Below are 115,343 nucleotides of genomic sequence, written 5' to 3'. Positions count from 1 at the left end.
ATTGGCAACATTTCTTTCGGCATCGCTTTTGTTGCTGGTAAAAATCTTGTCCCAAGACCAGCTGCTGGAATAATTGCTTTCCTTACTTTTTTCAAATCTAGTACCCCCAAAAATAAATTATTATATTTATATGTAACAATAACAAAAACCCTACCTATAAAGTCATAGTTATTACTACATAGGTAGAGTTTCTGTTACAAATAATTATGGGCATCTAACCCATCCTCACGTCATACTCCCGACGACAAGCGTCTAAGGTAGGTTCGAAATAAAAATTTCTACCCACAGCATGACCGAGTGCCCCCGTTGATAACGGTTAGGAGACATCACCAATTCTTTATTTAAAAAATACCGAACAATTTTTTACGACGAATTTGTTCTGGATCTTCTTTGTAAATTGCTTTCCCACTAATTAATAAGTACGGATTTTCTTTTAAATCACTCATAACATTCATTCCGAATTCTTTCTCAATTAGTTCATAACTTTCTGCTAAATGAAATCCTCTCGATGTCGTGTTGTGCGCATCTGATGCAATCATATGTGTTAAGTTATATTCCACAAGCTGTAGTGAGAATTTTTTAATTTTTTTACCAAAATTCCCCAGCAAACTCCCTGCTGTTACTTGCGTCAGTGCACCTTTATTAACAAGGTTATATAACTTATCTGGCCGCTCGATTAACTCGGCATTACGTTCTGGGTGAACAATAATTGGAATCATTCCCTTTACACGTAATTCGTATAATAATTGTTCGGCATAACGAGGTACGTGATTCGATGGAAATTCAATGAATATGTATTTATTTGTTTCATTTAAAGTAACGATTTTACCAGCTTCATAGTCTTCTAATAAATCGCCATATAACCTGACTTCTTGCCCAGGTAAAATAGTAAGCGGGATATTATGTTGTTGTAGTTCATCATTTAGTTGTTTTACGTGATGAATAATTGAGGTACGTTCATTTACATATTTTCCATTTTGATGATGCGGCGTTGCGACAATTGTATGTATTCCTTCTGACACGGCTTGTTGTGCCATCGCTAAACTATCTGTTACTGTCTGTGCACCGTCATCGATACCAGGTAAAATGTGACAATGTAAATCTATCATTTGTTTCATCCTCCCTCTCTCCTATAAAGATCTTTTTTCCCTTGAATATGAGAGATTTCTCATGTTCAAGGGAAAAAAGGAGATATGTTTCAACCATATCTCACTCTTTTAATTAGTTTACACCGTAATAATAATGTAAGCCTTCTTCACGTTCACGGTCGTTCAGAACAACACCTAACAATTTACCTTTTGCAGACTCCAATAATCCTTTTGCTTTTACTGCTGTTTCTTTCTCTGTTGATTCACTGCGAACAACAAGAATAGAAGCATCACATACATTTGCCATAATTTGCGCATCGGTTACAGCTAAAATTGGTGGCATATCAAAAATAACTAGATCGTACATGCTGTATGCTTGTCCAAGAAGTTCTTTCATTGATTTTGAACCTAATAATTCTGCTGGATTTGGTGGGATTGGACCACATGCCAAAAAGTTCAGATTTTCTACAGATGTCGTTTGTACGCAGTTCTCTAAACGTTCACTATGTGTTAATACGTTCGTTAATCCGAAAATGTTATCTACTTGGAACATTTGATGCATTGCTGGTTTACGCATATCTGCATCAATTAATAATACTTTTTTTCCTTGTTGAGCAAACACAACTGCCATATTCGCTGTCGTTGTCGTTTTCCCTTCACTTGGGTTCGCAGATGTTACCATTAATGAATGTAAATTCGTATCAACAGCCGCAAATTCAATATTCGTTCGAATATTACGATATTGTTCTGAAATTGGTGATTTCGGTTGTTGATGAGCAATTAATTGACGACGTTGACGATGATTCTTTTTCTTTTTAAATAAATTAAGAGCCAATTGTTTGTCCCCTCACTTTTCTTGATGATGGAGCGTGTGATTTCACGTTCATTGTTTCTTCATCCATACGAGCTACAATACCTAACACTGGCAAGCCAAGTAAGTTCTCTACATCTTCTTCCTTTTTCACTGTGTTATCTAAGTATTCTAGTAAGAATGCAAGTCCAACTGAAGCTATTAAACCAACAATGAAAGCAATTACTACATTTAACATTGGGCGTGGTTTAATTGGCGATAATTCTTCTGATAACTCTGCCTTAGAAAGTACCGTAACATTATCCACACTCATAATCTTCGCAACTTCACCTTTAAACACTTCTGCAGTTGTGTTAGCAATGTCACGAGCTAATTTCGGATTTTTGTCTTGCGCAGTTACCGCTACGACTTGTGAATCTTTTTCATTAGCCACTTCGATTTTTTTGTTCAATTCTTGTGTTGTTATGTTTAAACCTAATTTTTCTTTCACTTGGTCCAAAATAACAGGGCTTTTTATAATAACCTTATATGTATTTGTTAATTGAATATTTGTTTGTACTTCATTGTACTGAATTGCTGTACCCTCTTGTTTCTTTTGGTTAACAAGAATTTGCGTCGAAGATTGATAGATTGGTGTCATAAAGAAAAAGCTAACGATAGCACTTACAATAGCTGCACCAAAGGCAATTACGAGGATCATTGCTAAACGTTTTTTTAAGATATGAAATAACTCTTTTAGACTAATTGTTTCTTCCATAGGTTCCTCCAACTTTCTAAAATTTACACATAGGAAAAATTATAACATATAAATCTTACATTTTTTATTTTTAATAATTCAGTTCTATATTTGTTCACAAGAAACAAGTTTAATCTTACAAAATAATCTTAAATATGACAACACATTCCAATGATTTCCCAAAAATTTTATCATATCATGCTTTTTACACTGTATAACTTGATAAATAATTTTCAGAAAACAAAAAAGCCAACAAATTTTTGTTGGCTTTTCCATATTTTAGTAATAACCATACTGCTCTTTTTCTTCTCTTTTATCGTTCAAAACAACACCTAGTAGTTTGCCTGATGCTTTATCTAATATTTGTTTCGCTTTTACAATTTTATCTTTTTCTGTCTTTTCACTTCGTACAACGAGTACGATTCCATCACATTTATTCGCTAGTATTTGTGCATCCGTAACCGCAAGGACAGGTGGTGTGTCGATTAATATAATATCAAACATGTTATATACTTCTAGCAACGCCTCGTCCATTGCCCGGCTCCCTAATAGTTCTGCTGGGTTTGGCGGGATTGGACCTGCTGCCATTAAGTATACGTTCTCTATATCTGTTTTTTGAATGCATTGCATAAGTTTTGCTTGTCCTGATAATAAGTTTGTTAATCCATTTGAACTATGAATGGCAAATAAGTTTTGTATCGTCGGCTTACGCAAGTCAGCTCCAATTAATAAAACTTTCTTTCCTTGTTGTCCGAAAACAACTGCTAAGTTTGAGATTGTTGTTGTTTTCCCATCACCTGGATCGGCTGAAGTAACAATAATAGAACGAACATGATTATCTACAGATGTAAACTCAATGTTTGTACGAATGTTACGGTATTGTTCTGTAATACGCGATTTAGGCTCTTTATGTGTAATTAATTGTCGTAATGGTTTTCTTTTCTTTCTCCCGAACATATTCATAATCTCCTTTTGTGAAATGCGACATTTCCCTTTTCTCTCTCTTATGCTCGATTTCATACGTCTAATTAATATTTTTGCTGATTTCCCTATATCTCATCATAATCAATAACATTCTACTTTGTCTTACTTAAGTACCTTAACAATATGACAATGCCCTTATTTCTTTATTACCTTTATCACTTATCCTGTTTTCTAGATAAATAATAAAGTAAGTATATGGTAATTACCATCCATTTACAAGTAATTTTCTGATTAGTTTGTATATTATCTTTTCATCGCTATATAGAAGTAAACAAAAAACTCCTTGTCTTTTCACAAGGAGATTTTTTTATTTTTCTCTATTCTTTTTTATCACCAATTGCAAATGTAATTTCTGCCTCACATGCAACTTCACCATCTACTGTTGCGATTGCTTTTCCTTTTCCAATTGGGCCGCGTACGCGTGTCATTTCTACTTCTAGACGAAGCTGATCACCTGGGCGTACTTGTTTTTTGAAACGGCAATTGTCGATACCTGCAAAGAAAGCAAGTCTTCCGCGGTTTTCTTCTTTCTTTAATACTGCAACTGCTCCTACTTGCGCTAATGCTTCTACAATAAGTACACCAGGCATAACTGCATAGTCAGGGAAGTGTCCGTTAAAGAATTCTTCGTTTGCGGATACATTTTTAATCCCAACCGCTCTTTTTCCTTCATCTACTTCTAATATTTTATCAACAAGTAAAAATGGATAGCGGTGAGGAATGATTTCTTTAATTTGTTCTATATTTAGCATGTAACAATCGCCCCTTTTGTAATATTGGTCTTACCACTTGGACATATTGCTATTATCCCATTTTGTTTATTGTTTGTCATTACAAAGTAACATTTTATATTTAGCACAACTTCCTAAAAAAAATGCACACACTCTATTCCATTAAAATAGTTGCACATTTTTGCAACTGACACGGAGGTGGAAAAGAGTGTATGCCCAAATTAGGGAAAGGCAATATGTATTGAAACATTATTTGCCTTAATGTCGTATTCGACTCATTATATTATAAACGTTTTCAATTAAGGAAATATTAAATTTAACCATATATATGAATATTTTACCTGTTTCCTTCATATTTCTCTATTTTCCTTCCATTTTCGCAAAAAAACAAAATAAAAAAAATATAAAAACGAAAAAAAGAACTAAGGCACCAGCCTTAGTTCTTTCAAATTATCTCAAAGCACGCTTTGGTAATCTGTCGATATTCTCTAACATAATACCTGTACCAACCGCAACGCAGTGCATTGGGTTTTCAGCAATTAATACTGGTACTTTTAGTTCTTCTGCTAGAAGCATGTCGATACCGTGTAGTAAAGCTCCACCGCCTGTTAGAATAACACCGCGGTCGATGATATCTGCAGATAATTCTGGTGGTGTGCGCTCTAATACACCTTTTGCAGCTTGTACAATAACAGCTGCATTTTCTTTTAATGCTTCTGTAATTTCTTCAGAGCATACTGTAATTGTACGTGGTAAGCCTGTTACCATGTCACGTCCGCGAATTTCAAGTTCTTCGCTACGTGCACCTGGGAATACTGTACCAACTTTAATTTTAATATCTTCTGAAGTACGTTCTCCGATTAATAGCTTATACTTACGTTTAATATAGTTTAAGATCTCCATATCAAACTTATCGCCAGCCATTTTGATAGAGGAAGAGGTAACAATATCACCCATAGATAGTACAGCGATATCTGTTGTACCTCCACCAATATCAACAACCATGTTACCGCTTGGTTGGAAGATTTCCATACCAGCACCAACTGCGGCTACTTTTGGTTCTTCTTCTAAAAATACTGTTTTACCACCTGAACGTTCAGCAGCTTCACGAATTGCTTTTTGTTCTACCGATGTAATATTTGTTGGACAACAAATTAAAATACGAGGTTTTGAAAAGAAGCTCTTTACGTCCAATTTGTTAATGAAATACTTTAACATTGCTTCTGTAATTTCGAAATCTGCGATTACACCATCTTTAAGTGGACGAATTGCTACAATATTACCAGGCGTACGTCCCACCATGCTTCTCGCTTCTTCACCTACTGCTAATACTTTACCACTATTACGATCAATTGCCACAACAGATGGCTCATTTAATACAATACCCTTACCTTTAACATGAATTAATACGTTAGCCGTACCTAGGTCAATTCCGATATCTCGCGCAAACATTCCCGTTTTTTCCTCCTCGATATTCAAAATCAGGTTACACCCGAATTCTTTTCACCTAATTTCTGATTTTATCATAAATTTAACAGAAACGTAATATTCGCAAAAAGAATTCTTCTGAAAAATATTACCGAATGTGAACGGAATGTTTGCTACTGTAACATTATTGACGTACAGGCTTCTCTACATCTTCTTTTCTATACTTTTGTTTTGTTGCTTCTCCACCTCTTAAATGACGAATAGACTTATGATAATCAAGAATTTCTTTCACTTCATTTGCGAGCTCTGGATTAATTTCTGGTAGACGTTCTGTTAAATCTTTATGGACTGTACTCTTTGATACCCCAAATTCCTTTGCAATGACACGCACTGTCTTTCTTGTCTCCACGATATACTTACCAATCTTGATAGTTCTCTCTTTGATGTAATCGTGCACACCACTCGCCTCCCTAATTTGGATGTGAGAAGGGTGAAATGAGCCTCGCTGCATACGACTAAGAAGTAAGTGTGAGTGCTGTTTGTAAGCGTTAAACATTCTTGGATTTATAATGAAATAATTCACGATTTCTCACCTCAAACACTCTCTTTGCTTTGGTTTATACCATTGTATTGCCCGCACTACTGATATATGCTACATGTTCACTATTTTTGCGGACTAAGTTAAGAAAAATTACGTTTTTTTGTGAGAAATACGTTAAAACTGACTATTATAGCGAAAAAAAATGACACCTTGTATAAAAGGTGTCATTCTTCTCGTTCCAATTCTTCTTCTAACAATTGATGGTGGGGAACCTCTTTCTTACCGGCAATGTAATAATATAAAGTGAATAAAACAAACAATAAAATAATAGCAGTCGACAGAACAAACAAAAATGACACAGTATCCCCTCCCTTTTGTAATATATATTCGAGAATCTCGTCATTTTTCCTTGTTATTGCAACTTTTTTCTCGAAATTGAGTATTTTTATATGGAAATAAAAAAATCAGCTCCCCTAGTGGGAACTGATTTTTTCACTTTCTTATTCTTGTGAAGAAGAATCGTTAGATGATTCTGTAGAACCATTTGTTGATTTTTCTTCTTTCTTCGGTTCTTCTTTTTTGTCACTAGTTGAACCGCTTGTTGATTTCTCTTCTTTTTGAGATTTGTCTTCTGTTTTACTTTCTGGTTTCGTGCTCGTTGACTTTTCTTCTTTTTGAGATTTGTCATCAGCTTTTTTACCAGAAGCGTTCGTTGCCTTTGCAGCACCTGCATCAGCTTTAATTTCTGCTACTGATTTATTTAAGTAACGTTCAGGGTTCACAGCCACATTGTCTTTACGTACTTCAAAGTGAACGTGAGAGCCTGCCTCTTTATTCATTGCACTTAGACCGGATGTTCCTAATACTTCACCTTGTGCAACTCTTGCACCTTTTTCTACTTTCACACTGCCTAAGCTTTGATAAGATACCGCTACACCATTTCCACTATCAACTGTTACAACATAACCAAGAAGTGAATCTTTTTCAGCTTTCGTTACTGTACCACTTAAAGCAGCAGCAACATTGAATTCTTTTCCATTCTTCGCAGCAATGTCAATTCCTTTGTTCGGGGAATATGTGTTGTTATAAAAGACAAGTGCTTTTTCTTGTTCCGCCTCAGTTGCTGCATCTTCATAGAATTTCTTCTGTACGACTACTTCCGCATTCGCGGCAGCTGGCATTTTGACTACTTCTGAAGATTTCGTTACTGGTACTGCTGGATCTTCCGATTGTGTATACGGTGTTGCTTGATCATGGTTCGGAGTCTTCTTCGGATTAGCTCCTTGGAACCATAGCGCAACCATTAAGATTACCGCTGCACAAGCAATGTATAGTGCCGGAAACACCCATCTTTTTTGAAATAAATGTACTACCTTTTGCGACTTTTTATTATTTCTTCCTCGCATTCCATCATCACCTCAGCAATCATTTTGAACAATATTCACGCATCCTATACAACGTATAACTAATTACTTTTCGACAAAATCTGTAAAAATATGTATGAGAATTGCAAAATTTCCGAGGAAATGATAGAAAAAAGAAAAAACTGAGCACTTTTGGCTCAGTTTTTAGTCTAATTGTTTCTTTTTATATACGATTAAACATACAAAGAGCGATATAATAAGCCAAACTGCAACATTTAATACATGCCCACTAATACTACTAAATCCCGCCCCACCTACTAAACTGTTAAGTGCTTTCACAATATGAGATGTTGGAAAATATCCAATCATCGTCTTAATTACTTTATTTTCAACCATCGGCTCAAACTGTACAGCCAAATACATCGTCATTAATATCGGCATTCCAATTATTGATGTTTGTGGTACAGATGCAGCTAACAATCCAATCATTGTTCCAATCACAATAAATAGAATTGTTCCACATAAGAAAATAAATCCTAGCAATAATAGATTTCCACTGAATTGATCCAAAATAAATAAGTTCACAATACAAATGCCCAATGTCAAACATACTGTTAATATACTTTTTCCAAGTAGAACTTCAACCGAAGATGCCGGTGATAGCATTAATACACGCAATGTATGCTTTTCTTTTTCTTCTGCAATTACCATAGATTGAACAAAGCCTGCGACAAATAGGAAGGCCGTTATAGTAGTAATGCCTAACATTTCCTTTCCCACTCCAAATCTGCTAAACAAAAATGAAAGTATAATTGGTAAAAATGCCATTAACAACACTTGTGAATTTGTCTTAAAATCTTGTACTTCTTTTCTAAAAATAGCTGATATACGTCTCATTGAAAATGTCATTATAATCCCCTCCCAGTAACTTCAATAAAAATATCGCCTAAAGTTGGTTCGTGTGAATGAATGGATAGTAATTCTCCTTTGTTCATCCATTCTGAAATACGTTTTGCACCTAATTCATCTTTTTGTACCGTTTCTTTCTTCTTATCCTTTAACAAGACTTGTATTTGATCTTTCGCGTATTGTAAGCGAAGGTTCTCCGGTGTATCAAGTGCTACAATCTCTCCGCCACACAGGAAGGCAATGCGGTTACAAAGCGTTTCTGCTTCGTCCATGTTGTGAGTCGTTAAGAAAATCGTCGTTCCTTCTTTATTTAAGTCTTTTAAGATTTTATGAATGTTTTGTACGTTTACTGGATCAAGTGCAGATGTTGGTTCGTCTAAGAAGAGGATATCTGGTTTATGAAGGATTGCTCTTGCTAGTGTGACGCGTTGCTTCATTCCCTTTGATAATTTTTTTACTGGTGTTTTTTTATCATCTAATAAATTCACTTGTGCTAGTACTTCATCGATTCGTTCTTTTTTGCAATCGTATAAGTCACAAAATAATAGTAAGTTATCATAAATGCTAAGTCTTTCATATAAGCCGCTGTTATCTGTTAAAATACCAATTCGTTTGTAATCGATGCTACTTGGTCCTGTAATATCTTTCCCTAATACTCTTACCGTTCCAACACTATGAAGCAATTGAGAAGTTAAAATTTTTACTGTTGTCGTCTTACCAGATCCACTCGGTCCAAGGAATCCGAATATCTCTCCTTGCTTCACCTCAATATTTACATTTCGAAGTGCCGTTTTTCCACTGAAACTTTTCATTACATCTTTCATTTCAATTGCCAATGTCATTTCTTCATCCCCTTTGTTTTTCTTCTTTATAGATGAAAGTCGCTTTAGCGCTTTTCGTTCGTTTGTTTCGCTTTTCTTGACTCAATCATATGAAAAACAAAGGGTAGGCGCATTAAAATACCGGTAAAAGGAGTATTTTTACCGGTGAATGAATCGCATGTTGAGCTTATTGGAGCACTTTTATAGTCCAATAACACCTTTTAATTCATCCATTCGTCCTTTTGAAAGCGGGATTGAACTTTTTCTTTCGTCGTCTAAAATTAAGCTAAAACTGTTACGAGTCCAAGTAATCACTTCTCGCACTCTTTGTAAATTCACAAGATACGAGCGATGACATCTAAAGAAACCAAAACCTGTTAACCTTGCTTCTAGTTCACCTAATGTTAAAGCGCATACGAAATCCCCTTCACGAACGTGAATATGTGTTACTCCGTTTTGTGTTTCAATGAAATGGATTTCCATCGGATCAAGTAAAATGATTTTATCGTTCACTTTCGCAGGTATTCTTTCTAACTTCATTTGCGGAATCATTTGAACGACCTTCTCTTCATCGACTTCTTCTGCTTCCTCTTGTTCAATTTCTACTTTTTTCACACCATCGTTGTTTAATATGTATACATCCTCTGTTAACGAAAGGGCATCCGATAGGAAAGATGACGTAATAAAAATTGCTTTTCCTTGCTCTTTCATTTTCATAATCGCTTTTCGAATAATAATCGTACTCTCTGTATCTACATTTTGCTCTGGCTCTTCCAAAATGACTAAATCCGGATTATGAATCATCACTCGCCCAATATGAAGACGACGTTTCTCTGAAAATGATAGTTTTTCTATTTTAACGTTTAACTTATCTAAGAGACCAACATATTGTACAACTTCTTCCGTACTCATATTTGATTCATAAAGCCCCATTAAAAACTTAAAGTATTCCTTCACCTTCAAACGATCATATGCTTCATCCTTCAAAAAACAAAAGCCTATGCGGGAATAATTTTTCTTTCCAATTGCTTCCCCTTCAAACAGTACATTGCCAGTTGAAGCTTCTTCTTCACCAATAATAATGCGGTGTAACACTTTAGCTGTATGATTATTGCATTGCAAAACAATACATTGTCCTTTTTCAACCTTTAGCTCCATTTCCGGTAACTGGTTCGCCTTCCCTAACTGTTTCAACTCTAGTAACGCCATTTCATTTCCCCCAAATGCCTTTTTATCCTATTATACCAAACAGTTAATGGAAAATTATGATATTTTAAACAGAAAAAAATAGGTGCCAGAGTTCTGACACCTATTTCTTCACCATCAGTTTTCCTTCATAATCATTCATCGTCTTTATTTCAACGCCTTTATAGTAATGAGCGACGATATCTGTATATTTCTTTCCTTCCGCTGCCATGCCGTTCGCCCCGTATTGACTCATACCAACGCCGTGACCGAAGCCTTTCGTTGTAACGATGATTTTATCTCCTTGTTGTTTCCACGTGAAATCAGAAGAACGTAAATCTAACTTTTCACGAACTTCTTTTCCTGTTAATGTTTTTCCTTGAAAAGCTACATCCTTTACGCGCTTTCCTTCCGTAAGGTCTTTAATATTTCCAACCTTCCCGTCTGCTAGCACTTTCACACCGAGACGTTTTTGAAAATCAGCTACTGTAAATGTTTGCTCGCTCGTAAACTTTGGAGAGGCTTGATCCCACGGACTATCTACACTTTTCAAGTACGGATAATCATTTCCCCAATAGTCAGCTGCATTTTCTGTTCGGCCATTACTCGTTGAAAAGAAGGATGCTGAAATTGGTTTTCCATCATAAGTTAAAACTTGTCCTGCTGTTTTCGAAACGGCTTCTTCGATTTTCTTCAAATTATTTTCGTAGTTATTGCCCCATTGCTTCTTCAATTCATCTTTGCCTTTGTACACTTGATCTTTCACCGTATCTGTCACGTCCGCATTATTTTTCTTTCCTCCGCTTAGCATACGTTGTACTACAAATGTTCTCGCTGCTAATGCCTGCGCCTTTAGTGCCTCTATTTCAAAACTGGCATTCATCTCAGAAGCTACTACACCTGTCACATACTCCTCCACTGGTAATGTTTCTACCTTCTTCTGTTTTTCGCGATATACAGCAACTTGAACAGCTGTATCTGCTTTTCCTGGAGTTGGTATGCTTTCTATCGCTGGAGGAGTTTTAGAGGCCGTTTCTTCCCCTACTTTTGCTTTCGCAAATGGAATAACAAGGGCTGCAGGTACAATGATAACGAGCGCTATTAAGAGCGCTACTGTAATAAAAAGTGGCTTTGAAAATTTCATCCTATTTTCCCCCAATATAAAAGCTTTACTCCATTCATTCTTATGGAACAACTCTTTTTTTTAGAACATACTTAAGGGGAAGAGTATAAAACAGAAATTTTCTAAATATTTTTACTGGTACGTGCATAAGTATAGAATTTATTGACTATAACAGTAATAACCCAAAAAAATAGCCCCTATGTCAAAAGACATAGAGACTATTTCAATTAAGCGTGAAGATCAGAAACTTCTTGTTCTTTCACTTCTTCTACTTTTTCGTTTACACGTTCAATAGTTGCACCTAATGCAGCTAATTTCTTATGGAAGTTTACATAGCCACGGTCAAGATGTTTTAACTCAGTTACACGAGTATAACCTTCTGATACTAAACCAGCTAAGATTAATGCAGCTGCAGCACGTAAGTCAGTTGCTGCTACTTCAGCACCTTGTAAGCTGTTTGGACCGTTCATAATAACAGAACGACCTTCAATTTTAATATCAGCATTCATACGACGGAATTCTTCAACGTGCATAAAGCGGTTTTCGAATACCGTTTCTGTAATCATGCTTGTTCCATCAGCTTGTAGTAATAATGCCATCATTTGTGATTGCATGTCTGTTGGGAAACCTGGGTGAGGCATAGTTTTAATATCAACCGCTTTTAACTTATCTGGGCCGATAACACGTACACCTTCGTTTTCCTCAATAATTTTTACACCCATTTCTTCCATTTTCGCTGTAATTGAGCGTAAATGTTCAGGTACAGCATTTTCAATTAAGATGTCTCCACCAGTAATTGCTGCTGCAACCATGAATGTTCCCGCTTCAATACGGTCAGGAATAATAGAGTGGTTTGCACCATATAATTTATCAACGCCTTCGATACGAATCGTTCCAGTTCCAGCTCCGCGTACTTTCGCGCCCATCGCATTTAAGAAGTTAGCTAAGTCAACGATTTCTGGTTCTTTCGCTGCGTTTTCAAGAATTGTTGTCCCTTTTGCTAATGTAGCTGCAGACATAATGTTTTCTGTTGCGCCTACGCTTGGGAAGTCTAAGTAGATTTTAGCTCCTTTTAGTTCTCCCTCAACGTATGCTTCAACAAAACCGTTACCAACCTGTACTTTCGCTCCCATTGCTTCGAAGCCTTTTAAATGTTGGTCAATTGGACGTGAACCAATTGCACATCCACCAGGAAGTGCAATACGAGCACGACCATTACGTGCTAATAATGGTCCCATTACTTGAACAGATGCACGCATTTTACGTACATATTCAAATGGTGCTTCAATGTTTAGTTCTTTAGAAGAATCGATTGTTACTTGATTATTTTCAAATACGACTTCAGCATTTAAATGACGTAATACCTCATTAATTGTGTATACATCAGACAAAACTGGTACTTCAGATAGTACATTCTTTCCATCACTCGCTAATAGGGCTGCAGCGATTATAGGTAATACAGCATTTTTTGCGCCCTCAACACGCACTGTGCCGTTTAACCGCTTTCCGCCACGGACGATGATCTTTTCCAAATTATTCCCCTCCGTGTCCTTTTTTCAGTATCTATTCACTCAATACTCAGAAGTTATGATCGGTGTGCCAACCACAATTGTATCTTTGTTGTCTGTAGAACGTATTGCTATTTGCACATTTATTTTCTCTCTATTTGTTGAAAGAGCGTCATCCCACTTTTTATTGTATGCGGAGACTGACACAAATGCTCTTTCTTCTACTTGTTCGATCGCTCTTGCTGAAAGATCTTTCAAAACCTGATTGGTTTTATTTTGCAAAACACCTTCAATCTTATCATTCAGTACACCTTGAACACAAGTGTAAATTATAGGTTTTTCACTAAAAATTTTATTCATGTTTTGAACATACTTCGGGTCCCATTTCGCCCCACTTACTTCAAAGATAATGAAAGTGTTTTCTTTAGTATTTTCTTTACTCCAAGTTACTACTACTCGTTCTTCATAAGAAGAAAGCTTTTTATAGGATGTAGCTTTATATCCATCTGGAGATTGCTCTACTTCCCACTTTTGAATATTTGCCTTTTCCTTCACATCGTTTAACAACTTTTGAAACGTATGTATGTTAGAAATTGTTTTTGTTTCTCTCGCTAACCATGACCATTTTTCTACTTTAGCATCATTTTTCTCTAAAGCCTTGATCATGCTCTCCATTTTCTGTTCATCGCTTATCGGTTTCATCTCTCTATATCCAACCAAAAATAAAACAACACTAAGTGCAACAATAAGAATGGCTTTAAGCTTCAATTTCATCCCCTCCTATCCCCATTGTTAACGGAGATTTGAGGTTCTATACACTTACTTTACTAAATACGTTAAACTCTTCGAATAGCCTAAATAATCAAGGAAAAAGTTACTTACAGATGTCCCAATTGCAATTGTAATTAAGATGAGTAATACTCGCGTCTGCAGCACTTTTCCGGACTTCATTAAACGCTCAATGTGAATGCCTTGTAAGGCCCACCACGTAATGGTAATAAACAATAAATGCGAAACAATGGCAATCAGTGCTTGTTGCCCTAAAAGTTGTGCCAAAAAATCGACCCCTTTTTACTCAGCTACTACTTATGAAAGAACATAAAAACGATACCATAATAAGTAGGAGCTACACTTTTTCAAATGCACATAGACATCTTACATTTTACATCGTGATTTTCTTTCCAAAAACGTATATCTACATTACAAGTTAACACAAAATAAAAAGCGCAGAGTACTGACTCCACACCTTTTATTTTCACTATTGTACCACGTTCCCTAAGAAGAAGAAATCTTTCATTAATGGAAAATATTCATAAAAGAAATTGTACCCAATCATCGGCATAATCCCTAGTATTACAATCGAAATTGCACAAAGACTCATAACAACCTTTATATTTAAAGGTAACCGTATCCTCTCTTCTGTCTCTCCTGTGCGGAAAAACATTTGTTGTAAAATACGGAAATAATATACGAATGAAACAACTGTCGTACCCATCATAATCGAAGCTAGTACGTAATGTGCTGGCTCTACATGAAGTGCGCCTAAAAAGATGTTAATCTTTCCAATGAAGCCAGCCGTTCCTGGTATCCCAGCCAGCGATAAAATAAAGATTGTCATCATAATCGCTGCAAATGGTGACCTTTTATATAAACCTGTGAAAATTGTTATATTTTCCTCATCATTTTGTAAGATTAAGCCGTGGATGATAGCAAATGCACCTATATTCATAAGCATGTATGCCAGCATATAAAACCACATGCTATCCATCGTAAATGGTGATAATGCCACAAGTGGAACGAGTAAATACCCTGCATGAGCAATGCCCGAATAAGCAAATAAACGCTTTATATTGTATTGTTTTAACGCAACTACATTCCCAACAATCATCGTAACACTTGCTAACACCGCGATATATATACTCATATGCCCATATAAAGATTGCATATCTCCTTGTATTAATACACTTGCAAAAACCATAAGGAACAAACGAATAATGAGTAGGAACCCAGCAATTTTAGAAATCGTTCCAAGAAAAGCAGTAACTGGTGTAGCCGCTCCTTCATACACATCAGGTGCCCACATATGAAACGGCACTGTGGCAATTTTAAATGAGAGACCGACTAGCAATAAAAGAAATGCGAGAGCTAACAATAACTGAATACCACTAGCGAGTTCCCCAGTGAGTACCTTTTGCATATCTACAATGTTAGTTGAACCTGTAATACCGTATAAATAACTCATTCCGAAGAGCGTAATCGCCGTTCCAATTCCTCCGCTAATGACGTATTTCATTGCCGCTTCATTTGATGCACGGCTCTTTTTTCGTATTCCTACTAAAATATAAGAAGAAAGTGAAAGTAACTCCAAACCAACGAAAAGGGTAATGAAATCAACACTAGAAGCCATGAACATCGCACCAAGAAGTGCCATTAAAAATAAGTAATAATATTCACCCTTATCTTCAATTGGATTCTTCTTATCATCGCTCATTGCGGTGCATAAAATGAGAGCTGAGGCACCTAATAGCAATGTTTTAAACCCTTTTGAAAATCCATCTAACACAAACGATCCGTTTAAAATATCTCCAGCTGGTTCGCTATATAGCGTAATTAATGACACGATTGCTAATACGATAGCAGCAATCGCACCAAGAGCTACATATCTATGATTCAGCTTAAAAAACAAATCACATATGGAAAGGAGGATGGCGGCGCCGAGAATAATAAATTCTGGCACCATTAGATGCCACGATAAGCTAAGTAACGTATTCATATCCATCCTACTTCACCCCCAATGTTTTCAATGTATTTTGAAGCGGATCCCCTAGTATTTCTGGCATAACTCCAATTGCAATAATACAAAAGATAAGTAGTAAAACAGGGACATACTCCCATCCGTGTATATCAGTTTTTGCTTCCCACTCTTTCTTTCCAAATGTCACTTGAAGTGTCGCCCTTAATACATATACAGCGGTTAAAATGATGCCAATCACACCGACTGCAGCAATGACGGGCTCTCCTTGAAATAAACCGAGAAAGGCAAGAAATTCACTAACAAACCCAGACATCCCTGGTAATCCAAGCGATGCCATTCCTCCTGCTAAAAAGAATCCGCTAAGTATTGGTACACTTTTCGCAAGTCCGCCTAGCACCGTAATATCCGAAGTTCCAAATCGTTGTTCTATAACACCCAGTAGGAAGAAGAGCAAGGCTGCAATTAAACCATGTGATACAACTTGGAATAGCGCTCCTTGTGTACCAGGTGCATTAAGTGACGCAAGTCCCATTAACACAATTCCCATATGCGAAATACTAGAGTAAGCCAGTACTTTCCTAAAGTCCGTTTGGATGAGCGCTAAAAAGGCACCGTATAATAAATTAATTACGCCTAATATAGCAATTAGCGTTGCAACATCGTGAAAATATTCCGGGAATAGCCCTTTTCCGAAGCGAATAATACCGTATGCTCCAATCTTTAGCAAAACTCCAGCATGAAGCATAACTACAGCTGGATGCGCTTCTATGTGTACATTGACCATCCAGCGGTGCAACGGAAAAACAGGTAGTTTAATTGCAAAGGCAATCATTATGGCAATAAATACACCAAGCTGCAAGCTACTTGGTATGACGAGTGCTCCCTCTGCACTTACGCTTCTTAATATCTCTTTCAGCTCCACAATATTTGTTGTACCTGTTTTCGCGAACAAAATTGAGAAAACAATGAGCAAAATAGCTGAGCCAATACCGTTATATATTAAATAACTATACGCAGCCTTTTCACTCGACAATTTTCCCCACTTTCCAATTAATAAGAACATTGGTGGCAACGTAATTTCAAAGAAGATAAAAAACAACATTAAGTTTTGAGCAGCAAAGACGCCGAGCATTCCTATTTCTAGCATAAGTAACAGCATATAAAATGCTTTTAAATTTCTTTTAATAGAAAAGGCTGCAATTGCTGCAAGCATCGCTAGAAGAGCCGTTAGTACCATCATGACAAGTGACAAACCATCAATACCGAGCTCGTAATAAATAGAGAACCACCTTTTATCCACCGCTGTAAAATCTCCAAACTTAATCCATTTCACCTTTTCATCAAATAGTGACAAATTCTTTCCAGAAGCATATGTACAAGCGAGGACGATAGCGATTCCAAATGGCAGTGCCGTTCCAAATAAGCCAAGCGCTCGCACTGTACGCAATTCCTTTTTCGGTGTTAATACAAGCAATAAAATTCCTAAAAGCGGGGAAAAAATGAAGAACGTTAACAACAAATCATTCATCGTAAATCCCCTCCCGTATAGAGCAAAATAATGACGAGTACAGCGAGCGAAACCGCCGTTACAGTACCGTACACTTGTACATTCCCGTTTTGAAGTTTCGATCCAAGATTACTTGTGCCTTTAACTACACTTGCAATTAAAACTGCAATTCCTTCAACTACATACACTTCAAATAAGCGAAGCACATGAGCGATTCCTTTCGTAATAGGAATCACCGTCATGTTGTATAGTTCATCCACATAATATTTTTCTTTCAAAAGATTATAAAGCGATGTTTCCGTACCCCCAGCCCAATTTCTAGAAATTGATTTCTTGCCATATATGAAATATGCAAGAGCAATTCCCGCAAATGAAACGAGTGTCGCAACAATCATAATCCAAACTGGTCCATGCGCTTCTTCAACCTTAAACCCTACATCTTTCGTCAACCAATCTCCGAGAAACGTCCCAAACCATGGTGTATTTATATATCCTGCCACTACCGCAAGAACGCCGAGAACAATCATTGGATACGTCATAACGCGAGGCGATTCATGCACTTCTTCCTTCGTCTTCGTTTCTCCAGTAAAGACAAGAAAGTAAAGGCGGAACATATAAAATGCTGTTAAAAACGCCGCAATTACCGCTAAAGTAAATAAAACGTAATTGCCATTCATCCACGTCGCCGCTAAAATTTCATCTTTGCTGAAAAAACCGGAAAGCAGCGGAACACCGCTAATGGCAAGGGTACCTATTAAAAATAGCGTACCAGTTACTTTCATCTTCTTCTGTAAACCGCCCATTTTATTAATGTTTTGCGTATGCACAGCATGAATTACACTTCCTGCCGCCAAAAATAATAGTGCTTTAAAAAAAGCGTGTGTCGTTAAATGGAATATACCAGCTACATAACCGGCAGAACCTAACGCGAGCATCATATACCCGAGCTGGCTAACTGTAGAATAAGCAAGCACCCTCTTTATATCTGTTTGCACAAGACCAATAGAGGCCGCAAAGATTGCAGTGAAAGCTCCAACGATTGCCACTGTCTGCATCGCCACTGTACTTGCTGAAAATAGAGGGAACATCGTCGCTACTAAATATACGCCAGCTGCCACCATCGTCGCCGCGTGAATAAGTGCCGAAACGGGCGTTGGCCCTTCCATTGCATCTGGCAACCACGTATGAAGCGGGAACTGACCTGATTTCCCCATCGCCCCGATAAAAATTAATATCGCTGTTATTGTAATCATGTAAGGAGGTAGATCCCCTGTATAAATCGCCCTAAATATTGCGTCATATTCAAAACTACCTGCGTACCAAAAAATTAAAATCATCCCGATAAATAAACCAACATCCCCAATACGGGTCATAATAAAAGCCTTTTTTGCAGCAGCCTTCGCTTCTTCTTTAAAGAAATAAAAACCGATAAGTAAAAATGAACCAAGGCCAACTAATTCCCAAAATATATAAAGCTGTAATAAATTCGTTGATATAACAAGCCCTAACATCGCAAATGTAAAGAGTCCTAAATATGCGTAAAAGGTTGGTAATCGTTCATCACCTTTCATATAACCTTTCGAATACACATGTACAAGTAGACTCACAAGCGTCACGATAAATAACATTAAAGCTCCTAATGCAGTCACTTCAAAGCCGAATGATATATCCACATCTCCAGCTCTAAGCCACACCCACTTATGCTTCACGCTTGCTTCTGAAAACCTTTCTATTAACACAAGTACCGCAAGTATAAAGGAGAGAAAGACGAAAAAAATACTAAGTACGCTGCTTCCTTCTCTAATTTTCTTCCCGAATATAATAAGTAACAAAAACGAAACGAGTGGGAAAAGCGGTATGAGCCATGCATAATCGATCATTGTTTCCTTCCCCCTTTTTCGGTCACAATGTTATCCTTTGAGCGTATTCATTTCATCCACCTGAACTGTTGTACGATTACGATATAAAGCAATTAAAATAGCGAGTCCTACCGCCGCTTCCGCTGCCGCTACAGCCATCGTAAACAGTGAGAAAATTTGACCTGTTAAATTCGGAAATAAGCCTAATTTACTAAACGCCACTAAGTTTAAATTGGCAGCATTCAGCATTAATTCGATACAAACTAATACGATTACTGTATTCCGCTTTGTTAAAGCTCCAAATAGACCGATGCAAAACAAAATAATCGCAAGTGTTAAATATGCAGAAGCTGGAACGCTACTCATTGGAATCCTCCTCTTTCTCATCCTTTTTCGCAAGTACAATCGCGCCAACGAGTGCTACAAGTAAAATAACTGAAGTTAGTTCAAATGGGATAATATATTTTGAATAGAGAAGCGTACCGATTTGAAGTGTGTTGTTTTCATGGAGAGGTAAACTTCCTTGTGTGCTTTCATTTGCAAAATCAACATTATTAACAGCGAAATACATAACCGCTCCAAATGCTACAACTGCAAAGAAGATAATCCATTTTCGAAGAGTAAGACGCGATTCATTTTCCGCGTTATGTTTCGTTAACATAATGCCGAAAATCATAATAATTGTGATTGCACCAGAGTAAAGTAAAATTTGTGCAACGCCTATAAATTCAGCTGATAAAAGAAAATACAAACCTGCAATGCTGAGAAATGTCAGAACGAGAGCTAGCATCATGTGCATAACTTTCGTTAAGTTCAACATAAGAACACCGCCGATAATTGCAGACAAGGATAGTATAAAGAATGCTACAAACTCGCCATTCATGCCTTGTTCTCCTTCCTGACGTTTTCGTCGTTTTCGTCAAGCCACTGCAAATTTTTAAATAAGTCATCACGTGAATATTCCGCGAGTTCAAAGTTATTTGTCATGACAATTGCCTCTGTCGGACAAACTTCTGTACATAAATCACAAAGAATACAAATTTCAAAATTAATATCATACGTGTCGATAATTTTTCCTTTTTTCGTAGGATCCGGATGTTTCTTTCCTGTTAACTGAATACAGTCTGTCGGACAAATGTTAGAGCACTGATTACAAACAATACATTTCTCCGGATAAAATTTTTGAATTCCACGAAAACGGTCTGGCAACGGCAACGGTTGATTTGGATAATCATACGTTACCTTCTTCTTGCTCAAATTACTTAATGTATATTTTAATCCTTTAAATAGTCCTTTCATCTCTTACTGGCACCCCCCTCATAGATTAGAAGAATAACTCCTTAATCAATGCCGTTAAGAAAATATTCGCAAGTGCAATTGGCAATAATACTTTCCAGCCAAACTCCATTAACTGGTCACCTCTTATACGCGGAAACGTAACGCGGAACCAAATTAATAGAAAGACTACACTGCTAAATTTCAAAGCAAACCATACAGCTCCTGGGATAAATCCAAGGAACATAACTGGATTCCATCCACCTAAAAAGAGCACTGTAATTAAAGATGCCATCCCGAAGAAATATACGTACTCTGAAAGCATGAAAAACGCCCAGCGAAAACCTGAGTATTCCGTATGATATCCAGAAACAAGTTCTGACTCCGCTTCTGGCAAATCGAATGGCGTTCTATTTAACTCTGCAACTGCTGCGATTAAGAAAACGACGAAGCCAATTGGCTGTACGAAAATGTACCAAACCTTCTCCTGCGCCGCTACAATCTCATTTAAATTCAGACTACCAGCTAGCAAAACGATACCAATTACACTCATTACGAGCGGAATCTCATAAGAAATCATTTGCGCCGCCGCACGCATCCCTCCTAAAAGGGAATATTTATTATTCGATGCCCATCCTCCAGTTACAACACCTATCGTCGTAATACCGGAAACAGCAATATAATAAAGTAGCCCGACTCCAATATCTGCAAATTGAAATTTATCAGTGAACGGGATAACTGCAAGCACCATAAATGCTGGTGCAAATGCAATGACAGGCGCTAATATAAACAGCGGTTTATCTGCTGCTTTTGGAATACTATCTTCTTTCAATAATAGTTTTAAAACATCAGCTACCGTTTGCAGTAAACCGAATCGGCCTCCAACCTGGTTTGGTCCAATCCGCCCTTGCATAAACCCCATCACTTTCCGTTCTGCCAAAATTCCATATGTAACGAAGCCAAGGACTGCAAATAGCAGAAGTACCGCTAATCCGAAAAAAATGAAGAAATTCTTCCAGCTTGAAGGTGATTGTAAGAGCGTCTCAATCATTAGCCATCAACCTCCCCAAGTACAATATCAACTCCACCTAAAATCGTAATTAAATTAGCGATGTTTTCACCTTTCAATAACTTCGGTAAAATTTGCAAGTTATAAAAAGATGGCCTACGAAACTTCAAACGGTACGGCTCTTTCTTTCCGTCACTAGCGATATAACACCCAATCTCTCCGCGCGGCGATTCGATACGTACGAACGCTTCTCCCTTAGGTGCCTTAATAATTTTCGGTACTTTTGCCAGCACAGCTCCATCTTTCGGGAACTGCTGAACCGCCTGCTCAACAATCTTTAAAGACTCCTCGATTTCTTGCATTCGGCAAACGTAGCGATCCCAAGCATCTCCCACGCTTCCAACAGGAATATCAAAATCAAAACGATCATAAATCGAATACGGCTCATCTTTGCGAAGATCCCAGTTTACTCCAGTGCACCGCAAATTTGCTCCGCTTAAAGAATACGAGATCGCTTCTTCCGCGCTATATATACCAACGCCTTTCACACGATTTAAGAAAATCTCATTACCGCTAACAAGATCATGATAACCTGCCAGTTGCTCTCTCATATACGGAACAAACTCTTCCACCTTTTCAATCCAACCATCTGGCGCATCCCACTTCACACCGCCAACTCTCATATAGTTAAAAGTAAGCCGTGCCCCGCATAATTCATTTAATAAATTTATAATCATCTCTCGTTCACGAAACGCGTACAAAAACGGGCTGACCGCTCCTATATCAAGAAGATTCGTCCCCCACCAAACGAGATGGCTCGCAATTCTTCCTAGCTCCATCGCAAGTACTCGCAAGTATTCGGCACGCTCTGGAATTTCAAGCCCCATCATCGTCTCTACAGCATGGCAAATGACGTAATTATTCGTCATAGCTGATAAATAGTCCATTCGATCTGTATAAGGGATAATTTGCGTATACTGTAAGCTCTCAGCGATCTTTTCGGTCCCGCGATGCAAATACCCAATAACAGGTGTAGCTTCTTTAATAAGTTCCCCGTCAATCTTAATTACGAGCCTGAACACACCATGTGTACTCGGATGCTGAGGTCCTACATTCAAAAGCATCTCTTCCGTACGGATCATAGCTACACCTCCACATCATACGGTTCATAGTCTTTTCTAAGCGGATATCCTACCCAATCCTCTGGCATTAAAATACGCGTTAAATTCGGATGCCCTTTAAATACAATGCCGAGCAAATCGTATGCTTCTCGCTCCGGCCAGTCGGCCCCTTTCCAAAGCGCTGTCACAGATTCGACTTGCGGCGCTTCCCGGTCTAGCTTTACCTTCACCGCTACCGATTGTTTCTTACTATATGAAAACAAATGAACATACACTTCCATATGTGTCACAAAATCCGTCGCATGTAGCTCTGACATATAATCAAAAGCAAGTCCCTCATGGAATCGCAGTAACTCCATCACTTCATAATACTTTTCGGGATCCACCACAAGAGTTGGCACATCCTTTGACAGTTTATTAATGTAGGAATCTACTAATGCACCCTCTCCTAACTTCTCCCTAATAGCCTCAACATACTGATTTAAATACGGCTGATTTACGGACGGTTCTTCCTGCTTCGGCTCATCCTCTTTCTTACCTTCAGCCCCCTTTGTCTTCGCTCTTGCAGCCGCTGCTGCTTTTGCTTTTGCCGCTGCAATTGCCTTTGCCTTTTCATCTCCCGAATCCCCATCACCTTGCGAGGCTTTCTGCTTCGCCAATGCTGCCGCTTTTGCCTTGGCCGCTGCCACCGCCTTCGCCTTGGCCTTCGCTTTTTCTTCTTCCGCTACTTCTTCTGTCCCTTCTCTTTTCTGTTTCGCTAACGCTGCCGCTTTTGCTTTTGCAGCTGCTGCTGCCTTCGCCTTGGCTTTCGCTTTTTCTTCTTCCGTTACTTCTTCTGTTCCTTCTCTTTTTTGCTTCGCTAACGCTGCCGCTTTTGCTTTTGCAGCTGCTGCTGCACGTCGTTTTGCTTCTTCTATAGTAATATCATCGTTTTTTGGTAGCGCTTTCTCTTTTTCTTGATCTTCTTCCTCAAGCTTACTTATTTCCGCCTCGTGTTTCGCTACAAGGCGTTTTCTCGCTTCTTCTTTTGCACGCCTAGCTGCTTCTTTTTTCAACTCCTCTAAATCTTTATTTGGATTACTCATTTATTCGTCACCTGCTTCCCGGTCTTTGCTTCGTAACGAATTTTTTCTTTCAATTTATTAATTCCATAAATTAAAGCAGCTGGATTCGGGGGACAACCAGGAATATACACATCAACTGGTACGATTTGGTCTACACCTTTCACAACAGCATATGAATTTACATACGGACCACCTGCTGTCGCACAAGATCCCATCGCAATAACCCATTTCGGTTCGGGCATTTGATCATATAAGCGCCGAACAATAGGAGCCATCTTCTTCGTTACCGTTCCCGATACAATCATGACGTCCGATTGCCTTGGTGAAGTTCGAAAAAATGACCCAAATCGATCTAAATCATAATGTGATGAGCCTACCCCCATCATTTCAATTGCACAGCACGCCAGTCCGAATGTCATCGGCCATAAAGAGTTGCTCCTCGCCCATCCTTTCAACTGTTCCAATGTAGAAAAAAAGATATTTCGTTCTAATTCTGCTCGCTCATTTGGATGTAATTCCTCAAAATTTATAACCATTGTAACACCTTCTTTTTCCAAGCATACGCTAATCCAACTAGCAACATTACAACAAAGATGAGCATTTCAATTAATGCAAATAAACCTAGCTTGTCATACGCAACAGCCCAAGGATATAAAAATAAAGTTTCTACATCAAAGATCACAAACAATAAAGCGAAAATATAATAACGCGCATGAAACCGAATATTTGCATCATGAAAAGGCTCAATTCCACTCTCATACGTCGTCGCCTTTGCTGCACTTGGTTTATTTGGGCGCAGCATCCTTCCTAATGTAAGAGCCACTACCGGCAGCAATATACCTAATAGCAAGAAAATCAAAACGATCATATAACTATTTTCATATACACTTGCCATTGTGAAACCCTCCCCCCTAAATTAAGAACAAGTTCACATAGTAAACAATATGTCCTAGTTGCAGTAATTATTATTTTTAAATTTTTCTAAATAATGCAACTATTCTAATCATTATAGCAAACTTCAAATTCCTATGTCGATATGTTGGGAGGCAGAAACAAGAATTATTAAAATCTATCTTTACAACTTGCTATAATTGTGCAAAATAAATATAAAACTTATATATGCTTTTCAAGAAACCGTAGGTGATATAAATGAAAAAACAAACACATGTAAGTATTCTTATAAGCATTGTATTGCTGTCCATAACGATTCACTACGTAGCGATGCCTTTTCTATATGAATACTCATTTCCTTTTCAGCTATTAATCGGAATGAGTACCCTATTAATTGATATTATCGCTTGTAGTTATATACTTTATTTTTCAAACATGAAAGAAGGGCTATCTCGTTTATTTTGGATCATATTATCTGTTGGAGCTCTCTCTTATTTTATCGGTGATATAGTCGTTGCCTATCAGCGTTTAATTGTAAAAGACTTCTATACGTTCGTTGATCCATCTGACTTTTTTTACTTACTTTTTTTAGTTAGTTTTACGTTTGCCTTTCTATACGAAATCATTTATAACCGAGATTTATTAGAAAAACTTTTTATGCTATGTGATATTTGTATTATCGTTACAGCCCAATTTACTTTAAGTTACTACTTACTTATTGAACGAACTATTCACATCTTTACAACATCCTATATCGACATATTTGTTCAACTTACCTATCCAATGGCTGATTTACTCTTTCTCTTAATAGGAATCAACCTTTTATTCAAACCACTATCCTTATTACCTAAAAAGGTCGGTGCACTTCTTGGCAGTGCTTTAATTTTATATGCTACTACAGATGCGATTTATGCTTATATAAAATACTTCATACCAGAGTATTCTATGTTTACAGTTACTCCTTTCTATCAAGTAACCTTAGTGTTAGTAGCAATCGCCTGTATTCTCCATACAAAAGAGCCTGAAAAACAAGAACAAGTACTACTAACACCTAAAATTGGTGAATCAATCCGATTATCATTACCGTATATTTCGGTAGTAATGCTTATTGTTTTTATATTAGTTGAATACGTTTTTGCGCCTATTATAGTAATCGGACTTATAATAACTTTCTCTTTCGTTCTCATACGTCATAGCTTAGTTCGAAAACAAAATAAAATATTATTGTTTGCTCAAATGCAATTCAACTCAGAACTCGAGAAACAAATTAAACTACGTACAGAAGATTTAGTAGAACAGAAAAATGAACTCTATCATAATCAACAAATGTTTAAATCTTTATACGAGCATCATCCAGATCCAATCTTCACATTAGATTTGTACGGTAATTTTCTCAAAGTAAATAACGCTGGCACTACTTTACTCGGTTATCAAACGAATGAATTATTAAACCAGCCTTACTATTCACTCATATACGAAGAAGATTTAGAAGAAATGATTAACGCCTTTCATCGCGTGAAAAAGGGGTATTCTATCTCTTTAGAAATACGGGCTTACCATAAAAGCAGAGATATTTACTACTTGCACGTTACCGCCGTACCGATCTTTTTAAAGGAGAAAATTTCTGGGGTTTATTTAATGATTAAAGATATTACAGAAAGCAAACAACAACAAGAACAAATTAATTTCCTAGCATACCATGATACTTTAACAGAGCTTGCAAATCGACGTGCATTTCATCAACATTTAGAACAGGCAATTGCGCGAGCAAAAATATCGAAAAAGCCTTTTGCTGTTATGTTTCTCGACCTAGACCGTTTTAAAGTTATTAATGATACCCTCGGTCATCGAGTAGGAGACCTATTGCTCATCGCAGTAGCAAAAAGGCTCGAAAGAATAGCAACATCAAATATGAAACTCGCGCGGCTAGCTGGGGATGAGTTCACAATCCTTATCGAGAATTACAAAAAAAAGCCAGATGTCCAAAAAATAGCTGATAGGATTGTAACGGCCATGAATGAGCCATTTGAAATCGAAAATCAACATTTACAAATCTCACCGAGCATCGGAATTGCAATATATCCTGAAGCAGGTGAAGATGCGCTATCCATTTTGCAGCATGCTGATATGGCCATGTACGAAGCAAAGAATAAAGGAAAAAACGGTAGCTCTCTTTACACGAAAGAACTATATAAAAAAATGGAACGAAAAGCTCGAATTGAAAAAGATTTGCCAATCGCTTTAGTAAACAAAGAATTTTATCTCGTTTATCAACCACAAATTGATACGACAACAAATAAAATTATCGGCGCTGAAGCTTTAATACGTTGGAAACACCCACTATTAGGTGACATTTCACCATGTGAGTTTATTCCAATTGTAGAAGAGACGCCACAAGTAGTCCCACTTGGACATTGGGTATTACAAGAAGCTTGTCTCCAATTAAAAATATGGCATACCTTTGGCTACCAAAATTTAAAAATAAGTGTTAATCTATCCGCAAAAGAGTTCCGGCAAGATCAATTAATTGAAAGCATTTCACAAATATTAAACGACGTGCAAGTCGATCCAAAATATGTAACACTTGAGTTAACAGAAAGAATTGCAATGGTTGACGAGAAAGAAACGTTATTAAGACTGAAGCAATTAAAAGAATACGGTATCCAAACTTCCATTGATGACTTCGGTACTGGATACTCTTCTCTTGCTTATTTATCAATTTTTCCAATCGACACATTAAAAGTACCGAGAGAATTTACACAATTAGCTGATCATCGTCCTGAAGAACGAGCCATCGTTTCTACAATACTTTCCCTCGCAAATACTTTAAATCTTTCAGTCGTCGCCGAAGGAATTGAAACCGAAAAACAACTTAAGTTTCTGCAAAAACATAACTGTAAATATATGCAAGGTTACTATTTCAGTAAACCACTTACTAGTAATCAGTTTATAAAGTTTCTACAAAAAACCCCCAGTATGAACAAATAATTCATACCGGGGGTTTTTTAGTGCTAAATATTTTTCTCATAATATTCTTCTGCAATCTCTTCGTAAAAAGCTGCAGATGTCGTATAGAAATATGGAATTAACCATAAGAATCCAATCCCTAACGTAATACAACTTAATATAAACCAGCCAATAAAACTTAAACATAAAATGAAATACTCCATCTTATGTCCATCCATCATACGACGACTTTCTGTAATAGCTTGGTTCAGTGAATACTCAGGATGATCGTTTATAATAAAGTATGTCATCGCATAAGAAAATGATTTAATAATACCTGGAATAATGAACAATAACGTCCATAAGAAAAGATAAAGATTTACTAATAAATATAATAAAAATGATTTTAGAAATCTCTTTCCCTCTGAAAACCAAATGAATACATTACCGATACTAGCTTGCTTTTCACGAAGGATATTTAAACCAAGGTAATATCCACCTAAAGTTAACGGTCCAGTAACAAAAAATGTAAGAATATTCGTTGAAAGTGAACCATTTGTTTTTTGCCAACCGAAAATCAAAAAAAATCCCCAATCAACACTAAAACTAAAAGCCGTGATAAGAATTGAAATGAGTAGTGTAGCTCCAACAGCTAATCCCCATTTTCCTTCTAATGAATCTAGTGCTTCTCCTTTTAAATCACTAATCATGCGTAGCCTCGCCTCCTATACACAATAATTCTATTAGTATAGCATGTTCCTATTGAAATTCACCTTTTGAAATATAGCGATAAAAGTGTGCTGTCGTCGTACTCATATACGGACTAAGCCAAAGAAATCCTATTCCAAAAGTAAGAAGCGCTAAAATAGCCCATCCTATGAAGCTCAGCCATAAAAGAAACAAATCTAACTTATGACCCTTCATAAGATTCTTACTTTCCTTCATCGCCTGCGAAACACTATATTCTGGATTTTCAATCATCACATAGTACGTCAGTGCATAAGAAAAATACATCACAATCATACCAACGATTGAAATAGCTAGTAGTACACAGATAGCAATAGCAAACGACGCATTTCCTTCTTCACCAAAAAATGCAAATAAGGCTACTAACAATATCGGAATCCATGTACCTGTATATAATAAAATTGCAAGCATTGCCCATATTGTTTTCATCATTCTTTTAAAGCCACGAAATCCTTCGAATAAGTAATCTACTTTAGCATCTTCTCGTTTACTAATCTGTAAAAATACATTTGTATAACCGTATGATGTAATCCCATAGGATGCACTACTCAAAATTATCATAATGCAATAAAAAATCCCGAATGTAACACTTGCTCCATTTGATATTGTTTGCCCTTCAAGTGAACCTACTAAACCAGCAAATAAGAGAAATATAATAATTCCTGGAATTAATAGTATAAGCATTGCAGCCATCGAAACAACATAACTTAAAATAAAATATAAAATTGTTGATCCAACACCTAGTCCCCATTTTCCCTTTAAAGAGTACAATGCTTCTCGCTTCATTTCACCAATCATTGATTCATCCCCTTTATGAAATATAAATTGTTGTACACTTCTACTTATACAAGCATCAATATAATTATACCAGTTTTGTAAAATTATCCATAAAATACACAAAAAAAATCCGTAAAGGCAAAGCCCTTACGGATTTTTTTACTTCATATCGGAAACGTTCAAACGGTTCACAGCACGTTGTAATGCCATTTCTGCACGTTTAAAGTCAACATGTGCTTGTTTATCTTGCAGACGTTGCTCAGCGCGACGCTTCGCTTCATTTGCACGATGGATATCGATATGGTTTGCTTCTTCAGCAGATGATGATAATACAGTCACTTTATCTGGACGAACTTCGATAAAGCCACCGCTTACTGCTACATAATCAGTGTGTCCACCATTTTTCAGACGAACTGCACTAATTTTTAATGGTGCAACAGTTGGAATGTGACCTGGTAAAATCCCCATTTCCCCACTCTCTGCTTTTACACTTACCATTTCTACTTCTTTTTCGTAAACCGGTCCATCAGGAGTTACAATACTGACTGGAAATGTCTTCATACTTCGTCCCTCCTAAGGCCTTACGCCATCATTTTCTTCGCGTTTTCAATAACTTCTTCAATGCCACCTACTAAGCGGAATGCATCTTCTGGAAGGTCATCATATTTTCCTTCTAGAATTTCTTTGAAACCACTAACTGTATTCTTTACAGGTACGTAAGAACCTTTTTGACCTGTAAACTGCTCAGCTACGTGGAAGTTTTGAGATAAGAAGAATTGAATACGACGAGCACGATGTACAACTAACTTATCTTCTTCAGATAACTCATCCATACCTAAGATAGCGATGATATCTTGAAGTTCTTTATAACGTTGTAAAGTTTGCTGTACTTGACGAGCTACTTCATAATGTTCTTCTCCTACGATTTCTGGAGAAAGTGCACGAGATGTAGATGCTAATGGATCTACGGCTGGGTAAATACCCATTTGCGTTAAACGACGCTCTAAGTTTGTTGTTGCATCTAAGTGAGCGAACGTTGTAGCTGGTGCTGGGTCAGTATAGTCATCGGCTGGTACATATACCGCTTGGATAGACGTGATAGACCCTTTATTTGTAGATGTAATACGCTCTTGTAATTGACCCATTTCTGTTGCAAGTGTTGGTTGGTAACCTACCGCAGATGGCATACGACCAAGAAGGGCAGATACTTCAGAACCCGCTTGCGTGAAACGGAAGATGTTATCGATGAACAGAAGTACGTCTTGTCCTTGCTCATCACGGAAATGCTCAGCCATTGTTAAACCTGTTAATGCAACACGTTGACGTGCTCCAGGTGGCTCGTTCATTTGTCCAAATACCATCGCAGTTTTCTTGATTACGCCAGAATCGCTCATTTCGTGGTATAAGTCATTACCCTCACGAGTACGCTCACCTACACCAGCGAATACAGAGATACCACCGTGCTCTTGTGCGATGTTGTTAATTAATTCCTGAATTAATACTGTTTTACCTACGCCGGCACCACCGAATAGGCCGATCTTACCACCCTTAATGTAAGGAGCAAGTAAGTCTACTACTTTAATACCAGTTTCAAGAATTTCTACTTTAGTAGATAATTCTTCGAATGCAGGTGCTTGACGGTGAATTGGATCACGATGTACATCTGCAGGAACCTCACCATCTAAGTCAATTGCATCACCTAATACGTTAAATACGCGACCAAGTGTTACATCACCAACTGGTACAGAGATTGGTTTACCAGTATCTTCTACTTCTGTGCCACGAACAAGTCCATCTGTGGAAGACATTGCAACTGTACGAACTGTATCATCACCTAAATGAAGTGCAACTTCAAATGTTAAGTTAATACTTCCGTTTTCGTTGCTTTGTTTTACCGTAAGGGCGTTGTAGATTTCTGGTAGCTTTCCGCCATCAAACTTAACGTCTACAACCGGACCCATGATTTGCGTAACGCGCCCTTTATTCATCGGGTTCCCTCCTAGCTTTCTTTTAATTAGCCAACTTTCTACGAGCAGCTAGCTTTTAATTTTTTATTGGTTTATAGCTTACGCGACTCTTTTGACAGAGCCGCTTCCGCTTTTTATTGAATCTAGCTCCAGCGGTTAGAATGTTCGGTGGCTTCGCTTTTTCCTACGAGGCACAAATCGCCTCTACGTCAAAAGCTCCATCCCCCTCTCATTCTGAACGAACCGCTTCCGCCTTTTAATACTATTCTAACGCTGCTGCTCCACCAACGATTTCCGTAATTTCTTGCGTAATCGCTGCCTGACGCGCACGGTTGAATGAAAGTGTAAGTGAATCGATAACTTCCATTGCGTTGTCTGTAGCACTCTTCATTGCTGTCATACGCGCTGCGTGTTCACTTGCTTTACCGTCTAGTAATGCACCGTACACTAAGCTTTCTGCGTATTGTGGCAATAGTACTTTTAAAATTTCTTCTTCAGAAGGTTCGAATTCATAAGCTGTCGTCGGTTTGTCAGACGCCACATCAGTAAGCGGTAAAATTTTATTTTCCGTTACCTCTTGTGAAATTTTACTTACGTAATGGTTGTAGTAAATGTACAGCTCATCATAAGCACCATCTGCGAACATCGCAATTGCTCGAGAAGCAAGGTCTTTAATATCAGTAAATGATGGGTGGTCAGATAGTCCAACTACTTCATCAATGATGTTAAAGCCGCGACGTTTTAAATAATCACGTCCTAGTCGTCCAAGCACAATAATTGAATATTGGTTTGAATCCATATTATGACGTTCACGAATTACGTTACTTACTGTACGTAATACGTTACTGTTATAACCACCTGCTAGTCCGCGATCAGATGTAATAACGATGTATCCTGTACGCTTTACAGGACGCGCATTTAGCATCGGATGATTAATTCCTTTACTTCCTTGCGCAATGCTCGCTACTACTTCTTGAATCTTTTCCATATACGGAACGAAAGATTTAGCATTTTGCTCTGCACGGTTTAACTTAGATGCAGATACCATCTCCATCGCTTTCGTAATTTGACTCGTTTTCTTTGTCGAGTTAATCTTCGCTTTTATATCGCGTAAAGATGCCACAGGTTTTCACCACCTTTTTTCCGGAAGTTGGCACGATTAGTAAGAATCCTCTTCCTAATCTACGTTGCAAGATATTCTTGCTCATGATTGAAGGAAAAGAATAGGTGCACCTACTCTTTTCCTTTACATAACCGTCAGCAATCTCAGAAATTGAGATGCCTTTATATATACTATCTAGCTGCAGCGGCTTAAACGAGCCGCTTCTGCTTTTATTATTCAGAAGCTACGAATACTTTTTTAAATCCATTAATTGCTGCTGCAAATTTGTCGTCATCCGCAAGTTTCTTAGTTGTGCGGATTTCTTCTAATAAGTCAGTCGCATTAGAATCTAACCAAGCATGGAATTCTTCTTCGAAACGAGTGATATCTACTACTGGGATATCATCTAGGAATCCACGTGTTAAAGCGTAAAGAATGATAACTTGTTTCTCTACACGTAATGGTTTGTGTAATCCTTGTTTTAATACCTCAACAGTACGAGCACCACGGTTTAATTTCGCTTGAGTTGCTTTATCAAGGTCAGAACCGAACTGAGCGAACGCTTCTAACTCACGGTAAGATGCAAGGTCAAGACGAAGTGTACCTGATACTTTACTCATTGCTTTAATCTGAGCAGATCCACCTACACGAGATACAGAAGTACCCGCATCGATCGCTGGACGTACGCCAGAGAAGAATAGGTCAGATTGTAAGAAGATTTGTCCATCCGTAATAGAAATTACGTTTGTTGGGATGTATGCTGATACGTCCCCTGCTTGTGTTTCGATGAAAGGTAGTGCAGTTAAAGAACCGCCGCCTTTTGCATCACTTAATTTTGCTGCACGCTCTAATAAGCGAGAATGTAAGTAGAATACATCCCCTGGGTAAGCTTCACGACCTGGAGGACGACGTAATAGTAATGACAGCTCACGGTAAGCCGCTGCTTGTTTTGATAAGTCATCATATACTACTAATACGTGTTTACCATTGTACATGAACTCTTCACCCATTGTTACACCAGCGTAAGGAGCTAGGTATAATAATGGAGCTGGTTGAGAAGCAGATGCAGTTACAACGATTGTGTACTCTAATGCACCGTGCTTACGTAGTGTTTCTACTACGTTACGTACAGTTGATTCTTTTTGTCCAATTGCTACATAGATACAAATCATATCTTCATCTTTTTGGTTAATGATTGTATCAAGTGCAACCGCTGTTTTACCAGTTTGACGGTCACCGATGATTAACTCACGTTGACCACGGCCAATTGGTACAAGAGCATCGATCGCTTTAATACCTGTTTGAAGTGGCTCATGAACAGATTTACGATCCATTACACCTGGTGCTGGACTTTCAATTGGACGAGTGTTTGTTGTATTGATTGGGCCTAAACCATCAACTGGTTGACCTAATGGGTTTACAACACGACCAATTAGTTCTTTTCCTACCGGTACTTGCATGATGCGACCAGTACGACGAACTTCGTCACCTTCACGAATTTCTGTGTAAGGTCCTAAAATGATAATACCTACGTTATTTTCCTCTAAGTTTTGTGCTAGTCCCATAACGCCGTTAGAGAACTCTACAAGTTCACCAGCCATAACGTTATCAAGACCATGAGCACGCGCGATACCGTCACCAACTTGGATAACTGTACCAACATCACTAACTTCGATTTCAGACTGATAGTTCTCGATTTGTTGCTTTATCAGTGCGCTAATTTCTTCAGCTCTGATGCTCATGTGCTTCACCCCTATCTATTCTTCATTAATTCACGCTGAATACGTGCTAATTTTCCTTGTAAACTTCCATCATAAATGCGATTTCCAATACGTACTTTAATGCCGCCTAGTAAATCTTCATCTACAACATTTTTCACGCGAATTGCATCTTTTCCTGTTCTCTTCGCAAATGCTTCTGCAATGTTAAGCTTCTCTTCTTCTGATAGAAGACGAGTAGAATATACAGTTGCGTCCGCTACGTTACGTTCTTCATTAGCAAGAACAACATATTCATCTGCAATTTCAGGTAAGATATCAATGCGTTTGTTATCAATTAAAATATATAACGTATTTAAAATAGATTCAGAAACAGATCCGAATACGTTTGCAAGAAACGTTTTCTTTTGTTCCTTTGAAATGTTCGGTTGCGTTAAAAAGCTATGTAGTTCTCCGTTCTTTACATAAACGTTTTGTACAAGGCGTAATTCCTCTTCAAACATTTCTAATACGTGTTTTTCTTTAGCAATTTTAAAAAGAGCGACAGCATAACGTTTTGCTACAATCCCATTGCTCATCGCGCTTCTCCTACTTCTTTAATATAATCGCGAATTAACTTCACTTGATCTTCTTCTTTTAATTCTTTTTCAATTACTTTAGAAGCAATTTGAACAGATAAAGAAGCAACTTGTTCTTGTAAAGCAGCAATTGCTTGCTCTTTTTCGCGTTGAATTTCTTGTACAGCAGATGCTTTAATTGATTCTGCTTCTTCTTTCGCAGCAGCAACAATAACATCTTTTTGATCTACAGCTTGCTTTTTCGCTCTTTCGATTAACTCTTGTGCTTCAACACGTGATTGTTTTAACATTTCACGTTGTTCTTCTACTAACTTCTTCGCCTCAGCATTACTTCTTTCTGCAGCGTCGATTTCATTAGTAACATGCTCTTCACGTTCTTTCATAATTCCCATTAAAGGACCCCACGCAAATTTGCGTAGCATTACTAATAGAAGTAAGAAAATGAACAATGTATAAGCAATCGTTCCAAATGGAATGGCAGCACCTAATAATAAAGTTGGCACAAGGATTCACTCCCTTCAAAATATCTAAATTGATCATATGAAAAAAAAAGACATACGTTTCATTCATAAAGCAATGGCGAAGAAAGTTCGGAAAAACACTCTTCGCCATCTATGTAAGGGGAGTCTCCCTTATTTGTTCATTACGATGAAAGCAATAACTACACCGATGATTGGAAGTGCCTCAACTAAAGCAACCCCGATGAACATAATTGTTTGAAGTGCGCCTTTTAGTTCTGGTTGACGAGCAACACCTTCGATTGTACGTGATACGATAAGACCGTTACCAATACCTGCACCTAATGCTGATAAACCAATTGCAATTGCAGCTGCGATTACACCTAAACTCATTTAATTTGTCCTCCTTTGTATTATAAAAAAATAAATTTTTTCTTACTTAAATTATATTAATGGTCATGGCTTACTTTATGAGCCATATAAACCATCGTTAACATTACGAAAATAAATGCCTGGATTGAACCAACGAATACACTGAATCCCATCCACGCTAACATAGGTACAAGTGCACCTAATGCGCCAAGGAATGATGCTCCGCCCAACTTAGCAAGTAATCCTAATAAGATCTCACCTGCATAAATGTTACCAAATAAACGAAGACCTAACGTTAATGTGTTAGCAAACTCCTCAATAACCTTTAATGGGAATAAGAATTTCATAGGTTGGAAATAACCTTTTACGTACTCTTTCGTACCCTTCATCTTAATTCCATAATAATGGGTGAGGGTAACTACCATCACGGCTAATGTTAATGTAACTGCTGGATCAGACGTTGGTGATCTCCACCATGCAATATGTTCGCCAGCTTCAGTTGCTGAATACATGAATGGTAAACCAAGGAAGTTCGATACGATGATAAACATGATAAGCGTAACGCCAAGCGTTAAGAAACGTCCACCTGTTTTCCAGTCCATCGTACTATTGATAATCCCTTTCACGAAGTCAAACACCCATTCCATGAAGTTTTGCATCCCGGTTGGGCGAAGAGCTAAGCTGCGAGTTCCGATAACAGCGATTAAGAAAACAATAACTGCTGCTACAGTAACCATCATAACTGATGACAAATCGAACGTTAAACCTAGAAATTCAACTAATTTACCGTGTTCCACTAGTAATTCACCTCTCTTCCCTGCTCTTATACTCTAAATAAAGAAAATCTATGATCATGACAAGGTATCCTGTCAGCAATCCTACACCTAGGCCCCACATCGCGATTAACTCTTGATATTTGGCTGCAAATAAAATTAATAACCCAATCGTGGCGAATCTTGAATATGTACTTACCGCTGTTGCCTTGAACTTCACGTTTTCTCCATTTGTTACGCGATCTAGCAGCTTGTCTGTTCTACGTGCAATGATGCGCAAACTAAGAAAACTGAAAATCGTCCCGATAATCAGTCCAAGAAATACATCCTTGTAAGAGGTAAATCCCCATCCTAGCACTAGAAGCGCAAGCAAGTAGTACATATATTTCTTTTGTCTTTGGACAAGTCCATGTACGTCTATCATCATTGCTCTCCCGAATAGTAATGTCGAATGAGTCGAATCATTGCGTATACCCCTGTTCCTAGTCCGAGTAATAACCCTATAATAAGAAACAACGGAAACGTTCCAACCTTATTATCAATCCACTGCCCACCAAAGATTCCAACAAGAATAGAACCGACTAATTGAGCAAGAATACCTGACATTAAAGCATAAGCTTTTATATGGCTGCGATCGTTTTTTTGCAAGGATTCATCCCTCCAATATGTAACCCTCATTCACGATGTGTTAATAATAACTCATTTTTTTGCATAAATCCTATACAAAACAAAAAGTTTACATTTTCGTCACGGAATAGATGTAATTTTGTCACTGAAAGCCCTACCATCTATCCCCGTTGTTAGCATACAATAGGGTATTAACAGTGTCAACGAGAAATCGTAAAAAATCTAAAAATTTGAGTATTAGGCATTTCCTCCCAAAAATGAAAACGTTCCCCTTCTAAATACTGGTTACATATATGCAATTTCTAACAGTTTTCTCTTTATAATAGAAGGAAATGTTCACAAGTTTGTCACTATTATATTTTCGAGATATAACGCTTTTCTTCCATAATATAGTGTTCCTCAGACGTAAGACTTCTATATTATATGTGAGTTGTATGCAACTTATGTTGTATATACGATGTATATTTATCCTCTCCCCCTCCCCTACTTGCTTACAACAAAAAAGACGAGCTGGGGAATCTCCCCTGCTCGTCAGTTGTCTTACTTCGTTCCGAATAAACGGTCACCAGCATCACCAAGACCTGGTACTACATATCCGTGGTCATTTAATTTCTCATCTAATGCTGCTACATAAATATCAACATCAGGATGTTCTTCTTGTACTACTTTTACCCCTTCTGGAGCTGCAACGATACACATTAATTTAATTTGTTTCGCACCGCGCTTTTTCAGAGAGTTAATTGCTTCAGCCGCAGAACCACCTGTTGCTAGCATCGGATCTAGTACGATAAAGTCACGCTCTTCTACATCCGTTGGAAGTTTCACATAGTATTCTACCGGTTGCAATGTTTTAGGGTCACGGTATAAACCAACGTGTCCTACTTTTGCTGCTGGAATTAATTTCAGAATTCCATCAACCATTCCTAAACCTGCACGTAAAATCGGAATTAAACCAAGTTTTTTACCAGCGATCACTTTTGTTGTCGCTTTGCTTACAGGTGTTTCAATTTCAATGTCCTTAAGTGGAAGGTCGCGAGTAATTTCGAAAGCCATTAAACTTGCTACTTCGTCCACTAATTCACGAAAATCTTTCGTACCTGTATTCTTATCGCGAATATATGTAATCTTATGTTGAATTAACGGGTGATCAAATACATACAGTTTTCCCATGTGAATCTCTCCTTTAGATGATATTCATGCGTTTGCACGCTTTTTTACACTATTTACGATTGTAAAGAAAACGCTACTAATATTCAAGGGCAAATTTGGCAAAATCATGATTTTACGATGAATCTATCTAGTATCTTTACCAATTATGGGAGCTGTATCCTTCATTATATCGCCAAAATTTATTCATCATTTGTATACATACTTTAAAAATAATATATGTCCACAAAAAAGACCGCCAAAACAATTAAGTCTCGGCAGTCTTCTTCAATCTATTATAGATTTGGATACATTGTGAATTTGCTAGTTAACGCTTCTACACGCTTACGTACTTCTTCTAATGCAACTTCATTTTCATGATTTTTTAATGTATAAGCAATAAGTGACGCAATTTCATCCATTTCTTCTAAACCGAAACCACGAGATGTTACAGCTGCTGTACCGATACGTACACCACTTGTTACAAATGGGCTTGCTGTTTCAAATGGAATTGTATTTTTGTTCACTGTAATACCAACTTCATCTAATACGTGCTCTGCTACTTTACCTGTGATTTCTAAGTTACGAACATCAATCAAGATTAAGTGATTGTCTGTTCCGCCAGAAACAAGTGTAAGTCCTTCTTTTTGAAGACCTTCAGCTAAGCGGTTCGCATTGTTAATGATATTTTGTGCATATGTTTTGAAATCATCTTGAAGTGCTTCACCAAATGCAACAGCTTTTGCAGCGATTACGTGCATAAGTGGACCACCTTGAATACCAGGGAAGATTGATTTATCAATTTGTTTTGCAAATTGCTCTTCACATAAAATCATACCACCACGCGGACCACGTAACGTTTTATGTGTTGTCGTTGTAACGAAATGTGCATGTGGTACTGGATTTGGGTGTAAACCAGCAGCTACTAAACCAGCGATATGTGCCATATCAACCATTAAATAAGCGCCCACTTCATCTGCAATCTCACGGAATCGCTTGAAATCGATAACACGAGGGTATGCACTTGCACCTGCAACGATTAATTTTGGTTTATGTTCTTTCGCTTTTGCTAATACATCATCGTAATTAATACGGTGAGAGTCAGCATCCACGCCATATTCTACGAAATTATATTGTACTCCACTGAAGTTAACAGGGCTTCCGTGTGTTAAGTGACCACCATGAGATAAGTTCATACCAAGTACTGTATCGCCTTGCTCTAAAATCGTAAAGTATACTGCCATGTTCGCTTGTGCACCAGAGTGTGGTTGAACATTTACGTGCTCTGCGCCGAAAATTTCTTTCACGCGATCACGTGCGATATCTTCTACTACGTCTACGTGTTCACAGCCACCATAGTAACGTTTTCCAGGATATCCTTCAGCATACTTATTCGTTAAAACAGAACCTTGTGCCTCCATTACTGCTTCACTTACGAAGTTTTCCGAAGCAATTAACTCAATCTTTGAACGCTGTCTTCCTAGTTCTGCCTCAATTGCAGCAAATACCTTTTCATCTTGACGTTTTAAATGATCCACCAAAATCCCCCTTTTCTGAACGAATTACATCGATTCCCAACAGTTTTTTCTTATTTATTCAGAAAAAACGAAAATTCAGGTTGTAATTCTTTCGAACCTTCATGTTTTCAACTACATTCTAACATGACTTTCTATATCATAAAAGAAAAAAAAGACCGAAAATCGGTCTTTTCTTTCTTCTATTATAAAGTCAGACAACATACCTTTTATCTTATGATAAACAGTTACTATATGACTTCCTAATTTCTCATATTTAACGGCAAGTGGTAGTCTCTTCCACTGCCGCATAGACAGCACGCGCTCCACCAATTAGTTTTCCACGTGTTTTGGCCATCGTTACATGCGCACTTCCAATTGCCTTCACACTTGTACGAACCGGAACAGCTACATGCTTTAAATGCATACCGATAAATGTATCACCAATATCCATTCCTGCATCAGCTTTAATAAACTCAACTACTACCGGATCTTTCAAATTGTGATACGCGTATGTCCCCAATGCACCACCTGCTGATCTAACAGGCGTAACTGTTACAATTTCAAATTGATATTTTATCGCTACTTCTCTCTCAACTACTAAAGCACGGTTTAAATGCTCACAACATTGAAACGCTAATTCAATACCTGTTTGCTCTTGAAATTGTTTTAACTCAGAGAAAATCGCCTCTGCTACTTCCATCGTTCCTGATGTTCCAATTCTTTCGCCTAGCACTTCGCTCGTGCTACAACCCACTACAAAAATTTGACCGCTTTGTAATGAAGCTTGTTCTTGGAAATCAGAAAGCGACATTTGTAGCTGTTCTCTTACCTTTACGATTTCTGTCATTACGCCTCTTCCTTTCACAGGTTGGTTCACCAAATTATATTTCACACTACTGATAGTTAGAATCTATTACTTTGTTTCGTATGTTTTAATTTTTCCTACGCGGTTTTCGTGACGACCACCTTCATAGTCAGTTGTTAACCAGATTTTCGCGATATCACGCGCTAGACCAGCACCAATTACACGCTCGCCCATCGCTAGCATGTTAGTGTCATTATGCTCTCTCGTTGCTTTCGCGCTGAAAGTATCATGAACTAACGCACAACGGATACCATTTACTTTGTTTGCTGCGATTGACATACCAATGCCTGTCCCACAAACTAAAATACCACGATCCACTTCACCATTCGCTACCATTTCAGCTGCTGGAAACGCAAAGTCAGGGTAATCAACAGAACCAGCTTCACATTCACAACCTAAATCAATATATTCAATATTTAACTCTTCTAATAAACTTACAAGTTCTTTGCGGATATTCATACCGCCGTGATCAGATGCTATTACTACTTTCATTTTTACCCCTCCAAATTTTCAATCAATTATCTTCATTTCACACTCGCTACCTCACATAGGAAGAAGTGATCTCCAATATCGTATTATACACGAAACATCAACCTACTGAATGTTTTTTCAGTAAAGTTTGTACAAGTTTTTCCATCTCATCTAACGTTTCTTTATAAATAGAAAGCGAGCCTCCAAATGGATCTGAAATGTCCTTGCCTATACCTTCAGTTAATCCATATAACGTATTTAATTTCTTTTCAACGCTCGGATAATGCCCAAGTACAATTTGCTTATGGTTTTCTGTCATCGTTACGACAATATCAGCCCAATCAAGCAAAGTTTCATTTACTTGCTGCGCCGCATGATCAATTAAAATTCCTTTTTCAGCTAAAGCTTCCTTCGCATGTACCGATGCATCGCTCCCAGGATAGGCGAAAACACCAGCAGATTGCACTTCAAACTTATCTCCTCCGTGATGACGAAGCAACGCCTCAGCCATTGGACTACGACATGTATTGCCAGTACAAACAAATAACACTCGTTTCATTCAAACCCACCCCTATATTCGAGTTCTTACCATTCATCATAACTTACATTAGAATAGAACAAAAGAAATGTGAATATACAAAAGGCGCATTTCTCTTATATTTTTTCTAAGAAAAATGCGCCTTATCCACATATATGTGAAACCCTATTTCCAAGTGCCTAGAGTATTTTAACATACATGCTGAACATGCAACAAAAATAAGGAATCCATTTCATACGAAACGGATTCCTCTTATATTGCAATTATTTCATTGTAACTTTCATTACTTCTGTTGAACCTTTTGTAGCTGCTACGCCTACAGTTGTCTTAATAGACTCAGCTGCATCTGTGTTTGTAATAACAATTGGAGTAATTGTGCTTTTCGCTTTTTCACGGATTAATTCTAAGTCGAATGAGATTAATTTATCTCCAGCTTTTACAGCTTGGCCTTCAGAAACGTGAGCTTCGAAACCTTCGCCTTCCATTTTTACAGTTTCTAATCCAACGTGGATTAAAATTTCTGTACCGTTTTTCGCTTTAATTCCGATAGCATGTTTTGTGTGGAATAATTGTACGATTTCACCATCAACTGGAGATACAACTACACCTTCAGTAGGATCGATTGCAACACCGTCACCCATCATACGACCAGCAAATACTGGATCTGGTACTTCTTCAATATTTTTCACTGCTCCAGTTAATGGAGCTACGATTGTTTCTTCATTTGTTTTTGAACCAAGACCGAATAATTTTTTAAACATAGGATAGTCCTCCTTATAATTTACCTAAAAGTTTATAGGGCAATCCCTAGTAAAGCTCGGGATACATGTAAGACTTCATACTTCGAATATTATACTGTAAAAACGCTTTCGAAATAAATTACGTCATTACTAATAGACTCTTATTGTAGCGCTTCACAAAATTCCAGTCAATTCTGATTGTCTGAATAACAAATAGAAGTTAACTTCTATTTATATTTTCTCTTTTTTTGCCCAACTTGTCTAGAGGTCTTTACTACATTTTATTTTTTGTTGTTAATTTGTAAAATTTAATTCAAACTTTTTTCAAAATCCACTTGACTAAAGTAAGTAACTATTTTATCATTGCTTACGTAAGGTAAGTTAATAACTTTTAGGAGGTTTTTAAAAATGATGGATTTCGGTCTACTTATTATTCGTCTTATTATAGGAATTACATTCATGGGTCATGGTGCTCAAAAATTATTTGGTTGGTTCGGCGGTTACGGTTTAAAAGGAACAGGTGGCTGGATGGAGTCAATCGGTTTACGTCCTGGTGTATTTATGGCATTTATGGCTGGCGCAACTGAATTACTAGGTGGTTTCTTATTCGCATCAGGTATTTTCATTGTAGTTGGTTCATTATTTATCGTTGGAACAATGTTAATGGCTATCTTCACTGTTCACGGAAAAAATGGTTACTGGGTAACACAAAACGGATATGAATATAACTTAATGTTAATCGCTGTTGCTGTTGGTGTAGCTTTAATCGGACCTGGGGCATACGTTTTACTTTAATTTTTATCTCAAATTTGAGATTCTTGAAAAAAGAACTTACTTCAATTGAAGTAAGTTCTTTTTATGAAACAAAATATTATTTCCAGCAGGATTTTCTCATCGTTATCTTGTAAACAAACAATAAGTATTCATATTTAGAAAGGGGATTACAAGCATGTTATCCATTAATCCAAATGAACAAACTGAAAAAGATAATTACAAATTACTTACTGGAAGTATCATCCCTCGTCCTGTCGCATTCGTTACTTCTGTAACAAAAGAAGACGTACTAAACGGAGCACCATATAGTTATTTCAATATTGTCGCTGCTAATCCACCACTTATCTCAGTATCTGTACAACGAAAAGCCGGAGAAAGAAAGGACACTTCCCGAAACGCAATTGAAAAAGGAGAATTTGTCGTACATATTTCTGACGAATCATATGTAGCAGCAATTAACGAAACAGCAGCTAACCTCCCGCCAAATGAAAGTGAAATTGAACTAGCAAAACTAACACCAATCGAAAGTGAAGTCATCTCTGTTCCAGGTGTAAAAGAAGCAAATATTCGAATGGAATGCGTATTAGAACGTGCAATTCCACTTGGCGGAACGGAAGACTCACCAGCTTGTGATCTACTAATTGGACGCGTCGTTCGTTTCCACGTTGCCGAACATCTATATGAAAAAGGGCGCATTCACGCCGAAGGACTCAAACCAATAAGCCGCCTAGCAGGACACAACTATGCAAAATTAGGAGAACAATTTGAATTGGTTAGGCCAATCTAAAAGCGGAAGCGGCTCGTTCAGAATCGCAGGACACTTCAAGCTCTCGACCTTGAAGCGCTTTTTGCTTCATGCGAGAGAGCGAAATGACCGGAGATTCTAGCCGCTGAAGCTGGATAATATCTAAAAGTGGAAGTGGCCCGTTTAGCTCTGACCAGCTAAGGTTCTCTCGCACAAAAGGTGCTTTTTACCTTTCGTGCGGGAGGTTCTTAGATGCGAAGAGCTGGCCACTGGAACTGGATAATATCTAAAAGCGGAAGCGGCTCGCTCAGAATGAGAGGGGGATGGAGCTTCTGACGTAGAGGCGCTTTTTGCCTCGCAGGAAGACGCGAAGCCACCGACCATTCTAGCCGTTGGAGCTGGATATATTTAAAAGCAAGACGGCTAGATTCCTCCCATCACTCAAATATAAAATCCCCTGCTTTTTAGCAGGGGATTTTCTCATTGTAATTCTTCCTTCTTTTCCTCTAAAGTAGGCATTTTCTCTTTTTTCGGCTTCCCTAGCTTAATTACGAAGAAGTATAGGGAAAGCAATGTAATAAGAAAAACAATTAAAAACGGGTACGGAGAGTAAAAGGCACGCGCCGCCTCAGTCTTTCCCGCAACAAATTTCAATGACTCAATATCTAAAAACTCAGCAAACATTTGTACACCGAGCATACTAAACCAAAAAACAAAAAAACTAATAATAATACCAAAAACTTGCTTCAATCTCGTCATTCATCTCATCCTTTCTATATCTGTAATTTTTAGCGCAATAAATATAGTACAAACAAAATATTCACAGAAAGGAACTATCTCACCATTCACGAATTAACTTAATCCAACCTAACATCGAAATTTGCAAAATAATACCCCAAATTATAAGCCTTCTTAGCCATCGAGGATAGAAGGTTAAAAATTTAACATACCATTCCAATAGCTTGTTCATAATTCCCTCCTACATAAAATTATATAGGAAAAAGGATATATAATCCAAACCCAACTAAAATGATACCCCCTACTATCTCACCATATGTACCGAGCATATCTTTCGCATGTCTCCCGATTAATAAACCCATCCACGCTAATAACATGCTAACAAATCCAAAAAGTAAAATCGTAATAATTGTTTGTGCCCCATAAATACCAAGACTAAGTCCTACTGAGAAACTATCTATACTGACGCCAAATGCAAATACGAATAAACTAATTCCAATAGGGGCTGTTCTAGTCTCTTCATTTTGTAAAATGCTCGAATATACGATATAAAACCCTAGTCCGATTAATAAAATAGCACCCGCAAAATGTGCGATATCTCCATACTTCTCTGATAAAAAACGACCTAGTACCATTCCTATAAACGGCATAATAATATGAAATATCCCTATCGTCATACCAATATACAGGATTTGTCTTAACTTTAGGGGTATCATCCCCATACCAAGACTCACCGAGAACGCATCCATCCCTAAGGCGAATGCCATAATTATTAAAGGTATTAGCTGTTCAAACGTCATTCATGCCCCTCCTTGGACGTGCTACTTCACAATATGCTTATCCAAGGAGAAATATTCTGTTTGCTAATCTTACCTTATCATTCAATAATAATATGATGTCCTGCCGCTTTTGTTAAACGATTCATAATTGCATTTCCTATTCCTTCATTAGGGAATGACTCACTAAAAATAACATCCACTTCACTTGCATCAAATGTTCTAAGTACATCATATAATTTAGTCGCAACACTAGCTAAGTCACTTCTAACACCACAAGATAATATAACATCTGCACTATATACATGCTGATACTCTTCTGTCGTTAATACGCCTACTTTAAATCCTTCTTCCTTTTTCTCATCCACAAGATGCTGAATAAACTCACGTGAGCCCTCAACAATACTAAGTGGTGCTTTCGGGGCATAATGTGTGTATTTCATTCCAGGCGATTTCGGTTTTTCCTTCTCATCCTTTAAAGCTGGATCTAAAGAAACAGTACCTATCACCGCTTCTAATTGTTCTTTCGTAATCCCACCTGGACGTAATATTGTTGGAATCGCGCTTGTACAATCAATTACAGTTGATTCAACGCCTACTCCAGTTGCACCACCATCAACAATACCTGCAATCTTCCCATTCAAATCTTCATATACGTGAGAAGCTAATGTTGGACTTGGACGCCCTGAACGATTCGCACTTGGTGCTGCAACAGGTACATTCGCCTCTTCAATAAGAGCAAGTGCAATTGGATGATCAGGCATTCTTACTCCAACCGTATTAAGTCCTGCTGTCACCTTCTCTGAAATCCCTTCTTTTCTCGGCAAAATAATTGTTAATGGTCCTGGCCAAAAATGCGCCATTAACTTCTCTGCAACTGGTGGAATTTCTTTCACAATCCCATCTAACTGAGATTTTGTACCTATGTGGACAATGAGTGGATTATCACTCGGTCTTCCTTTCGCTTCGAAAATTTTCGCGATTGCTTCATCATCCATCGCGTTTGCCCCTAACCCATATACTGTTTCCGTAGGGAAAGCCACCGCCTCATTTTCTCTTAATAATTTTGCTGCTTCTTGTAACTGTGGATAATATTTTTTTCTTTCCACAACATTATCCACAACCCACATGTTTGTATGCATTTTTTTCCACGTCCTTTTCTACCCTTAAATACTTGTCTATTTTTAGTTTACTATGAGATTTATCCAAAAGACAAACAAGGTTTATCCACAAAATGTGGATAAACCTAATTAATCCGTGGATAACTTTGTGAATAGCTGACAATTTAGTATTATTGCATTCTGCTCTTTTATATTTTTACAAAAATGTTCTAGCTGTTGAATTCCCTCTGGAACCTCATCCTTTTCTATAGTAAAAAAGTCAAAAAACTGAAAGATCGGTACAGATTGTGGATGATTTGTTAGTAAGTACAATTGTTGAACACTTTTTTCTTTCATATACTGCAAAAACATTTCAAAAAAATATAAGAAAGTCTGTTTATCCACATGAGGTGTGAATAAACAAGAACGAATAAGCACATCTTCCCCACTTTGTTCATAACCAATTACAGCTCGTATTTCTTCCGCTTCTTCCAAAATCATAAATTGTGCGTACAACTCATTTATTTTATCATCTTTTTTATTAGCTTGTCCGAAAAAAGAATGTAATCTTTCCACATCTGCTTTCGTAGCAAAATACACTTTCTTCATAATAAATCCCTCCTCATTTTTATATATGAAGAGGGATTTATTAATAGTACTATTTAGAGAATAAAGATGTAAAGGCCTCTACAATAAACAATTTAACTTCTGGCTTTTCTTCTTCCTCTTCTACTTTTACATACTCATTTTGTTTTTCTTGTTTTTTCTCCACAGGTTTCTCCACTTTTTCCACAGTTTTTATTTCTTCTTTACTTACAGGCTGCTCTTCGACTTTTGTTTCATTTTTTACTACTTTCTTTTCAGAAGCTGTTACTTTTTTTACTACTTCCTGCTTTACAGCTTTCGTTTCTTTTACCTTATCTACTTTCTTCTCTTCTTTATCTATTACTTCCTCATCTAGTTGTTTCACCTGCTCCTCTTCAGGAGATTCCGCCTTCACAACGTGCTCTTCTTTTCTTACAGCTGTCCCGCTCGAAAAATCTAAGAAACACATTGGTGGAAATAATACACACCACCAGTTCGCCCCTTCACCTTCTCCAATTGTGATTAATACTGCTTCATATTCTCCTGCTGGATAAATAAAATTCCCATATACCTTTGTAGGAAACTTTACATTCTTACTAAATTTCACTTGAAATGAATCTTTACTTCCTTCTCTTTTTAACGTATTTTCCACCGTTTCCTCGATTTCTGGAATATGACTTTGAATTACTTTGCGTGCCTCTTCAAATGAAGTTAAATCCGCTACCCATCCATCAATTTGTGCTTTTACTTCATCACGCACTTTACGCTTTAATGCCTGGTCTTTATCTGAATCACTATTTGCTAAAATTCTTAATCGAACGGCCTCTTTCGGAATAACTGAAGGCCCTTTCGCATCAGCTTTCATATATCCAAACTGCACAAGTAACTGTGCACCAATTAATAGTATAAGAAGATAAGCAATAACTTGTTTTTTCATTTCCTCCACCGTCCCTTCTACAAACAGTGTGGACAGACTTTCATCTTTCTAAACTATTAAATTCAAAATCTATATGAATTTTTCCACAAAAAAATAGAGTAAGGTGTGAACCTTACTCCATCTCTGCAAATACCATACGATCTTTTCCGTTAATATCGAAAACAACCTCAACATGAGCATGTGGAAAAGCTTGTTGTAACAATCTTTTTACATCCTCACCTTGTCCTACTCCAATTTCAAACGCCACAATCGCTTTCTTCTGCAACACATTCGGCAATTCTTCCATAAAACGGCGATAGAAATCTAATCCATCTTCACCACCAACAAGTGCTCTCTTCGGCTCATGCTCTTTCACAACAGGAGAAAGACCACGCCAATCCTCTTCCGGTATATATGGAGGATTTGAAACAACAACATCTAGCTTTTGACCCGTTTTATGAAATGGTGACAATAAATCACCGTGATAGAACGTTACTTCTGCACCTAAAGCTTTTGCATTTTCTTTTGCAACTTCAATCGACTCTTGTGCAATATCTACTGTATAAACATGAAGATTTTCATTTTCTAAAGCAAGCGTAATAGAAATCGCTCCACTACCTGTACCTATATCTGCTACATGTAGTTTCTCATCACCAAAATGGCGCTCGATTCTTTCTAATACTCCCACTATAAGCTCTTCTGTTTCCGGTCTTGGTATTAATACTTCTTCATTCACAAAGAAAGACCGTCCATAAAACATTTCATAACCAATCATATATTGAATAGGAATACCTTCTACATGCTTGTGGATAAACTCCGTAAAGCTTTTCTCTTGATCCTCAGTTATTTCTTCACGCATATTCATAAGTAATCCTGTTCTGTTCACCTTTAATACATGACAAAGGACAATTTCTCCCGCATTTTCATCTCGTCCATTTTCCTGTAAAAAAGAAGAAGCCCATTTCAGGGCTTCATAGACACGCATTACTCAGCTGCCTCCATCTTTTGAGCCTGATCTTCCATCACTAAGGCATTGATGAAATCATCTAACTTACCTTGTAAGATTTGATCTAGCTTTTGAATCGTTAAACCGATTCGATGGTCTGTAACACGGTTTTGCGGGAAGTTATACGTACGAATACGCTCTGAACGATCTCCCGTACCAACAGCTTGTTTACGGTTTTGATCATACTCAGCTTGCGCTTCTTGTCTAAACTTATCATAAACACGTGCGCGTAATACTTTCATCGCTTTTTCTTTATTCTTGATCTGTGATTTCTCATCCTGACAAGATACAACTACACCAGTCGGTAAATGCGTTAAACGCACCGCTGACATCGTTGTATTAACGCTCTGTCCACCAGGTCCACTAGAAGCGAATGTATCAACACGAACATCTTTCTCATGAATATCAATTTCTACTTCTTCTGCCTCTGGTAATACAGCTACAGTTGCTGTAGATGTATGAATACGTCCACCAGATTCCGTTTCAGGAACACGTTGTACACGGTGAGCACCATTCTCGAATTTCAGCTTCGCGAAAGCACCTTTACCATTAATCATAAAGATAATCTCTTTATATCCACCTAACTCTGTATAGCTAGCCTCAATAATCTCCGTTTTCCAGCCCTGTACCTCAGCGTAACGGCTATACATACGGTATAAGTCACCAGCAAATAAAGCTGCCTCATCTCCACCAGCAGCTCCACGAACCTCAACGATAACGTTCTTATCATCATTAGGGTCTTTTGGAACAAGTAAAATTTTCAGACGCTCTGATAATGTTTTATCTTGTGATTCTAACTCAGAAACTTCTTCTTTTACCATTTCACGCATTTCTGCGTCTAACTTATCTTCTAACATTGCTTTCGCATCTTTTAATTGCTCACGAACATCCTTATACTCACGATACACCTCTACCGTTTCCTGTATATCAGACTGTTCCTTTGAATATTCACGAAGCTTATTTGAATCACTAATAATCGCTGGATCACTTAACAACTCATTTAACTTCTCATAACGATTTTCTACAGCTTGCAAACGATCTAACACATCATTCACCTCTACATCCTAGTATCTAATACAAATAGTATATGGTACTTACTCAAAAAAACGCAAATTATATTTAAAAGCGTAGGCGGCTTGCTCAGAATCGCAGGCCATTGGAACTCTCGACCTTGAAGCGCTTTTTGCTTCAAGCGAGAGAGTGAAATGGCCGGAGATTCTAGCCGCTGAAGCTAGATAATATATTTAAAAGTAGCGGTGGCTCTTTCAGCTCACACCGCTCATTCTCTCTATTTTGAAAAAAACCCGCCTTGCGCAGCGAGTTTTACTTATCTTTGTTTGCAGGTACTGCATGACAATGACGACAACGCGGTTCATACGATTCTGAAGCTCCAACTAAAATAATTGGATCATCAAATGCCGCTGGTTCTCCATCAATTAATCGTTGTGTACGACTTGCTGGAGATCCACATACAGAACATACTGCTTGTAGTTTTGTCACATGTTCAGCAATCGCCATCAGCTGAGGAACTTGTCCAAATGGTAGACCACGGAAATCTTGGTCTAAACCAGCTACAATGACACGATAGCCACGATTTGCCAATACTTGCACCACTTCCACAATGTCCCCATCAAAAAATTGCACCTCATCGATTGCAATAACATCCAGCTCTTCTGTAATATGTTCAAATATATCCTTTGAAGCTGAAACAGGAACTGCTTTTACCTTTAATCCGTTATGTGATACTACATCTTCTTCACTATATCGATTATCAATACATGGTTTAAATACAATTGCATGTTGTTTTGCAAATTGCGTACGGCGCACACGGCGGATTAGCTCTTCTGACTTGCCAGAAAACATACTACCGCAAATCACTTCAATCCAGCCATTTTGATTTATTAAGTACATGAAGCTCTCCTTTCATCTACTTTTCAGTTAAAAGTAGGGTAAAGGTATAATATTTTCGCAAAAAAAACAGACAAGCGAATACATACACTTGCCTGTTTTATGTTTTTATTACTTAAGACCGTATTTCTTATTGAAGCGGTCAACGCGTCCGTCTGCAGTAGCAAACTTCTGACGTCCAGTGTAGAATGGGTGAGAATCAGAACTGATCTCAACTTTTAGTAATGGATAAGTGTTACCATCTTCCCACTCAACAGTTTCGTTAGATCCTTTAGTAGATCCGCTTAAGAATTTGAAGCCTGTGTTTGTGTCCATGAATACAACTTTCTTGTAATCTGGGTGAATTCCTGCTTTCATTCTTTTCATCTCCTTCCGCCCTGAATCATTTTCGAAACAGAGTTTTTCATCTTCAGCTGCATACACAACTATATTGATGAAACACATATGATGAAATTATAACAAGGCTAACTTCATTTTGCAACTACCTGTTTTTGTCTTTTTAATTTTAAAAGCGCACGCGGCTCGTTCAGAATGGGAGGGGGATGGAGCTTCTGACGTAGAGGCGCTTTTTGCCTCGTAGGAAGACGCGAAGCCACCGACCATTCTAGCCGCTGGAGCTGGATATTAAATTTAAAGTGGAGGTGGCTCGCTCAGCTCTGACCAGTTAAGGTTCTTTCGCCCTAAAGGTGCTTTTTACCTTTCGGGCGGAAGGTTCTTAGATGCGAAGAGCTAGCCACCGGAACTGGATATCATTTAAAAGCAGAAGCGGCTCGTTCAAAATCGCAGGGCATTGGAACTCTCGACCTTGAAGCGCTTTTTGCTTCGAGCGAGAGAGTGAAATGACCGGAGATTCTAGCCGCTGGAGCTCGATATTATCTTAAAGTGGAGACGGCTCGTTCAAAATCGCAGGGCATTGGAGCTCTCGACCCTGAAGCGCTTTTTGCTTCATGCGAGAGAGCAAAATGACCGGAGATTTTAGCCGCTGGAGCTCGATATCACCTTAAAGCGCACGCGGCTCGTTCAGAATGGGAGGGGGGATGGAGCTTCTGACGTAGAGGTGCTTTTTACCTCGTAGGAAGACGCGAAGCCACCGACCATTCTAGCCGCTGGAGCTGGATATTATCTTAAAGTGGAGACGGCTCGTTTAGCTCTGACTGGCTAAGGTTCTCTCACTTATCTCTCTCTTTAATATCACCTAAACAGCATAAAAAACTCGCTTACTATAAAATAAGCGAGTCCTGATTTTTCCCTTTACTTAGTTGTTACATACCTTTTTGAGTCTGCAACAATGTTTTGTAAAAACTCTTCATTTGTCTTAGTTTGACGAAGCTTACGTAAGAAACTTTCAACGAAGTCTGGTGTATCACGCATTGTTTTACGAATGCCCCATAACTTGTCTAAATGTTCTTTTGGAATTAATAGATCTTCTTTACGTGTACCAGAACGGCGAATATCGATCGCCGGGAAGATACGACGTTCAGCTAATGAACGATCTAAGTGAAGTTCCATATTTCCAGTTCCTTTAAATTCCTCGTAAATAACATCGTCCATACGGGATCCTGTATCAACAAGGGCTGTTGCTAAAATTGTTAAGCTACCGCCTTCTTCAATATTACGCGCAGCTCCAAAGAAACGCTTCGGTCTATGGAAGGCAGCTGGATCGATACCACCTGATAATGTTCTACCACTTGGTGGAATAACGAGGTTGTAAGCTCGAGCTAAACGGGTAATACTATCCATTAAAATGATAACATCTTTCTTGTGCTCTACAAGACGCATCGCACGTTCTAACACAAGCTCAGCTACTTTAATATGATTTTCTGGTACTTCATCAAAAGTAGAACTTACAACATCTCCTTTAACAGAACGTTCAATGTCTGTTACTTCCTCTGGACGCTCATCAATTAAAAGTACAATTAATTCTGCTTCCGGATGATTTGTTGTAACACTATGCGCGATTTCTTTTAATAGACTTGTTTTACCAGCCTTTGGAGGCGCAACAATTAAACCACGTTGTCCAAATCCAACTGGTGCGATTAAATCCATGATGCGTGTCGGTAACTTTTTCGGTTCCGTTTCCAATTTCATTTGGCGATCTGGGTATAATGGTGTTAATGCAGGGAAATGCACACGCTCTTTTGCTGAATCTGGATCATCTCCGTTTACAGCTTCAACTTGTAATAACCCAAAATAGCGTTCATTTTCTTTCGGAGGTCGTACTTTACCAGAAACCTTGTCTCCATTACGTAAATCGAAACGACGAATTTGCGAAGCTGAGATATAAATATCTTCTGAGCTTGGAGAATAGTTGATAGGACGTAGGAATCCAAATCCTTCTGATTGAATAATTTCTAATACGCCTTCCATGAAAAAGAAACCTTCTTTTTCTGCTCGAGCTTTCAAAATGGAAAAAATTAACTCTTTTTTCGTTAACTTGCTATAATACGAAATCTTAAATTCTTTCGCAAGCTCGTATAACTCTTTTAATTTCATGTTTTCTAATGCTGCAATTGACAAATTCATTCAGACACCACACTTTAACGTTATTCTCTTTTTTCATGGGTAAAGGGAAAAAATACGGAAGGCAAATAATTAATAATGAAAGGCAATAAGTTCAAGTAGGGTAATATTCACTATTGTAACCCTTTTATCTAGTTTTAATCAATACGTTGGAACACAAATACAAGAAGCGAAGACAAGAAAATTTGTCTTCGCTTCTTATTTAATTTAGTTCCAGCTCCGATAGTTAGAAAAGTCGACCATTTTAACCTTTCTGAGCGAGCCGCTTGCACTTTTTATTTAATCCAGCTTCAGCAGCTAGAATGGTCGGTGGCTTCACTTCTTCCTGCGAGGCAAAAAGCGCCTCTTCGTCAGAAGCTCCATCCCCCTCCCATTCTGAACAAGCTGCTTACGCTTTTTACTTAATCCAGTTCCAGCGGCTAGAATCTCCGGTCATTTCACTCTCTCACTCGAAGCAAAGAGCGCTTCAAGGTCGAGAGCTCCAATGCCCTGCGATTCTGAACGAGCCGCTTGCACTTTTTATTTAATAACTAAGTTCGGTTTTTTATTTAAGCTATGACGACCATCTACGAAGCGAACTGTGCCTGATTTTGCGCGCATAACAAGGGATTGCGTTGTTCCTACGCTACCTTTAAATTGAACACCGCGTAATAGTTCTCCATCTGTTACGCCTGTTGCTGCAAAGATTGCATCGTCACCTTTTACTAAGTCCTCCATACGAAGGATACGATTAATGTCTTCTATGCCCATTTTTTTACAACGTGCTAATTCAGCTTCGTTTTGTGGCAATAGTTTTCCGTGAATTTCTCCACCTAAACATTTTAAAGCAACTGCTGCTAATACACCTTCAGGTGCTCCACCAGATCCAAATAAAATATCTACACCTGTACGATCAAACGCTGTATTAATCGCTCCAGCTACATCTCCATCATTAATCAATTTAATGCGAGCACCAGCTTTACGAATTTCTTCGATAATTTCTTGATGACGTGGACGATTTAAAACTGTCGCTACAACATCTTCAATATCTTTATTTTTCGCTTTCGCAACTGCACGTAAGTTATCAATAATAGGCGCATCAATATCGACCGCCCCAACTGCTTCCGGGCCAACCGCGATTTTATCCATGTACATGTCAGGGGCATGTAACAAATTACCGTGGTCTGCAATTGCAATAACAGCAAGAGCATTCCAGCCACCAGCTGCTACGATGTTTGTCCCTTCTAAAGGATCAACCGCAACGTCTACACGTGGTCCATATCCTGTACCCAATTTCTCTCCGATATATAGCATTGGTGCTTCATCCATCTCACCTTCACCAATTACAACTGTACCCTTCATCGGAATTGTATCAAATACATCACGCATAGCTGATGTTGCTGCACCGTCTGCCTCATCCTTTTTCCCGCGCCCCATCCAACGCGCTGATGATAAAGCTGCAGCCTCTGTTACACGTACTAACTCCATAGATAAACTTCTTTCCACGATAATCCCTCTCCTTTAAGTCTTTATATTTCTGCCGTATTTTGTGAACCGTGTTTTTCTATAAAGTGTACTTCCGCAAGTAGTGATGCTTCGCTTCCCCCTTGCGGAAGTATCACTTATGCGTTCTTCATTTCTTCAATTTCTTGCTTTGTCATTTGTTCTCGCCAAATGTTTGCTCCAAGCCCTTTAAGCTTGTCCACTATATTCTCATAACCTCGATCAATATGCTCAAGTCCTGTTACTTCTGTAATTCCATCTGCCATTAAACCTGCAATAACAAGTGCCGCTCCTGCTCGTAAATCACTCGCCTTCACTTTTGCACCTTGCAGTAACACAGGACCAGTTACAATTGCCGAACGACCCTCTACTTTAATTTGAGCATTCATACGACGTAATTCATCAATGTGTTTGAAACGGGCACCGTAAATTGTATCTGTTACAACTCCCGTCCCGTGCGCCTTTGTTAAAAGCGTCGTAAACGGCTGTTGTAAATCCGTTGGAAAACCTGGATATACAAGCGTTTTGATATCAACTACTTTTAACTTTCTATTACCGTTCACCGTAATTTGATCATCGTTCGTTTCAACTTGAACACCAGCTTCTCTTAGCTTTGCAGTAACTGATTCTAAATGCTGAGGAATAACATTATCAACCGTTACTTCTCCTCCTGATGCAGCTCCTAGAATCATATACGTACCAGCTTCAATACGATCTGGGATGATAGTATGGTGACAACCATGTAAAGAGTCCACACCATCTATTCGGATTACATCTGTACCAGCACCTTTAATACGTGCCCCCATGCTTGTTAACAATGTAGCTACATCAATAATCTCGGGCTCTTTCGCTGCATTTTCAATAACAGTTCTACCTTTTGCTCGTACAGCTGCTAGCATAATATTAATCGTAGCTCCTACACTAACAACATCTAAATAAATACGTGCCCCGCGTAGCTCATCTGCTCTTAAATAGATGGCACCTTGTTCATTCGTAACATGTGCACCTAGCGCTTCAAACCCTTTAATATGCTGATCAATCGGCCTCGGTCCTAAATGACATCCACCCGGAAGCCCAATAACAGCTTTTTTAAAACGGCCAAGCATTGCACCCATTAAATAATAAGAAGCGCGCAATTTTTTCACTTTTCCATTTGGCAAAGGCATTGCAACCATGTTAGAAGGATCGACTACCATCTCCTCCTCCTGTCCATAAGTTACTTTCCCTCCAATTTCCTCTAGTAAGTCTCCTAACATTTTCACGTCCGAAATATTAGGGACACCACCAATAGTTACTGGAGTATCTGCTAAAATTGTCGCTGGAATTAATGCAACGGCACTGTTCTTTGCACCACTTACTCGAATTGTTCCATTTAAAGCTCTTCCGCCTTCAATTAGCAATTTTTCCATATTGAGCTCCCTTCTTGTGAATGTATTTACTTTCTATCTTTTTATAGAAAGCTCCCCTTAAGAATCTCAATTACTCTTTCCATCCCAAAACTCAATAAATAGGAAACCATTATCTTCATTTCTCCTGTAGCACGAATAGATAAAGATCAACTATTCATCGAATTCACTTTATCAATTTAGATACGTTATCACATTTATTAATAGGACTATGCACATTATTTTCTATTTAAAAACAAAAATGATAAAATCTTTAGACTTGTTCACGCTTTCATTATACAACGAAAGGAAACCGTCTAAAAGACTAGACGGTTTCCAAAACGGAATTTTATTCTTACGCTTTACCGTTAGAACCGAATTCGCGAATTTTACCAATAACAGTTGCTTTGATAGCGTCGCGGCCAGGTCCGATAAATTTACGAGGATCGTAAACTTCTTGGTCTTTGTTTAATACTTCACGAACAGCTTTTGTAAACTCGATTTGGTTCTCAGTGTTTACGTTGATTTTTGAAGTACCTAAAGAGATAGCTTTTTCGATATCAGCAGTTGGGATACCAGTACCACCATGTAATACTAAAGGTACGCCAGTGAAGTCACGAACTTGTTCCATTTCAGCGAATCCTAAGTTAGGCTCACCTTTGTAAGGACCGTGTACAGAACCTAAAGCTGGAGCTAGGCAATCGATACCTGTTGCTTCAACAAGGTGCTTACACTCTGCTGGGTCAGCGTAAATTACGCCTTCAGCGATTACGTCGTCTTCTTGTCCGCCAACTGTTCCAAGCTCAGCTTCAACAGATACGTTACGAGCGTGTGCGTATTCTACTACTTGTTTAGTAGTTTCAACGTTTTCTTCGAATGGGTGGTGAGAAGCGTCGATCATTACAGATGTGAAACCTGCATCGATTGCTTCTTTACATTTTTCGAAGCTTGAACCATGATCAAGGTGAATCGCTACAGGAACAGTGATGTTCATTTCTTCGATTAAAGCTTTAACCATAGCTACAACTGTTTTGAAACCAGTCATATGACGAGCTGCACCCTCAGATACACCTAGGATTACAGGAGATTTTTCTTCTTCCGCAGCAGCTAAGATAGCTTGAGTCCACTCTAAGTTGTTCATGTTGAATTGACCAACTGCGTATTTTCCTTCTAGTGCTTTGTTTAGCATTTCTTTCATAGAAACTAAAGGCATGGTGAATCCTCCTAAAAAACGTTTTTTGTATCCGATAAGTTCTTATCGCTGGTAGTATGACCAGAATAAGGTAAAATATGTATATATACATACCGGACTTTTTTCTACACTCAATAGGATAACAACTTGTACTCAAAAACTCAACCGTATTCACCTGCACAATAGTCCATGTAAACGCTTTTTTCCATATTTTTTATAAAAAATTCATTTTTACGCCTCTACAGCGAGCTCATTTCTCACAGCTTGACGAATTTCATCAATATCAAATGGTTTAGCAAAATGCATTAAAGCACCTAAATCTTTTGCTTCTTGGATCATATCAAGCTCTCCATAAGCAGTCATTAAAATTACTTTAATACTCTCATCAATTTCTTTTACATGCTTTAAAATCTCTATACCATCCATGCCTGGAATTTTCATATCTAACACTACTAAATCTGGATTATCTTTTTTCACGATATCTAAAGCTTGAAATCCATTTGCTGCTTGGAATGTCTGATAACCTTCTTTTTGGAACACTTCATGTAATAACACACGAATCCCATATTGATCATCAACGATTAAAATTTTACCTTCCATAATTCCCAACCTTTCTGTGTAAGTACAAGATTTAAAGCTTCTTATATCTTAACGATTTATTTTCGCTATTCTTTGGCAAATTCCTTCCTATTCTTTCTTATTTTACCGTTTCCTATTTTGTTATGCTACCCTACGATTTCACCTTTCTAAAAAAATAAACTATAATGAAAGCCGGCAAACACGTACGAAGGGAGTAACATTATGTTAAAAATTTTTTCAACTCAATTAAGTGGTTATTTCTCCAGAGTTTCTCAAAAAGAAGAAATGAATATAGAAGATAGCGCTCGTTTACTTGCTCAAGCACTAGTTGGCGATGGTTTCATTTATTTACATGGTACAAATGAAATGGAGGGCGTTGTTGCCGAGGCACTATTCGGTGCTGAACCAATGAAGCAAGCAAAACGCTTATTTGAAAATGGTAAAGAAGCAGAAGTAACCTCTGCGGATCGTGTACTTCTTATTAGCCGTTTTTCAACAGATGAAGCGGTTGTAGAAATTGCAAAAAAACTACAAGAAGAGGGACACTCTATTGTCGGCATTTCTGCTCTTCAAGAAGGTACGGAATCACTCGAACGATATACAGACGTACATATTGATACAAAACTGTTAAAAGGTCTTATTCCAGATGATGAAGGTAATCGCTACGGATTCCCAAGTTTAATAGTAGCTTTATTTGCTTATCACGGAATCAAATTCACAATCGATGAAATGTTAAATGAATATTAAAAAAAGCGCCTTATTTCAGGCGCTTTTTTTATTACTTGCTCTCTTTATTCGTAATAGAAGCTCTTACGAAGTCATGGAACAATGGTTGTGGACGGTTTGGACGAGAAACAAGTTCTGGGTGGAACTGTGCTGCCACGAACCAAGGATGGTCTTTTAATTCAATGATTTCAACTAGACGGCCGTCTGGGCTTGTACCAGAGAATACAAATCCTTCTTTTTCCATATCCGGACGGAACTGGTTGTTGAACTCATAACGATGACGATGACGCTCATATACAACCGGCTCATTATAAGCATTGTAAGCATTGGTTTCTTCAGCAAGCTTACATGGGTATAGACCAAGACGAAGTGTACCACCTAGGTCCTCTACATCTTTTTGTTCTGGTAATAAGTCGATGATTGCATATGGTGTGTCAGGGTTGATTTCAGAAGAGTTAGCACCTTCTAAACCTAATACATTACGTGCGAATTCGATTGATGCAAGTTGCATACCTAAGCAAATTCCTAAGAATGGAACTTTGTTTTCACGAGCATATTGAATCGCAACGATTTTACCTTCTACACCACGATCGCCGAAGCCACCTGGTACAAGGATACCATCTGTATCGCCAACTAATTCTTTTACGTTTTCTGCTGTTACGTGCTCAGCATTTACCCATTTTACTTCTACATCTGTATCGAATGAGTAACCAGCATGACGAAGTGCTTCTACAACAGAAATATAAGCATCTTGAAGTTCTACATATTTACCAACAAGAGCGATTTTTGTTTTCTTAGAAAGATTACGCACTTTGTTAACTAGCGCAGTCCACTCTGTCATATCTGCAGCTGGATTGTCTAATTTTAAGTGGTCACAAACGATTTGGTCCATGTTTTGTTCTTGAAGAGATAATGGAACCGCATATAAAGTATCTGCATCGCGAGCTTCGATAACTGCTTTTGTATCAATGTCACAGAATAATGCAAGCTTGTCTTTCATATCTTGAGAAACAGGCATTTCTGTACGAACAACGATAATGTTTGGCTGAATACCTAAGCTACGAAGTTCTTTAACACTATGTTGTGTTGGTTTTGTCTTCATTTCACCCGCTGCTTTTAAGTACGGGATTAACGTACAGTGAATGTACATTACATTGTCACGACCGATGTCGCTCTTAATTTGACGGATTGCTTCTAAGAATGGTAGAGACTCGATATCACCAACTGTTCCACCGATTTCTGTAATAACAACATCCGCATTTGTTTCACGGCCAGAACGATATACGCGCTCTTTAATTTCGTTAGTAATGTGAGGAATAACTTGAACTGTTCCTCCTAAATATTCACCGCGACGCTCTTTTTGAAGAACTGAAGAGTAAATTTTACCTGTTGTTACGTTGCTGTATTTGTTTAAGTTAATGTCGATGAAACGCTCATAGTGACCAAGGTCTAAGTCAGTTTCTGCGCCATCATCTGTTACGAATACCTCACCGTGTTGATATGGGCTCATAGTCCCTGGGTCTACGTTAATGTATGGATCAAACTTTTGAATCGTTACGTTTAAACCACGATTTTTTAAAAGTCTTCCAAGAGATGCTGCTGTAATACCTTTTCCTAAAGACGATACTACACCGCCTGTTACAAAAATATACTTAGTCATGAAAAAGCTCCCTTCTATTTTGCTGTTATATAATCACCGTTGCAAAGCGCAACGTATGTAGATAACACTGTATCCATCTTATTGTTAGACTCTTTTTATTTTCTAAACAAAAAACAAAAAAGAAAATTGCTCCCCTCATCACAAAAAGTAATAAGTAGGGAGCAATTTTCTTTTATATTTACACTTTAAAAGTATTATCGTCCTTTTTTAAAGAGCCCAAAAATGATTCTACATGGACGATAATGAAAAGTCAAGAACTACAGTTCTTCCTCTTCTTCTTCTTCAGTTTCATCATACTCAAGTTCTTCTTCAGCGAAGTCGTCGTCATCTTCGTCTAAATCATCAAGATCGTCGTCATCTCCGTCTTCTTCTTCAAGAACTTTGTCCAAATCTTCTACATCGTCTTCTTCTTCAATTACGTCTGCATCGTCGAAGTCATCTTCGTCTTCTTCAATGTAGTCGTCAAAACCGTCTTCTTCAACTTTACGTTTCTTCTTCGGTTTTGGTTGAGGCAAGATTTCTTCATCAATTTGCTCATATGGGTACCAGCTGCGTAGTCCCCAACGATTTTCTCCTAAATTAATGAAACGTCCATCGATGTTTAAGTCTGTATAAAATTGTGCGATTTTCGCATTAACTTGCTCTTGAGATAGTCCCAGCACTTGAGCGATTTCTTGAACCAACTCGTTGAATGTCGTTGCTTGTTTTTTATCCCCTAAAACGCTATGTACAACTTCAATCATTGAACATTCTTTTAGCTCTTCTGGTGAATATTGCTTAAAATCCACTTATGCGGCACTTCCTTTCATCAAATATAACCTTATATATAACGGCCTGCTTAAAAAAATCCATACTATTCATTATAAACAAAAGTCGCACAAATATGCTACAAAAAAAACGGGAAACTTTTATAGGGTAGTAAAATTATAATTTGTCTGTTCCTTATTTCGGAAGCATATGGGCCCCTTGCAATACATACCTAATTTGCATTTCTGTATATTCTTCGAGCGTATACAGTTTTTGCAGCGCCCAGCGTCTAAATCCCCACATCTGTCCTTGTATAAAAATATTATGCGCAAGAAGCTGTATTTCTTTTTTATTTAATGTAAATGTTCCATTTTCCGTACACTGTTCTAAAATATTCTCGAACATTCCTACCATTTGAAACTCCTTTTCTAATACATACGGAAGTGATTCTTTCGGTAAAAAGCGTACCTCTTGATACATTATCAATACTTCTTCCTGTAATTCGTCCATCACTTTAAAGTAATTCGTTATTGCTATCTTTAAACTTTCTATACTCCCTTTTTCTGTACACACTACTTCCTCTAATCTTTCTTTTACATGTTCATATATACTATCACAAACTAAATATAAAACATCATCTTTGGTACGAATGTACTCATAAAGTGTCCCTATACTAAACCCAGCCGCTTTTGCAATCTCTCTCGTTGTTGTACGCGGAAATCCTTTTTGTTTAAACAGTTGCACCGCACCTTTAATCATTTGTTCACGTCTTAACGCAACTAATTTTTCATCTTTCACCGATGCATGCACATTATGTTTAACCATTCCCTTCACCTCTCTATTATTTTTTGGAAGGAAAAAGCGTAGGAAAATACCTACGCTTTCGTTCCTACTTCGTTAACATACGAGAAATTACAAGCCTCTGAATCTCTTGTGTTCCTTCATATATTTGTGTAATCTTTGCATCTCGCATATAACGCTCTACTGGATAATCTTTCGTATAACCGTAACCACCAAATACTTGCACCGCTTCAGTCGTCACCTTCATCGCTGTATCTCCTGCAAATACTTTTGACATCGCTGATTCTTTTCCATACGGAAGCCCTTCTGATTCAAGCCAAGCCGCTTGATATGTTAAGAGGCGTGCCGCTTCTACATCTGTTGCCATATCCGCAAGTTTAAAGCCAATCCCTTGCTGCGCCGCAATTGGTTTTCCAAATTGATGGCGCTCCCTTGCATATTCTACAGAAGCATCTAAAGCCCCTTGTGCAATACCAACAGCTTGCGCCGCAATACCGTTACGACCTCCATCTAATGTTTGCATCGCAACTTTAAACCCTTGCCCCTCTTCTCCAAGTAGATTCTCTACAGGAATACGGCAATCTTCAAACATAATTTCAGTCGTTGGTGAAGAGCGAATCCCTAGCTTGCTCTCCTTCTTCCCAACTGAAAATCCCGGTGTATCACTTTCTACAATAAATGCACTCGTACCGCGCTGCTTCGATTCAGGATCAGTTAGCGCAAAAACAACATAAATATCAGCAATACCGCCATTTGTAATGAAAATTTTTGATCCATTTAAAATATAATGATCGCCATCTCTCTTTGCGATTGTCTTCATTCCACCAGCATCCGATCCAGATCCTGGCTCCGTTAAGCCATATGCACCAATTTTCTTCCCTTCAGCCATCGGTCGTAAAAACTTTTGCTTTTGCTCTTCCGTCCCAAATTTAAAAATTGGCCATCCCGCAAGTGAAGTATGCGCGGACAGTGTTACACCTGTTGAAGCACAAACGCGAGATAATTCTTCAATAGCGATTACGTACGCTAAGTAATCGCTTCCAATTCCGCCGTACTCTTCAGGCCATGGAATACCAGTTAAACCAAGCTCTGCCATTTGATCAAATAACTCTCGATCAAATCTCTCTTCTTCATCACGCTCAGCTGCTGTTGGTGCCACTTCATTTTTAGCAAAATCTCGAACCATTTTTCTTATCATTTCATGTTCTTCTGACAATTTAAAATGCATCTCCGTCTCCCCCTCGCCCTTTTATAAAGCACGGCTAATAACAAGTTTCTGTATTTCACTTGTTCCTTCATATATTTGCGTGATTTTCGCATCACGGAAAAATCGTTCTACTGGATAGTCTTTCGTATAACCGTAACCACCAAATACTTGCACCGCCTCAATCGCGACTTCAACCGCTGTCTTAGAAGCAAATAATTTCGCAATAGATGCTTCTTTACCGCATGGTAATCCTTGTGCCCTAAGAGATGCCGCTCTATATACGAGTAACCTTGCTGCCTCGACACTTGTTGCCATATCTGCAAGCTTGAAGCCAATTCCTTGCTGCGCCGCAATGGGCTTCCCGAATTGCTCCCTTTCTTTTGCATAATCAATTGCACAGCCAAGCGCCGCTTCAGCAATTCCTAACGCCTGCGCACCGATTCCAATTCGCCCAACATCTAAATTCGCCATCGCCACCTTGAATCCTTGTCCTTCTTCCCCAAGTAAATTCTCAGCTGGCACTTTCATATCTTCAAAAGTAAGTTGTACTGTACGAGAACCGAGAAGTCCCATCTTATGTTCATCTTTTCCAATGATTAAACCAGATGTATCTTTCTCTACTATAAATGCAGAAATACCACTTTTTCCTGCCTCTGGATTTGTAGAAGCGAATACAATGTATGTACTTGCTTCACCACCATTTGTAATAAACACTTTCGATCCATTAATAATATAATGATCACCTTTTTTCACAGCTCTTGATTTTAAACTCCCTGCATCTGATCCTGCATTTGGCTCTGTTAAAGCAAATGCACCTAAATATTCCCCGGTTGCAAGTTTAGAAACATATTTTTTCTTCTGTTCTTCTGTTCCGAAATATAAAATCGGATTCATTCCAACTGACGTATGTACAGCTAAAATTACACCAACTGTTGCACTTACCTTTGAGATTTCCTCAATTGCTAGAATGTAAGAAATAAAGTCCATTTCTGCCCCGCCGTATTTTGCAGGCGCTGGAATACCCATTAATCCAAGCTCACCCATCTTTTGCAAAATCTCTTTCGGGAACACCCCTTGTTCCATACTAGGAACAAAGGGGGCTATTTCCTTCTGTGCAAAATCCCGAACCATTTTCCTCATCATTTGCTGCTCTTCATTAAAACGAAAGTTCATATATTCCGCCTCCATTTGCTATATATCCTTTAAATAATTTGGTAAGACCACTATGTTGTAACAAAGGGGGCATTTATTCGTAAACGTAGAATCCACGACCTGTTTTACGCCCTAACCATCCTGCATTCACATACTTACGTAATAATGGACATGGGCGATATTTACTATCTCCTAATCCTTCATGCAGCACTTCCATAATGTATAAACACGTATCTAAACCGATAAAATCAGCGAGTGTCAAAGGCCCCATCGGATGGTTCATACCAAGCTTCATGACTTCATCAATTGCTTCTTTCGTCGCTACACCTTCATATAACGTATAAATTGCTTCGTTAATCATCGGTAGTAAAATGCGGTTTGATACAAAACCTGGGAAATCATTCACTTCAACTGGTACTTTCCCAATTTTTTTCGTAATATCTTCAATTGCTTCATATACCGCATCATCGGTAGCCAAACCACGAATAATCTCAACAAGCTTCATAACTGGAACTGGATTCATAAAGTGCATACCGATTACTTTTTCCGGACGCTTCGTTACCGCTGCAATTTCTGTAATTGGCAGAGATGACGTATTCGTCGCTAAAATTGCGTGTTCTGGAGCAATTTCATCTAGATTCGCAAAGATTTTCTTTTTAATATCCATTTTCTCAACAGCTGCTTCAATAATAAGATCCGCTTCTTTCACACAATCTAAATCAAGCGTTACTGTAAGACGATTTAATGTCGCTTCCTTCTCTTCTTCCTTCATGCGTCCTTTTTCTACTTGGCGGGCTAAGTTTTTCGTAATGATAGCCAATCCTCTATCTAATTGCTCTTGCTTTAAATCTTGTACCTTCACGTCATATCCTGCCATTGCACATACTTGTGCAATTCCTGACCCCATTTGCCCTGCACCAATTACAACAATGTTTTGTACACCCATTTTTTCTTCCCCCTTAATTGTTAATAAATTTTATACCCTCGAACTTTAATTAGTGAACTTCAATCATCACTGCGTCCCCTTGACCGCCACCGCTACAAATCGAAGCAATTCCAATTCCGCCGCCGCGCTGCTTAAGTGCATGGATTAGTGTAACGATAATGCGCGCTCCGCTTGCTCCAATTGGATGTCCCATCGCTACCGCGCCGCCATTTACATTCAATTTTTCCGGATCAATTCCTGCGATTTCTGTACTTGCAATTGCTACCGCTGCAAATGCTTCATTAATCTCGAATAAATCGATGTCTTCAATTTTCTTGCCTGTTTTTTCAAGCAATGCGTTAATTGCATAACCTGGCGTTCTTGGGAAATCTTTAGATTCCACTGCAATTGCTGTATGCGCCAAAATTGTCGCTAATGGCTTTCTTCCTTCTTGCTTCGCTCTGTCTTCGCTCATTAATACAAGTGCGGCACCACCATCATTTAGTCCCGGCGCATTACCAGCTGTCACCGTCGCTGTCTTATCAAATACAGGTTTTAACTTTGCTAACTTTTCAATCGTTGTATCTTCACGTGGCGCCTCATCCTTTGCAACGACAATAGGATCGCCTTTTCTTTGCGGAATCGTTACTGGCACGATTTCCTCTTCAAAACGCCCTTCTTTATGCGCTGAAACCGCACGCTGATGGCTACGATATGCCCATTCATCTTGCGCTTCGCGAGAAATTCCATCTTCCTTCGCAACTTCTCCACCATAAACGCCCATGTGTGTACCTGAAAATGCGCATGTTAAACCGTCAGCAACGTTTAAATCAACAACTTCGTTATTGCCCATTCTGTATCCCCATCTTGCTCCGCGTAAAATGTAAGGACTGTTACTCATCGACTCCATACCGCCAGCTACAACCAGTGATTGATCGCCAGTACGAATAATCTGATCCGCTAACGTAACCGCACGAAGCCCTGATGCACAAACTTTATTCACTGTTTCCGTCTGCACTTCCCAAGGGATTCCAGCAGCCCTCGCAGCTTGGCGCGATGGAATTTGTCCCTGCCCACCTTGAATAACCGTTCCAAATATAACTTCTTCAACATCACTAGCCGCAACATTTGCTCTTTCAAGCGCTGCTTTAATTGCAATTCCTCCAAGTTCCGTCGCTTTTACATCTTTTAAAGATCCTCCAAATTTTCCAACTGGTGTTCTTGCAGCACTTAAAATAACTGTTTTACTCATGTTTCTTTCCCCCATTTCATTTTTTAACACTGAGCGCTCGCTCGGTATCCCTACGTTGAGAAGAGGTGCAATCATTGCACCTCTTTCTAAAGTTGTATACATTCTTACAAACTACATCGCTTCTTTTTTCTGTCCGATAACAGATCGTTCTAAAATCTCTGTCACATCAAGAGTTTGAACCTTCTCTTCTACCTCTTTCGCTTTCGTTCCATCACTGATCATCGTTAAGCAATATGGACAACCTGTACCGATAATGGATGGCTGTACAGCTAATGCTTGTTCTGTACGAGCAACGTTAATACGTGAACCTGTTGTTTCTTCCATCCACATTAAGCCACCACCTGCGCCACAGCACATTCCCGTTTCACGGTTACGTGCCATTTCTACAAGATTCACTCCAGGAATCGCTTTCAAAATGTCACGTGGCGCTTCATACACTTCGTTGTATCTTCCTAAATAACAGGAATCATGGTACGTAACTGTTTCTTCAATAGCGTGAACAGGCTTTAAGCGCCCTTCTTTCACCCACTGAGCTAACAATTCTGTATGATGATAGACTTCTGCTTGCAAGCCAAAGTCCGGATACTCATTTTTAAATGTGTTATAAGCATGAGGATCAATCGTAACGATTTTCTTCACTCCTGCCTTTTCAAATTCTTCGATATTCTTTGTCGCCATCTCTTGGAATACAAATTCATTTCCAAGGCGGCGTGGTGTATCTCCAGAATTCTTTTCTTTATTACCGAGAATTGCGAATGAAATGCCTGCTTCGTTCATTAACTTCGCAAACGATATCGCAATCTTCTGACTACGATTGTCGTATGATCCCATTGAACCAACCCAGAATAAATACTCGAATTCCTCCCCAGCTTTTGATTTTTCTTTTACAGTTGGAACTGTTACTTCGTCATCACCTTGGCGCCATGTTTCACGCTCTTTACGGTTCAGCCCCCACGGATTTCCTTGACGCTCGATATTTGTCATCGCGCGTTGTGCTTCCGCGTCCATTTTCCCTTCAGTTAAGACGAGATATCGACGTAAATCAATAATTTTATCAACATGCTCATTCATAACTGGGCATTGATCTTCACAGTTACGACACGTTGTACATGCCCAAATCTCTTCTTCTGTAATAACATCTCCGATTAAACTCGGATCGTAAGCGAGCGTTGTAGACGCTGATTCTTGTTGTCCTTTTCCAGCTGCCATCATCGCTAACTGATTTCCTTGTGTATTATTGAAGGCAACTACTGGAACCCACGGTGCTTTTGATGTTACCGCAGCTCCTTTATCAGTTAAATGATCGCGAAGTTTTAAAATTAAGTCCATCGGCGATAACATTTTTCCTGTTCCTGTTGCCGGACACATATTTGTACAACGGCCACACTCTACACAAGCGTATAAGTCAATAAGTTGATTTTGTCTAAAGTCTTCAATTTTACCAACACCAAATGTTTCTTGCGTTTCATCTTCAAAATCAATCTTTTCAAGCTTCCCTGGGTTTGAAAGACGACCGAAGAATACATTAGCTGGTCCTGCAATTAAATGCGCATGTTTTGATTGTGGAACATACACTAAAAACGTTAACAAAATTAGTAAATGCACCCACCAAGAAAAATAGAACACTGAAATGGCTACGGTTTCATTTACCCCGCTAAAAACGTAAGCGATTGCAGAAGCAATTGGTTCACTCCATGAAAGCTCCTCGCCATGCCATATAAGTCCCATACCGTTACCAAGTAGCACAGAAATCATTAAACCACCGATAAAGATAAGAACAAGACCTGATTTGAAGTTACGTTTTAAACGAACAAGCTTTTCTACATAACGTCTATGAAAAGCCCAAAATACTGCAATTAAAATAACAAGTGTGACAATTTCCTGGAAGAATGTAAATGCAGGGTATAGTGGTCCAAGTGGAAGATGTGATCCTGGTGCGAGTCCTTTCCAAACGAAGTCAATTGCTCCAAATTGGACAAGAATAAATCCGTAAAAGAACATAACGTGAATGATGCCGCTTTTCTTATCTTTCAGCAGCTTTTTCTGACCGAAAACATTGACCTTAAGGAGATCCCAACGCTCTTTAAAACGACGGTCAAACTCAATTTTTTTTCCTAATTGTATGTAGGCCATTCTCGTCCGTATAAGATATACAAACAAATATCCTGCATAAGCAATAACAGCAATGGCAGCCAGCCAATTAATAATCAGTAAGCTATTCATTTTTATGCTACCCCTCTCTTTGTAAGCCCTCTTTCTTTTTGAATCTTCAAAAATATATAATTTTCTGAATTATATCCCCTATCCCCATTATATAATGAGTGAGCATTCAGTCAACAGTTTTTTGTTATAGAACAACACATTTTTTCATAAAGCTGTTTATTTCGGTGAAACTATAAAGTGAAACTTTAATCAGTAGGGGCGGTTCTTCCCCCGCTGATTATTAGTTGAACCAATCGGGCTTTTACGGGCAGTTGATTTCCAAACTAACTTCTACTTATTCAACAGTTTTTGAGGTGTGAGGCTTACTGCCCTTTAAAGCGGGATAAAGTGCAACTTTCATCAATGCAACATACTATCCTCTGATGAACTTTATAATAACAACCGTGCTACCCGTATCATTTGTAACACACTGAAGGTGAAAAGAATGCGAAGGAGGGAATTCACTGATGCTCTACTTATCTCTTTTGTTAATATCCGTTGCTCTTTGGATTACAATTGACCTTTCATACGGGAGACTTCTTCATTTAAAACGGGTAAGCTCTCGCACTTTCCCTTTACGTCAAAGTGATTTTCGCCTTTATACATACGGGAAAGATTTATATGACGCTTTATTTACTGACATAAAACAAGCACAGCACCACATTCATATTTTATTCTTCATTGTAAAAACCGATAAAATCAGTCGTGAATTTTTAAAATTGTTGATTGATAAGGCTCAGGAAGGAATTGAAGTACGACTTTTACTTGATCGATTTGGCAGCCATTCTTTATCAAACGAAGCTATTCGCTCCCTGCAAAAACATGGTGTATCTTTTTCATTTTGTCATAAGGTAAAATTTCCTCTTCCTTTCTTTTCTGCCAATCAAAGAAATCATAGAAAAATTACAGTGATTGATGGGAAAACCGGCTATATCGGGGGATTTAATATTGGCGAAGAGTATCTAGGGCATAATGAACACTTAGGATTATGGCGAGACTATCATTTACGTCTTACAGGAGAAGGGGTTCAAGATTTACAAAAGCAATTTTTACATGATTGGTTTGATGATACGAAACAGAATTTATTGGATGCTTCTCTTTATTTTCCAAAACAACAACCAGGTACCATCCTGCATCAATTTATTCCGACTGATGGTGCTTATTTACAGCATACTTTTTTACATTTAATTAACGGAGCAAAAAAAGAAATCTGTATCGGTACGCCATATTTCATTCCTGGAAAAAAAATTATGAATGCCTTATTAAAAGCAAGAGAAAGAGGGGTTCAAATCACAATTCTTGTTCCAGAAAAAGCTGATCACCCTCTCGTTCGGGAAGCAAAATTCCCGTACTGCCGAAAATTAATACAGGCTGGTTGCAATATTTATGCATTTCAACAAGGGTTTTTTCACGCCAAAATTATTATAGTGGACGATGATATTTGTGATATCGGAACGGCAAACTTTGATATGAGAAGTTTATATATTAATCATGAAATAAACTGCCTGTTATATAATAAACATTTCATTCAAACAGTAAAAAATAAATTTCATGAAGATCTAGAGAATGCATCCGTACTTTCCTATAGCGATGTAAACCCGCCTTCTCTTATCGATAGAGGAAAGGAATGGATTGGAACAATGCTTGCTTTCTTTTTATAGGAAAGACAATGAATAAAAGAGGTGTATCTCATATGATTATACGGTTTGGATATGTCTCACATGCAATGGCACTCTGGGACTGTTCTCCTGCCAAAACAATGACGTTTACAAGCTTTAAGAAACTTAGCAAGCAAGAACGAGAAGACAAACTGTACCATGTTATAAGGCAAAATTTAGAGCACACAATACGTATCCTTCATTACAATATAGCACATGAAATCCCACTATATCGCCTATCGTCTTCCATCGTCCCACTTGCAACACATCCCGAAGTCGAGTTTGACTATATTGGGTTATTCACACCACTTTGGCATAAAATAGGGGCTTTAATTAAAGAACACAATTTACGAATAAGTTTTCATCCAAATCAATTTACGCTATTTACAAGCGACAAGCCACATATTACTACTAACGCTATTACGGATATGACTTACCATTATAAAATATTGGATGCTATAGGCATTGCAGATTCTTCTTACATTAATATTCATGTAGGTGGAGCCTATGGAAATAAAGAAAAGGCAATTGAGCGCTTCCATGAAAACATAAAAAAACTTCCTACACATATAAAAAAACAAATGACTCTTGAAAATGATGATAAAACCTATACAACCGCTGAAACTTTATCAATTTGCCAAAAAGAAAATATTCCATTTGTATTTGATTATCATCATCATATGGCCAACCTTTGCGAGGAACCACTAGAAGAGTTGCTTCCTGCAATTTTTGAAACTTGGTCACATACAAATATCTCTCCTAAAGTTCACATTTCCTCCCCGAGATCGGAAAAAGAATTTAGGGCTCATGCTGAATATATCGATTTAGAGTTTATTAAGCCTTTCTTACACATTGCAAAAAAAAATAATCATAATTTCGATATTATGATTGAAAGTAAACAAAAAGACTTAGCACTATTCCAATTAATAGATGAACTTTCTGCTATAAGAGGAATTAAAAGAATAAGTGGTGCAATGTTACAGTGGTAAATTGTAACTTTGCACCATTTTTTCAAAAAAGTAATTTTTATAGTAAAAAATATTCTATTTTATATGCTATTATTTAAATTAGCATTTTCTCCCCGAGATTCAACTTTATTGAAACGGAGTCATAATATGATTAATCAAAAAAAGTATATACAATCTGTCATAATATACATATTTATATTTGCTCTTTGGATATTCCTTATACCAAGTGAGTCGAATATAAAAGAAATCGGGATTCTTTTCTTATTCTGTTTCGCTGCACTTTTTTCTTGCTATTTCTTATGTAAAGCGATTAGAAAAATGACGCCTGGTGATAAATTATTTTGGATTTTATTATTATGTACTTGTCTATGCGGGTTAGCTATGGAGATAACTTTATTTCTTCCTTCACTTTCTATTCATAAGCAAGTTATATTCTCATATAAAGCATTACCTTTTTTTATCATACAATATGTTTTACTCTTTGTTGGATTTGCTATAAAGTTTATAAAAATTTACTCTATTAAGGGTCTTGCTCAATTTTCATTCGATAGCATATTTATTGTTATTATGAACATTTATTTCACTTTAACTTTTATCTTGGACCTTTCAAGCTTCCGTATGCTAACAAAGGAAACTTGGATTTTAATTGGCTATTTTATTGCACAATCATTAGTAATTTACGCCGTTATTAGTCTATATAGAAGAGAACAATATTCTTCTAGTAGAATCGCATTAATTATCGGTTTCACTATTATACTCGTATACGGTTACATTCATCTGTTTCAATTAAATTTTGGGATGAAAACTTCTCCTGAATTTAATTATTTAATACACACTGCTTCCATTTTATTAATTGGACTTTCTTCCATACTATATATCTTGGATAAACCAATGCAACATGAAACGAAAGCAAAATATTATCGATTCGATTATGTACGTTTTATACTACCTTATTTTAGTATAATTATTACTTTTTCCTTTATTATCATTCAACCTTGGGATGATAAATTTATGTTAATTGGTCTCGTATTATCACTTATTTTGTTATTCTTGCGGCAACTTTACATGTGGAAAGATAATCAAGTACTAATCCTTACATATGAACAGTTGACTACACAACTAGAGGACGAAGTTGAAGAAGGTGCATTTGCATTATCAAAAAGTGAACAACGCTATAAGTCTTTATTCGAAGATCATCCCGATGCCGTTTTCTCTTTAAATATGAATGGCATTTTTCAACAATCTAATAAGGCATGCGAAAGCTTATTTACTGCCTATTATTGTGAAGTAGCAAGCTATTCTCTGGTACACTTCATTGATTCAAAAGATCACGAACTACTAAAGAAGGCTTTACAAATTACAAAGGAAGGTAGGCCACAAACGTTAGAAGTTCGTACAAAAGAACAAGAAGGCTATTATTATTATCTTCATATTACACTTATCCCTACTTTTATAAACAAAGAAGTGGTCGGAATGTTTGGGATAGCGCGTGATATTACCACTCTATATGAAAAACAAAAACAAGTAGAGCATTTAGCCTTTCACGATGCACTTACTGGATTACCAAATCGTCGAAAGTTCGAAAAAGATTTAAAAGCCATTTTAAATACAGCCCAAACTAACGCAAATGATGTCGCCGTCATATTCCTTGATTTAGATCGATTTAAAAAAATTAACGATAGACTTGGCCATGACGTTGGAGATTTATTATTAATTGAAGTAGCAAAAAGATTACGCGGTTGCTTGCGTTCAAAAGATATCGTCGCTCGCCAAGGTGGAGATGAGTTTACAATTCTGTTACCAGAAATGTACTCAGAAAAAAGTGCAATTTTTATAGCTGAACAGATTTTAACTATTTTAAACAAACCATTCTTCATTCAAGGCGAAGAACTCTCTATTACACCAAGTATCGGAATTGCGATGTACCCTGATTATGGAACTGATGTAAATGAATTAATGAAAAATGCTGATATGGCTATGTATCGTGCGAAAGCAAATGGAAAAAACCGATTTGTTTTCTTCTCAAAAGAAATGAGTATCGCTCAAAATGAAATTCAATTCTTAGAAGGTGAACTTTCAAAAGCATTACAACAAAATGAATTTTTCCTTGAATACCAGCCACAAGTAAGCACAAAAACAAAACAAATTATCGGTTTTGAAGCATTAATACGTTGGAAGCATCCAAAACTCGGTATCGTATCTCCTGCCCAATTTATTCCTCTAGCAGAGGAAACTGGTTTTATTATTGAACTTGGCAATTGGATTTTACGCACTGCCTGTTTAGAGGCAAAAAGATGGCATAATCAAGGTTTCTCTCACTTAAAAGTTGGTGTAAATTTATCTGTTGTTCAATTTAACCATGCAGATTTAATCCCAACTATTTCAAAGGTGTTGGAAGAAACAGAACTGAAACCAGAAGCACTAGATATTGAAATTACGGAAAGCATCGCAATTAATCAAAATCAATCTGTAATTGCAAAACTAGAACAACTTCAAAATCTCGGTATTCAAATTTCAATCGACGACTTTGGAACTGGTTATAGTTCTTTAGCTTATTTAACAAAATATCCAATCAACACATTAAAAATCGCTCGAGAGTTTATTTGTGGAATTACAACTAGCCCTTTAGAAGAAGCAATTGTCTCTTCCATTATTACACTATCAAAAGAACTAAATTTAAAAGTGATTGCAGAAGGTGTAGAAACAGAAGAAGAATGGAAATTTTTACATAAACAAAATTGTGATCACATTCAAGGATTCTTTATTAGCAAACCTGTTTCTAGTAAAGACGTTTGGATGTTACTCCATAAAAAAACAACCGTCTAAGTAAGACGGTTGTTTTTTAGAACTCAAAAGGTACTTCATTAGCTAATTGTATCTCTTGATTATTATGAGAAATTATTTGGTTTTTCTCTAATGCTGTATCTCCTAATGAAATACCCCATGCCATCGCTAACGTTAGTAAACTACCAATAAGTAGTTTTTTCATATTCCATCACCCGCATTTTTTCTTTAAATATATCATGAAAAATTATCCAAACTTTATGCAATTATGCATATTTGTTCTTTATGTCTTTTTTATTTCTTCATTTTTTTTATAAGTGATTCTTTTAATTCATGGTTTCCTAATATATCAAAAAAGAAGCATGCTTTTTCGTAAGCATCTTCAATTTCTGCTCTATCACACCCAAGTTTTGCTAAGCATTCACCTTTTCGAAAGTATAACTGTCCAATCAATGTCATACTGTTAATTCGACACGATAGGTCAATGGCTTTATTTGCGTGACAAAGCGCTTCTTCGTATTGATTGTCTATGTATAATGCTTTTGCATGATTATGTCTCACCTTCACATCAAACTCTTTATTATCATGCAATGCCTCTAATTGTTTTAATATATTTTCAAACAAATCAATACCCTGCTTCAAATAGCCGTTTTCAGCATAAATGTTTGCAATTGCGTTTTCAATATAAAGGTTCTGATATACATCTATTCCTACCAGTTGTTGATTGAGCAATTTCTTTAATTCTAAAATGCAATATTCGTAATCGATTTTTTTCAATACGTAAGCAGCTACATAATATTGCCATTGAAGAAATTGCTGAAGCTCGGGATGATATTCTTCCTTTTTCAATTCATTGCATACTCTATTATAAATTTCTTTATATTTTTTTTGCTTACAAAGCAGAATAATTTGATCTTTTAACTGCTTATTCCTCTCAATATCAGAATAAATAAGTACCTCATAAAAATGAATGATGGGAACTTGTAATTTTGCTGCAATACCTTGCAATATATCCATACTTGGGTATACCGCGCCCGATTCAATTCGACTTACTTCCGATTGATGACATATGTTCTCGGATAACTGTTTTTGTGTTAATCCTCTCATCACCCTAATTTTCTTAATTTCACTTCCTAATTTTTCTGCGTGCATACTTACTCACCATCCCATTATAACAATCTAATTTTTTAAGTTGTCATACCACTACAATAATGTGAATTCGACAATTTTTGATATGAAATAATGCATAATATATATATAATTCGGCAAATTTTTCATACAATTCATCTCACATACAATAATAGATTAGGAGTGTTATAGATGAATTATAGAAAACTTGCTAGTGCTTTCGTTACATTCGGTCTTCTTTGCCCTTTATCAACAGAAGCTATTCATGCTCAAGAGTTAGACAAAAGTGCAGTCAAAGTTGAAATTGCTCAGCCTGGTTTAACAATCGGGAAATTAACACAACCTCAAAATGATACGAAAGAAAATATTGCTAAAAAGTATTTAAAAGGTGAGGTAAATGGGGCGAAAGCTCAACAAGAACAAGTCACTACTGAAAAAAATGTAGATTTCCAACCTACAAATAAAGAAACTAAAGAAAATCAAACCGAAGTTCGCCTTGCACAAACATATAAAAACTATAAAGTATATGGCCAAGATCTCATTGTAAAAGTAGATAAAAATGGAGTGATCACAACTGTTAGTGGTAAAGTTGTTCAGAATTTAAATCAACAACCTAATCTTACTATAACAAATTTTTTGTCGAAAAATGAAGTAAAATCTAAATTACGCGATATAGTTCAAATTCCAAGTGATGCAGTTGAGACAGAATTCTCTAGCGAAACCGTTGTTTATAAGAAAAAAGATGGCTATTATACATTCGCAACTGTTATTACATTTACTTATGAAAACAATGAACAAATTATAAACGGCAATGCTATCGTTGATCTAAAAACTGGCGAAGTACTTTTCCAAGAAAAGTTCATTAAAAACAAAGAGAATAAGACTATAAATCAAGTAACATCACCTAGATTATCCCCTGCAAGTGAGCAAGGAACTGGGAAAAATGCACTTCAAGAAAACATCTCTTTCAATATTGCCAAAGGAACTGATGGGAAATTTTATTTAGCGGATTTATCACGCGGAAATGGTATTTATATTTATAATGCAAACTACGCCGATTCCCTCGGAGGATATAGTCAAGCTGGTTATCCAGGGACACTAATTTCAAGTAGCAATCCTAATTTTGCAGATAAAGAAGCCGCGGGCGCTATGAAGAATATGAGTGATATTTACGATTACTTTAAGAAAGAACATAATCTAAAAAGTTACGACAATAAAGATTCAAAAGTTGTTGCTAGTGTACACGGTTTTGATTCTACTGAAGTTAGTGATGGTGTAAAAGAAGACTATGTAAATGCATTTTGGCATCCCGCTTGGAACCAAATGGTATTTGGTGATGGTTTAGGCGGAAAACTAACATCCGCTCTTGATGTAACAGCTCATGAATTTGGACATGCTGTATTTAGTGGCACGACGAAAAATAAAGTCGTGAGATATCCAAGCGCTGAAACATCTGCACTAAACGAGGGATTAGCGGATTTCTGGGGTACACAAATCGAATATTACGTAAAGAAAGATAAAGGAAACTGGATTATGGGCGATACATTAGGTGGCCTAACAATTCGTGATATCCCAAGGGAAATTGGTGACGGCGGTCATAAATTATATACAAATTTACAAGATTTCTATAACGATGGTAATAATCAAGAATCACACGTGAATTCTGGTATTATCAGTCACGTATTATATCAATTAGCTGAAGGTAAAACATATAACGGTGTTGCTGTTCAAAAACAAGGCAATGAAAAAGTAAGTAAAGTTGTTATGCGTGCATTGCAAAATTATGCAACTTCCGCTGAAGACTTTGAATCACTTCAATCTCATATTGTACAAGCTGCAAAAGATTTATATGGCACTGCCGTATCAAATGAATTTGCAAAGGCATTTGAAGCACACGGTTACAAACCGTTACAAAAAGTAAATCAAGTAATAGAAGTACAATAATTATAAAAAGAAGGTTACCTCTCATAGGTAACCTTCTTTTTATATCCAACCCTTTTCTTCCGCAATTGTAATTGCTTCAATTCTATTTTTCGCATCAAGCTTCGCTAATACTTCAGAAATATAATTACGTACTGTACCCGGCGAAAGATAAAGTGCCTTCGCAATTTCGTTTGCCGTCTTTCCTTCTTTCGCAAGCAACAATACTTCCTTTTCGCGATCTGACAACGGATTTTGCTCCTGCCATAAACCAAACATTAAATCTTGGGAGACCTCTCGTTTCCCCTTCATTACATTACGAATTGCTGCCGCTAAATCTTCACTTGGGCTATCCTTTAATAAATAGCCGTGCACACCAGCTTTCATTGCTCGTTCAAAATATCCCGGCCGTGCAAATGTTGTTAAAATCATTACTTTGCATGATGATTTTTCTTTCTTTAAAGTCTCAGCGATATCCAATCCACTTTGAATCGGCATTTCAATATCCATAATACTTACATCTGGCTTTAACGATTCAATTAATTTTAACGCCTCTTCCCCGTTCGCAGCTTGTCCAATTACTTCGATATCATCTTCTAGATCAAGCAGAGCCCCTAACGCACCACGAAGCATCCGCTGATCTTCTGCAAGAATAATTCGGATCATGCCCTCACCTCATCTTTTCCTGTTCTAATAACAACTGGAACTTTTACTGTTAACAACGTCCCTGGATTGATTGTACCTAGTTCAACAAATCCATCAATAAGAGCAATTCGTTCTTTCATGCCGCGAATACCATTTCCATCATGATTTTGATCTGTTAAACCGATTCCGTTATCTTCTACTTTCAAAATCAGTTCACCTTGTGATTCTAATACAGAAACTGCGCACCGCGTCGCCTTACTATGTTTTACAACATTTGTAACAGCCTCACGTAAACACATCCCGACAATATTTTGTTCAATTGGTGATAACGAGCTCGATCTTGCTTCTTGCCTCACTTCTAATTCAATATTAGCTGCTTGTAAGATTGCTTTTATTTGCTCTAGCTCTTCTTCTACCGTAATCATACGCATATCAGAAATTAATTCTCTCAGCTGTTTTAAGGCTGTACGAGACGTTTGTGTAATTTCCTTCGCTTCCGCACTTGCACGCTCTGGATTTTTTACGATTAACTTCTCTACAAGCTGGCTTTTTAAAGTAATAAGAGATAACGTATGCCCTAATGTGTCATGAAGATCTCTTGCAATCCGCTGCCGTTCTTCACGTTTTACTAAGTCTTTAATTTGCTCGTTCGCCTCATCTAATTGATTTCTTAACATCTTTTTCTGATTAAAATTACGCATACCAAATGGCGTAAGAAGCATTAAAATAAACATCGGAACGATATTTACTAAACTTGTAGTTGTTATTTGATTCATATTTACAAATAAAAATGCTCCAAGCATTATAACTAAAGAGCATAACAGCACTCGAAATACTTTCTTATTTGGCGCAAATCCCATCGCACTTGCTGTGAAAAAGCCAAAAAATATCATAAAAGGATTATAAAATAAAGCAAATAAAAAGATGAGTATCATTTGAATGCATGCCCATAAAATAAACGTCTTCTGAACAAAATAAAGCTGACGGTATGTGATAATAAAAAGTATCAACATACCGCTTCCTAGCACAAGCTTCCACCCTGATGCTTGTGCTAAATGGTAAATTAGAAATAATAAATACACAAGCCACATGTACGGAAAAAATCCCATATGTTTTGGAAAAATCTCAATCCTCTTCTTCTCTATCATTTATACCGCTTCCTGTCTTTTTCTTATATATATTGATACTACAACAAATATAAGGAAATAACCTCCTAATACCGCGATATTTTCCCATCCAATTGATTTTCCAGCTACAATATCCCACGCACCACTTCCGAAATGGTATGTTGGTGTCCATTCACCAATCGTTCTTAATATTTTTGGGAATACTTCAATCGGCATCCATAACCCGCCAACTATAGCTAAACTCATATTTAAAATATTTGCTAAGCCAGCAGCTGCGTCCGCCTTCTTAATGGAACCTATTACTGTTCCTAACGCTAAAAATGGTGTTACCCCTAACAATAACCATAACCCCGCACCAATCCATTGCCCTACCGTTAAGTCAACATGATTAATTAGTATCCCTGCAATAAAGATAACTAATATTGAAAAAGCATTTACTACTGTTTGAGCGATAATTTTCGCTGTTAAATATGCTCCCTCTGGAAGCGGTGTAATTTTTAAAAGATGTGTCCATCCTTGCCCTTTTTCCTGAGAAAGTCTCACACCGAAACTAAAGAGTGCAGTCCCTACAATACTGAAAGTTGCCATCGAAATTAAATAATGTGCTTTCCACGCATCTCCGTTTTGTGGTACTTGAACAACATTTGTAAAAATGTAGTAAAACATAACAGGCATTAATAATGAGAAAAAGATAAATAATTTATTGCGGAATGTACGTAAAATTTCTATTTTGCACTGCATCCATAACGCTCTCATGCGATTTCCTCCTTCTGATTTGCGACAAACTGTTCAAATGCCTCATCAAGGCTTCCACGTTCAACTGAAACATCTGTTACAGGTAAACTCCTTTGATAAATGGCTTTTAAAGTTGCATCCGTATCCTCCGTTGTTAAAATGAAGCGTCCTTCGTTTGACTTTACTTCTGTTACATTTGGTAATTCCTTTAGTAATTTTGTAGGAATGCTTTCCTTTGAGTAAAATGTAATTGTTTTTCTCGAAATCGTTGCTTTCATTTCGTCTGGTGTACCATCTGCGATAATCTTTCCGTTCGCAAATAATAAGATACGATTTGCTAAAGCATCTGCTTCTTCTAAATAATGCGTCGTTAAAATAATCGTTTTCCCTTCACTTGCTAACTTTCGAATCGTTTCCCAAAACGTTCTTCGAGACGTAATATCCATTCCGACTGTCGGCTCATCTAAAAATAACAAATCCGGATTTCCCGCAAGTGCAAGCGCAAAGTTTAACCTTCTTTTTTGCCCACCTGATAATTTCTCACATCTTTGCTTTCGCTCTGATTCTAAATTTGATAACTGCAGTAACGTCTCTTTCTCTATAGGATTCGTATAATAACTACGGAATAACTCAATTGCCTCTTCCACCGTAATACTATCAATGACACTTACTTCTTGCAGCATCGCACCGAGGCTATTACGAACATCTCTATGCTTTGGACTCTTTCCAAATATAGAGACCTTACCTTCCGTTGGTTCCTTTAATCCAAGTATCATCGACATCGTCGTTGTTTTCCCCGCACCATTCGGACCAAGTAACGCTACTATTTCCCCTTTATTTACATGGAATGAAACATTATTTACTGCGTTTTTATGTTTAAATGTTTTAGAAACACCATTTACTTCAATAATCTTTTCCATCTCTCCACCCCCGCTGTTTCTTATATTTACATTGTATTACTTGGAAAACTTAGGAAACAGTATAGTGCGTCATAACATCGATATGACAATTGTCATGTATTCTTTATGAGAGGAATCAACCCGCATACCGCAAGCGAGTAGCAGGACGAAAATAAACATGATACAATCGGATAAGATATATATTCGAGGAAGGACAGTGGTTTTCATGATTATTCGTAATGAACAAGATTTAGAAGGCTTACGAAAAATCGGCCGCATCGTTGCGCTTGCACGTGAAGAAATGAAAAAACAAGCGAAGCCAGGTATGACAACGAAAGAGCTTGATTTGATCGGTAAAAAAGTATTAGATGAGCATGGTGCTATTTCTGCACCTGAAAAAGAATATGATTTTCCAGGTGTAACTTGCATTAGTGTAAATGAAGAAGTTGCTCATGGTATTCCAGGAGATCGTGTATTAAAAGAAGGCGACTTAGTAAACGTCGATGTATCTGCTGCACTTGATGGCTATTATGCAGATACAGGCATTTCATTTGTTCTTGGAGAAGACGAGGCAAAAGAAAAACTTTGCCAAGCAGCGGTTGATGCATTTTGGGCAGCAATGAAAAAGGTTAGAGCTGGCTCAAAACAAAATCAAATTGGTCGTGCTGTTTCAAACTTCGCACATAAAAGTGGATACAATGTTATTCAAAACTTAACTGGTCACGGCATTGGTCTTAGCTTACATGAAGCACCAAATCACATTTTAAGTTACTATGACCCAATGGATAATGCGCTTCTAAAAGACGGTCTTGTTATCGCTGTAGAACCTTTCATCTCTATGAAAGCTGATCATATTATTGAACGTGGTGACGACGGTTGGACATTCGTTACACCTGATAAAAGTCTTGTTGCACAATGTGAACATACCGTTGTCGTAACACGCGGTGAACCAATAATCTTAACAGAAATCTAATACCAAAAACGGCTGTTTTGTAGATTTATTCCACATAAAACAGCCGTTTTTTATTTTTGGGAAAATATGTGAACTATTGTTGAACTCTTTATCATTTAAGTATATAATCTTTAGCGGAGGTTACTTAAGCTTATCTTTACTAAAAAGATATTGTAACTAAGGAGTAAAACACCTTCTTTCTTATTGTTTAAACAGTCTCAAAAATGACCGTAGTAACGTGTTAGTCGAATATTCTGTAATCCTTATATTTCTCTAACAATGTAAGAAACTATCATCTTTCAACTTCGGTCCACTAATCGCACAACTCTCTTTAGACAAAATAAATGACTATTTTCAAAGTACATATTGTCTTCATTCTGACCAAAACCAACCCTATCTAGATTTTTATTTCCACATAACTTTAAGGCAAAAATAAGCCTTCACAAAGGGATACACTACATTGGTTAGTATGTATCGTAAAACTTACCTTTATAACCATTCTTTTTTACTAGATATACATGAAAACTATCTCACATATAAAGGTCTGATATCATTCTTTATATCAGTATTTTTTTCGACATTTTTTGTCGAATTGTGTATATTTCCATAGAACTGTGTAAATATACATTTTGTTTTACGTTAAATAATATTGCTTTGAACATAATTCTGTTTGTCTGAGAACGCGTATAGAAACGGAGGGATAACAAAAATAAATAGCTTATAACAAATACTTTTAATATTCCATTTGTTCATGTGGAATAAGTCCCCAATGGACAAATGAATGTTCAGAGGAGGAAAAATGAAAAAACTTTTTAATGTATGTTTAATTGTATTCGTACTATTTTCGCAACTTGCTAGTTTTCCATACAATCAAGTAAGAGCGGAAACCTTAACAGGAGATTCCTTATTTGACACTGTTGAAATGAAAGATGCGACGAATCATATTATTGACGAATCAAAAAATCCTAACAATTTAATAAAGATAGGATCAACCATTCAAGTAGAATACGCTTGGTCAATAAAGGATCAACAAGTTGCACACGCAAATGATACAGCAGTAGTTCAAATACCACTTGCATTAAAAGTATCTAAAGATTTGCAAGGGGATTTAGTAACAGATCAAAAAAATATTGGTCAATATTTTATAACAGCTAAAGATAATAAATTAAAATTAATATTTAATGATCAAGTAGAAAATTTGAAAGACGCTAAAGGAAAAATTAAAGTTGATACCGTGTTTAACTCAACTTTAAAACCTGGGGAAAAATCAGTTCAAATCGCTTTTCCTTTAGGAACAATGGTTCAGCCTATATCAGTTCCTGTTCAAGTAGAAAACTCTAAAGAAGATGGCACCAAACAGGATACTAATAAACAAGCGCAAGATCCAGTAGCTAAACCTGTTACTGACAATCCGGAGCAAGATCCAGCAACTAAAACTGTTACTGATAATCCGGAACAAAAGCTATCAAGCGACCCTGCTGAGAATACAAATTCAGGTCCAAAGCAAATAACAACAAACATTTTAACCGGTGTAAAGTTGACGGATAAAGACGGAAAACCATTTACAGAGGATAACCGTCCAAGTACAGATTCCCCTGCCAATATTGAGTTTACATGGGAACTTTTAAAATCAATGAATGTGAAAAATGGAGATTACTATATTTTTGATCTTCCTAAACATTTTAAGATTTACAATACAATTAACAGTCCTTTATATGATAGTGAAAACCATCAAATTGGTAATTTTACTGTTACAAAAGATGGAAAAGTCACGATGACATTCAACGATTATGTTGAAGAGCATCCAGATGTTGCTGGTAACCTACAATTAAAGACAGAATTTAATAAAGCTGAAATTAAAGGTACAACAACACAAGAAATTCCTTTCCCGATTAAAGATAAGGATGTTTCTATTACAGTTGACTTTAAGCCTAATGTACAAACAGCTACGAATAAAAAAGGATTACCTGATAGACCAATTAATACAAATGAAATTAATTGGAAAGTAGAGATGAACAAAACGCAAGACACCCTTAAAAACGCTATTTTTAAAGATAACATTCCACAAGGTACAAACTTAAATAAAGATTCTATTAAAGTTTATTATTTAGAAGTTGATGTTAATGGGAATGTAACGCGTGGTGCAGAAGCTGAGCCAACAGATTACAATATTATTTCATCAGATGGTTCAAAATTGGAGATTGCTTTCAAAGATTCTATCAATAAAGCATATCAAATCGAATATGCCACAAAAGTTACTGATGAAAATATTAAAAGTTTCCGAAATAACGTTACGATAACGAGTGATAATCAAAAGCAACAAAACGCAAGCTCTACTGTAACGGTTTCTCGTGGTACACACTTAAATAAAACAAGTAAATATGATCCAAAGACGCAAACAATTGAGTGGACAATTACTTACAATGGTGATCAAAGAGAGATCAAAAAAGCAGATGCGATTTTAAAAGATATTTTTGACGATACACACGAACTAGATGCAAATTCTATTGTTGTAAAAAACGCTTCATATAATGAAAAAGGAACGCTTGTAACAGGAGACGCTGTTAATAATTACACTGTAAGTAACAAGAAGAATGGATTCGATTTACAATTTAATGATGATATTAATAGTGCTTATGTGATTACCTATAAAACCAAGCCAACTAATAAAGTTATAGAAGATGGAAAAGTAAAAAATAAAGTTACAGCTGATAATGATTCAAGTAAAGAAAATGAAGCTAGCTTCAAGCAGCAAAATATTATTAAATCTAATAATAAAGCTGAAACAAATTATAAAGACAAAACAACAACTTGGACAATTATAGTAAATAATAACAACTATCCATTAAACAACGCGATCATTACGGACACCTTTGATCATGGTGGATTACAATTAAAAGATAAGAAACTAGAAATTAAAGACGGAAATTATACCCTTCAAGCTGGGACTGACTATATTTTAGATACAACAGATAAAGGCTTCAAAATTACTCTTATAGGTACGTATCAGTCTAATATGACAAAGACATTAGTCGTAAAATATACGACAGACTTTGATTATACAAAGCTAGAAAGTAGTAAAACTTCATTTAAAAATACAGGTAACCTTTCTTGGATAGATACGGATTCTAATCCACAAACAAATAAAGTTGAAGCTAATTTCGATCCTGATACTTTCACAAAGGCAAATGGTTATAAATACGGTTCTTATAACGCCCAAACGAAGGAAATTACTTGGATAATAGGCTTTAACTATAATAATGTCGAGATTAAAGATCCTTATGTTATAGACGTCATACAAGATAAACAAAAGTTAGTGCCTGGATCCATTGAAGTGCGCGATATGATTTTAAATGGAAATCCTGATAATGCACAACCTGGTAATGCTGTACCAACTGAGAAATATGAACTTGAAGAACCTACAGAGGAAAATAAAAACACCCTAAAGGTTCATTTCAAACAATCAATTAATTCACCTTACTATATTATCTTTAAAACAAGCCTTGATGGTGAACTTATCCAAGGCACCTACAAAAACGAGGCAGATTTAAAAGATGGCTCTAAAATTGTAAACACCCTTACAGGTGACACTCAAGTAAATAAAGGTGGCAGCTTCGTTACTAAAAAAGCTGTGCAAGACGACAACTATATTAATTGGAGTATCGCAATTAACGAAAGCCAATCAACCATTGCAGATGCCGTTGTAACAGATGATCCAACCGAAAATCAGGTAATTGTGGAAGATTCATTCCACTTATATCCTACAACTGTTGATCCATATGGAAATTTAACAAAAGATACAGTAAACGAATTAAAAGAAGGAACAGACTATAAACTCAAAATAACAACAGACAATAATACCGGAAAGCAACATTTTGAAATTGCCTTCTTGAAAAAAATTGATCGAGCTTATATTTTAGAATATCGCTCACTTATTAATGCAGACGATAAAGAAAAAGTAAGTAATAAAGCGAAAATCACAGGCAATAAGTTGACAGTTAAAAACACAGAAACTACTGAAACGATTGAAGTGAGAATGTCTTCTGGTTCAGGCGGAGGATCTGCTACTAAAGGCCGTGGAAACCTTGAAATTATAAAGGTAGATAACGACAATAAGAACGCACTATTAGCTGGGGCAGAATTTACTTTATACGATCGTACAGGAAAAACAGTTATTCGTAAAATAACAACAGACAAAGACGGCATCGCTAAATTTAATAACTTAAAACGCGATAAATATTTATTAAAAGAAACAAAAGCTCCTGAGGGCTATGTAATTAGCTGGGATTTAAAACAGGGAAAAATTGTTGAACTTGGTTCACAAGAGACTACAACATATAAACTTGCAAATAAGAAATTTGTCGGTAAAGTAGTTTTAACAAAGTCTGATGACCTGAATAAAAACGTCACACTGCAAGGTGCCGTTTTCACACTACTTGATAAAGACAAAAAAATAATTTCAGAACACGAAAAATTAACAACAAATGATAAAGGACAAATTACTGTAGATAATTTAAAATCAGGAACTTACTACTTAAAAGAAATAAAGGCTCCTGAGCATTATCAATTAGATGATCGACTTATTGAATTTACAATCGAGGAAGATCAAACAACAGTAATTAATAAAACGGCCCAAAACAGCTTAATTAGAGGCTCAGCTATCCTAACAAAAGTTGATAAAGAGGGTAATACTTTAGAAGGTGCTGTATTTAGTGTACGGGACCAAAATAACAAAAGAATTCCTGGTTATACCAAATTAACGACAAATGGTAACGGACAAATCGAAGCGAAAAATTTACTTCCTGGAGAGTACCAATTTGTTGAAGAGAAAGCACCTGAACATTATGAAATAGATAAAAAACCGCTTAAATTTACAATTGATAAAAGCCAACAGAAAGCACTTACTGTTACCGCGACAAATCACCTCATTAAAGGTGGTGTCACTTTAACGAAAGTCGATGATGTCGATGGCACTGCCCTTGAAGGTGCTGTATTTAAAATTGTCGATGCGAATGACGAGAAACAAGTAATTCGTGAAAATATAAAAACAGGTTCAGATGGAAAAGTTACCGTTAAAGATCTAGAGCCTGGTGTTTATAAATTTATCGAAACAGAAGCTCCTAAGGATTATACGTTAAGTACAAACCCTATCGAGTTTACAATTGATAAAAGCCAACAAGCTCTTGCTACTGTTACGGCAAATAACAGCTTAAAAACGGGCGAAGTTGAATTATTAAAAGTTGATGAGTTTGGTGAGAAAAAACCACTTGAAGGTGCAGTATTCAAGCTTGTCGATACAAATAATAATGACGTTTCCCCTCACACTAACTTAACTACTGATAAACACGGTAAAGTTAAAGTTAGTAACCTACGTCCTGGTACGTATAAATTCATTGAAATAGCTGCTCCTGAACATTACGTTTTACGAGCAGAACCTATTGAATTTACAATCGATAGAAGTCAGAAAGAAACTCTACTTGTGAAAGCTGAAAATGCTTTAAAACCAGGAGATGTTGAATTAACAAAAGTTGATGATGTCGATGGTACAGCTCTTGAAGGTGCTGTATTTAAAATTGTTGATGCAAATGATGAAAAGAAAGTCATTCGCGAAAATATAAAAACTGGTGCGGATGGTAAAGCTATCGCTACTGGCTTACGCCCTGGCGATTATAAATTTATCGAAGTAACAGCACCGAAGTATTACGACAAAAATACAAAACCAATTAAATTTACGATTACAGAAAGTCAAACAACTCAGGCTACTGTTACCGCTAAAAACAGCTTAACAAAAGGCGGTATTGAGTTAACAAAAGTGAATGCTGCAAATGAAAAGGAAACACTTGAAGGTGCAGTATTTAAAATCGTTAATAGAGATACTAATGAAGATGTTCGTACGGACCTTGTTACGAATAGTAAAGGAATGCTAGTTGTAGATGACTTACGTCCTGGTAACTATAAACTTATCGAAACAAAGGCTCCAACTTATTACGATGTAAATGTAGAACCAATTGAATTTACAATCGAAAAAGGACAACAAAAACTCCTTCCACTTACATTTAAAAATAGTTTAACGAAAGGAAAAGTTAAACTTATTAAAGAAGATGATGTGGAAAGTAGTAAAGCTCTTGCCGGCGCTGTATTCACATTGCAAGACGCAACTGGCAAAGAAATTATGAAAGATTTAACAACAGATGATCACGGAGTATTAGTTATTCCTGATTTAGCACCAGGGGATTATCAATTTATCGAAACAAAAGCCCCTGAACATTATAAATTAGACAAAACACCTATTAAGTTCACAATTAAAAAAGGTAGTAAGGAAGATCTTCCTATCCCTGTTACTGTAAAAAATAGTTTACTTACAGGTGGCGTCACTTTAACAAAAGTTGATGATGTTGATGGCACTACTCTTGAAGGTGCAGAATTTATAATCATTGACGCTCATGATACTAAAAAGGTAATTAGAAAAGGTTTAACGACTGATAAAAACGGTAAAATTACTGCTTCTGATTTACGTCCTGGAGACTATCAATTTATTGAAGTAAAAGCTCCAAAAGACTATACCTTAAGCAAAGATCCTATTCCGTTCACTATCGAAAAAAGTCAAAAAGAGAATATTACTGTTACTGCTACTAACAGTTTAAAGAAAGGTGCGGTAACATTAACAAAAATTGATGACATCGATCGTACGATGCTCGAAGGTGCAATCTTTAAGATTGTTGATATGAATGGTAAGGAAGTTCATACGAATCTTGTTACTGATAAAAACGGAAAAATTTCTGTTTCTGATTTACACCCTGGAGACTATCAGTTCATTGAAACAAAAGCTCCTGAGCACTATGTATTAGATGAAACAACGATTCCATTTACAATTGAAAGAAGTCAAGCGAAAGAGATCAATGTTACAGGCAAAAATGCTTTAAAAAAAGGTAGCATTGAACTAACAAAGATTGACGATATTGATATAAATACAAAACTTTCTAACGCCGTATTTAATTTATTAGATGCAGACGGTGAGCTAGTTGAAGAAGGCTTAAAAACAAATGCTGAAGGTAAAATTGTTGTTGAAAATCTACGTCCTGGTACGTATCAATTCGTTGAAACAATTGCTCCTGAACATTACGATTTAGATAAAAAACCTATCGTATTTACAATTAAAAAGAGCCAAACTGAAACTCTTCATATCACTGCTACAAATGCTTTAACAAAGGGTGCAGCTAAACTTTCTAAAGTAGACGATGTTGATGGCACTGTTCTTAAAGATGCAGTATTTAAAATTGTTAATATGAACGGTGATGTAGTTCATAAAGACCTTGTTACAAATGAACAAGGAATAATCGAAATTAACGACCTACGTCCTGGTGATTACCAATTCATCGAAACGAAAGCTCCTAAGCATTACGTTTTAGATGAAACACCAATCAAATTCACTATTGAAAAAGGACAGAAGAAAGTTATTTCTTTAACTGCTACAAATAGCTTAAAACAAGGTAGTATCGAATTACTTAAAGTTGATGATTTAAACACTCAAACAAAACTTGCCGATGCGGTATTTCATTTACTAGATCAAGATGGCAAAGTACTTAAAACAGATTTAAAAACAAACAGTGAAGGTAAAATCGTTATCGAAAACTTACGTCCTGGTACGTATCAATTCGTTGAAATAACGGCTCCTGAACACTATGATTTAGACAAAAAAACAATTATATTTACAATTAAAAAAAGCCAAAAAGATATTGCTACCGTTACTATGAAAAATAGTTTAACAAAAGGCGGCGTGGAACTTTCTAAAGTGGATGACGTCGATGGCACTACTCTTGAAGGCGCAGTATTTAAAATTGTGGATATGAATGGCACTGTAATTCGCAAAGATCTTGTTACGAATCAACAAGGTAAAATTAGCGTTTCTGACCTACGTCCTGGTGATTATCAATTCATCGAGACAACGGCTCCGAAACACTATGATTTAAACAAAGAGCCAATTCCATTCACAATCACAAAGAGCCAAGCTGATCCTATCTCCGTTACAGCTACAAATAGCTTAACGAAAGGCACTGTGGAACTTTCTAAAGTAGATGATGTAGATGGTACTGCTCTTAAAGATGCGATATTTAAAATTACTGATATGAATGGTAACGACATTCGCACTGAGCTTACAACAGATGTACATGGAAAAATTTCTGTTTCTGATTTACGTCCTGGGGACTATCAGTTTATTGAAACGAAAGCTCCTGAACACTATAAATTAGATAGTACACCTATTAAGTTTACAATTAAGAAAAGCCAAAAAGAAAAGCTCCAAGTTACTGCTACAAATAGCTTAACTGAGGGTGCTGTAGAATTAATAAAAGTGGATGATATAAATCCAGATACAAAACTTTCTGATGCAGTGTTTAACATCATCGATGCGAAAGGTAAAATTGTTCGCACTGATTTAACTACTGATAAAGATGGGAAGATTTCTGTTTCTGATTTACGTCCGGGAGATTATCAGTTCATTGAAACGAAAGCTCCAACTGGCTATGATTTAAACGTTAAACCAATTCCTTTCACAATTACGAAAGGACAATCTCAGGTTACCTCTGTTACAGCCTTAAATAGTTTAACAACAGGTTCAATTGAGTTAACTAAAGTTGATATTGATCACCATGGAACACTTGAAGGTGCCATTTTCAATATTTTAGACCAAGATGGAAAAGTCATCCGAGAAGGTTTAAAAACAGATCAACACGGAAAAGTAATCGTAAATGATTTGAAACCTGATAATTATCAATTAGTAGAAACAAAGGCTCCTAAAGGCTATCAATTAGATGCATCACCAATAAACTTTACAATTGATAAAGCCCAAGCTACGCCACTACAAATTACAGTTTCAAATAAAAAAATTGAATCTTCTTCAGGTGGAGATGACAAGCCAATTACTCCTCCAAATAAAGAAGAAAACAAAAGCAATGAAATATCTGAGAAACACGAAAACGGAACTTCCGAAGAAACATCGAATAAAACAGATAACAAACAGCAAGATGATCGAAATACGGATAAGTACCTTCCAAATACAGGTCATAAAGAAGACCCTACACAAACAGTAGGTATTGTTCTTCTACTAGCTGGATTATTAAGTATTTTAGCTACAAAACGCAAAAAAAATTATTAATAATTTTTTCACATCCAATCAATCTCTCAATTGATTGGATGTTTTTTTATACAAAAAGGACGATACATAAAGTATCGTCCTTTTAACGGGGTGAGGCTGCCCAAAAGTACGGAAAACCTTTGAACAGCCTCTTATTTTCATATGGATGCCTTACATATATCACTGATAATAATTATGAAATGCGGAAACATAATTACCATCAACTGATTCAAACATGAGAAATGAAACCCTACAGTGGTTCCATTCCTCTACATAATCTAAAGTTTGGGTACACTAGATTCATGCAATGTAGGAGCTTTCAGAGTAGAAAGCGAACCTTCGTTTAAAATGATAGCATACATATCTCCCTCAAAAATATGCAAATATGCATATATCGTTTTTTATTTCTCAATGTCAGAATATTGAAAAATAAAAGGTGTGAAGGTAAAATAAAGTCATTATCCGTCTTCTTTTGTCAGTCAGAGAGAATAGAAGAATAGGAGAGGAAAAAATGAGAAAATCATTGAAACAAAAAATAGTAAGCTCTTTGCTTGCTGTATCACTTGCTGTTAGCTTAGCTCCAATTGGGCAAGCAAAAGCGGATTCCACGTCAGAGGTTACACAAACTCCATCTATTACAAAACAGATTGATCCAAACCGCGCGATTGAACATGTTCGTTTCTTATCTGAAACAATTGGTCCTCGCCCCGGTGGAACAAAATCCGAAGAATGGGCTTCTCGTTACATTGGTATGCAGCTTAAATCAATGGGCTATGACGTAGAATATCAACCATTTCAGGTGCCCGATCAATACGTTGGATTCATTGAATCACCACTATCAACAAAACGTAATTGGCAAGCTGGTGCTGCTCCTAATGCACTAATTTCTACAGAAGCTGTTACAGCTCCCCTTATCTTTGTTGAAGGTGGGACAAAATTAGAAGATATTCCAAATGAAGTAAACGGTAAAATTGTTTTATTTGAAAGAGGAACGACAGTTACCGACTATAATAAACAAGTTGAAAATGCTGTTAGCAAAGGTGCAAAAGGTGTTCTTTTATACAGTTTAATTGGCGGGCGCGGAAATTATGGACAAACCTTCAATCCCCGCCTAACGAAAAAGCAATCTATCCCTGTCTTTGGTCTTGCTTATGCGCAAGGAAATGCATTTAAAGAAGAAATCGCTAAAAAAGGGACAACAATTCTTTCCCTAAAAGCGAGACATGAATCTAAATTAACATCTCTAAATGTTATCGCCAAAAAGAAACCAAAAAAGAGTACAGGTAATGAAAAAGCAGTCGTTGTAAGCTCGCACTATGATAGTGTTGTCGGAGCACCTGGCGCAAATGATAATGCTTCTGGAACTGGATTAGTATTAGAACTAGCTCGTGCTTTTCAAAATGTAGAAACTGATAAAGAAATTCGCTTTATTACCTTTGGTTCTGAAGAAACTGGATTACTTGGTTCGGATTATTACGTGAATAGTCTATCCCAAAAAGAACGCGACCGTATTTTAGGTGTCTTTAACGCCGACATGGTTGCAACAAATTATGATAAAGCAAAGAATTTATATGCTATGACACCTGATGGCTCTACAAACTTTGTAACAGACGCTGCCTTGCAAGCAGGTAAACAACTAAATAATAACCTCATCCTACAAGGTAAATTCGGTTCTAGTGATCATGTTCCATTTGCTGAAGCTGGTATTCCTGCTGCTCTATTCATTTGGATGGGTGTCGATAGTTGGAATCCATTAATCTATCATATTGAGAAGGTATACCATACACCTCAAGATAACGTATTAGAAAACATTTCACCTGAACGAATGAGAATGGCATTAGACGTTATCGGAACAGGAGTTTATAACTCGCTTCAAAAACCTGTTCCTCAAACTGAACAGAAAGCTGCTTAATCATTTAAAATACCACTGATTTTATCAGTGGTATTTTATTGAGAAAAAATATATATGCATAAAAGCATATTTTATCCTACCCATTATCGTATACAATATTAACTGTAACAAAACTGATTACAACTAATAAGGAGGCTTTTTCTATTATGAAAAAAATGATTTTAGCAGGTGCATTAACTTTAGCAGGAATTACTGGAGCTACTGCGTTTATTCCTGAAACAAAAGTCGCTGCTGCCGCTCAAGAACAAAGCTTTACAAAATTTTATTCTTTGCAAACTGGAGGTAGTTCTGAACAAGAACCTATTTTCCTTCAAAAAGGACAAGAACTAACAATTCATCCTAACAGCAAAACTCCTAGTTACAGTGTTTATGACTCAAATCATAACCTTATTGGACGTTATTCTGATGGTTACGGCCGAATTTTCACTGCAAAAACAGATGGCAATATGTATGTTCAATTTCATGCACCTTACGTTTACTATAGTCCTGTTAGTTTTTCTGTTACTTATACTATTCAATAGAAAAGAGGTCCTTTATAGGACCCTTTTATTTCTCTTCCCAATTCACTTTTACAAATCCATCTTTTACTTTTAATCCGCTTATATTCAATACATATTCTTCATTTGCTTTTAAAGTAACTGTAAAAGTACCTTTTTTCGATTCACAAATTTCCTTTAACTCTTTTATACCTTCTCCTTGTCTTTCATACACACTAAAACATAAGTTTCCTCGTTTTGCATCTGTCTCATAAGAAAATGTCACTTCTGTATCCTTTTCATACTGAAATTCAATATCCTTACCGGCAATATCCCATGATGAGAATTTTGCCTTGTAACTTGTTTTCCCTTGCCTCTCATTTGCTAAATATATATCTCCGGCTCTCCACGCATCATCTAACGTTTGTGCAAAAGTAAAACCACTAAGTAATACAAACATTGTGCTTGCCAATATCGCAACTAATGTTACTTTCTGTTTTTTAACAAAATTCACCTTACATTCTCCTTCAACCTTCTTTTTACTTCTTCTTACCATATATAATAAAAACCCAATAAAGAATGGCAATATAACTGCTAAAATACTCCATCCTTTGCTCATTTGATGTGCTTTAGCATCTGTATATACCCATGACGCAACACATATTAAAAGTGCTATAAAAGCCAAAAACATTGTAATCCCAGCTATCTCAAATACTACAAATGGATTAGCGAACTCTATCATCTAATTTATACTCCTTCTTTAAAAATGACTGTATTACAACATATATCGGAACGTATACGTGCATCATAATCACACTTGCTATCAGCATAGGAATTTTATGATCCAAATGAGTGATAAATTGTTCTATAACAATTGTTAACAAAACAATCCAAATGGCATGAATACTAATTAGCCACCTCTTCTCTAACTTCTGAGCCTTTCGCACACTCTGCTTCGTGTTATTGATTAGCTCTTCGCTTGGAATTATCTCTCCTGCTAAACTGCTCTTTATTTTCTGTTCAAATTTATCTTCCTTCATGAACGAACCCCTCCAAATGTTCTCGCATTTTCTTTTTCCCATAATTAAGCCGATACTTTACCGTACCAATCGGTATATTTAATATTTCACTCATTTCCTTGTAAGAATATTGTTCATAGTAATAGAGTACGAGTACCGTTTTATATTTTTCATTTAATAAATGTATAACTTCCCATATCATTTCCGCTTCTACCTTTTGAATGATTTCCTCTGATATATTCACATCATCTACAAACTCTACTTCTCCACCATCTTCTTTATGAAATAAATCTAATACGCGATCTTTCCATCTTTTCTTCTTGCGGTAAAAGTCATAAAATGTACGAACGCAAATTGTAGTAATCCACTTTTTATAATTATCCACATAAGAAAGTTGGTGCCTTGATGAAAAAACCTTTATCCACGTCTCTTGAAAAATATCTTCCGCATCTTCTTTCGTTTTCGCTAACTTATAGCATAAGGAATATATTTGCTTCTTATATATATCAATTAATTCTTCTATCTTTTCTTCCATCATACGCCTCCTGTCATTTATATAAGACGACGCAAATTCCTCTTTTGTTTGATAAAATTTTATTTTTTTATTATCTCCACATAAAAAGGCAATCACAACATCGTGTGATTGCCTTTTATTTAAAAACGAAAGTCCGCTTCCGTTTTTCTTTATGTCCAGCTCTGCCTCCTAGCCCCTTCTGTCTAAGAACCTTCCCCACTAGAAGATAAAATGCATCTTCTGTGGGAAAGCCCCTTAGCCTTCGGGACTAAACAGTCGGCTCCGCTTTTCTTTATTGTCCAGTTCCAGCGGCTAGAATACTCGGTGGCTTCGCGCCTTCCTCCGAGGCAAAGTACGCCTCTCTGTCAGGAGCTCCATCCCCCTCCTATTCTAAACGAGCCGCTTCCGCTTTTCTTCATTACATTTTTTCTGGTGCAGATACTCCTACGATTGCTAATGCATTTTGAAGTGTAGTGCGTACTGCCTTCATTAACTCGTAACGAGCTTTACTTAATTCTAAGTTATCTTGGTTTAATACTTTTTCTGCATTGTAGAAGCTGTGTAATGTTGCTGCTAATTCAAATGCATAGTTTGTAATACGGTGTGGCAGACGTTTTTGTGCTGCATCCGCAACTACAGCTGGGAATTCACCAAGTTTTTTCAGTAACTCTACTTCTTTCTCAGAAGTAACAAGCTTGTAGTTCACATCTCCGCCTGTAGCTAATCCTAACTCTTCACCTTGACGAAGGATACTGCATACACGAGCATGAGCATATTGTGCATAGTATACTGGGTTTTCATTAGATTTTGATACAGCTAAGTCCATATCGAAGTCTAAATGAGAATCACCGCTACGCATTGCGAAGAAGTAACGCATTGCGTCCACGCCTACTTCTTCCATAAGCTCACGAAGTGTAACTGCTTTACCCGTACGCTTACTCATCTTCATTTTTTCACCGTTTTGATACAGTTGTACCATTTGGATGATTTCTACTTCAAGTGTTTCTTTATCGTAACCAAGTGCTTGAATAGCAGCCTTCATACGAGGAATGTAACCGTGGTGGTCAGCACCCCAAATGTTGATTAACTTATCAAAACCACGCTCTAATTTATCACGGTGATACGCGATATCTGGCGTTAAGTATGTGTAAGAACCATCGTTTTTAATTAATACACGGTTTTTATCGTCACCGTAAGTCATTGAACGGAACCAAGTTGCTCCATCTTCTTCAAAGATCTCTTCGCGCTCTTTTAATACGGCAAGAGCTTGATCGATTTTTCCGTTTTTGTATAGTGATGTTTCTGAGAACCATACATCAAATTTAACACGGAAGCTTTCTAAGTCTTTTTGAAGTTTTGCTAATTCATATTTTAAACCGTACTCACGGTAGAATTCATAGCTTTCTTTTTCATCAGCTTTCGCATAACGATCGCCGAATTCTTCAGCTAAACGTTTACCGATTCCAATGATATCCGCACCATGGTAACCGTCTTCTGGCATTTCTTTATCTAAGCCTAAAGCTTGCATGTAACGAGCTTCAACAGAAAGAGCTAAGTTATGAATTTGGTTACCAGCATCATTAATGTAGTACTCACGAGATACATCGTAGCCTGCTTTTGCTAATAGGTTACATAAAGTATCACCTACTGCCGCACCACGTGCATGCCCTAAGTGAAGGTCACCTGTTGGATTCGCAGATACGAACTCAACTTGTACTTTTTCACCTTTACCAGTATTCGTTTCACCGTAAGCTTCACCAGCGTTTACGATTGTTGGAATTAAATCTGTTAAGTAGCTATTATCCATATAGAAGTTAATAAAACCAGGACCAGCGATTTCGATTTTTTCAATAGAAGCTTTTGCTTTATCGAAGTTTGCAACTAGTTCTTCTGCAATCATACGAGGTGCTTTCTTCGCAACGCGTGCAAGTTGCATTGCCATATTTGTAGAGAAGTCACCATTTGTTTTATCTTTTGGAGATTCTAATACAACGGTTGGAATCTGTTCTTCTGTCGCTAATTCTGCCTTTAATACAGCAGCCTGAATTTCTTCTTTAATCAATCCTTTTACTTGTTCTAAGGAATTCATTATTTTGCCTCCTTCAAATTAATTGTAATAGTATATCTGCCAGCTTCTTGTTCACTTAGAAGCAATGCGTAAGTTAAGAAGAGTTGTCCTTTTTTCTTTTCATCCGACCATTTAAAAAGAACGTTATCAGTCTTTGTTTGCAATGCAAACGTACCAAGTTCACTCGTATACGTACCAGTTGTCCATTCACCTTTCACATGCGTCTGACGCATAGAAACAGCACCTGAACGCATAATGAGAACTTGTTCATCTTGAATTTTAATAATTGTTTTCACTTCGCCTTGTTCGTTCGGCTCCTGGAATGTTACATATGTACCTTGACCTTTTACATAGTATTGACCATTTGCTTCAAAAGCAACGGTTTCCTTCCTCGCCCCTTCACGGATTTCTGTTACGAAATGAACGTGTACCGGCAAGCCTGCAAGTTGTTTCTCCACGTCTTGCACACCTTTCAAATGTTATAGATATTAAATACTACTTATAATAAATCACTTTTCCTATCATATCAAAAAAAGACTCTGTCTGTCTGCTGAAAAATCAGGAAAACTCCATTTCAAAAAATAATTCACTTCTACTTTATTTCATATGATAAAATATTTTTTAAATCTTAATATTCTTTCAATTAAAGAGGTGAATATAGTGATACCAACAAAGTTAAAAAAGGGTGATGAAATACGAGTGATTTCACCATCGTGTAGTTTAAGTATTGTTTCAAATGAAAATAAAAAATTTGCTATAAAAAGATTAACCGACATGGGCTTTCAAGTTACATTCTCAAAATATGCCGATGAGATAGATCGATTTGCTTCCTCTTCTATTTCTTCCCGCATTCAAGACCTCCATAAAGCATTTGGAGACCCTAATGTAAAAGCTATTTTGACGACACTTGGCGGATACAACTCCAATGGTTTATTGAAACATCTCGATTATGATCTAATTCGTAAAAACCCGAAATTTTTCTGTGGTTATTCAGATATTACTGCTTTAAATAATGCAATTTACGCAAAAACAGGTCTCGTTACATATTCAGGACCCCATTTCTCTTCCTTTGGAATGGAGAAAGGGCTCGAGTATACAACCGATTACTTTTTAAAGTGCTTAACTTCTAATGAGCCTATTGAAGTCCTGCCATCTGAAACATGGAGCGATGATTCTTGGTATATAGATCAGGAAAATCGAGAATTTATTAAAAATGAAGGATACGTTTCAATTCAGGAAGGAGAAGCTACGGGAGATATTATCGGTGGCAATATGAGCACATTTAACTTACTGCAAGGCACACCATATATGCCAAATTTAAAGAACAAAATTTTATTTATTGAAGAAGATAGTTTAACTGGAACATCTACTCTTAAAACTTTTGATCGTTATTTACATTCCCTTATGCAGCAGCAAGATTTTGAATACATAAAGGGAATCATTATAGGAAAGATGCAAAAAGGTGCAGAATGTACGATAGAAGACATTCAAGAAATGATTGCTTCAAAACCTGAACTTGCACATATTCCTATCATTGCAAACGCAAGTTTCGGGCATACAACCCCGATTTTCACTTTTCCAATTGGTGGACGTGCAAAAATTATTTCTAACAAGGAAAAAACATCTATCACTATTTTAACGCACTAAAAAGGAGCGAATGAGTCGCTCCTTTTATGGTTTTTCTATTTTTTCCAACGCTTTTTGTGGAATAGATTCTTTCGGGATTTCAGCCCATCCTTTTCCTTGCATACCTTTTGCATAAATTTTTATAAACGCCCCCGTATGCAATTCACGGTTCATCATTCTTTTAATGATCTGTAACTTTCCGTCTTCTGTATACCCTTTAAAAGTATACAAGTATTCTCCGTCTTTTTTCTCACCTTTATCTATAACCGCATAATAATCTTGTATTTCTTTATTTGAAAAGAAGTTGTCTACAAAAGCATGTACACCTTCTGTTTTTGTGTTCAAATAATACGCTGTTCCACCTAGAATAATGGCGAATACAGCTAAAACTTTAATTACCAATTTCATACATGAACCTCCTGTTTGCACTTCTTTCTCACTAGTATTATATCTATACTTGTATTATACGGAAAAGAGCATACTATACTCTATCTAAAAGTCTTACACTTTCCTTACATTATTGTAAGGGATTTTTTCTTACAGCAAGTTCCCAAGAAAAAATTTTTCCGTTTCATACACTTTTATATTATTATTGAATGATACGAATTTTTATTACAAAAATCAAAGGAGACAGTTTTCAAATGGCTATCTTGCAAGGTTTAGCACTATTACTTGTTGTACTTTGTCTATTTACACTTTTTAGTTACCGTGCGCCTTATGGAATGAAGGCGATGGGTGCTTTAGCTAATGCAGCAATCGCAAGTTTTCTTATTGAAGCATTTCACCGTTATATAGGTGGAGAAATGTTTCATAATGACTTTTTACAATCAGTAGGAGAAGCTTCCGGTAGTATGAGCGGTGTCGCAGCAGCGATTTTAGTCGCATTAGCAATCGGTGTTTCCCCCGTATACGCTGTTTTAATTGGTATCGCTACTAGTGGATTCGGTATTTTACCAGGATTTTTCGCTGGATACGTTTGTGCTTTCGTCGTGAAATTTCTCGAAAAGAAATTACCAGCTGGCGTGGAATTTTTAGCAATCCTATTTATCGCTGCACCAATCTCACGCGGAATGGCAATGCTTATGGATCCGCTCGTTAACGCAACACTCGGTAAAATCGGTTCTATGATTTCAGTTGCAACTACAGAAAGTCCTATCATTATGGGTATTATGCTTGGTGGATTAATAACAGTTATTTCTACCTCTCCACTGAGTTCTATGGCACTAACTGCAATGCTTGGATTAACAGGTTTACCAATGGCGATTGGTAGTCTTGCCGTTGCGGCCTCAGCCCCGATGAACTTTATTTTCTTTAAACGATTAAAAATTTGTTCAAAGAAAGATACAATTGCTGTAGCAATCGAGCCTTTAACACAAGCCGATGTTGTCTCAGCAAATCCAATTCCTATCTATATGACAAATTTCGTTGGCGGTGCACTTGCCGGTATTATTACATCGCTATTCCAACTTGTTAATAATGCACCAGGAACAGCATCACCAATTCCAGGTCTTCTTGTCCTATTCGGATTTAATGACGTTATAAAAGTAACGATCGCTGCCGTACTATGTGGAATCGTTACCACTATTGTCGGATACATTGGATCTATTGTGTTCCGTAAATATCCAATCCGCTCTGCTGATGAAATTCGCGGAGTTACTTCGGAAGAGAAGGTTGCATAAAAAAAGAGCTATTCCCATCGATTGAGAATAGCTCTTTTTTGTGTTGCATAATGGCAAATGAAATTATATCGGCGGTTTTTTAAATATATCAGCGATTTTTTTAATATATCGACTTACCGACACATAACGACAAAGTAAGAGCCCTTAATCATATAGAGGGCTCTTACTTTATCTAGCTGCAGCGGCTAGAATGATCGGTGGCTTCGCTTCTTCCTTCGAGGCAAAAAGCGCCTCTACGTCTGAAGCTCCATCCCCCTCACATTCTGAGCGAGCCGCTTCCGCTTTTATTTTATCCAGTTACGCCTCCTAGACCCTTGCGTCTAAGAACCTTCCCTGCCAAAAGGTAAAAAGCACCTTTTGCAGGAAAGAACCTTAGTCACCGGGTCTAAACAGTCGGCTTCACTTTTATTTCACCCAACCGAGCAGCATTTCCCGCACGAATTTGCTTGCTGCGACTGGTGTTTGATCACTATGGTCATAGACTGGAGCTACTTCTACTAAGTCTGCTCCAACTACATTTATATTTGAATTTGCAATTGCTACGATGGAATCTAATAATTCTTTAGATGTGATACCGCCAGCTTCTAACGTTCCTGTTCCTGGAGCGTGAGCTGGGTCTAATACATCAATGTCGATTGTGACATAGACTGGGCGGCCAGCAAGTTTCGGTAATACTTCTTTTAACGGTTCTAATACGTCAAATTTGTATAAGTTCATACCTACTTCTTTCGCCCATTCAAATTCTTCCTTCATTCCAGAACGAATTCCGAAAGAATATACGTTTTCCGGACCAATTAAATCACACACTTTACGAATTGGTGTAGAGTGGGATAAAGGCTCCCCTTCATACGATTCACGTAAATCAGTATGAGCATCCATGTGGATGATTGCTAAATCCGGATATTTTTTTGCCATTGCCTTAAAAATTGGCCAAGACACTAGGTGCTCACCGCCGAGACCTAGTGGAAACTTATCGGCATCTAAAAGTTTTGATACATACTCTTCAATCATGTCTAAGCTGCGTTGTGCGTTTCCAAATGGTAATGGGATATCACCCGCATCAAAATATTTTACCTCTTCTAGTTCACGATCTAAATACGGGCTATATTCTTCAAGACCGATTGATACTTCACGAATACGTGCAGGGCCAAAACGAGATCCCGGACGGTAACTTACTGTCCAATCCATAGGCATCCCATAAATAACTACCTTTGACTCTTCAAAACTTGGATGACTTTTAATAAATACTTTACCTGAATAAGCTTCATCAAAACGCATATTCTTTTCCTCCTTATGTGGAACTTAAGGTATCCCAACCTTTCACTATTTCTCAAATTTGGAGCGAATTGCTCCTCTTTCTCGATTTACCGGGTCTTCTTTTTAACAACAAGAAGACGATTTTCTCTACAGAAGTGTAAGTAGCTAGCATGTTCAAGTCTTCTGGACAAACACCTTAAATGAGCTACTTACACTTTATTTGGTTGATACAATTCTCTTACTTAATTAAATCGCCAACAAATTTCGGTAATGCGAATGCTGCATTGTGTAATTCTTTTGTGTAGTATTTCGTTTCGATTTCGTGGAAACGCTCTTCACTTACTTCTAGTGGATCATGTTTTTTAGATCCAATTGTGAACGTCCAAAGACCACTTGGGTATGTTGGAATATTAGCTGTGTATAAACGAGTAATTGGGAAAATCTCTTTTACATCTTTAAACACAGTCGTAATTAGTTCTGGTGTAAACCAAGGGTTGTCCGTTTGTGCAACAAAAATACCATCTTCTTTTAACGCTTTAGAGATTCCAGCGTAGAAACCTTTCGTAAATAAGTTTACTGCTGGCCCTACTGGCTCAGTAGAATCTACCATAATTACGTCGTATTCATTTTCGCTTTCTGCGATGTGTAGGAAACCGTCTCCTACTTTTACTTCTACACGCTCATTATCTAATGCACCTGCGATTGATGGTAAGTATTGTTTAGAGTACTCAATTACTTTTCCATCGATTTCAACAAGAGTTGCTTTCTTTACACTTGGGTGTTTTAATACTTCGCGAATAACACCGCCATCGCCGCCGCCAACAACTAATACGTTCTCAGGATTTGGATGTGTAAATAAAGGTACGTGCGCTACCATTTCGTGATAAACGAACTCGTCCTTTTCTGTTGTCATAACCATGCCGTCTAAAATAAGCATGTTTCCGAACTCTTCCGTTTCAACCATATCTAGTTTTTGGAATTCTGTTTGCTCCGTATGTAATGTGCGGTTAATACGCGCCGTAATCCCAAAATGTTTTGTTTGTTTTTCAGTGAACCATAGTTCCATCGTACAATCACGCCTTTCAATGCAAATTTATAATAGGGACATCATTAATGTCCCCTAACAAAAATAAAACAAAACATCCAAAATGTATAGTTAAAAGTACAAAAATACCGAAAATATATTTTAGTCAGAGGGTTCTAACATATGTGCGGAAAGGGTTTGCACCGTAAAAGGAAAGAAAACCCTTTCTTAAGAAAGGGCTTTTGTCTCTATTTCTACTGGTTTACGAATTGGAATTAGGATCATAATACAACCAACTAACACAACAATTCCACCTACTAAAAACGGACTTTGTGGTGAAACAGTATGACCGATAATTCCTGATAAAATTGGAGCAATCGCACCACCTAACCAACGAACAAAGTTATAAACACCTGACGTAACAGATCTTTCATAAGGTGAAATATCCATTACATAACTTGTATATAATGCATTGTTTAAGCCAGATGCCAATCCTGATAAAACGATAAGAGTAATTTGTAACCACATAATTTTCACAAAGAATAGTGCAATTAAGAAAATCGCAAATACGAGTAAACTACCCTTTAATAATGTTTTTGGTTCATATTTCCCTTCTAGCTTATGTGCTAAAATTGCAGAACCGTAAGCTAACGCGAGCCCCCATCCGCAAAATACAAAGCCTAATTGAATAGCTGATAAATGCATAATAAGTGGTGAATATGCTAACACAACGAAAAATCCGTAGTAGTATAACATTCCTGAAATCGCACCTTGCATAAACGGTTTATACTTCACCAGGTTAAGTAATTCTCCTACCCCAGCAGCCTTTCGCTTCACTTTTCGCTCCGGTTCTTTTACAAAAAAGAATACTAAAATAAATGCTAAGAAAATTAAAATACTTGTCGCGAAAAACGGATAACGCCAAGAATGACCACCTAATATCCCGCCTAATAATGGTCCGCCAGCCATGCCTAAACCGATAGCTGCTTCGTATAATCCTACTGCTTCATGAACTTCTTTACTTAATGCTATTAATAGCGTCATTGCTGTAGCAAAAAACATCGCATTTCCTAATCCCCATCCAGCGCGGAAAAGAGATAATTGAGCAATCGTTTGCGATATACCGCATATAAACGCAAATACAGTCACAATTGCAAGGCCGATTGTCATCATTCGTTTATCACCAAATCTCGATGCAAATATACCAGCTGGTAACATCATGATTGCCATCGTTAAAATATAAGCGGTAAATAACATTTCAACTTGCCAATGCGTTGCACCGATTTTCTCAGCAATAATTGGCAAAATTGGGTCAACTACCCCTATACCCGAAAAGGCAAGGAAGGTAGCCACCACTGTAATCAATCTCCCTAGTTTTTGTTTGCTCTCCATTTTGATTACTCTCCTTTTGTGTTCTCTAAAAATGTTACTGCACGATGTAAACTATCTTCGAGTTCTGCCTTTACACGTTGCATTTGCTCCATTTTTTCGTCTAGCGTTTGCACTTGTTGTTCAAGCATCTCTTTAATTTCTTGAATCACTTCACGGTCACGAGGATTTTCACTACTTCTTCTTTGCTCCATTCTTTCTTTTAACGATAAAAAATGCTGCATCTCTTGAAGCGTAATTCCTAACACTTCTTTCGCTTCCACAATTTTTTTAATTCTGGCGATATCCCCGTCTGTATACAGGCGAATGTTCCCCTCACTACGTTCAGGGGGATGAATTAAACCAATTTCCTCATAATAACGAAGTGTACGTTTTGTCAAACCAACTTGCTTTGTTACTTCATCAATTTTATACATGTTTATTCCTCCCTTCACTTGATTATTACATTTTACGTTAACGTTAACTTTTGTGCAACTGTTAGACTTTTGTAAATGTTTGTCATATTCAATTGTATTTTCCCTAAAGCAGTTTCATAATGAAAGAAAAGAGATAATAAGGAGAATTTCACATGAGTAAACCACTTATTTTCGCTCACCGCGGAGTAAAAGGAACACATCCCGAAAATACGATGATTGCCTTCCAAGAAGCAGAACGCATTGGCGCTCACGGAATTGAACTCGATGTCCACTTATCAAAAGATGGTGAACTTGTCGTAATTCACGATGAAACCGTCGATCGTACAACAAATGGCGTTGGACTTGTTTCGGAAAAAACGGTAGAGGAACTACAATCATTGGACGCTGGTAGCTATAAAGACCCTTCTTTCCATGAAGCAAAAATCCCAACGTTGCGTGAGGTTTTCATTTGGCTTTCCACAACGAACTTACAACTAAATATTGAATTAAAGACAGATGTTATTCATTACCCAAATATTGAGGAAAAAGCTGTTGCACTTGTGCGTGAATATCATCTTTCTAATCAAATTGTATTTTCATCATTTAACCATGACTCTGTTTCATTATTAGCAGAAATTGCTCCTGAAATCCCAAGAGCAATTTTATATGATACACCACTTGCTGATCCAATTGCCGAAGCAAAACATAGAGAAGCAAATGGATTACATCCAAACTTCCAGTTATTAACGAAAGAATTTGTGCAGTTAGCACAAGAGCAAGGGTATGTTTTCCGTCCATATACAATTAATGAATACAAAGATTTACAAACTATGATTGATTATGGTGTAGATGTCATCATTACTGATTGGCCAGCACGTGCCTTTGAGCTCCTTTCTTAATGGAAGAGGCTTTTTTATTTTCGAAATTTCATTGTTTAAAATAAATGAAAACCCTCAATACTAATACAATAACGCTTGTATTAATGAGGGGCTGAAAAAAGATGGATCAAACTATGAATCCAAAACTTAAAAAATATAAACGTCTTTTCTTCACCGCAATGTTTTCTTGCGTCCTTTTCTTCGTTTTTTCTTTTTTTGTTATTATTATAGTTGCAAAAATTATGGGACCTCCTCCTGTTGCGGTCCCGCAAACAAGCGTCTTTTACGCAAATGATGACACTGTTATAGGACAAAGTAATGAAATGCAAAAACGTTACAATGTATCTCTTAATGAAATTTCACCTTATGTAAAAGAGGCGACACTATCTATTGAAGATCAACGATTCTACAAACATCATGGCTTTGATATGAAACGTATTGCTGGTGCCATTGTTGCCGATTTAAAAGCGATGGCAAAAGTCCAAGGTGCTAGTACGATTACACAACAGTATGCTCGTAACCTTTACTTAGATCATGATAAAACGTGGAAACGTAAACTATTAGAAGCAATGTACACAATTCGCCTTGAGGTGAATTATAATAAAAATCATATTTTAGAAGGATATTTAAATACAATTTATTACGGACATGGCGCTTATGGCATCGAAGCTGCATCCCGTCTATATTTCGATAAAACGGCAAAAGAGTTAACATTAGCAGAAGCTAGTATGCTCGCAGGTATCCCGAAAGGGCCAAGTGTCTATTCGCCCTTTTTGAAAGAGGATCGTGCGAAAGGACGACAAGCTCTCATATTAGATGAAATGGTAGAACAAGGATATATTACGAAGCAACAAGCAGCCTTAGCGAAGAAAGAGCCACTAACTTTTGCCTCATTAGATACGAAAAAAGTAGCAGAGGTCGCACCATATTTCCAAGATGCTGTACAAGCTTCGCTCCTTCGTGATGTTGGATTAGACGAACAAGCTTTACAACGGGGTGGCTTGCGAATTTATACAACGCTAGACCCTAAACTACAAGCTGTAGCAGAACAAGCTGTAAAAGATCACATACCTGACACAACAAACATACAAACTGCTCTCGTCTCTATGAATCCAAAGACAGGTGAAGTGGCTGCTCTTGTTGGTGGAACTGATTATACTACAAGTCAATTTAACAGGGCTACACAAGCCATTCGTCAGCCTGGTTCTACATTTAAGCCATTTCTATATTATGCGGCATTAGAACGAGGATTCACGCCTGCTACGCGCTTAAAAAGCGAATATACTGTATTCACCTTAGGTGACGGCGTTTCAAAGTATAAACCGAAGAACTATAAAGATTATTATGCAGATGATTTCGTAACGATGGCACAAGCTCTCGCAGTCTCTGATAACATTTATGCTGTGAAAACGAATTTGTTTTTAGGCGATGACGCGCTTGCAAAAACAGCGAAACAATTTGGAATTAAAAGTGCATTAAAAGATGTTCCTTCTCTAGCTCTTGGTACATCACCAGTAAAACCAATTGAAATGGTTAACGCTTATAGCATGTTCGCAAATGGTGGAAAAGAAGTAAAACCTACTTTCATTCGCCGCATTATGGATCATGAAGGAAATATATTATACGATGCTCATTTAGAGAGTAAACAAGTTCTCGACAAGAGCAAAGCGTTTGTAATGGAAGAAATGATGACTGGTATGTTTAATAAGAAACTAAGCAGCTATGCTGCTGTAACTGGTCAATCGATGTTATCCAAACTATCAAGAACATATGCCGGCAAATCTGGTTCTACTGAAACGGATAGTTGGATGATTGGATTTACTCCGCAAATCGTAACTGGTGTGTGGGTCGGATATGATCAACCTAAATCTATTTCAAACGTAGCAGAACAAGGATATGCGAAGAAAATATGGACTGATACGATGGAGAAAGGGTTAGATGGACAACCAAAAAAAGAATTTAAACAACCAAGTGACGTCGTAGCGGTTAATATCAATCCAGAGAACGGTAAAATTGCTACAAAAAATTGTCCTATTTCTGTGAAAATGTATTTCGCTAAAGGTACCGAACCGACTGAATATTGTATGGATCACGTCGATGATAAAGAAGAATTTGAAAAAACGACTGAAGAAAAGAAAAAAACAAGTTGGTGGAAAAAATATCTTCCTTGGTAAAAAAATAGCTGACGGGCATCCGTCAGCTATTTTTTATTCACTTAATAATGCACGGCGCAATTCTTCACTAGATTCGTTCCAAATCGCTTCATTATGTTCTTTCAAGAACGTACCAAGTACTTTTTTAGATGATTCATCCATATGTTCAACCATAATGTGACGCTTCAATGATTTATCCATTTTATTTACGTGCTCTGGAAGTGATTTATATCCGCGGCGAATTTCACGGTCTACTGTCATTTCACAAGCTGTTACACCTGCGTAATACGCACCTGTCGCAGTTCTTTCAATCGTTACCCAAACAAGCCAAAATGGTTTTCCGTTTGGAACTTCATCTTTATTTGTTAAAAACTTAATACCTTTTTCTACTGTACTACGCGCGTGCATCGCACCAATATCAACGAATGCAGTTTTCTCTAGTACATCAACAAATACAGGTGAAATGTTTTCTAAGCTTAATGCCCCAACACCAAATCCACCATGTCCATCTGTTGAATCATTTTTCACGATATTAAAACCGATTTTTTTCTTTTTCTCTGTCATATGTAAAATCCTCCTCACTTAAAAATTATAAAAGGCCAAAAATAGGCGCAATGATGCTATCTAAAAATACAAATACATGCGGAATAACTACCTGGAAAATAGGTTGAATTGTGTAATTACTAAGCGGTGTAATAACGAGAATTAATAACGCAATTGCCCCGTATTTTTCATACTGTGTCATTTTCGCGCGAATATTTGCTGGCGCTAAATCTTCCACTACACGATACCCATCAAGTGGCGGGATCGGTAATAAGTTAAATACAAGTAAAACGATATTCAGCATAATAAAAATCTGGAAAAATTGAGCTAACGTATCTGCTACTGCAGATGGAATTGAGTATAATACACCAAATTTTAATAAGCTATACCAAATAATTAAACCAATTGCGCTTAAAATTAAATTACTAATCGGCCCCGCAATTGAAACTAATACACCTGCAAGACGCGGTCTTTTAAAGTTATATGGGTTAACAGGAACCGGTCTTGCCCAACCGAATCCAAGAATTAATACTGCAATCAAACCTATAGGATCTAAGTGTGCCATCGGTGATAAAGTCAAACGACCTTGTCTCTTTGCTGTATCGTCTCCAAATTTATATGCTACATATGCATGTGCAAATTCATGAACTGATAATGCGATAATAATGGCCATTGCTACCAAAGGAATTTGGTGCAACGGGTATCTAAATAACTGATCCATGCTTCATCTCCTCTTCCATATGTCAAAAAAAGAAATTATTTGTTTTTTCGATTGTTCTTCCCTATAATCCGCTATAATAAGAGTGTAACTTACATAAAAGGAGCGATTGTACATGCCATACGTAACAGTGAAAATGCTAGAAGGACGCACAGAAGAACAAAAGAAAGCTCTTGCTGAGAAAGTAACAGCAGCAGTAAGCGAAACAACTGGTGCTCCTGAAGAAAACATCGTTGTTTTCATCGAAGAAATGTCTAAAAACCATTATGCAGTTGGCGGAAAACGCTTAAGCGACAAATAATTTCAAGTTTTTTCATAAGAAGCAGCCATTAGCTGCTTCTTATTTCTTTCCTTCTAACAACTCAATAATTCTCTCTTTATATTTTCCTTTTCTTCCATCTTCATAGATTAAATCATGCGGATAGAATAGCTTTTGATCCGTTCTTTTCTTACCTGTAATCGCCTCAACAATATCCGACTCACGTGAAAGCTCTCTAAGCTCTCCGTTTGGCATAAGAAGTAGGATTGGTAGACGCTCTTCTTCTTCTCCTGCACGATAAAAGTCATACGGTAAGTCTGATGTTGAATCGACTACTAAATAATACTCCGGATCAAGTCCAATCTTTTTAAATAAACTACTTAATTCCATCCAATTATCTAAACCGTGTTTATCTGTAAACTCTACATATTTAAATAGATTTCGATTCATAAAACGGCGGCATAAATCGCTTAAAATTGGATCTTCTTCTTCCTGCCATACTTGGAAGTAGTAATACATAACGTTCTCGTCTAACTTTAAATAATCCTCTACTGTTACTTCTTCTTCAAATAAAGAATAGAAATGAACAGGATGATTTTTAAATGTATAATACTTCTCGTGCAGTAATTTCGCACGGTGTAAAATCTTCGTTAAAATAACTTCTGCACTTCGCGTTACCGGGTGGAAATATACTTGCCAATACATTTGATAACGACTCATAATGTAATGCTCAACAGCATGCATACCACTATTTTTAATGACTACTTGATTCCCATACGGACGCATTACACGCAGTATACGTTCCATATCGAAGTTTCCGTACTTTACGCCTGTAAAATAAGCATCTCTTAATAAATAATCCATACGATCCGCATCAATTTGACTCGAAATCATACTAATCGCTAATTTATTAGTAGACGTTTTTGCAATTACATCTGCTACCTTTTGTGGAAACTCCTTATCAACACGACTTAATACATCATTAATCTCCGTATCGCCTACGATAATCTTTTGCGTAAATTTCTCATGATCTAATGAAAATACTTTTTCAAACGAGTGAGAAAATGGGCCGTGGCCGACATCATGAAGTAATGCCGCACATAAACATAACAATCTATCTTCAGCATTCCAATTTGGTCTGCCATCAAACACATCATCAATCATACGACGAATAATTTCGTATACACCTAACGAATGAGTAAAGCGACTATGCTCTGCACCGTGAAATGTAAAAAATGTCGTTCCAAGCTGCTTAATACGGCGCAAGCGTTGAAATTCTTTCGTTCCGATTAAATCCCAAATAACACGATCACGCACGTGCACATATTTATGTACTGGGTCTTTAAACACTTTTGTTTCGCTGAGTTTGTCGTTTAAATATACCACTTTCCGACATCCCCCTTTCTTTACTACATTCTTACTTTATATTATAAACGAAATGAGAAACAGAAAGAAATGAAAGACTGTATTAATTCCCTTTATAAAAAGAAAAAATCACCTTTACCGAAGTAAAAGTGATTTCCTTTATACATTATTTACCTAAAACGAATTCAGCAACTTCGTCTAAGATCATATCTTTCCCTAGTGGGAAGTAACCTTTGTTTAAGTCTTCATTTTTAATTGTAAATACGTGGTTATTTTTAACAGCGTTCATGTTTTTCCAAATTGATTCTTCTTGGAATTCTTTTAAGCGCTGAGAACCGTCACCAGTTGTAAATACGAATAAGTAATCTGGGTTGTAATCGATTAAAGCTTCTTTTTGTACTTGTACTAACGGTTTATCAGTTGGTGTACCTTTAACTGCCGGTAGTTTTAAATCATTAAAGATTACGCTACCGTAACCGTAGTCACCGTATACGCGGAAAGCATTTGGATATGCAGCCATTTTCATAAATGTTGCTTCACCAGTTTTAGCGACGATTTTGTCATGTAATTTGCTTGCTTTTTCATCATACTTTTTGAACCATTCTTTTGTTTCTTTTTCTTTACCGAGGATTTGACCTACTTCTTCGAATTTTGGACGCCATTGATCTAATGGAGTGTTTAACATAACTGTTGGTGCAATTTTAGATAATTGGTCATAAATCTTTTCTTGACGATTATTTACAAGAATTAAATCTGGTTTTGCAGCAGCTACTGCTTCGATGTTAATTTTATCGCCCCAAGCAGAACCAACGGGTTTAACGTCTTTTAGTTTCTTTTCAATATGTGCATCAATTTTTTCTTGAGATGTATTAGCAGTAATAACCGGTTTCATACCGAAAATTAGTAATTCTTCTGTTGAACCACTAAGGTCAGCAATTTTCTTTGGGTTTGCAGGAATTTTAATTTCCCCTTTTGCATGTTTTACAGTGCGCTCTTCAGTCTTTGCATCTGCTTTCTTTTCTTCTTCTTTGTTAGAACAAGCTGCAAATAGTACAGAAGTCACAACTAGTACCATTGCTAATAGTGCCATTTTAAAATTCTTCATGTTCCCACTCCTTCTAGCTGTATTTATCTTATAAGTTACAATGAACTATAAGAAACAAAGATAACAATTAATTAATATATATTTATTAACTGTTGTTAATAACCCATTCTAACGGGCGTTCAACTTCCCATTCATATATAAGAAGCTCAACGTCCATTAGAAGCCCCCTCTTTACGAGGGGGTTCTACTTATGCTTTTTTACGCAATTGATTACTAATCATCGCTAAATCATATGTTAAACAAATTGGCTTACAGTTTACTGGACATGGAACGATTTGAGCTTCAATCTCAAATACGTTACGAAGTGTTTCACTTGTCATAACTTCATCTGGTGTTCCTTGTTTCATTAACTTACCTGCTTTTAATGCAATCATATGATCAGAGAAACGAGAAGCGTGGTTTAAGTCATGGATAACCATAACAATCGTTCTACCTTCTTCTTCATTTAACTTTTTCAATAAGTTTAATACTTCTAATTGATGAGCCATATCTAAGTACGTTGTTGGTTCATCCAATACAAGTAATTCTGTTCCTTGTGCAAGAGCCATTGCGATCCAAACACGTTGACGTTGGCCACCTGATAGCGCTTCTGCTGGACGATTCGCAAATTCTTTCATTCCTGTCACTTCAAGTGCCCAGTTAATGTAGCGATAATCCTCTTCTTTCAACGTGCCAAACCCTTTTTGATGAGGGAATCTTCCATATGACACAAGCTCAAATACAGTAAGACCCGTTGGCACTTCTGCAGTTTGTGGTAAAATCGCCATTTTCTTTGCAATTTCTTTCGTTGGCTGTTTCTCAATTGCTTTTCCGTCAAGATAAACAGTACCTTGCTTTGCCTTCAAAATACGAGACGCCGTTTTTAATAATGTGGACTTCCCACAACCATTTGGTCCAATAATTGTTGTAATTTTCCCTTCCGGAATTTCAACTGTTAACCCGTCAATAATTAAACCTTCATTATAGCCAACAGATACCGCATCCACCGCTAAAGTTGCCATACGAAAAGCCTCCCTTTATTTTGTCCTCATAAGTAAATAAATGAAATATGGTGCACCAATTACAGAAATAACAAGACCGACTGGTATTTCTGAAGTTGTTAATACACTTCTTGAAATTACGTCTGCAAATAAAAGTAAAAACGTTCCTATTAGCGCAGCTGTGGGCAACATAATTTGATGTTTACCACCAACAAGGCGCCTTGCTAAATGCGGGGCCATTAAACCGATAAAGCCAATTCCGCCTGCAACAGCAACAGATGCACCTGCTAAACAAACTGCAATAAATAATAATTTACGTCTTTCTTTTTCTACGTTTACACCAAGGCCAACTGCTGTAGAATCGCCTAGGTTCATTACATTTAATATGTGTGCTTTACTTATAGCAAGCGGTAAGAAAATAACCATCCATGGAAGTACACTTAATACGAATTTCCAATCTGTACCCCATAGACTTCCCGCCAGCCAAATCGTAGCAAAACGAAAATCGTTAGATGTCATCTTCATAGAGAAAATTAAACTAACAGCTCCAAATCCAGCTGCAACGGCAATACCGACAAGTATTAATCGAGTCGATGAAACGCCGTCTTTCCATGCTAGTAAATAAATAATTACCGCTGCTAATATCGCTCCAACTAGTGCGAAGAATGGAAGAATGAATACAGATAAAAATGTACCAGTCCCTACTTTCCCGAAGAAGAAGTAGACGAATATAACAACTGTTAATCCCGCTCCAGCATTAATACCTATAATACCTGGATCAGCAAGCGGATTTCGTGATAAACCTTGCAAAATCGCACCTGACATAGCTAAAGCAGATCCGACTAGTATAGCAATTACCATACGCGGCATACGGAATTCAAATAAAATAACAGACTGATCTTCAGCCCCTAGTCCAACCAATGACTTTAATACGTCCATTGGCGGGATTTTAAAAGTTCCTGTATTTAAACTAATAAGAAATATAGAAACGATTAGTCCTACTAAAATCGTTAATATAGAAATGTTCTTTTTTGTTAAGACACTCGTCCTCACATCTTTCCTCTCCCTTCATTACGTGCTAAGTAGAGGAAGAATGGAACCCCAATTAGCGCTGTAATTGCTCCAATTGGCGTTTCAAATGGCGGGTTAATAACGCGAGATAACATATCTGCACATTCAATTAACAGCCCACCTAAGACCGCAGAACATGGAATAACCCATCTATAGTCCGAGCCTACAAGAAAACGAGTCATATGCGGAATTACAAGACCAACAAATCCAACTGATCCTGCCATGGAAACTGCGGAACCCGTTAAAACAAGAACAAGTACTGTTCCGATAAATTTAATCAATGTCGTATTTTGACCAAGTCCAATTGCAATTTCTTCACCGAAGCTCAAAATTGTAATATATCTCGACATCATAATTGCGATAAAAAGACAAACAAGGCCAATTGGCACTAACATATTAATACTTTGCCATTTCACTCCAGCAACTCCGCCTGCATTCCACATGCTTACCTCTTGGGCAAGATTGAAATACAATGCGATTCCAGATGAAATTGCCCCTAATAAAGCACTAATAGCTGCACCTGCTAAAGCTAATTTCACAGGTGTTAATCCACCTGGTGAAGAAGACCCAATTCCATATACAATGCTTGCACCAAACGCAGCTCCAATAAAAGATGCGATAACAAACATTAAATAAGGTGAATTAGGAAAAAATGCATACATAATTGCAATTCCAAATACAGCCCCATCTGTAATCCCCATTAACGATGGTGAAGCAAGTGGATTTCGCGTCATACCTTGCATAATTGCTCCTGATACCGCTAAAAAGGCACCTGCAACTACGCCCCCTATTGCTCTAGGCATGCGAAGCTCTTGAATTACATTATGATGTGTAATAGATCCATCAAACTGAAATACAGCTTGCCATACAGTCTTTAAACTAATATCTGCAGCCCCAAAAGAAATAGAAACTGCCATGCTTAAAGCTAACAAAACTGTACCCGCTACTAAAATAATAGAAGCGATAAGCGGTCTGCTCTTAATCTCTTTAACATTCTCTTCTTGCTGTTCTATACTGCTTGCGCTCGCTTCCATCCCTCAACCATCCTAACTAACAACATATATTTATTGAAATGAAATTTATTCTCAAATAGTAATAAAAAAATTAGGTGAATTGTTATTTTCCTGATAATGATTATCAGAATCAGACACTTCTATTCTACCTATCGCTTTAAAAGACTGTCAACCATTATTTTGAAATATAAATTTATATAAATTGGAATTTCAATACAAAAGTTATATCTATCCTTTAGAAAACGTTCGTCCACACAAGAGTACTTTCGCAGAATAAATCATTCCTCTTATGGGCATAAAAAAGAAGAGTAATCTTTTCACTCTTCTTTTTCTTACTTATTTAACTTTGCTTCAATTTTTGCGATTAACTCATCTTCTGTTGGAGCCGCAACTGGACGGTTATTTACAAATGCGAATGATTTTTTACGACCAGGACCACAGTAAGACTGACATCCAACTTCAATCGTTGCACATGAATCTACTTTTTTTAACTTCGGAACTAACGTTTTAACGTTCGTTGCCTGACAGTCATCGCACACGCGAAACTCGTTTCCCATTATATAACACTTCCTCTATTTTAAACTTTTCTCAAGTACATTTAAAAATAAACACTAAATGGTATTTTACCGCTCTTTGAAGCTCGTTGCAAGTTTCCCTACAAAGCCTATTCTCTACATAATGCTACATATTTATATGCTCTCCTACAGAAGCGCTCACCATTCATGGGAAAATTTTTACCTTTCATCGAAATCTACCATATTTTTAAAAGCTTTGTATAAAAGTTTATTTTTTTGCCCATTATAAAAATAGGAAGTTCATAAAAAGAAAGGGAGTTGAATCTATGAAAGTAAGACAAGATGCTTGGACAGATGAGGATGATTTATTACTTGCTGAAACGGTACTTCGTCATGTTAGAGAAGGAAGTACGCAATTAAATGCATTTGAGGAAGTAGGGGATCAGTTAAATCGTACATCTGCTGCTTGTGGTTTCCGCTGGAATGCTGTTGTTCGCTATAGCTACGAACAAGCTCTTCAACTAGCAAAAAAACATCGTAAAGATAAAATGCGTGCTGCAAGCGGTGAACAAGCAAAAAAACGTTTACTTTATACACCACCAGCTTCAGATTCGATAACTGATTATGAAGAATTAGTACAAGAAGAATCAATCGTACAATATAAAGAAGCTATTCCATATCAAGAATCTACTGCTCCTGCTGCAAGAAGCTCTATGACAATGCAAGATGTTATTTATTTTTTACAAACAGTCGGATCTTCAAATATAAAAGTGACAGCTCTTGAAAACGAGAATACGAGATTGAAACAAGAAATTAAAGCACAAATCCTTCGGAATGAGGAACTAGAAAAGAAACTAGAAAAATTGGAAAAGCAATCTCATACTGTACAAGAAGATTACGAAACACTTATGAACATTATGAACCGAGCTCGTAAATTGGCAGTCATGGATGACGAAGAACGTTCTCAAACATCTTTCCGAATGGACCGAAACGGTAATTTAGAAA

General features: G+C 37.1%; 112 protein-coding genes (2 of these 112 running past the window's edge). 18 read left to right on the top strand and 94 right to left on the bottom strand.

From position 1 onward, the window contains the following. From bpsC to nuoA, 28 genes are all read right to left on the bottom strand, one after another. Positions 1-95 carry the 5' portion of a UTP--glucose-1-phosphate uridylyltransferase BpsC gene (gene bpsC / locus ACTFRY_RS24230; RefSeq protein ID WP_061139597.1) on the bottom strand. Its footprint begins 787 nt before the window's first position, so the window shows 95 of its 882 coding nt (coding positions 1-95); it begins with the start codon at positions 93-95; its stop codon lies beyond the left edge, outside the window. A gap of 246 nt (positions 96-341) precedes the next feature. Continuing rightward, a complete protein-coding gene (locus ACTFRY_RS24225; protein WP_061139668.1) occupies positions 342-1,109 on the bottom strand; it encodes a tyrosine-protein phosphatase in 768 nt (255 codons plus the stop codon). 112 nt (positions 1,110-1,221) lie between these two features. Continuing rightward, a complete protein-coding gene (locus tag ACTFRY_RS24220; RefSeq protein ID WP_098616141.1) occupies positions 1,222-1,923 on the bottom strand; it encodes a CpsD/CapB family tyrosine-protein kinase in 702 nt (233 codons plus the stop codon). Next, entirely contained in the window at positions 1,913-2,656 is a 744-nt protein-coding gene (locus ACTFRY_RS24215; protein ID WP_061139595.1) for a YveK family protein, read from the bottom strand. Before ACTFRY_RS24215 ends, ACTFRY_RS24220 begins: the two co-directional genes overlap by 11 nt. A gap of 258 nt (positions 2,657-2,914) precedes the next feature. Then, positions 2,915-3,592, bottom strand: coding sequence for a CpsD/CapB family tyrosine-protein kinase (locus ACTFRY_RS24210; RefSeq protein ID WP_141541447.1), 678 nt, complete (start codon positions 3,590-3,592; stop codon positions 2,915-2,917). Between the two features lie 344 nt (positions 3,593-3,936). Next, positions 3,937-4,371 carry a 3-hydroxyacyl-ACP dehydratase FabZ gene (gene fabZ, locus ACTFRY_RS24205; protein ID WP_000931959.1) on the bottom strand — a complete coding sequence of 145 codons (435 nt, stop codon included), beginning with the start codon at positions 4,369-4,371 and terminating at the stop codon, positions 3,937-3,939. A gap of 429 nt (positions 4,372-4,800) precedes the next feature. Next, positions 4,801-5,802: a rod shape-determining protein gene (locus ACTFRY_RS24200; RefSeq protein WP_000457978.1), complete on the bottom strand. Its 1,002-nt coding sequence runs from the start codon at positions 5,800-5,802 to the stop codon at positions 4,801-4,803. A gap of 160 nt (positions 5,803-5,962) precedes the next feature. Beyond that, on the bottom strand, positions 5,963-6,235 hold the full coding sequence (gene spoIIID / locus ACTFRY_RS24195) for a sporulation transcriptional regulator SpoIIID (protein ID WP_000544012.1): 273 nt from the start codon (positions 6,233-6,235) through the stop codon (positions 5,963-5,965). A 308-nt stretch (positions 6,236-6,543) separates the two neighbouring features. Continuing rightward, a complete protein-coding gene (locus ACTFRY_RS24190; protein WP_000008903.1) occupies positions 6,544-6,678 on the bottom strand; it encodes a hypothetical protein in 135 nt (44 codons plus the stop codon). Between the two features lie 141 nt (positions 6,679-6,819). Beyond that, on the bottom strand, positions 6,820-7,725 hold the full coding sequence (locus ACTFRY_RS24185; protein ID WP_098616143.1) for a M23 family metallopeptidase: 906 nt from the start codon (positions 7,723-7,725) through the stop codon (positions 6,820-6,822). A 162-nt stretch (positions 7,726-7,887) separates the two neighbouring features. After that, a complete protein-coding gene (locus tag ACTFRY_RS24180) occupies positions 7,888-8,592 on the bottom strand; it encodes an ABC transporter permease (protein WP_098616144.1) in 705 nt (234 codons plus the stop codon). Beyond that, positions 8,592-9,434 carry an ABC transporter ATP-binding protein gene (locus ACTFRY_RS24175; protein ID WP_098616145.1) on the bottom strand — a complete coding sequence of 281 codons (843 nt, stop codon included), beginning with the start codon at positions 9,432-9,434 and terminating at the stop codon, positions 8,592-8,594. The genes ACTFRY_RS24180 and ACTFRY_RS24175 overlap by 1 nt, the downstream gene beginning before the upstream one ends. A gap of 180 nt (positions 9,435-9,614) precedes the next feature. Continuing rightward, positions 9,615-10,622, bottom strand: coding sequence for a LytTR family transcriptional regulator DNA-binding domain-containing protein (locus ACTFRY_RS24170; protein WP_098616146.1), 1,008 nt, complete (start codon positions 10,620-10,622; stop codon positions 9,615-9,617). 100 nt (positions 10,623-10,722) lie between these two features. Beyond that, complete coding sequence (spoIID, locus tag ACTFRY_RS24165) at positions 10,723-11,742, bottom strand: stage II sporulation protein D (RefSeq protein WP_098616147.1); 1,020 nt, start codon at positions 11,740-11,742, stop codon at positions 10,723-10,725. A 206-nt stretch (positions 11,743-11,948) separates the two neighbouring features. Continuing rightward, the gene (murA, locus tag ACTFRY_RS24160) at positions 11,949-13,253 is read right to left on the bottom strand and encodes a UDP-N-acetylglucosamine 1-carboxyvinyltransferase (protein WP_000411274.1); all 1,305 of its coding nucleotides are present in this window, start codon (positions 13,251-13,253) and stop codon (positions 11,949-11,951) included. 39 nt (positions 13,254-13,292) lie between these two features. After that, positions 13,293-13,997: a YwmB family TATA-box binding protein gene (locus tag ACTFRY_RS24155; RefSeq protein ID WP_000767916.1), complete on the bottom strand. Its 705-nt coding sequence runs from the start codon at positions 13,995-13,997 to the stop codon at positions 13,293-13,295. A gap of 51 nt (positions 13,998-14,048) precedes the next feature. Further along, positions 14,049-14,285 (bottom strand): DUF1146 family protein, encoded by a 237-nt coding sequence (locus ACTFRY_RS24150; RefSeq protein ID WP_000057889.1) that lies wholly within the window; start codon positions 14,283-14,285, stop codon positions 14,049-14,051. 202 nt (positions 14,286-14,487) lie between these two features. Beyond that, the gene (nuoN, locus tag ACTFRY_RS24145) at positions 14,488-16,002 is read right to left on the bottom strand and encodes an NADH-quinone oxidoreductase subunit NuoN (RefSeq protein ID WP_332278712.1); all 1,515 of its coding nucleotides are present in this window, start codon (positions 16,000-16,002) and stop codon (positions 14,488-14,490) included. Between the two features lie 7 nt (positions 16,003-16,009). Next, a complete protein-coding gene (locus ACTFRY_RS24140; RefSeq protein WP_098616149.1) occupies positions 16,010-17,512 on the bottom strand; it encodes an NADH-quinone oxidoreductase subunit M in 1,503 nt (500 codons plus the stop codon). Continuing rightward, complete coding sequence (gene nuoL, locus ACTFRY_RS24135; RefSeq protein ID WP_098616150.1) at positions 17,509-19,371, bottom strand: NADH-quinone oxidoreductase subunit L; 1,863 nt, start codon at positions 19,369-19,371, stop codon at positions 17,509-17,511. The genes ACTFRY_RS24140 and nuoL overlap by 4 nt, the downstream gene beginning before the upstream one ends. 30 nt (positions 19,372-19,401) lie before the next feature. Next, complete coding sequence (nuoK, locus tag ACTFRY_RS24130) at positions 19,402-19,716, bottom strand: NADH-quinone oxidoreductase subunit NuoK (RefSeq protein WP_098616151.1); 315 nt, start codon at positions 19,714-19,716, stop codon at positions 19,402-19,404. Continuing rightward, entirely contained in the window at positions 19,709-20,233 is a 525-nt protein-coding gene (locus ACTFRY_RS24125) for an NADH-quinone oxidoreductase subunit J (protein ID WP_001012814.1), read from the bottom strand. The genes nuoK and ACTFRY_RS24125 overlap by 8 nt, the downstream gene beginning before the upstream one ends. Continuing rightward, on the bottom strand, positions 20,230-20,649 hold the full coding sequence (gene nuoI, locus ACTFRY_RS24120) for an NADH-quinone oxidoreductase subunit NuoI (RefSeq protein WP_000677191.1): 420 nt from the start codon (positions 20,647-20,649) through the stop codon (positions 20,230-20,232). Before nuoI ends, ACTFRY_RS24125 begins: the two co-directional genes overlap by 4 nt. Positions 20,650-20,674: 25 nt before the next feature. Next, the gene (gene nuoH / locus ACTFRY_RS24115) at positions 20,675-21,676 is read right to left on the bottom strand and encodes an NADH-quinone oxidoreductase subunit NuoH (RefSeq protein ID WP_000573419.1); all 1,002 of its coding nucleotides are present in this window, start codon (positions 21,674-21,676) and stop codon (positions 20,675-20,677) included. Further along, on the bottom strand, positions 21,676-22,776 hold the full coding sequence (gene nuoD, locus ACTFRY_RS24110; RefSeq protein WP_000621464.1) for an NADH-quinone oxidoreductase subunit NuoD: 1,101 nt from the start codon (positions 22,774-22,776) through the stop codon (positions 21,676-21,678). Before nuoD ends, nuoH begins: the two co-directional genes overlap by 1 nt. Before the next feature lie 2 nt (positions 22,777-22,778). After that, positions 22,779-23,840, bottom strand: coding sequence for an NADH-quinone oxidoreductase subunit C (locus ACTFRY_RS24105; RefSeq protein WP_440032423.1), 1,062 nt, complete (start codon positions 23,838-23,840; stop codon positions 22,779-22,781). Beyond that, a complete protein-coding gene (gene nuoB, locus ACTFRY_RS24100) occupies positions 23,837-24,355 on the bottom strand; it encodes an NADH-quinone oxidoreductase subunit NuoB (protein WP_000236331.1) in 519 nt (172 codons plus the stop codon). The genes ACTFRY_RS24105 and nuoB overlap by 4 nt, the downstream gene beginning before the upstream one ends. Continuing rightward, positions 24,346-24,714 carry an NADH-quinone oxidoreductase subunit NuoA gene (nuoA, locus tag ACTFRY_RS24095; protein WP_000179273.1) on the bottom strand — a complete coding sequence of 123 codons (369 nt, stop codon included), beginning with the start codon at positions 24,712-24,714 and terminating at the stop codon, positions 24,346-24,348. The genes nuoB and nuoA overlap by 10 nt, the downstream gene beginning before the upstream one ends. Positions 24,715-24,968: 254 nt before the next feature. Between nuoA and ACTFRY_RS24090 the strand changes: the two genes are divergently transcribed. Further along, a complete protein-coding gene (locus ACTFRY_RS24090; RefSeq protein WP_000744993.1) occupies positions 24,969-27,698 on the top strand; it encodes an EAL domain-containing protein in 2,730 nt (909 codons plus the stop codon). Positions 27,699-27,721: 23 nt separating this feature from the next. Here ACTFRY_RS24090 and ACTFRY_RS24085 read toward each other — a convergent pair whose 3' ends face one another. The 19 genes from ACTFRY_RS24085 to ACTFRY_RS23995 all read right to left on the bottom strand — a co-directional run bounded on the left by ACTFRY_RS24085 (position 27,722) and on the right by ACTFRY_RS23995 (position 42,073). Beyond that, positions 27,722-28,366, bottom strand: coding sequence for a DUF975 family protein (locus ACTFRY_RS24085; RefSeq protein ID WP_000622461.1), 645 nt, complete (start codon positions 28,364-28,366; stop codon positions 27,722-27,724). Positions 28,367-28,415: 49 nt separating this feature from the next. Continuing rightward, positions 28,416-29,303: a DUF975 family protein gene (locus tag ACTFRY_RS24080; RefSeq protein ID WP_016118944.1), complete on the bottom strand. Its 888-nt coding sequence runs from the start codon at positions 29,301-29,303 to the stop codon at positions 28,416-28,418. Between the two features lie 36 nt (positions 29,304-29,339). After that, positions 29,340-29,741 (bottom strand): F0F1 ATP synthase subunit epsilon, encoded by a 402-nt coding sequence (gene atpC / locus ACTFRY_RS24075; RefSeq protein WP_000847211.1) that lies wholly within the window; start codon positions 29,739-29,741, stop codon positions 29,340-29,342. 20 nt (positions 29,742-29,761) lie between these two features. Beyond that, positions 29,762-31,168: a F0F1 ATP synthase subunit beta gene (gene atpD / locus ACTFRY_RS24070; protein ID WP_001032593.1), complete on the bottom strand. Its 1,407-nt coding sequence runs from the start codon at positions 31,166-31,168 to the stop codon at positions 29,762-29,764. Between the two features lie 241 nt (positions 31,169-31,409). After that, positions 31,410-32,270: a F0F1 ATP synthase subunit gamma gene (gene atpG, locus ACTFRY_RS24065; RefSeq protein WP_000157696.1), complete on the bottom strand. Its 861-nt coding sequence runs from the start codon at positions 32,268-32,270 to the stop codon at positions 31,410-31,412. Positions 32,271-32,482: 212 nt separating this feature from the next. After that, positions 32,483-33,991 (bottom strand): F0F1 ATP synthase subunit alpha, encoded by a 1,509-nt coding sequence (gene atpA, locus ACTFRY_RS24060; protein WP_000027518.1) that lies wholly within the window; start codon positions 33,989-33,991, stop codon positions 32,483-32,485. An 11-nt stretch (positions 33,992-34,002) separates the two neighbouring features. Then, the gene (gene atpH / locus ACTFRY_RS24055; protein ID WP_000064683.1) at positions 34,003-34,545 is read right to left on the bottom strand and encodes a F0F1 ATP synthase subunit delta; all 543 of its coding nucleotides are present in this window, start codon (positions 34,543-34,545) and stop codon (positions 34,003-34,005) included. Then, entirely contained in the window at positions 34,542-35,048 is a 507-nt protein-coding gene (gene atpF, locus ACTFRY_RS24050) for a F0F1 ATP synthase subunit B (protein ID WP_001142618.1), read from the bottom strand. The genes atpH and atpF overlap by 4 nt, the downstream gene beginning before the upstream one ends. Before the next feature lie 129 nt (positions 35,049-35,177). Next, a complete protein-coding gene (gene atpE, locus ACTFRY_RS24045; RefSeq protein WP_000052064.1) occupies positions 35,178-35,396 on the bottom strand; it encodes a F0F1 ATP synthase subunit C in 219 nt (72 codons plus the stop codon). A 56-nt stretch (positions 35,397-35,452) separates the two neighbouring features. After that, complete coding sequence (gene atpB, locus ACTFRY_RS24040) at positions 35,453-36,172, bottom strand: F0F1 ATP synthase subunit A (RefSeq protein ID WP_000399870.1); 720 nt, start codon at positions 36,170-36,172, stop codon at positions 35,453-35,455. A 7-nt stretch (positions 36,173-36,179) separates the two neighbouring features. Next, positions 36,180-36,572 carry an ATP synthase subunit I gene (locus ACTFRY_RS24035; protein ID WP_000567600.1) on the bottom strand — a complete coding sequence of 131 codons (393 nt, stop codon included), beginning with the start codon at positions 36,570-36,572 and terminating at the stop codon, positions 36,180-36,182. Next, a complete protein-coding gene (locus ACTFRY_RS24030) occupies positions 36,572-36,796 on the bottom strand; it encodes an AtpZ/AtpI family protein (RefSeq protein WP_001171223.1) in 225 nt (74 codons plus the stop codon). The genes ACTFRY_RS24035 and ACTFRY_RS24030 overlap by 1 nt, the downstream gene beginning before the upstream one ends. A gap of 26 nt (positions 36,797-36,822) precedes the next feature. Then, entirely contained in the window at positions 36,823-36,936 is a 114-nt protein-coding gene (locus tag ACTFRY_RS24025; RefSeq protein WP_000232962.1) for a DUF4024 domain-containing protein, read from the bottom strand. 379 nt (positions 36,937-37,315) lie between these two features. Then, a complete protein-coding gene (upp, locus tag ACTFRY_RS24020) occupies positions 37,316-37,945 on the bottom strand; it encodes a uracil phosphoribosyltransferase (protein WP_000517539.1) in 630 nt (209 codons plus the stop codon). A gap of 272 nt (positions 37,946-38,217) precedes the next feature. Next, the gene (glyA, locus tag ACTFRY_RS24015) at positions 38,218-39,459 is read right to left on the bottom strand and encodes a serine hydroxymethyltransferase (RefSeq protein WP_000349809.1); all 1,242 of its coding nucleotides are present in this window, start codon (positions 39,457-39,459) and stop codon (positions 38,218-38,220) included. A gap of 253 nt (positions 39,460-39,712) precedes the next feature. Continuing rightward, positions 39,713-40,285 carry a TIGR01440 family protein gene (locus ACTFRY_RS24010; RefSeq protein ID WP_000136376.1) on the bottom strand — a complete coding sequence of 191 codons (573 nt, stop codon included), beginning with the start codon at positions 40,283-40,285 and terminating at the stop codon, positions 39,713-39,715. Positions 40,286-40,351: 66 nt separating this feature from the next. After that, positions 40,352-40,795 (bottom strand): ribose 5-phosphate isomerase B, encoded by a 444-nt coding sequence (gene rpiB / locus ACTFRY_RS24005; RefSeq protein WP_000869542.1) that lies wholly within the window; start codon positions 40,793-40,795, stop codon positions 40,352-40,354. A 97-nt stretch (positions 40,796-40,892) separates the two neighbouring features. Further along, positions 40,893-41,333, bottom strand: a complete 441-nt coding sequence (locus tag ACTFRY_RS24000; protein WP_000832369.1) for a low molecular weight protein arginine phosphatase — start codon at positions 41,331-41,333, stop codon at positions 40,893-40,895. A gap of 242 nt (positions 41,334-41,575) precedes the next feature. Further along, entirely contained in the window at positions 41,576-42,073 is a 498-nt protein-coding gene (locus ACTFRY_RS23995; RefSeq protein WP_000473665.1) for a PTS sugar transporter subunit IIA, read from the bottom strand. A gap of 387 nt (positions 42,074-42,460) precedes the next feature. On the opposite strand from ACTFRY_RS23995, the gene ACTFRY_RS23990 reads away from it, so the two are divergent. Beyond that, a complete protein-coding gene (locus ACTFRY_RS23990; protein WP_000968616.1) occupies positions 42,461-42,847 on the top strand; it encodes a DoxX family protein in 387 nt (128 codons plus the stop codon). Positions 42,848-43,001: 154 nt separating this feature from the next. After that, positions 43,002-43,613 carry a flavin reductase family protein gene (locus ACTFRY_RS23985; RefSeq protein ID WP_098616153.1) on the top strand — a complete coding sequence of 204 codons (612 nt, stop codon included), beginning with the start codon at positions 43,002-43,004 and terminating at the stop codon, positions 43,611-43,613. A 438-nt stretch (positions 43,614-44,051) separates the two neighbouring features. Here the strand turns inward: ACTFRY_RS23985 and ACTFRY_RS23980 are convergent, their stop codons facing one another. From ACTFRY_RS23980 to spo0F, 15 genes are all read right to left on the bottom strand, one after another. Continuing rightward, positions 44,052-44,330: a DUF3935 domain-containing protein gene (locus ACTFRY_RS23980; RefSeq protein ID WP_000197472.1), complete on the bottom strand. Its 279-nt coding sequence runs from the start codon at positions 44,328-44,330 to the stop codon at positions 44,052-44,054. Between the two features lie 79 nt (positions 44,331-44,409). Continuing rightward, the gene (locus ACTFRY_RS23975; RefSeq protein WP_001037636.1) at positions 44,410-44,541 is read right to left on the bottom strand and encodes a hypothetical protein; all 132 of its coding nucleotides are present in this window, start codon (positions 44,539-44,541) and stop codon (positions 44,410-44,412) included. 19 nt (positions 44,542-44,560) lie between these two features. Continuing rightward, positions 44,561-45,109 carry a manganese efflux pump MntP gene (locus ACTFRY_RS23970; protein ID WP_000142463.1) on the bottom strand — a complete coding sequence of 183 codons (549 nt, stop codon included), beginning with the start codon at positions 45,107-45,109 and terminating at the stop codon, positions 44,561-44,563. A 77-nt stretch (positions 45,110-45,186) separates the two neighbouring features. Then, positions 45,187-46,227: an L-threonylcarbamoyladenylate synthase gene (locus ACTFRY_RS23965; protein ID WP_061664289.1), complete on the bottom strand. Its 1,041-nt coding sequence runs from the start codon at positions 46,225-46,227 to the stop codon at positions 45,187-45,189. 108 nt (positions 46,228-46,335) lie between these two features. Beyond that, on the bottom strand, positions 46,336-46,794 hold the full coding sequence (locus ACTFRY_RS23960) for a mechanosensitive ion channel protein (RefSeq protein WP_000758437.1): 459 nt from the start codon (positions 46,792-46,794) through the stop codon (positions 46,336-46,338). A 49-nt stretch (positions 46,795-46,843) separates the two neighbouring features. Then, the gene (gene spoIIR, locus ACTFRY_RS23955; RefSeq protein ID WP_061664293.1) at positions 46,844-47,707 is read right to left on the bottom strand and encodes a stage II sporulation protein R; all 864 of its coding nucleotides are present in this window, start codon (positions 47,705-47,707) and stop codon (positions 46,844-46,846) included. A gap of 112 nt (positions 47,708-47,819) precedes the next feature. Next, the gene (prmC, locus tag ACTFRY_RS23950) at positions 47,820-48,671 is read right to left on the bottom strand and encodes a peptide chain release factor N(5)-glutamine methyltransferase (protein WP_001267055.1); all 852 of its coding nucleotides are present in this window, start codon (positions 48,669-48,671) and stop codon (positions 47,820-47,822) included. Continuing rightward, entirely contained in the window at positions 48,671-49,738 is a 1,068-nt protein-coding gene (gene prfA / locus ACTFRY_RS23945; RefSeq protein WP_000887064.1) for a peptide chain release factor 1, read from the bottom strand. The genes prmC and prfA overlap by 1 nt, the downstream gene beginning before the upstream one ends. A 277-nt stretch (positions 49,739-50,015) precedes the next feature. Continuing rightward, the gene (locus ACTFRY_RS23940) at positions 50,016-50,603 is read right to left on the bottom strand and encodes a thymidine kinase (protein ID WP_000280859.1); all 588 of its coding nucleotides are present in this window, start codon (positions 50,601-50,603) and stop codon (positions 50,016-50,018) included. 108 nt (positions 50,604-50,711) lie between these two features. After that, a complete protein-coding gene (locus ACTFRY_RS23935) occupies positions 50,712-50,957 on the bottom strand; it encodes a type B 50S ribosomal protein L31 (RefSeq protein ID WP_000643433.1) in 246 nt (81 codons plus the stop codon). Positions 50,958-51,851: 894 nt separating this feature from the next. Then, positions 51,852-53,123, bottom strand: a complete 1,272-nt coding sequence (gene rho, locus ACTFRY_RS23930) for a transcription termination factor Rho (RefSeq protein ID WP_001053903.1) — start codon at positions 53,121-53,123, stop codon at positions 51,852-51,854. A 516-nt stretch (positions 53,124-53,639) separates the two neighbouring features. Further along, positions 53,640-54,605, bottom strand: coding sequence for a class II fructose-bisphosphatase (gene glpX, locus ACTFRY_RS23925; RefSeq protein ID WP_000442340.1), 966 nt, complete (start codon positions 54,603-54,605; stop codon positions 53,640-53,642). Between the two features lie 116 nt (positions 54,606-54,721). Continuing rightward, on the bottom strand, positions 54,722-56,011 hold the full coding sequence (murA, locus tag ACTFRY_RS23920; RefSeq protein ID WP_000413254.1) for a UDP-N-acetylglucosamine 1-carboxyvinyltransferase: 1,290 nt from the start codon (positions 56,009-56,011) through the stop codon (positions 54,722-54,724). Positions 56,012-56,342: 331 nt separating this feature from the next. Beyond that, positions 56,343-57,200, bottom strand: a complete 858-nt coding sequence (locus ACTFRY_RS23915) for a class II fructose-bisphosphate aldolase (RefSeq protein WP_001131855.1) — start codon at positions 57,198-57,200, stop codon at positions 56,343-56,345. 210 nt (positions 57,201-57,410) lie between these two features. Next, complete coding sequence (spo0F, locus tag ACTFRY_RS23910) at positions 57,411-57,779, bottom strand: sporulation initiation phosphotransferase Spo0F (protein WP_000398594.1); 369 nt, start codon at positions 57,777-57,779, stop codon at positions 57,411-57,413. Between the two features lie 201 nt (positions 57,780-57,980). Between spo0F and ACTFRY_RS23905 the strand changes: the two genes are divergently transcribed. Further along, the gene (locus tag ACTFRY_RS23905) at positions 57,981-58,505 is read left to right on the top strand and encodes a DUF2529 domain-containing protein (protein ID WP_000912402.1); all 525 of its coding nucleotides are present in this window, start codon (positions 57,981-57,983) and stop codon (positions 58,503-58,505) included. A 31-nt stretch (positions 58,506-58,536) separates the two neighbouring features. Here the strand turns inward: ACTFRY_RS23905 and pyrG are convergent, their stop codons facing one another. The 8 genes from pyrG to ACTFRY_RS23865 all read right to left on the bottom strand — a co-directional run bounded on the left by pyrG (position 58,537) and on the right by ACTFRY_RS23865 (position 68,451). Continuing rightward, entirely contained in the window at positions 58,537-60,144 is a 1,608-nt protein-coding gene (gene pyrG / locus ACTFRY_RS23900; protein WP_000170460.1) for a CTP synthase, read from the bottom strand. A gap of 257 nt (positions 60,145-60,401) precedes the next feature. Beyond that, on the bottom strand, positions 60,402-60,932 hold the full coding sequence (gene rpoE / locus ACTFRY_RS23895) for a DNA-directed RNA polymerase subunit delta (RefSeq protein ID WP_000346277.1): 531 nt from the start codon (positions 60,930-60,932) through the stop codon (positions 60,402-60,404). A gap of 154 nt (positions 60,933-61,086) precedes the next feature. After that, complete coding sequence (locus ACTFRY_RS23890) at positions 61,087-61,716, bottom strand: TetR/AcrR family transcriptional regulator (protein ID WP_000238599.1); 630 nt, start codon at positions 61,714-61,716, stop codon at positions 61,087-61,089. Between the two features lie 64 nt (positions 61,717-61,780). Then, positions 61,781-62,920, bottom strand: coding sequence for an acyl-CoA dehydrogenase AcdA (gene acdA, locus ACTFRY_RS23885; protein ID WP_000545543.1), 1,140 nt, complete (start codon positions 62,918-62,920; stop codon positions 61,781-61,783). Between the two features lie 21 nt (positions 62,921-62,941). After that, complete coding sequence (locus tag ACTFRY_RS23880) at positions 62,942-64,072, bottom strand: acyl-CoA dehydrogenase (protein WP_001011181.1); 1,131 nt, start codon at positions 64,070-64,072, stop codon at positions 62,942-62,944. A 73-nt stretch (positions 64,073-64,145) separates the two neighbouring features. Further along, a complete protein-coding gene (locus ACTFRY_RS23875) occupies positions 64,146-64,997 on the bottom strand; it encodes a 3-hydroxybutyryl-CoA dehydrogenase (RefSeq protein WP_000538874.1) in 852 nt (283 codons plus the stop codon). 49 nt (positions 64,998-65,046) lie between these two features. Then, positions 65,047-66,330, bottom strand: coding sequence for an acetyl-CoA C-acetyltransferase (locus ACTFRY_RS23870; protein WP_002001542.1), 1,284 nt, complete (start codon positions 66,328-66,330; stop codon positions 65,047-65,049). A gap of 9 nt (positions 66,331-66,339) precedes the next feature. Further along, positions 66,340-68,451: a heterodisulfide reductase-related iron-sulfur binding cluster gene (locus ACTFRY_RS23865; RefSeq protein ID WP_001086779.1), complete on the bottom strand. Its 2,112-nt coding sequence runs from the start codon at positions 68,449-68,451 to the stop codon at positions 66,340-66,342. Positions 68,452-68,897: 446 nt separating this feature from the next. Between ACTFRY_RS23865 and cls the strand changes: the two genes are divergently transcribed. From cls to ACTFRY_RS23850, 3 genes are all read left to right on the top strand, one after another. Then, positions 68,898-70,091, top strand: a complete 1,194-nt coding sequence (gene cls / locus ACTFRY_RS23860; protein WP_016118947.1) for a cardiolipin synthase — start codon at positions 68,898-68,900, stop codon at positions 70,089-70,091. Between the two features lie 32 nt (positions 70,092-70,123). Continuing rightward, on the top strand, positions 70,124-71,077 hold the full coding sequence (uvsE, locus tag ACTFRY_RS23855; protein ID WP_016118948.1) for a UV DNA damage repair endonuclease UvsE: 954 nt from the start codon (positions 70,124-70,126) through the stop codon (positions 71,075-71,077). 126 nt (positions 71,078-71,203) lie between these two features. Further along, on the top strand, positions 71,204-73,882 hold the full coding sequence (locus ACTFRY_RS23850; protein ID WP_098616154.1) for a DUF4084 domain-containing protein: 2,679 nt from the start codon (positions 71,204-71,206) through the stop codon (positions 73,880-73,882). Between the two features lie 16 nt (positions 73,883-73,898). On the opposite strand, the gene ACTFRY_RS23845 is transcribed toward ACTFRY_RS23850, so the two are convergent. Both ACTFRY_RS23845 and ACTFRY_RS23840 read right to left on the bottom strand, forming a co-directional pair. Then, positions 73,899-74,045 (bottom strand): quorum-sensing peptide PapR, encoded by a 147-nt coding sequence (locus ACTFRY_RS23845; RefSeq protein ID WP_000734726.1) that lies wholly within the window; start codon positions 74,043-74,045, stop codon positions 73,899-73,901. Positions 74,046-74,134: 89 nt separating this feature from the next. After that, on the bottom strand, positions 74,135-74,992 hold the full coding sequence (locus ACTFRY_RS23840) for a helix-turn-helix domain-containing protein (RefSeq protein WP_000542925.1): 858 nt from the start codon (positions 74,990-74,992) through the stop codon (positions 74,135-74,137). A gap of 168 nt (positions 74,993-75,160) precedes the next feature. Here ACTFRY_RS23840 and ACTFRY_RS23835 point away from each other — a divergent pair, with 168 nt between their 5' ends. Next, complete coding sequence (locus ACTFRY_RS23835) at positions 75,161-76,912, top strand: M4 family metallopeptidase (protein ID WP_001109510.1); 1,752 nt, start codon at positions 75,161-75,163, stop codon at positions 76,910-76,912. A 39-nt stretch (positions 76,913-76,951) separates the two neighbouring features. On the opposite strand, the gene ACTFRY_RS23830 is transcribed toward ACTFRY_RS23835, so the two are convergent. The 4 genes from ACTFRY_RS23830 to ACTFRY_RS23815 are packed head-to-tail and all read right to left on the bottom strand — an operon-like array spanning position 76,952 to position 80,315. Further along, positions 76,952-77,554, bottom strand: coding sequence for a response regulator transcription factor (locus ACTFRY_RS23830; protein WP_098616155.1), 603 nt, complete (start codon positions 77,552-77,554; stop codon positions 76,952-76,954). After that, positions 77,551-78,681, bottom strand: coding sequence for a sensor histidine kinase (locus tag ACTFRY_RS23825; protein WP_098616156.1), 1,131 nt, complete (start codon positions 78,679-78,681; stop codon positions 77,551-77,553). Before ACTFRY_RS23825 ends, ACTFRY_RS23830 begins: the two co-directional genes overlap by 4 nt. Beyond that, a complete protein-coding gene (locus ACTFRY_RS23820; RefSeq protein WP_098616157.1) occupies positions 78,682-79,416 on the bottom strand; it encodes an ABC transporter permease in 735 nt (244 codons plus the stop codon). It abuts the gene before it with no gap. Further along, positions 79,413-80,315, bottom strand: a complete 903-nt coding sequence (locus ACTFRY_RS23815) for an ABC transporter ATP-binding protein (RefSeq protein ID WP_098616158.1) — start codon at positions 80,313-80,315, stop codon at positions 79,413-79,415. Before ACTFRY_RS23815 ends, ACTFRY_RS23820 begins: the two co-directional genes overlap by 4 nt. 157 nt (positions 80,316-80,472) lie before the next feature. Between ACTFRY_RS23815 and map the strand changes: the two genes are divergently transcribed. From map to ACTFRY_RS23795, 4 genes are all read left to right on the top strand, one after another. Continuing rightward, positions 80,473-81,267 carry a type I methionyl aminopeptidase gene (gene map, locus ACTFRY_RS23810; RefSeq protein WP_003313889.1) on the top strand — a complete coding sequence of 265 codons (795 nt, stop codon included), beginning with the start codon at positions 80,473-80,475 and terminating at the stop codon, positions 81,265-81,267. A gap of 778 nt (positions 81,268-82,045) precedes the next feature. Further along, complete coding sequence (locus tag ACTFRY_RS23805; RefSeq protein WP_176545900.1) at positions 82,046-90,400, top strand: SpaA isopeptide-forming pilin-related protein; 8,355 nt, start codon at positions 82,046-82,048, stop codon at positions 90,398-90,400. A 490-nt stretch (positions 90,401-90,890) separates the two neighbouring features. Beyond that, positions 90,891-92,291 (top strand): M28 family metallopeptidase, encoded by a 1,401-nt coding sequence (locus ACTFRY_RS23800; RefSeq protein ID WP_001232213.1) that lies wholly within the window; start codon positions 90,891-90,893, stop codon positions 92,289-92,291. A gap of 146 nt (positions 92,292-92,437) precedes the next feature. After that, entirely contained in the window at positions 92,438-92,812 is a 375-nt protein-coding gene (locus tag ACTFRY_RS23795) for a hypothetical protein (protein WP_000738221.1), read from the top strand. A gap of 25 nt (positions 92,813-92,837) precedes the next feature. Here ACTFRY_RS23795 and ACTFRY_RS23790 read toward each other — a convergent pair whose 3' ends face one another. The 5 genes from ACTFRY_RS23790 to ACTFRY_RS23770 all read right to left on the bottom strand — a co-directional run bounded on the left by ACTFRY_RS23790 (position 92,838) and on the right by ACTFRY_RS23770 (position 96,826). Continuing rightward, entirely contained in the window at positions 92,838-93,509 is a 672-nt protein-coding gene (locus ACTFRY_RS23790; RefSeq protein ID WP_000568890.1) for a hypothetical protein, read from the bottom strand. Then, a complete protein-coding gene (locus tag ACTFRY_RS23785) occupies positions 93,493-93,807 on the bottom strand; it encodes a hypothetical protein (protein WP_000656689.1) in 315 nt (104 codons plus the stop codon). Before ACTFRY_RS23785 ends, ACTFRY_RS23790 begins: the two co-directional genes overlap by 17 nt. Then, positions 93,794-94,321, bottom strand: coding sequence for an RNA polymerase sigma factor (locus ACTFRY_RS23780; RefSeq protein ID WP_000391477.1), 528 nt, complete (start codon positions 94,319-94,321; stop codon positions 93,794-93,796). Before ACTFRY_RS23780 ends, ACTFRY_RS23785 begins: the two co-directional genes overlap by 14 nt. A 397-nt stretch (positions 94,322-94,718) precedes the next feature. Further along, positions 94,719-96,389, bottom strand: coding sequence for an arginine--tRNA ligase (argS, locus tag ACTFRY_RS23775; protein WP_098616160.1), 1,671 nt, complete (start codon positions 96,387-96,389; stop codon positions 94,719-94,721). Then, the gene (locus ACTFRY_RS23770) at positions 96,389-96,826 is read right to left on the bottom strand and encodes a DUF1934 domain-containing protein (RefSeq protein ID WP_000414867.1); all 438 of its coding nucleotides are present in this window, start codon (positions 96,824-96,826) and stop codon (positions 96,389-96,391) included. The genes argS and ACTFRY_RS23770 overlap by 1 nt, the downstream gene beginning before the upstream one ends. A gap of 202 nt (positions 96,827-97,028) precedes the next feature. Between ACTFRY_RS23770 and ACTFRY_RS23765 the strand changes: the two genes are divergently transcribed. Next, complete coding sequence (locus tag ACTFRY_RS23765; RefSeq protein ID WP_098616161.1) at positions 97,029-98,015, top strand: S66 family peptidase; 987 nt, start codon at positions 97,029-97,031, stop codon at positions 98,013-98,015. Positions 98,016-98,039: 24 nt separating this feature from the next. Here ACTFRY_RS23765 and ACTFRY_RS23760 read toward each other — a convergent pair whose 3' ends face one another. After that, positions 98,040-98,402, bottom strand: a complete 363-nt coding sequence (locus ACTFRY_RS23760) for a YxeA family protein (protein WP_000779920.1) — start codon at positions 98,400-98,402, stop codon at positions 98,040-98,042. A gap of 233 nt (positions 98,403-98,635) precedes the next feature. On the opposite strand from ACTFRY_RS23760, the gene ACTFRY_RS23755 reads away from it, so the two are divergent. Next, complete coding sequence (locus ACTFRY_RS23755) at positions 98,636-99,673, top strand: PTS sugar transporter subunit IIC (RefSeq protein ID WP_000996328.1); 1,038 nt, start codon at positions 98,636-98,638, stop codon at positions 99,671-99,673. 405 nt (positions 99,674-100,078) lie between these two features. Here the strand turns inward: ACTFRY_RS23755 and speB are convergent, their stop codons facing one another. From speB to ACTFRY_RS23735, 4 genes are all read right to left on the bottom strand, one after another. Next, on the bottom strand, positions 100,079-100,951 hold the full coding sequence (speB, locus tag ACTFRY_RS23750; protein WP_001209831.1) for an agmatinase: 873 nt from the start codon (positions 100,949-100,951) through the stop codon (positions 100,079-100,081). A 217-nt stretch (positions 100,952-101,168) separates the two neighbouring features. Further along, positions 101,169-101,996: a polyamine aminopropyltransferase gene (gene speE / locus ACTFRY_RS23745; RefSeq protein WP_000424696.1), complete on the bottom strand. Its 828-nt coding sequence runs from the start codon at positions 101,994-101,996 to the stop codon at positions 101,169-101,171. A gap of 186 nt (positions 101,997-102,182) precedes the next feature. After that, complete coding sequence (locus tag ACTFRY_RS23740) at positions 102,183-103,346, bottom strand: MFS transporter (RefSeq protein WP_000444233.1); 1,164 nt, start codon at positions 103,344-103,346, stop codon at positions 102,183-102,185. A gap of 5 nt (positions 103,347-103,351) precedes the next feature. Next, positions 103,352-103,759: a MerR family transcriptional regulator gene (locus ACTFRY_RS23735; protein WP_061664282.1), complete on the bottom strand. Its 408-nt coding sequence runs from the start codon at positions 103,757-103,759 to the stop codon at positions 103,352-103,354. A gap of 152 nt (positions 103,760-103,911) precedes the next feature. On the opposite strand from ACTFRY_RS23735, the gene ACTFRY_RS23730 reads away from it, so the two are divergent. After that, entirely contained in the window at positions 103,912-104,637 is a 726-nt protein-coding gene (locus tag ACTFRY_RS23730) for a glycerophosphodiester phosphodiesterase (RefSeq protein WP_000042786.1), read from the top strand. 101 nt (positions 104,638-104,738) lie between these two features. Beyond that, the gene (locus ACTFRY_RS23725; RefSeq protein WP_000372965.1) at positions 104,739-106,790 is read left to right on the top strand and encodes a transglycosylase domain-containing protein; all 2,052 of its coding nucleotides are present in this window, start codon (positions 104,739-104,741) and stop codon (positions 106,788-106,790) included. A 33-nt stretch (positions 106,791-106,823) separates the two neighbouring features. On the opposite strand, the gene ACTFRY_RS23720 is transcribed toward ACTFRY_RS23725, so the two are convergent. Together ACTFRY_RS23720 and ACTFRY_RS23715 are read right to left on the bottom strand one after the other, a co-directional pair. After that, positions 106,824-107,333, bottom strand: coding sequence for a YwhD family protein (locus ACTFRY_RS23720; RefSeq protein ID WP_016118957.1), 510 nt, complete (start codon positions 107,331-107,333; stop codon positions 106,824-106,826). Positions 107,334-107,358: 25 nt separating this feature from the next. After that, positions 107,359-108,033, bottom strand: a complete 675-nt coding sequence (locus tag ACTFRY_RS23715) for a site-2 protease family protein (protein WP_000372456.1) — start codon at positions 108,031-108,033, stop codon at positions 107,359-107,361. 112 nt (positions 108,034-108,145) lie between these two features. On the opposite strand from ACTFRY_RS23715, the gene ACTFRY_RS23710 reads away from it, so the two are divergent. Continuing rightward, the gene (locus tag ACTFRY_RS23710; RefSeq protein WP_001147171.1) at positions 108,146-108,331 is read left to right on the top strand and encodes a 2-hydroxymuconate tautomerase; all 186 of its coding nucleotides are present in this window, start codon (positions 108,146-108,148) and stop codon (positions 108,329-108,331) included. A 39-nt stretch (positions 108,332-108,370) separates the two neighbouring features. Here the strand turns inward: ACTFRY_RS23710 and ACTFRY_RS23705 are convergent, their stop codons facing one another. From ACTFRY_RS23705 to ACTFRY_RS23680, 6 genes are all read right to left on the bottom strand, one after another. Next, complete coding sequence (locus ACTFRY_RS23705) at positions 108,371-109,675, bottom strand: HD domain-containing protein (RefSeq protein WP_098616162.1); 1,305 nt, start codon at positions 109,673-109,675, stop codon at positions 108,371-108,373. Positions 109,676-109,820: 145 nt separating this feature from the next. Continuing rightward, complete coding sequence (locus ACTFRY_RS23700) at positions 109,821-110,759, bottom strand: ABC transporter substrate-binding protein (RefSeq protein WP_000787725.1); 939 nt, start codon at positions 110,757-110,759, stop codon at positions 109,821-109,823. A 188-nt stretch (positions 110,760-110,947) separates the two neighbouring features. After that, positions 110,948-111,760 carry an ABC transporter ATP-binding protein gene (locus tag ACTFRY_RS23695; protein WP_000212068.1) on the bottom strand — a complete coding sequence of 271 codons (813 nt, stop codon included), beginning with the start codon at positions 111,758-111,760 and terminating at the stop codon, positions 110,948-110,950. Between the two features lie 15 nt (positions 111,761-111,775). Next, complete coding sequence (locus ACTFRY_RS23690; protein ID WP_001260757.1) at positions 111,776-112,792, bottom strand: FecCD family ABC transporter permease; 1,017 nt, start codon at positions 112,790-112,792, stop codon at positions 111,776-111,778. Beyond that, complete coding sequence (locus ACTFRY_RS23685) at positions 112,789-113,844, bottom strand: FecCD family ABC transporter permease (RefSeq protein ID WP_000388296.1); 1,056 nt, start codon at positions 113,842-113,844, stop codon at positions 112,789-112,791. Before ACTFRY_RS23685 ends, ACTFRY_RS23690 begins: the two co-directional genes overlap by 4 nt. A 311-nt stretch (positions 113,845-114,155) precedes the next feature. Beyond that, the gene (locus tag ACTFRY_RS23680) at positions 114,156-114,380 is read right to left on the bottom strand and encodes a DUF1450 domain-containing protein (protein ID WP_000526078.1); all 225 of its coding nucleotides are present in this window, start codon (positions 114,378-114,380) and stop codon (positions 114,156-114,158) included. A 284-nt stretch (positions 114,381-114,664) separates the two neighbouring features. Here ACTFRY_RS23680 and ACTFRY_RS23675 point away from each other — a divergent pair, with 284 nt between their 5' ends. Next, positions 114,665-115,343 carry the 5' portion of an RsfA family transcriptional regulator gene (locus ACTFRY_RS23675; protein ID WP_000868358.1) on the top strand. 14 nt of this gene lie beyond the right edge of the window, so 679 of the gene's 693 nt are visible here — the first part of the coding sequence; the start codon lies at positions 114,665-114,667; the stop codon falls past the right edge of the window.

The sequence above is a fragment of the Bacillus cereus group sp. MYBK195-1 genome (assembly GCF_051916605.1).
In the GTDB taxonomy this organism is placed as follows: Bacteria; Bacillota; Bacilli; order Bacillales; family Bacillaceae_G; genus Bacillus_A; species Bacillus_A cereus.
Note: the sequence above shows the minus strand (reverse complement) of the source record. Positions and strands in the feature narration are given on the sequence as shown.

Coding starts and splice junctions, on each gene's coding strand:
- ACTFRY_RS23975 (WP_001037636.1), bottom strand. CDS start 44,541: ATGAACAAGCTATTGGAATGGTATGTTAAATTTTTAACCTTCTATCCT.
- ACTFRY_RS23880 (WP_001011181.1), bottom strand. CDS start 64,072: ATGAACTTTCGTTTTAATGAAGAGCAGCAAATGATGAGGAAAATGGTT.
- ACTFRY_RS24090 (WP_000744993.1), top strand. CDS start 24,969: ATGAAAAAACAAACACATGTAAGTATTCTTATAAGCATTGTATTGCTG.
- ACTFRY_RS23970 (WP_000142463.1), bottom strand. CDS start 45,109: ATGACGTTTGAACAGCTAATACCTTTAATAATTATGGCATTCGCCTTA.
- ACTFRY_RS24180 (WP_098616144.1), bottom strand. CDS start 8,592: ATGACATTTTCAATGAGACGTATATCAGCTATTTTTAGAAAAGAAGTA.
- ACTFRY_RS23875 (WP_000538874.1), bottom strand. CDS start 64,997: ATGGGTGTACAAAACATTGTTGTAATTGGTGCAGGGCAAATGGGGTCA.
- ACTFRY_RS23760 (WP_000779920.1), bottom strand. CDS start 98,402: ATGAAATTGGTAATTAAAGTTTTAGCTGTATTCGCCATTATTCTAGGT.
- ACTFRY_RS23915 (WP_001131855.1), bottom strand. CDS start 57,200: ATGCCTTTAGTTTCTATGAAAGAAATGCTAAACAAAGCACTAGAAGGA.
- atpE (WP_000052064.1), bottom strand. CDS start 35,396: ATGAGTTTAGGTGTAATCGCAGCTGCAATTGCAATTGGTTTATCAGCA.
- ACTFRY_RS24010 (WP_000136376.1), bottom strand. CDS start 40,285: ATGACAGAAATCGTAAAGGTAAGAGAACAGCTACAAATGTCGCTTTCT.
- ACTFRY_RS23780 (WP_000391477.1), bottom strand. CDS start 94,321: ATGGAAGAAAAGATAGAAGAATTAATTGATATATATAAGAAGCAAATA.
- nuoK (WP_098616151.1), bottom strand. CDS start 19,716: ATGAGTAGCGTTCCAGCTTCTGCATATTTAACACTTGCGATTATTTTG.
- ACTFRY_RS24225 (WP_061139668.1), bottom strand. CDS start 1,109: ATGATAGATTTACATTGTCACATTTTACCTGGTATCGATGACGGTGCA.
- ACTFRY_RS23850 (WP_098616154.1), top strand. CDS start 71,204: ATGATTAATCAAAAAAAGTATATACAATCTGTCATAATATACATATTT.
- ACTFRY_RS23715 (WP_000372456.1), bottom strand. CDS start 108,033: ATGGATCAGTTATTTAGATACCCGTTGCACCAAATTCCTTTGGTAGCA.
- atpH (WP_000064683.1), bottom strand. CDS start 34,545: ATGAGCAATGGGATTGTAGCAAAACGTTATGCTGTCGCTCTTTTTAAA.
- nuoI (WP_000677191.1), bottom strand. CDS start 20,649: ATGAAAGGACTATTTAAAGGATTAAAATATACATTAAGTAATTTGAGC.
- atpD (WP_001032593.1), bottom strand. CDS start 31,168: ATGAATAAAGGGCGCGTTACGCAAATCATGGGTCCGGTTGTAGACGTT.
- ACTFRY_RS23755 (WP_000996328.1), top strand. CDS start 98,636: ATGGCTATCTTGCAAGGTTTAGCACTATTACTTGTTGTACTTTGTCTA.
- ACTFRY_RS23935 (WP_000643433.1), bottom strand. CDS start 50,957: ATGAAAGCAGGAATTCACCCAGATTACAAGAAAGTTGTATTCATGGAC.
- rpiB (WP_000869542.1), bottom strand. CDS start 40,795: ATGAAAGTAGTAATAGCATCTGATCACGGCGGTATGAATATCCGCAAA.
- ACTFRY_RS23890 (WP_000238599.1), bottom strand. CDS start 61,716: ATGGTTAAACATAATGTGCATGCATCGGTGAAAGATGAAAAATTAGTT.
- ACTFRY_RS23940 (WP_000280859.1), bottom strand. CDS start 50,603: ATGTACTTAATAAATCAAAATGGCTGGATTGAAGTGATTTGCGGTAGT.
- ACTFRY_RS23685 (WP_000388296.1), bottom strand. CDS start 113,844: ATGGAAGCGAGCGCAAGCAGTATAGAACAGCAAGAAGAGAATGTTAAA.
- ACTFRY_RS23790 (WP_000568890.1), bottom strand. CDS start 93,509: ATGATAGAGTTCGCTAATCCATTTGTAGTATTTGAGATAGCTGGGATT.
- ACTFRY_RS23990 (WP_000968616.1), top strand. CDS start 42,461: ATGATGGATTTCGGTCTACTTATTATTCGTCTTATTATAGGAATTACA.
- ACTFRY_RS23725 (WP_000372965.1), top strand. CDS start 104,739: ATGGATCAAACTATGAATCCAAAACTTAAAAAATATAAACGTCTTTTC.
- ACTFRY_RS23830 (WP_098616155.1), bottom strand. CDS start 77,554: ATGATCCGAATTATTCTTGCAGAAGATCAGCGGATGCTTCGTGGTGCG.
- ACTFRY_RS23965 (WP_061664289.1), bottom strand. CDS start 46,227: ATGCATACAAACATGTGGGTTGTGGATAATGTTGTGGAAAGAAAAAAA.
- cls (WP_016118947.1), top strand. CDS start 68,898: ATGCTCTACTTATCTCTTTTGTTAATATCCGTTGCTCTTTGGATTACA.
- ACTFRY_RS23960 (WP_000758437.1), bottom strand. CDS start 46,794: ATGAAGAAAGTGTATTTTGCTACGAAAGCAGATGTGGAAAGATTACAT.
- ACTFRY_RS23735 (WP_061664282.1), bottom strand. CDS start 103,759: ATGTATAAAATTGATGAAGTAACAAAGCAAGTTGGTTTGACAAAACGT.
- uvsE (WP_016118948.1), top strand. CDS start 70,124: ATGATTATACGGTTTGGATATGTCTCACATGCAATGGCACTCTGGGAC.
- upp (WP_000517539.1), bottom strand. CDS start 37,945: ATGGGAAAACTGTATGTATTTGATCACCCGTTAATTCAACATAAGATT.
- ACTFRY_RS23840 (WP_000542925.1), bottom strand. CDS start 74,992: ATGCACGCAGAAAAATTAGGAAGTGAAATTAAGAAAATTAGGGTGATG.
- murA (WP_000413254.1), bottom strand. CDS start 56,011: ATGGAAAAATTGCTAATTGAAGGCGGAAGAGCTTTAAATGGAACAATT.
- pyrG (WP_000170460.1), bottom strand. CDS start 60,144: ATGACTAAGTATATTTTTGTAACAGGCGGTGTAGTATCGTCTTTAGGA.
- nuoH (WP_000573419.1), bottom strand. CDS start 21,676: ATGATTGAGACGCTCTTACAATCACCTTCAAGCTGGAAGAATTTCTTC.
- ACTFRY_RS24000 (WP_000832369.1), bottom strand. CDS start 41,333: ATGAAACGAGTGTTATTTGTTTGTACTGGCAATACATGTCGTAGTCCA.
- ACTFRY_RS24035 (WP_000567600.1), bottom strand. CDS start 36,572: ATGATAGACGTACATGGACTTGTCCAAAGACAAAAGAAATATATGTAC.
- ACTFRY_RS23845 (WP_000734726.1), bottom strand. CDS start 74,045: ATGAAAAAACTACTTATTGGTAGTTTACTAACGTTAGCGATGGCATGG.
- ACTFRY_RS24215 (WP_061139595.1), bottom strand. CDS start 2,656: ATGGAAGAAACAATTAGTCTAAAAGAGTTATTTCATATCTTAAAAAAA.
- ACTFRY_RS24210 (WP_141541447.1), bottom strand. CDS start 3,592: ATGTTCGGGAGAAAGAAAAGAAAACCATTACGACAATTAATTACACAT.
- ACTFRY_RS24170 (WP_098616146.1), bottom strand. CDS start 10,622: ATGGCGTTACTAGAGTTGAAACAGTTAGGGAAGGCGAACCAGTTACCG.
- ACTFRY_RS23995 (WP_000473665.1), bottom strand. CDS start 42,073: ATGTTTAAAAAATTATTCGGTCTTGGTTCAAAAACAAATGAAGAAACA.
- ACTFRY_RS23795 (WP_000738221.1), top strand. CDS start 92,438: ATGAAAAAAATGATTTTAGCAGGTGCATTAACTTTAGCAGGAATTACT.
- prmC (WP_001267055.1), bottom strand. CDS start 48,671: ATGCGTGTCTATGAAGCCCTGAAATGGGCTTCTTCTTTTTTACAGGAA.
- nuoL (WP_098616150.1), bottom strand. CDS start 19,371: ATGATCGATTATGCATGGCTCATACCGCTTTTCCCACTCGTTTCGTTT.
- spoIIR (WP_061664293.1), bottom strand. CDS start 47,707: ATGAAAAAACAAGTTATTGCTTATCTTCTTATACTATTAATTGGTGCA.
- ACTFRY_RS24185 (WP_098616143.1), bottom strand. CDS start 7,725: ATGCGAGGAAGAAATAATAAAAAGTCGCAAAAGGTAGTACATTTATTT.
- ACTFRY_RS23695 (WP_000212068.1), bottom strand. CDS start 111,760: ATGGCAACTTTAGCGGTGGATGCGGTATCTGTTGGCTATAATGAAGGT.
- ACTFRY_RS24140 (WP_098616149.1), bottom strand. CDS start 17,512: ATGAATGATTTGTTGTTAACGTTCTTCATTTTTTCCCCGCTTTTAGGA.
- nuoB (WP_000236331.1), bottom strand. CDS start 24,355: ATGGTTATAAATTTTGAGGAATTACATCCAAATGAGCGAGCAGAATTA.
- ACTFRY_RS23980 (WP_000197472.1), bottom strand. CDS start 44,330: ATGACGAGATTGAAGCAAGTTTTTGGTATTATTATTAGTTTTTTTGTT.
- nuoA (WP_000179273.1), bottom strand. CDS start 24,714: ATGGCAAGTGTATATGAAAATAGTTATATGATCGTTTTGATTTTCTTG.
- ACTFRY_RS23805 (WP_176545900.1), top strand. CDS start 82,046: ATGAAAAAACTTTTTAATGTATGTTTAATTGTATTCGTACTATTTTCG.
- argS (WP_098616160.1), bottom strand. CDS start 96,389: ATGAATTCCTTAGAACAAGTAAAAGGATTGATTAAAGAAGAAATTCAG.
- ACTFRY_RS23720 (WP_016118957.1), bottom strand. CDS start 107,333: ATGACAGAGAAAAAGAAAAAAATCGGTTTTAATATCGTGAAAAATGAT.
- ACTFRY_RS23985 (WP_098616153.1), top strand. CDS start 43,002: ATGTTATCCATTAATCCAAATGAACAAACTGAAAAAGATAATTACAAA.
- spoIID (WP_098616147.1), bottom strand. CDS start 11,742: ATGAAATTTTCAAAGCCACTTTTTATTACAGTAGCGCTCTTAATAGCG.
- fabZ (WP_000931959.1), bottom strand. CDS start 4,371: ATGCTAAATATAGAACAAATTAAAGAAATCATTCCTCACCGCTATCCA.
- ACTFRY_RS24125 (WP_001012814.1), bottom strand. CDS start 20,233: ATGAATGGCGAGTTTGTAGCATTCTTTATACTATCCTTGTCTGCAATT.
- atpC (WP_000847211.1), bottom strand. CDS start 29,741: ATGAAGACATTTCCAGTCAGTATTGTAACTCCTGATGGACCGGTTTAC.
- ACTFRY_RS23710 (WP_001147171.1), top strand. CDS start 108,146: ATGCCATACGTAACAGTGAAAATGCTAGAAGGACGCACAGAAGAACAA.
- ACTFRY_RS23700 (WP_000787725.1), bottom strand. CDS start 110,759: ATGAAGAATTTTAAAATGGCACTATTAGCAATGGTACTAGTTGTGACT.
- ACTFRY_RS23730 (WP_000042786.1), top strand. CDS start 103,912: ATGAGTAAACCACTTATTTTCGCTCACCGCGGAGTAAAAGGAACACAT.
- ACTFRY_RS23820 (WP_098616157.1), bottom strand. CDS start 79,416: ATGAGAGCGTTATGGATGCAGTGCAAAATAGAAATTTTACGTACATTC.
- ACTFRY_RS23835 (WP_001109510.1), top strand. CDS start 75,161: ATGAATTATAGAAAACTTGCTAGTGCTTTCGTTACATTCGGTCTTCTT.
- nuoN (WP_332278712.1), bottom strand. CDS start 16,002: ATGAATACGTTACTTAGCTTATCGTGGCATCTAATGGTGCCAGAATTT.
- ACTFRY_RS24025 (WP_000232962.1), bottom strand. CDS start 36,936: ATGGTAGGGCTTTCAGTGACAAAATTACATCTATTCCGTGACGAAAAT.
- ACTFRY_RS23825 (WP_098616156.1), bottom strand. CDS start 78,681: ATGATAGAGAAGAAGAGGATTGAGATTTTTCCAAAACATATGGGATTT.
- ACTFRY_RS23815 (WP_098616158.1), bottom strand. CDS start 80,315: ATGGAAAAGATTATTGAAGTAAATGGTGTTTCTAAAACATTTAAACAT.
- spo0F (WP_000398594.1), bottom strand. CDS start 57,779: ATGGAAGGTAAAATTTTAATCGTTGATGATCAATATGGGATTCGTGTG.
- speB (WP_001209831.1), bottom strand. CDS start 100,951: ATGCGTTTTGATGAAGCTTATTCAGGTAAAGTATTTATTAAAAGTCAT.
- atpA (WP_000027518.1), bottom strand. CDS start 33,991: ATGAGCATCAGAGCTGAAGAAATTAGCGCACTGATAAAGCAACAAATC.
- ACTFRY_RS23740 (WP_000444233.1), bottom strand. CDS start 103,346: ATGGAGAGCAAACAAAAACTAGGGAGATTGATTACAGTGGTGGCTACC.
- ACTFRY_RS24105 (WP_440032423.1), bottom strand. CDS start 23,840: ATGAGTAATCCAAATAAAGATTTAGAGGAGTTGAAAAAAGAAGCAGCT.
- nuoD (WP_000621464.1), bottom strand. CDS start 22,776: ATGATCCGTACGGAAGAGATGCTTTTGAATGTAGGACCTCAGCATCCG.
- ACTFRY_RS23865 (WP_001086779.1), bottom strand. CDS start 68,451: ATGAATAGCTTACTGATTATTAATTGGCTGGCTGCCATTGCTGTTATT.
- ACTFRY_RS23905 (WP_000912402.1), top strand. CDS start 57,981: ATGTTAAAAATTTTTTCAACTCAATTAAGTGGTTATTTCTCCAGAGTT.
- acdA (WP_000545543.1), bottom strand. CDS start 62,920: ATGCATTTTAAATTGTCAGAAGAACATGAAATGATAAGAAAAATGGTT.
- ACTFRY_RS23870 (WP_002001542.1), bottom strand. CDS start 66,330: ATGTATACAACTTTAGAAAGAGGTGCAATGATTGCACCTCTTCTCAAC.
- ACTFRY_RS24175 (WP_098616145.1), bottom strand. CDS start 9,434: ATGACATTGGCAATTGAAATGAAAGATGTAATGAAAAGTTTCAGTGGA.
- rho (WP_001053903.1), bottom strand. CDS start 53,123: ATGAATTTGTCAATTGCAGCATTAGAAAACATGAAATTAAAAGAGTTA.
- ACTFRY_RS23785 (WP_000656689.1), bottom strand. CDS start 93,807: ATGAAGGAAGATAAATTTGAACAGAAAATAAAGAGCAGTTTAGCAGGA.
- ACTFRY_RS23800 (WP_001232213.1), top strand. CDS start 90,891: ATGAGAAAATCATTGAAACAAAAAATAGTAAGCTCTTTGCTTGCTGTA.
- speE (WP_000424696.1), bottom strand. CDS start 101,996: ATGGAACTATGGTTCACTGAAAAACAAACAAAACATTTTGGGATTACG.
- ACTFRY_RS23680 (WP_000526078.1), bottom strand. CDS start 114,380: ATGGGAAACGAGTTTCGCGTGTGCGATGACTGTCAGGCAACGAACGTT.
- map (WP_003313889.1), top strand. CDS start 80,473: ATGATACAATCGGATAAGATATATATTCGAGGAAGGACAGTGGTTTTC.
- ACTFRY_RS24085 (WP_000622461.1), bottom strand. CDS start 28,366: ATGATTAGTGATTTAAAAGGAGAAGCACTAGATTCATTAGAAGGAAAA.
- ACTFRY_RS24200 (WP_000457978.1), bottom strand. CDS start 5,802: ATGTTTGCGCGAGATATCGGAATTGACCTAGGTACGGCTAACGTATTA.